The sequence below is a fragment of the Sphingobacterium daejeonense genome, from assembly GCF_901472535.1.
GTDB lineage: Bacteria > Bacteroidota > Bacteroidia > Sphingobacteriales > Sphingobacteriaceae > Sphingobacterium > Sphingobacterium daejeonense.
Genome location: NZ_LR590470.1, coordinates 1,266,831 through 1,382,173 on the forward strand (window position 1 = coordinate 1,266,831; position 115,343 = coordinate 1,382,173).

A 115,343-nucleotide genomic window follows, 5' to 3' on the forward strand; every position below is an offset into this window, starting at 1 on the left:
AGCTAAAATAGCAGCTTTAAATGCTCTTTCAGTACTTACCAAAGGTCAAAACGCAGATTTCTTAATCAAGCAAATCCCTACAGCTTCAGAAAAAGAACTAGCAGTTATAAAAACTCTTTTACTTTCATCAAAAGATACTGGTACTATTGATGCTGTGAATGCAGCATTGGCGAATGCAGACGTTAAAACGCAAGTAGCATTATTGGAGGTCTTGTCACAACGTACAAATGCGGCTTCTGCAGCTGCGGTTTTACCTTTGACAGCTTCTGCTGATGCAGCTGTGAGATTGGCAGCTTTTAAGGCTTTGCCGACAACAGTAAATCCTGACAATCTTGAAGCGATCATACAATTATTAGACAAAGCTACAGGTGAAGAGGCTGCTTATGCTCAACAAGCTGCAATTCTTGCTATCAATGCTAGCCCAGACAAAGATGCTAAAATCCAACGTTTGGCTGCGAATATCTCACGTTCGGCAGCTCCTTCGGCAGGGAAGTATTTCCCTATATTTGCCGGAGTGGGTGGATCAGACGCTCTAAAAGCCGTTGAAAACTATGTGGGAAGCGATGGCCCATTAAAGGCAGAAGCAATTCAAGCATTGGCAAATTGGTCAAATGCAGAATCTCTTCCAATCTTAATTAGACTTTCAAAAACTGAAAAAGACCCAGCTGTTTTTAATACAGTTTTCAATGGATTGATCAAACAATTGAACGCTAGTGATGTAAATCCTGAGCAAAAAAACCTTGTATCTAAAAGATGCTTTTGCTTTAGCTCAAGATGCTAAACAAAAAAAATCAGCACTTAATAATCTTCAATCCACAGGTACTTACCAAGCTTTGATGTTTGCTGCTAAATATATGAACGACCAAGAATTGGGCGGAACAGCAAGCAACGTAGCGATGAATATTGCTATGGACAACAAAGAATTCGTTGGTGAAGATGTTCGCAATATCTTAAATGCAGCTGCTGGTAAATTGTCAGGCAGTGAAAGTTCGTATTTGAAAGAAGCTATCGTACGCCATTTAGCAGAAATGCCGAATGAACAAGGTTTTGTTTCCATGTTCAATGGTAAAGATCTTTCAGGTTGGCAAGGTCTAGTTGAAAACCCAATCAAACGTGCTAAAATGTCTAAAGCTGAACTTGCTAAAAAACAAGTAGAAGCTGATAAGAAAATGCGTGAAAGTTGGTCTGCACAAGATGGAGATTTAGTATTCAGTGGACATGGTGATAACATCGCAACCATCAAGAAATATGGTGACTTTGAGATGTTAGTAGATTGGAAGTTAGACCCTAATGGTAAAGAACCTGATGCAGGTATTTATTTAAGAGGAACGCCTCAAGTTCAAATTTGGGATATCTCACGTGTTGATGTTGGTGCTCAAGTAGGTTCTGGTGGACTTTACAATAATGCTAAAAATCCGAAAGACCCGTCTAAAGTAGCTGATAATGCTCTTGGAGAATGGAACTCATTCAAAATAAAAATGATCGGTGAGAATGTATCCGTTTGGTTAAATGGCGAATTAGTGGTTGACAACATTCCTTTGGAAAACTATTGGGACCGCAATCAATCTATTTTCCCAACGGAACAAATCGAACTTCAAGCTCATGGATCAAGAGTATGGTACCGTGATTTGTATATCAAAGAAATCCCTCGTAAGGAAGTCTTCCAATTGAGCAATCAAGAGAAACAAGAAGGTTTCGAAGTGTTGTTTGATGGTACAAACCTAGATAAGTGGACTAATACTCCGGCATATGAAATCACCCAAGAAGGTTATATCCGTTCTAATCCAGATGCTAAATTTGGTAAGAACCTTTATACAAAAGAAGAATATGGAGATTTTGTATACCGTTTTGATTTCAAACTAACTCCTGGCGCTAACAATGGCGTAGGAATCCGTACACCATTAGAAGGGGATGCTGCATATGCAGGTATGGAAATCCAAGTATTGGATGATGGTGCAGATGTGTACAAAGATTTGAAACCTTATCAGTACCATGGATCAGTTTATGGTATCATCGCTGCAAAGCGTGGTTCATTAAATCCTGTAGGAGAGTGGAATACCGAGGAAATCCGTGTTCAAGGTGATAAAATCAAGATCACTGTCAATGGAAAAGTTATTGTTGACGGCGATTTGAAACAAGCCACTAAAAATGGTGCTGCTGATGGCAAGAATCATCCTGGATTAGACAACAAATCAGGTCATATCGGTTTCTTAGGACATGGAACAGAAGTGTTCTTCAGAAATATCAGAGTGAAAAGATTGTAATTAATTCTATAAATAGTAGAAGCGCCGGTTTTACTGGCGCTTTTTTTATGCCTAAATCGTAAAAAATAACTGACATAAACCTTTATTCTTATGGATTCTCGTATACTTGCTGTTATAATCAAAAATCTATTTTCCATGCGTAAGATTAACCTTCTTATCTCTTTTTTATGTATTGCACCGATAGGTACTAGCTTTGCCCAATTGTCGCCTTTGACAGTTGAGAAAATCATGCGGGACCCAAAGTGGATGGGTACATCTCCTTCCAATTATAGGTGGTCTGCCGACAGTAAATCCTTGTTCTTTGATTGGACTCTGGATAGCAACGATAAACCATTGGTGTATCAACTGGACATCAATACCAAAAAATATAAGCTGAGTACAGATAGCATCGCGAAATTGGAAGAAACTCCAGATTATATCTTTAACAATGACAAGTCATTGACAGTATACGAAAGAGAAGGTGATCTTTATTTGAAAAACAAACAAAACAAAATCATTCGACTGACAGAAACTGTTGAAAGGGAAAATCCGCTTTCATTTTTGATCAACAATGAATTGGTTTTTCAAAGAAATGAAAATGTATATAGCCTGGATTTAAATAACAATTCATTACGTCAATTGACAAATTTCCAAAAAGGATCTGCTCCAAAGGATCCAGCTAAATTGAGTCAACAAGATGAATGGTTGAAAAAGGATCAAGAAGAACTCTTTGAGGTTTTCAAGGAAGAAGACCGTAAAAAAGAAAAACCCAAAAATGAAAAGAAGAATAAAGCGATTTATTTAGAAGATGCTTTTTTAGGAGGGGTATCGGTGAGTCCAGATGGAAAATATGTGAGCTACAGATTAATTTATCCTGCCAAAGGCAATAGAAACACCATAGTGCCAGATTTTATTACTCGTTCTGGATATGTTGAAGATCTAAATATGCGAACAAAAGTAGGAAATGCCCTGATGCAGTTCAAATCTTATATCTACCATGTTCAAGCGGATACGGCACTAGAGTTAAAAGCGGCTACTATACCTGGAATCAAAGATCTTCCAGCATATTTAAGTGATTATCCCGAAAGGTTGGAAGAAAAGAAAAAGGAAAATAAAGATAGGAATGTGAATTGGGGAATTGCGTCATGGTCTCCGGATGGTAAAACATCGGTAATCACTGCGAAATCTCAAGACAACAAGGATTTTTGGATTTTAAAAATAAATCCTGAAGATGCTAGTTTAGTTCAATTGGATAGGCAACATGATGATGCGTGGATATCTGGTCCAGGGATAGGTAGAGATGTGAAGTGGCTAGATGACCAAACATTCTATTTCCAAAGTGAAGCCAGTGGGTACTCTCATCTTTATACTTATAATATCAGGGAAAACAGTAAAAAACAGCTTACAGAAGGTAATTGGGAGGTTCAATCGGTTCAATTAGCCAAGGATGGGAAGAATTTCTATATTTCAGGGAATAAAGAACACCCTGGAATTACACATTTTTATTCACTACCTGTAAAAGGAGGTAGCCTTCAACAGATTACTTCTATGAAGGGGGGAAATGAAGTTACATTGTCCCCAGATGAACAATGGTTAGCCATCAATCATTCAACCATGAATACGCCTTGGGAGCTTTATCTACAGAACAATAAAGCTAATGCGAAGGCTAATCAAATTACAGAATCTGTAAGTGAAGAGTTTAAGAGCTACGATTGGCGCGAACCTGATATGATCAAATTCCAAAATAGACATGGAGATGATGTCTATGCTAGAGTTTATCCTGCAAAAAATCCTCACCCGAATAAACCAGCTGTAGTTTTTGTCCATGGTGCTGGATATCTTCAAAATGTACACTTTTGGTGGAGTCAATATTTCAGGGAGTACATGTTCAATAATATGTTGGCCGATAATGGTTATACGGTAATAGATATTGATTATACGGCAAGTTCTGGCTATGGAAGAAACCATAGAACTGGAATATATCGCCATATGGGTGGAAAGGATTTAACGGACCAAGTTGATGGTGTAAAATATTTAGTAGATCATTATGGAGTCAACCCTGCCAATGTGGGTATCTACGGTGGCTCATATGGAGGTTTTATTACCTTAATGGGATTGTTTACCGAACCAGATGTATTTAAATCAGGTGCTGCGTTACGTTCTGTGACAGATTGGGCACATTATAACCATGGTTATACTGCCAATATTCTAAATACACCAGTAGAAGATCCTATCGCATTCAAAAGAAGTTCACCAATTTATTTTGCTGATAAGCTCAAAGGGAATTTATTGATGTTGCATGGAATGGTAGATGTCAACGTTCAATTCCAGGATATCGTACGATTAAACCAACGTTTGATTGAGTTAGGAAAAGAAAATTGGGAACTTGCAGTCTACCCAGTGGAAGATCATGGTTTCGTACAGCCAAGCAGTTGGACAGATGAATATAAAAGGATATTTAAGCTTTTTGAAAATACACTAAAGAAATAAATTCATGAAAATTAATTCGTAACTTAATAAGGTTATTCACCAATTAACCAACTTGTTATGAATTATAATCGACTCCTGCTGTTGATTATATCAATCGCAGCATGCATCACCATGTTCTATTTCCTCTTTGGCCCAGACCAACAAAACAAAGCCATTGGTTATCTCGCCATGCTTATTTTAATAGGAACAAATGCTATCTATTTCCTGTATTCAAAAGATTGGATGAGGTAGGTATGAGATATGAGATTTGAGATGTGAGATTTGAGACAGCACCATACCACCCCAGTGTGGTGCAACTATTATAGCAAAATGTTATCCGGTTATTCAACCCCAGTGTGGTGCAACTATTATAGCAAAATGTTATCCGGTTATTCAACCCCAGAGGGGTGAAACTATTATAGCAAAATGTTTATACGGCGCCATGTAACCCTGTAGGGGTGTCACTATTATAGAAAAAAAATACGGCCATACACGCAAAAACCCCATCGGGGTAAAATGCCGTAGGCATGAAATATCTCTTAAATGCCATCGGCATGTAATATCTATAGAAATGTATATCGCCTCAAAAACCAACGCCGTAGGTGTGGCATGTTTGTTAACCCCAGAGGGGTGAAACTATTCTAGAAAGGGTTATTTGGCGTCATCCAACCCCAGAGGGGTGAAACTATTCTAGAAAAGGTTATACGACGCCATGCAACCCTGTAGGGGTGTCACTATAAATTACTATTAAATAATAATCACTATCCAAACCTCTTCACTAAACGAACGATTTTGTCATTCTCTCTCGTAAGAGAGGGAAACTATTTAGTGAACTAATCACGGCTTATTTGAATAAGCGAAGATTACTTGTCGCCATGGTTGGTGTCCTCACCAACCATCACTTAAGGTGGCTTGTTTTGGTTGCTTTGCATCCGCTTAACAAACATGCCACGCCGATGGCGTTGGTTTTTGTGATTATTTCAATATCTATAGATATGGCATGCCTACGGCATTTAAGAGATATTTCATGCCTACGGCATTTTACCCCGATGGGGCTTTTTGAGATTTCTGTTTTGAAATTTGATAGGCTCTCACATCTCACATCTCATATCTCATATCTCCCTACGCTACATCCCTCAAAATCCACTGCTACTACTCTAGAAACTCCTTGCTCAACCATCGTTACGCCATAGATAATATCTGTGCTGGCAATCGTACGTTTATTATGTGATACAACAATAAACTGCGATTGATTAGAGAACTCACGGATAATATTGTTGAATTTATCGATGTTGGTATCATCCAATGGAGCATCTACCTCATCGAAAATACAGAATGGTGCTGGCTTCAATAGGTATAATGAGAACAGTAGGGCAGTAGAAGTCAAAGTTTTCTCTCCACCTGATAGTTGATTGATGGATAATGGTCGTTTCCCTTTAGGACGTGCAATAATATCTATATCGGATTCCAATGGATTGTTTGGATCACTCAATACGATGTCACAAGAATCTTCTTCATTGAATAATGAACGGAATACCTTGATAAAGTTTTCACGAACAGTCGTGAAGGCATACATAAACTTATCATTGGCAGACTGATCGATTTCTTGAATAGTGCTTAGCAATGAAGCCTTGGCTTCCATCAAATCAGTTTTCTCTTTCTGAATAAATCCATGACGTTCATCCATTTCATCATAAGCTTCTTTTGCCATCGGGTTAATGCTGCCATAGTCATCCAATTGCTTTTTAAGTTTCCGGCAGGAAGTCTCCAGATCAGCCATAGCAGGACGTTCCTCCGGAATTTCAGACTCTAATAAATCTTGAAGTTCAATATTGAATTCTACAGAAAGACGCTCCTTGAGCGCATTTAAATCAATCTGCAAAGTCGTTTTCTTGTCCTTTAATTCTGAAATTAGGGAATCAGAAATATCTTTCGATTTTCTCAATTGATTGATTTCGTCTTCCAAGTCATTGATTACTTTCCTTGATTTAAAGAAATCTTCTTCAACTTCCTGTAAACCCTTCTCCAGCAGCTCCTTTTGTTCATACATGCCACTCAAGTCGGTGTCGTTATGGTCAACATAACTCAAAGCCTCTTTCAAGTCTTCCTTCACCTTTTCAAATTCAGCATTGAATTTCTCGATTCTTTCCTCGAAATTCTCACGTTGAGTCTCACGGAATTCTAAATCCCTTTGGATGGTATTAACCTTATTTTGTTGTTGGTGAAATTTAATGTTTTCTTGATTGTAGACATTTGATTTTTCACTCAAAATCTCGGTCAAATCGTGGTAAGCATCTTCCAGTTCGCTAAGAACAGTTTGATTTTCCTTAGCAGTTTCCTTAAAATTGATCAATTCTGGTTCTGATTTTTCCAATTGAATCAGAATATTTGATACCTTTTCGGCAATATCAAGCCTTCTAGTTTGACTGTTATTGATGAAAGTTTGGTATTGTTCCTGTTTAGTTTTTACAGAAATCAACTCATTGCTCAATCTATTGAGCTGCAGTCGCTGCTCATCAATGAATTCTTTTTGCGAGCTACCTTTCAACCCAATCAATTGACCATTTAGTTCTTCTTGGTTCTCTTGGATTAAGTCAATTTGTAGGTTTAGTTCTTTAATTTCTTTGGCTAAGATTTCCAGGTTTTTTGCACGACCAATTCTTTTTCCTTCAAATAACCCTACTGAACCTCCACTGATTCCCAATTTATTTTTGGCATATTTTCCTCCTTTTTGGAGTATAACCATATTTTCGGATGGCAGATCAGCATCTAAATCAACGTCAGATTCTGAATCCAATAGGTAAACATCTTTTAATAGGATTTGACAAAGAGTCTTGTATTTTTCATCAACGGTAATGATATCCATGGCAGGAATCAAACCGGATTGAACTTGATTGGATAATTCCGGTTGATTATCCTTAACAGCTTCAAGAACAAAGAAATTAGCCCTTCCTCGTGAAGAATCACTTAACAATTTTATCGCTTGAACGGCGTCCTCTTTTGACTCAACCACATAATGGTTCATGATAGGTTCCAAGAAATTTTCTACAGCTACTCGATAATCCTCTTTACAGAAAAGTATATCTGAGAATAGGGGTGGGTTCTTCTTCCAACCGGCATGCTTTCTTAAGAACTTGATAGATTCTGGAAATCCTTCAAGATTATCAACTAATGATTTCGTTAAGTTATATTCATTTTGTTTAGCATCAACAATACGAGCTTTCTTGCTCAGGTCTTCAGAGGCATCTCGCAATTTTTGCTCACATTGCTGTATCTGGCGCTGAATTTCCTCTTCAGTCCGTAATGCTTCATCAAATTGTTCTTGTTGGATATTAACCCGTTCCTCAAGCTCTGCAACAACTTGATTGAATTCCCCCAATTCTTGTTCCTTAGATGCAGTGTCATTACTAGTTCTTAAAGATTCCTGCTCTAATGCTTCTTTTTGAATTCCCAAGACGGCCAATTCCTTTTCCAAAGCATAGATTTGGCTTTGAAGTGCTTGACTGTTTTTAGAGAATTCATCTAGTTTTGCTTTCGCAGATAACTGCTGTGCTCTAAGTTCCTCAACCTCCGTCTTATTGCCATCCAAATCATGCTTTACAGCGTCAAGAGTATTTTGTTCTTCAAATAACTCCTCATTGAGCCTCTTTATTTGATATTCAACGTGGTTTAATTGCTGCTTATCATTTTGAAGATCATTGGTCAAACGAGTTTCCTTCTCTTGAAGATGAAGTAACTGAGCATTCTTAATCTTTTTCTCAGATTCATAAGACCTGATCTTGTTGATATATTCATTTGTCGCTTTCTGTTGTGCAGAAAGGTTTTGTTCCTTAGATAAAATCTCGGTTTTTGACTCCTGAAGAGTCTTTTCCTTTTGTTCCATCTTCGAAAGAACATCTCTCAATCGAGATTGTTGTTCCTCTTCTTGATCAGTGATTCGCTCTAAATCCGTTTGAAAACCCTCAAGTTTATAATAAGCTAGTCCAATACTTGCCTCTTTATATTCATCCTTAAGTTTAAAGTATTTATCAGCTTTCTTAGCTTGGTTTTCAAGAGATTTAAGGTTCTTGTTGATTTCAAATAGAAGGTCATCTACCCTTGAAAGGTCAGCCTCGGTATCTTTTAATTTAGACAGGGTTTGTTTCTTACGAACCTTATATTTGGAAATTCCAGATGCTTCTTCAAATAAGTTTCTTCTGGAGTTGTCTTTATTTGCAATGATCTCATCGATCATCTTTAATTCGATAATAGAGTAGGTGTCCGAACCGATTCCAGTGTCAAGGAAAAGATCTGTAATATCTTTTAGCCTACATTTTACATCATTTAAACGATATTCGCTTTCGCCAGTTCTGAAAAGTTTCCTGGTGATGGTAACGGTAGCAAATTCAGTCGGCAGGATATTTTTGGTATTGTCGAAAGTCAAAGATACCTCAGCTAGGTTCGCGGCTTTACGATTTTTAGTGCCATTGAAGATAATGTTCTCCATTTTGTCAGAACGTAGGTTCTTGGTGCTCTGTTCTCCCAATACCCAGCGCATGGCATCAACAACATTAGATTTTCCACAACCATTGGGACCCACAATTGCGGTGACTCCCTCATTAAAATTGATCGTTACTTTATCGCCAAAACTTTTAAATCCTTTGATCTCTAACTTTGTTAACTGCATTAGCTTGAATTCGTAAAAAATGTGTGCGAAATTAAGGATTTTCATCTATGAATGAAATACCTTAAAATGATGGTGCTCGTTTTGAGTAAGATAGCCTAAGTCAGTACTTCCTTAAAGTACACAAAATGTGCATTTGTATCTTGTTGGATCCTGAAAATACCCTTAGATATCCGTAGATATCCAGATATGGCAGTGAGTGCCCATGCTATTGGAGTGGTTACCTCAAGCGAAGGGATCGTCAGATAACTGAAATCATAAAAGTCACCATAGTTCTTAATAATCTCTAGTTCTTCACGTTCTTCAGCACTAATGGAAGGGTCATTCCATTTCCAAGACCATTTTGAGGTATCTGTTTCCAAAGTTCCTACTACTTGGAACGTCATTTTTAGACTCGAATTGTCTTCATTGTGAAAGGTAATCGAAGATTCATCCCAATCCACGCTGTAATTTGAAAATTGACCAAATCCAAAATCATCCTCCAATGTTTCCTGTTGGTCTGTAATATATTCATGCGCCTTTTCATGCAGAACACGAAAAGAATCATCTATCTTGGGTTTTTCAAGGCTCATAAGGTCATAAATATAGCAAAACCCTTAAAATAAGAAAAGCCCAAATAAATCGGGCCTTTCTGTTTTTATGGATGTATTGTAAAGCTGCCTATGTTGAAATATTAATCTGTAATGGTATAAATGCTGTACCTCAATTGCAAAGGATATTCTGAATCTCCTTTTGTTCCGATTAACATAAAATTATAATGTTCTGTATTTTTTAGTTCAACCTCATCAATCTTGCCCAAAACTGTACCTTTGTCATCAGTAACTGTAACAGAGGTTTTGCCACTATTTGCAGGTCTGAAAATCTGAGTTTGTGCCAATGTGGATGGATTCTCTTTCGAACGATTTGTCGATCCTGTGATTTCTTGATCGCCAATTTTAAAATTTACCTTTCCAACACCGTTCGCTAAGTGAAAAAATCTTACTCCAGTCTTTGTTCCTGCGTTTTCGATCTCAACATCAGGTACACGGATAAATTCCGGTTCAGTGGCAGTGCCATAAACCATACAACTGTAAACAACACTGTCAGCAAAGGTTAAGGTCGTGTCAATTATGGCATTATTGTTCGATCGGTCAATCACTTGCAGTTTCTTGTTCCCAGGAATAGCATAGAAGAAGGAAACCCCTCCATACGCAGGATTAATACGATTCAGGAGATTACCATTCACCGCATATAAAACCCCTGTATTTTTTGGATAAAAATTAAATAAGGATACTGCAGGGTAGTTTAAATCTGGATAATCATCATTATCCTTCAAACAACTACTTAAGGTAAATAAACTTAGTGCAATGACTAATAATAAGCTAAATTTTTTCATTTGTCCAGTAAATTCTATTGAATATCAAATTTTGAACGTTCAATACAAAAAACGGTGATGTTAACACTATCGCTACAGCTATATTGAAAAAATTTAAATTTTCTCCCTGAAAGGATTTAACTTATTGGGTTTTAAACGATTTATAAATTCCGCCAATCCTAACCTTTGGATGGTCAAAACTTCCTCCTCATAAATCGGAAGCAGTTCTACCAATTGGATTCCATTGGACTTCCGACCATCTTTTATGCGTTCCTGTAAAATGGTAGAATCTGGATTAATGACAACAAATGCATTTAAAGAAGATTCCGAACTGATCTTTTGTCCTATTCTAATGATTTCTCCCGTATTAAAAGGGCAATCCCCACGCAATTGATTAGATAAATATCCAACAATATGCGCCCATGCCATATCTTCAGAATTCATCTGGAGGAATAATTCAATTTTATTGTGTTGGTCTGGATGTGGAGCAAAGGATAAACCATAGGAAAAACTCAGTAATGGTCGTCCCTCAGTCTTAGGAAAAACTATAGTGTAGACAAATGGAAGCTTTTTCTTGACACTTTTCTCCCGGAAAACCGAGGATTTATCCTGAAATATCTCTTCCAAGTGAGACCTATAATGTTCCAAGGGTGACTTAAGAAAATCTGGTTTTTTTAAAATCATCTGAAGAATTATCCTGTTTTATAAGGCTAAAGTAGGTAATTATGTAAAATTTTCAGCGAAAGCTGTCAAATTGACTTAAATATAACATTGGAATATTAGTTGATAAACTGTTAACGTATAAAATCTTAAAAATTATAAATTCAAACATATGCAAGAAGAGAAAGGTACTATTTCAATCCACACCGAGAATATCTTCCCGGTGATTAAGAAGTTCTTATACTCAGACAACGAAATATTTTTACGCGAATTGGTATCCAATGCCGTTGATGCTTCACAAAAAATCAAAAGATTAGCATCTCTTGGCCAGTACAATGGCGAGGTTGGAGATCTGACCATTCAAGTAAAAGTCGATGAAGCTGTGAAGACAATTACCATTTCTGATAATGGTATTGGTATGACAGCTGAAGAGATCAAAAAATACATCAACCTGATCGCATTCTCAGGAGCTACCGAATTCATGGAAAAATTCAAGGAAGCAAATGATGCAAATGAAATTATCGGCCGCTTTGGATTAGGATTCTATTCTGCATTTATGGTAGCAGACCAGGTTGAGATCGATTCTTTATCATACCAAGAAGGTGCAGAACCTGCTCATTGGGTATGTGATGGATCTACTTCTTATGAAATCTCAGCAGGACAAAGAACAACTAGAGGAACTGATGTAATCCTTCATATCAATGAAGAATCATTGGAATTCCTTCAAAAACAAAGAATCCAACAAATCCTGAACAAATACTGTAAGTTCTTACCAATTCCAATTCAATTTGGAACGAAATCAGAATCTGAACCTGATGGGGAAGATGCAGACGGTAAACCGAAATATAAAACAATTGAAGTCCCTAATATTATCAACATCACGCATCCAGCTTGGACGAAATCTCCATCTGAATTAACTGATGAAGATTATATTAAATTCTACCATGAGCTATATCCACATACTATGGATGAGCCATTGTTCTGGATCCACTTAAATGTAGATTATCCATTTAATCTAACTGGTATTCTATACTTCCCGAAAGTGAAGAACGAGTTAGAAATCCAACGCAACAAAATCCAACTTTACTCACGTCAGGTATTTATTACGGATGAAGTAAAGGATATTGTTCCTGAATTCCTGATGTTGCTTCAAGGGGTTATTGATTCACCAGATATTCCATTGAACGTCTCAAGATCTTTCCTTCAAGCGGACAGCAACGTGAAGAAGATCAACAACTATATCACCAAAAAAGTGGCTGATAAGTTGAATGAAATCTTCAAGTCTGACCGTAAAGGATTTGAAGAAAAATGGCCAGACATCAGCTTATTCATTAAATATGGAATGCTGAGCGATGAGAAATTCGCAGAAAAAGCAAATGACTTCTGTTTATTACAGAATGTAAATAAAGAATACTATACATTCAAGGAGTACTACGAAAAGGTAAAAGACATCCAAGTAGACAAAGACGGAAATATTGTCTACCTATATACCCAAGACAAATCTTTACAAGACGGATATATTTCAGCTGCCTTGGCAAAAGGATATGATGTTTTAAACTTTGATGGACCTTTGGATACCCACTTCGCAGGCTATGTAGAACAACACGGCGGCGAGAAAATCCAAATGAAACGCGTAGACTCTGATGTTATCGATAAGTTGATCCCTAAAGACGAACAAATCGAGCAAACATTGTCAGAAGACGAAAGCAAAAAAGCCACAGAAGTATTCGAAAAAGCAATTTCACGTCCTGACATGAAGGTCGAAGTAGACGCATTGAACGCTTCAGACTTACCTGTATCCGTTACAATCGACGAATTTATGCGTCGCATGAAAGATATGGCCAAAACTGGCGGCGGCATGGGCTTCTATGGAACATTACCAGACAACTACAAAGTAACAGTCAACGGTAATCACCCATTAATCAAACGCATCGTAGAATCCCCAGAAGAAGACGGCGAAAAACTTGCAAAACAAGCATTCGACCTTGCACTACTTTCTAGAGGCCTTCTGACTGGCGCAGAACTAACTGCCTTCGTAAAAAGAAGCGTAGATTTGATCTAATAAATACATTATCAAATATCATATATCAAAAAAAGAGTTGCATTTTGCAACTCTTTTTTATTTTCAATATTCTTCAAAGCAATTTTTCAGCCTACCATCCAGTTTTATTTCTGCCTTCTATCCAATTTACCTTTCCATCATTAAAATCATAGTTCATCATGTAAATCAGATTAATCACAGTTTAAGACTGATAATCAGTTTAATCACAGTTATTAATTAAGGCCCAGTTGTTTATCATCCATATATTTCAACATCTTCTTCAATTCCGGGTCATTGAAATAAGCTAAGCTCTCGCTAGCAATTTTTCGAGCTGTCCTGAATTCTTTCTTTTCCAGTTGGTCTGCAGCTAAATTAACAGCCATAGAAATCAAGTCTTTGTTATCCTTTAACCCCAAACCCTCATTTTTCGAAAGCTCTTCGATAACCAGGTCATGGTATGCTAAAGACTTTTCGATATTCTTCTCTTGGAAACTTAAGAATGCCAATTGATTCGCATTGATCGTGTAAATTTTACGAACTTGCTTATCATCCTGTAAAAATGGAAATTTAGCAGTCCAAGAATCAATGGTATCTAATGAACCCTGAAGGTTATTCTTGTCCGATACTAATGAAATCAACGATGCAGAAATCATAGTTTGAACTTCCTTGTCATCCATGTTTTTAGCATAGCATGAAGTCAATAGGGGAAGGGCCTCGGTCACATTTTTATTAACAGCTAATTTAATAGCCTTTTCTTTTGTCTCTTTATATTCTACTGAATCAGATTCCTGTGCGAATGCTGTTGTTGTCAAGCTTAATCCTAATAATACGGCAGATAATTTTAAATACATATGTCTTTTTATCATGTTAATCATTGTAACAAAACTATAACATTAACAAACAAAAACCATACTCTTAACTTTTCTTAACATGTTCAACTGTGTTGAGAATCAATAAAAGTCGATTTCAACCAGATATTTGTAACAAACTCAATATAATTTATGATTTTAAAAATTCCTTAGATAAAAAACATGCCCTGGGATGCTTTTATATGATGTTTTTAAGCATTGGAAGGAATGCTGAGGCGATGAGGTTCTTGGCAATACTTTGATTGCTAGGAACATCAGGCTAAGATGAGGGTATTATATTACATTTTTCCTGATTTCAAATTCTTCTTTAATTTCATTCATAGTTTTGAAATTAAGGATGAGAATAGGAAAGGAGATGATTGTGAATAACCAGACGTACATATGGTCAACTACAATCCCCATTGCTATTGATGAAACCCAATAAAGACCTAGTGCAAAAACATGAATTACGGTTAAGGTCCTTAATCTGCTCAGCTTCTTTATCAATTCGGCCTCGCTTAATTCTTGAATCTTATTTGTCATGTGATGATCGTATCTATTTGATTACTAGTGTAAATTTATCAATAGATTGTCAACAATTTCTGCCGTATTCAAAACTTAATAGAACCTTAATGATTGGATAATATTAGCGGTCTGCTAATTTCCTTTCCACCTCTTCCAATCTTGTTTTTATCCCTTTTTGATTCTTGAAGTTCATGTATAAAGACCCTCCGATAATAGCGATCACCACCCAGTTATTGAAGCTGTACCAACCCATGGCTACATTCACAGCTACCACAATTATAAATGCTATCAATTGAACAATCCATAGCGCTCTTAAGGTTTTGTAACTTCTGTTTAACTTTTCTCGTTGTAGAATTTCGTATGCTTTTTCCATGGGTTGTCATTTTGTTCTTACAGCATTCAATTTAAAGTTTTTTATTGACACCGTCTGTATTTGAACATCAACAATAGGTAAACCATACATTTTTAGTATATTAATACATTCACATAAAATAACCTTGACATGAAAATTTTTATCAATAAATTGATTCCAAAAGCAGGGATGGAAATATTGGAACATCCAGACATTGATCTCTTAATGCCTGAAAATCCTGAAATTCCTTATGATGAATGGATCTCTTATTGTCAACAGTGTGACGCTATATTAAATATTGGTGCCTATAAAATAGATGCTAAATTTTTTGATTTGTGTCCTTCTGTAAAAGCGGTATGTCTGTTTTCAGTTGGATATGATCAGGTTGATCTGGAGGAAGCTACTAAAAGAGGAATCCCGGTCTCCAATACACCAGACGTACTCAGCAAGGCAACATCGGATATTTCATTTATGCTGATGCTAATGGTTTCTAGGTTAGCATCTTTCAATACAAATCAGATTCGATTAGGAGTGCGGTTTAAGTATTTCAATCCTGTTGCCAATCTCGGGCAGGAACTATATGGCAAAACCTTGGGCATATTTGGTTTGGGTAGGATAGGTTATGAAATGGCAATAAAATGTCAGGCAGCATATCAGATGCCGATAATTTATCATAATAGGAACCGAAATGAAGAAATGGAGGAAAAATTAAATGCTAAATATGTGAGCTTTGAGGAATTGCTTGCCCAATCGGATGTCCTATCTATCCATGCTAACTATTCCCCCGAATATTTAGGGCATTTTGATGCCAAGGCATTCAATCAGATGAAACCAAATTCTATCCTTATCAATACAGCAAGGGGAGGATTTATCGATGAAGATGATTTGAACCAAGCATTAAGTGATGGCATGGTTTGGGGCGCCGGATTAGATGTGACCAATCCAGAACCTATGCTGCCCGATAACCCATTATTGAAACATGAAAGGGTTTGTGTTTTGCCACATATCGGATCGGCAACCATTGAAGCTAGGTCTGGAATGGCAAGGATAGCTGCAGAAAATGTGGTAGCCTTTGTGGAAGGTAAACAATTAAAAACCTGTTTGAACCCTGAGGTTTATAAATAATGTTGAATATTCTCATCGCACCAAATAGCTTTAAGAATAGCTTGACTGCCGAAGAGGTTGCTGATGCAATAGCGCAGGGAATTCAAAATAGCGGCATCAAGGCGAAAGTCTTAATGCATCCCATAGCTGATGGAGGTGACCATACCTCTTTTTTGCTCACCAAATTACGGAATGGGGCTATGCATACCGCCAAGGTTAAAGGTGCTTATTTAAAACCTACCCAAGCCTCTTATGGATTGATCAACAATGGAAAAACTGCCATCATCGAAGTTGCAGAAACATCCGGCTTTAAATCCATAAAACAGAAATTGAAAAGTCCCCTCGAATCAAGTACCAAAGGGTTGGGGGAACTTATCAATACATGCATTATATCAGGAATCGCAGATTTTATCATCTGTCTAGGTGGATCCGTAACTGTAGACGGTGGAATTGGGATGCTCCAAGAATTAGGGTTAGAATTTTTTGATGGTAATAAAAAATTAGTCCGGCCATTGCCTAAAGATTTTGACAAGGTAGATGCTATGGACCTAGGTAAACTGAAAGAGCAAACATCAAAATGTAAGTTTACGGTTTTATGTGATGTTAATAATCCGTTGTTGGGAAAAGAAGGTGCTGCTCATGTTTTTGGTCCGCAAAAAGGAGCTTCTCCAGATGACATCAGAAACCTTGAGGAATTTTTGCAACATTTTGAATCATTGACCTTCAATTGTTCTAAAAAATCATTAAACAAGGTGCTGGGGGGCGGTGCAGCAGGAGGACTTGCAGCAGCTTTTTCTGTTTTTTTGAATGCGGATCTAAAGAAAGGCGCTGAATATTTCTGTGAAATTACTGATTTTGAAAAATCGCTTCAAAAGGCCGATATTTTGATTACGGGCGAAGGAAGCATGGATAGTCAATCGTTAGAAGGAAAGGCTCCAATCACAGTTGCAAAATTAGCTATACAGAAAAAGATCTCTTGCATAGGCATCGCTGGAAAAATACCTCTGGAAATACCGGATGAATTGCAACAATATTTTACGATGCTCATGCCTATTGGTAACCAACCTGAAGAAATAAAGGAAGCAATGGCTAATACCAAAAATAATATCGTTCGAACCATTGTACAAATCAGTAAACTAATTCATTCCTTTCATAACAAAGGTCAAAACAAAGACTAATTAGGAAAATAGTTTTTAATGTCCATGGTACAGATACAAAGCTCCATAAGTCCATTGTGGGCCTTGTATGCCAGGGTAATTGATTCTATCCATCATCAATGCAATATATTTGGCGGGGTACCCATCAGGTAACTCCACTACATTTGGCCATACCCTCGTATTTGCCTGTTTGTCCCATGGCGGTAAATCCATCTTCATGGTTCCCAATTCTTTCAAATCTGGGTAGGAATAGATATATATCTCCCGCTCAGAACTCCCCGAAAAGCAGTATAATTTACCGTCTATTCTTTGAATAGAAGTGCCTGTGGAATTCTGCTTCACCGGTCCTGCAATCTTTTTATAACCCTGGTCCCAATCTTCAGATTCCAAAATAATAGCTTTATATCCATCTGAATTTTCACAGGTTAAGATTCTGTATTTTCCATCTTTTTCATCAAAAATAATATGTGGATCTTCAATATCTCCAACTTGACCCATAGGTCTGGCTTTCATTATTGAAAATCCAAACCTTGGATCCTTTTTGCTCTCAACAGCTAAAAGTTGTTTCTTTTCGCCTTTTTTAGCGTAAGCACTGAAACCCGTCGTGATCCCTTTCCAAGTCGAATCCCTGCGATCGTAAAAAATATGGGAAGCGACTTCATTGTGCCAAAGTCCATCTTCACGGTCAAACACAATAATCCCTTCGAATTTTATATCAAATACCGAAGGATTCATACTGAATACTCCCTGTAATGGGTTTGGAAGTCCACGACCTCGAATACTCATCGTATACCATATTCGACCGCCATCCAGTATAGGCTCCCCATTTTCATAAGTCATCGCTCGAATATCTGCCAATCCCATCCCTGCATTGATATCAACGGAAATGTCCTTAATTTTTATGGTCCCAAGTTCTGCCTCCGTATACAATAAAGACTGAAACTTTTGAATCCTTTTGGTTTCTCTTAAATCAAGAAGTTCACTGAATTCAAATTGTCCTATAACCTTGGGATATTCTTTATCTTGCAAAAATAGATTCAATCCGCTCCCTAACATTTGAAAAATTAATTTGCCTTGAAGGAATGGTTTGCCAATTCCTTGAATCATCATAGACTGTTTGGAAACATTTTCCCCATCAATTATCAAATTGTATTCAGCATCTACCAATACTGCATTCTCGTAAGAAACTGTTACCAAAACTACTTCCTTTCTATTTGGATCAGAAAATTGAAACCCCAGTTTCCCTTTGCCACTGATTTCGCCCAGGTCAATGCTATAGGTTGCAAATGGATTAAATCCTGCAAGCCACATCAATGCTGCTGCATTATTTTTAGAGTCTATTTGCAATGTTCCTTCATGAATCTTAAAGTCAACTGAGTCCTTACCAAGTTGAGTAATAGGATTCATAATAGGCATTCCAATTGTTTGTGAAGGGGAAAAAGAAGCTAAAGGAATACTTTGATTGGAATCAAAAATAATACGCTTGGAGGCTTGACGCACGAATTGGATATCTGTTGGCAAAGTTTGGCCACAACATAAAGAGGAGCAAAGCACAATTACTAAGGTGATCAAGAAATTCTTTGTCATAGGTTAGGTTTACATTGAAACCCCAAAATACAAATAATTCCTAATTGATGTTAAATCTCTTTACTAACCAATGGTCAGCATGATTTTGAACAATATCTTCCTTTAAATTCTCATCTTTGGTCGACATATATTGATATACTTTTAAAGGTATGGCATCTGGGTATAGTTGCCTTGATTCTTCCAATACCAATGCTGCTTGATCAATTTGTTTTGATGCATTATAAGCTTCAATCAGATAGATGTATATTAAGACTGGAACACTATTGTATATTGCTTTGTATTCATTAGCCAAGGTTTCCATCAATTTCACCTGTAAATTTGGAATTGTTTTTCCAGTTTCAATAGATTCAGAAATATGTTTTTGATAGATCGCAAATAAACCTAATAAATGGTGATTTTTAGATTTCTCATTCATTAATAAACTCTGGAATTTTTTGATGGTATTTTCGCTTAAAGTGGGATTGTTGGTTTGTAAGTTTTCATTAAAAAAATCATCCATCAAAGAATAAATCTGTTTATCTGTACTATCTATAATACTTTCTGATTTAAGGGTTTTTGTCAGTTCGGCGATATAGTCAAGTTCTTGAGAAAAGCCAATGACAGGAATGATAAAAAACAATAGGATCGTGAGGAGTGATTTCATATTTGGATTAATTAATTGTCCTAAATATACTTTATTTTCTCTACTATTAAGCGCTGTATCAATAAATTACATTTGGCATTATAGTTTCTTTTTTTAAGACTGCTTTTTTGTGGTAAAATTGTATTACTTTCGTACACGTTAACAGTTTAAACATTTTATGAAAAAAATATTATTAATTCTTCTTGGCCTAGGCATATTCTCAGGTTGCACAAAACATGAGTTGACTTTAATAGATAGTAATGATTGTAAAGTTATTGAAAGAAGAGAAAATGAAACTTTAGACAATGGTAAAGAAGGAAAAATAGTAGAACATTTCAAATACGATAACTTAGAAAGAATTTCTAAAGTTGAAACGATAACTGAGGATAAAACTTTAGTGACCACTTATAGTTATTCTGAAAATCAAATCAATGTTGCTGCACCAGGATTAAAAATAGTATATAATCTTAACAAGGATAAATTGATCGAAAGTGCTGTAGTAAATGAAGTCAAAAAGCTTCAATTTGTTTATAATTCCAACAAGCAATTGGTTTCGGCTCACAATCTCACCAATAACCGTAAATTCAACCTTGAGTATATTGAAGGTAACCTTACAAAAGCATCCGTTAATGAAACGAGGTATTCCTTTAAATATGATGAGTATATCGATTTCCCATCTTTTGGAACAATTTCAATAGAGCCATTTAATGAAATGTTCAGTGAAAATGGTATTGAAACAGCTCATGTTTTGTATACCTCTGGCTTTTTAGGAGAGAAAATAAAATATGCCATTTCTACTGTCATACAAATGGGAACAGATACAAAACTTGCATATGTACATACGAATCGTAAAGCAACGAATTATATCATTGGTAACAATAAGTCTATTGAACTGCTATACAAATGTAAGTAGAAAATGAATGTCGATTTTGCAAACAATTAAATAATAATAGATTAGGTTTAACCTGGAGAGAGAATCGTGAGATTCTCTCTTTTTTTGTTTTTCTCTTTCACTTACCGAATACAGATACTTGTTTGTTTCAAAATAAAATGAATTATTAGTTAACTTTGACCACACAACAACTAACTAGTAATAAATTTTATTCCAAAAGGTATAAATAGGGATACTATTTCAAAAATTTTATCATGAATTCCACAGTGTTTATAAAAGCAGGTAATCATTCAAAATATATCGTTAGAACATCCGAATTTGGGCCATTTTTGGTTTCAGTAGTTGAGGATAGGATTTTGAGGATAAGTGGTGAGAATTTATTTCAAGCTATAATTGAATCCTTGATCAATTTAAGAGGAGTAGACCATAATTTAATAGTCTTGAAGGAATTTGAGGACTGGAAAGAGGGGATGAGCTGGTTGATGGAATAACAATCAACAGGAATTAGAAATGCTAACCGTAACCTTTCAATTATAAAAAATGCAGACTGCATTAAAAATATATGGACAATGTTATCTCGTCATTACGACAAAGACGAAACATTTGGTATATGTTTCAATATTTAAGACCGACCAAAATTTTGTTGGTACCAAGTTGCTCGAACGTGGAGTGGTATTTAAAAGTGAAGAGAAATTTCATTTAGGACTGCGAAGGAATGCCATCAAAAAGAATCACTTTATAAAGGAGAAATCTACAGAGATTTAGTTTATTTACAGTTACTTTAAAAGAGCCCTAAGCTTATTCTTTAAAAATAATGCTTAGGGCGAAAACCCCTGTGTCAGCAGAGTATAGTAGTGTGAATTGGGCAATGGGAAGTTTTCCAGAACTGTACATATTGATTTTGTCGCTTAATGGAGCTCAATTAGGGTGCTATTTATTAAATTATTTAAGAGCTGCATGGCATCTTGAATTGGAAGATTTTGTTTATTTCTAAATTTTAATTGTGTAAAATTTAGAGTTAAAGTAATTGGGGTCCATTAACAATAATCGGTTCTGAAAGGGACTTGACTTTTTGTACAGAAGGAAATGGTGGATCTTAAAAATATGGGGTATGGATCTTTAGTATCAATCTAATTTGATTATCCTTTGGATTTATACTTTTAGCTGAAATAATAGTTTCCAAAATCTTTCAATTAATGAGTTAATAAATGAAATCAAGGTCCTATAATTCTATTCAATTTCTTTGTTAACTTAATTGGATTGCCTGAAATAATAAATATTGCGCCTTACCTCAGATAATTAAATATATTTTAAATTAACATTTATTACACCAAGGTAAATATATTTAATTAAAATATAAAACAATTTGTAAAAAAATTTTAATAAAAATTTAATTGAAAATAGTGGACCTTAGTATGTCGAATGGTAGATGCATTCATGGGTTTCCAAAATTCTTCATATTCCTCCGCGGGGTAGATGCAGAGGAATTTGGTATCTAACTCAGTGTTGAAATTAGTACTCGTGCGTCACTTTTCAATAATTGATTTTAGGATCAGAATTTTCGATTTTAGTGCAAAAAAGTGCGTCAGTGCGTCAGCTAAAAATGCGTCAGTTTTGAGCCGTAAAAGCCGTTTCTAGGTTTGTTGCTTCTGTGGGCGTTTTAAAAGTGCGTCAGTTTTAGAGACAAATTTGGAAGGATTTGAAGGAGTGTTTCACAGGGGGGGTTATTACTCTGGTCAATAATCGCCCTCTAAGCCTTTTTCAGACCATTTTTTCGGCACAATAAAAGGAGGGTGTGGTGAAACTCAAGGTTAAACATGGTTCTACTACTTTGTTAATGGTGTTTTATCAGAATTAAACGAAGGACAGAGACGTAACGATATTATTATTAAATACAGATATTAACCTAAATATCTTTAATGATGTTAACATTTAAATATTTGACCTTATCAACATTATTTGGCATTTCACATTTAGGGAGTTCAGAAGCACATACTATTTTACCAGATAACCCAAAGAAATATTTGCTAAATGAAAGTAATTTATATTTAACTATCAGAGATGGAGTAATAATACTTTCGAACAGATATACTAAAACTAGGGTAATCAAGACAACCAAAAGGGAAAATACAGATTTGGAAGTAAAATATTATACTGAAAATGGTACGATATTCTCTTTATTGGCGACATCGGATGTAATTATGTTTTTCCTTGAATCGTATGCTTTAGGAGGTACATTTATAGGAAATAGAATAAAATAAGTTCTAGTTCTATTATTTCACGGCAATACGTTAAATAACAGATTGATTAGAATCTCAATCAATCTGTTATAGTTTATTTTTTAATTAAACTATCATTATGTATACTTAAGATTTTGATTACCATACATCTGGCTATGACTTAATAAGTAAGCCAGAAGATGAATTTTTATTCAATAGAAAATCATACGATTGTATAGCAGGTCTTCCTACAATAAAATTACCAAGGTATAAATTCGTAAAATTTAATGGATTATTTCTATTTTTGTTTACCATGCATCATACAAGTGAAATTGGCAAACTCTATTTAGCCACGCTTAGCAATGCAATTGTTTTTAAACAATTTTTTCATTTAACCATATTAAAATCCTAAGTAACATTGATTAAAAAATTAACTGAAAATTTAATAAAAATTCAATAATTTAAAATGGCTCACCACCTCCAACTGAAGAATTTGGTTTTCTCAACTGTTCTAGTAAATTTTCTAAAGTGTCTGTGATATTATAATAAGAATCTTTAGCAATATTATATAAGTTTTCAATCTCATAATACTCTTCAGTATCAGAGGATATTATTACTTCACCCCTTAGATTTAATATCTCTAAGCGATATAAGTCATCACCAAATGGATTTAAAATTTTTTTTACAATAACATAGTTTTGACCGAAGTCAATTCTAAAAGTTACATCATCTAGCTTATCCCATTCCGCCAACTTATCCTCACTTTTACTGACCAATAAGTCAATTATTTCAATTAATTTTTCGTTCATTTTTATGGTAACTCTTTCTGACCTAAAGATAACAATTTTTTAACCAACTCAAATACTGTGGTACATGGATTAATCTCTGAAAATGATTTCTTTTCTTCAAACTTAGAAAATAACCTCTCTGCCCTGTTTATCGCTAACTCTGTATTTGGCAAAATATTAAATCTAACAATATTGATAAACCTTACCTGCTTTTTAAAATATTCGTTATACCTAAAAGATTCTAAAGGGATTTCTTTATTTTCTCTATATTCAAAAAATATTTTTGATAATTCATCATAAATTTGATCTCTATGCATTAAATCAAGAACATTCTCCTCATCAAAAAAGTGCAATAATATCCATAATTCAAAGCAGTCATTACTCCAAGCAACATTAAATCCTGATTTTATTGCATAATCTATTGCTATATTATAGCTAATATCAGAGTCGCGATTTGGACTTTCTCTATACGAATCCTTATCAAATACACTCCAAATTTCAAAACCATCTTTAATTTTATAACTGCCATTACGACTAGACTTATAAATAATTTCCTCCTTTTCACAATGACTAATTATATTGATAATGTTTTTAATTCCTGATTTTTGGTTTGGAAAAACAGTAACTTTTAAATCATTGTTTTGAAACCATTCAAAATAATACTTTTCACTAACCTCATCTTCAGTGAAAATTAAAACATTTATTAAATTATTTAATGGTCTTGAATCAGTCTCTTTTATTTCCCACGGTTTAATTTTCATCTGAAGAATTTCTTAAAAATGGTAAGCCTCCAAATAACCCTAATAAATATTTTCTTGTAAAATCACCGTAATCCTTTATTCCCTTAAATGCGCCAAGGGAATAATATTTTGTGGAATATGTGTAATTATTTTTTTCAGTTAAATAGAATTGATATTTTGACATTTTTCCTTCAGTCATTATGTGAGTCTCATGACTGCTAAATAAAATTTGTGAATTAGTTTTATTAAGATGAGGTGAATTGAACATGTTGATGAATTTTAAAACTAAAAATGGATGAAAATCATTATCAATCTCATCCAAAATTAACAAGGAAGATTCTTCTTTATTATTGAAAATTTTATATAAAACACCAATAATGTCAAACAACCTGATTGTTCCAGAAGATTCATTGTTTTCAAGATTCATTTTAACAATTCGATTTGAAAGCTTTTGTATGGTTTCAATTTTACTTGCTGGATATATTTGATTATAAACTAATGGGGTATCTCTATCTAAATCAATATCATGAAAGTTTATTCCAAAGTCTTCTAACATATTTAAAACACCCAACTTTTCGCCTTTCTCAATTAACTGAAGCGTAAAAATTCTTAAATTTTCATTTGTAGTGGCATCATTATAATAAGTATTTGAATTAAAATATTTTAAAATTCGATAACAAATTGAACTTTTATCATATGCTGAAACATGGCTTAAATATAAGATATGTTCGTGCGCAATAGGGGGATAATTGTTAGAGTTAAGATTGTTGTATGTTTTAAGAATATTATTTTCCCGAAGAAAAATAGGATATGATTTATCATTGTCATAAAAAAACAACCATTCTTCTTGAATTTTCTGCATTTGTACAGAATCATTCATATAATTTTTTACAGTAAATCCATACCTATATTTTACCTTATCTATGATGAAAATTATTTGAAAAAACGAAGGTTCATTCCAACTATTTTCTGAAAAAGCGAATGGTTGATGTAATTCAAAAAGAGAGGGAAATGTTTTAGGCTCTTGTCTCATAGCTTGAAGAAATAAATTAAACGCCTTCATAATGTTAGTTTTTCCAGAGCCGTTGGGTCCAAAAATTCCTACAGAAGTAAAAATTGAATTTTTATTTCTGACTTTTAATTTATCACTAAAACTAATCGTTTGTATTTCATTTATGGACCTAAAATTTTGAACACTAAAGTCAATAACCATTTTTTGTTTTTTCTTGTAAATATAATGATTTATATCAATGATCCTTCATTTTTGGATAGTAAGGAAAATGTTAGTAAAGTGGAAATAAGGCATTCCACTCACCATTATAGGGGAATAAGATGCGCCAAACCAAGATATAAATAAATTGTGTACTTACACAATCTATTTATTTTGCTTCGCAGTTTGTCATACTTATTACTTCTATAATAATTCGTTTCATAAAAGTTTCTTTGTCATTTAACTAGGTTTTGCATACCTGGTAAAATCCAACAACTTTTCAAGTTTGGCTCGCCTGCGGATCATTCAGGCTTCATTATTGTCACTATTCTTGATATTTCAATCTCACAATCTTTTTCAAAAATACAGCCTACGGTCTTCGTCTATTTCATAGATATAATTGAATCATGCTTGCGCATTTCTCTTAAGCGAACTTCGTTCAACTCGCAGTTGGCGAACAAATAAATATACCTGGTATGAAATTCAATGCTATTGAATATTATGTTTTAAGAGAATTTTGAATTTGCCCAGTTGGATGATGGACGTGCCGTAAAGAATTAACCGCACAAAAAAAGGAGGTCAAAATGACCTCCTTTAACCGGGTAAGTAATGGGGCTCGAACCCACGACCCCTAGAACCACAATCTAGTGCTCTAACCAACTGAGCTATACCTACCGTGATTTTGTGATACAAAAGTATAACTATTCTAGTTATACTCCAAATATTTTTGATGTATTGGAGGTTTTAATTAGCGAAAAAGCTCATTTCTAACAAGATATTTTTATACGTTAACGGAAAAGCGTGGTTTCTGCCTGCAAATTACGTTCACCACAGGGTTATTCCTCTTGCTCTTTTACTCTTTTCAGGTCCAAATCATGGAAATCAAAAGAAAAATCCGTCAATGGGGATACTGCTTTCATTTTGATACTATTTGCTTTTCCTTGTTCATCCAAACTGAAGTTTACATAAGAGTCTGCATTCATGCTTCGGTCATTCCAGGCAGCGACAAATGTATTGCCCTCTAAATAATGCATCTTTCCCTGCAGCTGCGGTGATCTCGCAGATTTAAAATATAATTGCCCAGTTCTTTCCATTACCTCAATTTCGCCAAACCATGGGTCTTTATATTTTCCCAAGTATGGAGAGAAGTCAATTTTTTGCTTTTGATTTTTAATTTTTGCCCAAACCTTGTCAGTAACCTCATCACCTTCTCCTTGGTTGGATTTTTCCATCGCAGAATATTCTTTTAGCCTGTCAGTTCCCTTGATTCCAAAATAAGAATCCTTGAGCTGGTTGGTGATCGTTGTAAATGCATACCCGCTTTGTTGGTTTGTCAATACGATTATGCCAATTTTCATCTCTGGGATCATTGTTACCTGTGTTACCATTCCTCCCAAACCACCCGTGTGCTCGGCTACAAAATATCCTTTCTGATCGCTGAGAAAAAATCCTAGTCCATAACCAAAAAAATGTGTGTTATAGGGTGTTGAGCCTTTTATAACTGTTTGTAGAGTCATCAATTCTCTTAAGGTCTTCTTGGATATGAGTTGTTTCTCCAAATTGTCGACGTATTTTCCTTCGTTTAATATCATGGTTACCCATTTGCTCATATCTTCCACACTGCTGTTTATGCCTCCCGCTGCATTTGTTGTTTCGCTGAGGCTCCTGGCGATAGTCTGCAATTTTCCGTCTACAGGAACATGTGCGTCAATAATATTCTCCTTGGATTTCAATCTGCTCAATGATGCAGCAGAGTTGGTCATGCCCAAAACATTCATTATTTTTTGTTCGATAAATTCTTCCCAAGACATTCCTGAGGCTCTCTTCAAAACCTCGCCAGCAACAATGTATAGTAAGTTGTCATAGTCAAATTTTGTTCTGAAGCTGGAAACGGGCTTTAGATACCTAAGATTATGGATTACTTCCACTGTACTGAAATTGGCTGAATCCGGCCAAAACATCAGATCTCCAGCGCCCAATCCAAGTCCTGATCGGTGAGTCAACAAGTCGCGAACAGTAAATTCTGATGTGACATAAGGGTCATACATCCTGAACTCAGGTATGAAATCAACGACTTTGCTATCCCATGTTAACTTTCCTTCATCCACCAACATACCTAGCGCAAATGCAGTGAATGCTTTGCTATTAGAAGCAATGGCAAATGAAGTGTTTGAATCAACAGGTTTTTCTGTGTTGATTGATCTTATTCCATAACCTTTTGAATGGATTACTTTTCCATCTTTTATAATTCCAACTGCAATTCCAGGAACATTAAATGCTGTCATTGTTTTTTGAACCAAATCGTCAATTTCTTTTGTGGTAGGATCTTGAGCAAAGGTCGTAAGAGCAATTCCTATCGCTAAAAACAATGAAATTATTTCTTTATAGTGCTTATTCATAATGGATTAATATTGGGTAATTACAATATAAATGTAATGGAAAAAATTTATTTATGGAGAAGTCGATTTGTCTTCGTTCGTAATACTTTCTACTTGGGCAGGTAGGGGACTTGTTCCACTCTCCGTCCTCTTTCGTTCGGACCTCGTTCGGACCTTGTTCGGATGTTTTCCGAACAAGGTCCGAACGAGGTCCGAAGAAGGTGCGAAGAAAAGACGAATGAGAGTGGAACAAGAGTTGGATATGAGATATGAGATATGAGAAATGAGATGTGAGAAATGAATTCTCTTCAAAAAAAATAGGAAAAAAGTTAATGGGATTGATTTATTTTTAAATCTTAAAAGTTTCTTGATGGTTATTTAATTTAAAAAATATGTTTAAACTTTTAATGTTTGTTCTAATTCTTGGAAAAAGTTTGTTATGATATGTAATTTTGTTAATACAAAAACCAATTATTTTTAAAATTTAAATAAAGTTCGCACGATTTACTCTTCTATTTGTTATTTTAATAGTGAATCACGAAAAGCCGTTTTTTCACTTTATTGTTTAACCATTAATAGAAAGGAGAATCTGATGAATCAAGACTCATTAGTAAAGGCATGTATTGATGAAACCCAGAAATGTGCAGTTGCATGTTTGGAATGTGCACAGACATGTTTAAACGAAAAAGATTTAGAGATGCTACGCGAATGTATCAAGACCGATTTAGAATGCGCTGAAATTTGCGAGGCGACGTCTAAACTTTTAATTATGGATAGTAGCTCCAGTAAAGAACTTGTTAAAATATGCTTATCCATTTGTGAAGCATGTGCTGCTGAATGCGAAAAACATGCTGAACATGGAATGGAGCATTGTAGAAAATGTGCTGAAGCGTGTAGAAAATGTGCCGATGCTTGTAGGAAATTAGTCGCTTAAAACTGTTTTCAACATATTTTCAAGAGTTAGTATTATATTTAATAATTAATTAATATTGATGTTACTAACTCTTTTTAACCTAATTATTATATTAAGCCAATTATAAATAAATAATTATTCCTTAGTTTTGGTTAATTATTGATTAATATCGTGAATGTCGTAAATTGTGAAATTATGATTACTAAGAACATACTAGTTGATTCTGCCTTAATTGGAACTGTCCACTTTTATGCCTATGTATTCAATACTGATGATGGTGTTATAGGTTTTGGATTATTTCCCAATGATGGGGCACGTCCCATTTGTTATCTTTTGAATAGACAAGGAAATAAAGTTACGCTTCATTTTGATGAAGACATTATTTTATATATCTGTCAGCAAAGCCGGTTCTCCACTATGGAGAAAAGGACGCTCTTCAAAGAATTTCTTGATTATGCCACCAAAATGGAAAAGAAAGCTGCACGTTTGGTATTTAGGGATGTCAAGGTAAACTTTTTAGCTGATTCAAGAGAAATGGTCAAATATAAGAGATTGTATATTCACTATACTGACCAATTTTCTTCCTCTAAAAATAGTACATTATTTGCCGATTAAGCCTGTATTTGTTCTGCTGATAATTTAAGAATCTTTATTATTTTTTCTATCTCCATTAGATTTAGATTACCAAAGCCAATTCGCATGGCCTGAATGTTCTTGTGCTGGTAAAGTAAGGTTTTTGGTATAAAGAGGTTGTTTCTTGCAGCTTGTTGACTCAATCTGAAGAGGTTTATCTTATTGCGCCAGCGAATCCAAAATGCTAGACCTCCATTTGGTATTTGGAAATCGATCACGTTGCCCAATTCTTTGCTCAGCTGAACAGCCATAAAGTCTCTTCTTTCTTTGTATACCTTCAATGATTTTTTTAAATGCCTGTGAATTGCGCCTTCTTCGATCATTTCTCCTAATGCTTGCTCCATTAAAACATCTCCTTGTCGATCTATTATTCCCAATAATTTTCTCATTTCAATCATGAGGTTTTCAGGAGCGACTATAAAACCCGTCCGGAACCCTGGAGCTAAAGATTTGCCGAATGATCCTACATAAATTACCATTCCATTCCGGTCAGCAGTTGCCAATGGGAGCAAGGGTTGTTTGTCAAATTGAAAGTCATAATCATGGTCATCTTCTACGATAACAAATCCGTATCGCTGTGCTAATTGCAAAAGACGCATTCGTTTTTGTGCACTCAGGCTAACGGTAGTTGGATAATGTTGCTGGGCGGTGATGTAGACCATTCGGATGGGTCTTGATTTGCAGAGCATTTCCAAGGCATCAAGGTCAATGCCATCATCTTCAATAGGTACTGTGAGAATTTTACTTCCTGATTTTTGGAAAATCATATTTGCAGCGAAATAACTCAGGTCAGCCACAACAACATAGTCATTCTCAGAAAGCAAAATCTCCGAAATTATAAAGAGACTCATCTCAATGCTTCTACTGATGAGGAGATTGTTTTTGTTGATTTTGAGTGCTCTTGATCCATGTAGATAATCTACCATCTGCTCTTTGAAAAACTCCGATCCTTCTTGGTTGTAATACCCCATTTTTTCCCTATTGCTCTTTCTTCTCACATTGGTCCTATAGAATCTGGAATGGTCTTCAATTTGCGTCAGCCAAATATCAGGTGAGCCATCATTCAGGATATATTCGCAATCGGTATGTTCAAAAGGGCTGTCTAAAAGAATTGATTTCTTGAATTCATACCCGGTTTTAATAGGGTAGGACGAATTTGAAGCTTCCAAGTTTTTTAAGCTCGGTAATTCGGAAGTAACGTATGTTCCTTTATTGGGTTTTACTTCAACCCACCCTTGAGCAAATAGTTCCTCGTATGCTGCAGTAATAGTGTTTCTGTGTACTTGTAGCAATTCTCCTAAAGCTCTGCTTCCCAGTAGTTTTGTTCCAGGTGAAAGATTTCCCTTCGAAATGGCTTGAACAAATTGATTAACTATCTGAAGATAGATAGGCGATGTATTTTCCCTGTCTATTTCAATAAAACTTTTAAATGGTATTTCAACCGGACTATTCATATTCTTCAATCTGGCACCCTTGTACCTGCCGGCAAGGTAGTATTTTTGGGCGAAAGTAGAAAAGATGAAAACAATTCTAAATAAAATTGTAGCAGATCAAATTACACACTGCAAATGGCTAAACACTTTATCCTTTATGGAGAATGCTGGTGCAAGAAAGATTTCAGCATGCGAGGACAAGGTGAAAACAGGCATTATACAATTGAAGCATGCCGCAGAGGAACATCGTCATGCCTATTATCTGAAGAAACAAATTGCTAAACTGGACTGTTCTGGATTTGACTATTATGAACCTTCCAGTTTGATAGGAGGTCAATCCTCTCAACAATATTTACATCGACTAGATGTAAAAACATCCCGATATATAAAAGAACATTTCAATCTTTATGGACAGGAACTCAAGTATGCAGCGTATTTATTTGTTACCTACGCAATTGAAGTGAGAGCAGATGAATTGTATCCTATTTATCAAGATGTATTAACTGAGCATGCTTCAAAGGTAGTTGTAAAATCTATTATTCTGGAAGAAGAAGGTCATTTGGAGGAGATGATTAATCAATTGAATGATTTTGATCCATCATGGGAAAAGCATGCCAAAGAAATACTTTTAATAGAATCAGAATTATTTGATAATTGGCTGATTTCAATCGCCAAAGAACTTGGATTCAATGAATATTCTGCAATCCCGGCTTCGTGATAAATTAAATAAAAGGCAGGAGGAAGGAGGATTAAGACAGTTACAGAAAGAAAGGGATGGGATTGATATCTATTCAAATGATTATTTAGGATTTGCCACGAGCAAGGAGTTAAATTCTAGAATACTGAATTTGCTGAATGGCCATGCGGAGTCCATTCAAGGATCCACGGGCTCAAGATTGATTTCAGGCAACTCAGATTTTACGATGGAGGTTGAAGGCTTTATTGCTGCAAAACACCAGGTTGAATCATCGTTATTATTTCCTTCCGGATATCTTGCCAACCAAACTCTTTTTTCTATTCTTCCCGCCAAGAATGATACGATAATTCTGGATGAAAAGGTACATAGGTCTGTATATGACGGCTGTAGGTTGTCGCTTTCAAATCGGTGGAAATTCAGGCACAATGATTTGAACCATTTGGAAGATCTATTGAAAAAAAGCAACGGGCAGGTTTGGATTGGGGTTGAAAGTCTTTATTCGATGGATGGTGACTTTGCTCCACTTCCTGAAATCGCGGCACTCTGTGAAAAATTCGCGGCAGCATTGATTGTAGATGAGGCACATGCTATTGGAACCTTTGGGGTAGGATTTGTGAATATGTTTGGCTTACAAAACAGGTGTTTGCAACCCTAGTTACTTATGGAAAGGCTATGGGTCAGTCTGGAGCAGCTGTTTTAGGTTCAAAAGTCCTTATAGATTACTTGATCAATTATGCGCCAGGATTTATATACAGTACAGGAATGCCAGATTTTCAAGCCCTTTGTGTTCAAGAATCATATCATTTCCTTGATGAAAACGACCTGATAGTTAATAAATTACAAGGTAATATTAAGAGGTTTGGTCGTGCGATGGGTTTATCTATGGAATCCTTTCAAAGTCCGATATTTCCTATTCGATTTAAAGATGTTGGCATCATGGAAAAAGCATTAAGGGACTTAACAAATAATGGTTTTTTAAGTTATGGTATTAAAACACCTACCGTACCTAAGGGTGAAGAAATGATACGTGTATGTGTTCATTCTTTTAATTCGGAAAAGGAAATTGATTTATTGGCTGATATTTTAAAAAGATATATGGATGAGTAAGAGATATTTTGTGACAGGCATTGGCACGTCAGTAGGCAAGACCATTGCTTGTGCTGCCCTGGTCAAGCTATGGGATGCGGCATATTGGAAACCAATTCAATCTGGTGATTTGGAAAGCAGTGACAGCATGATGATGAGTTCTCTGCTAAATAATCAAGTATTGATATATCCTGAAAGATATAAATTAAATACTGCGGTATCTCCGCATTATTCTGCTGAAATAGATGAGGTGTCAATAGAGTTGAACGATTTTAAATTGCCTGATGATATCGGAAATCTAATTGTTGAGGGAGCTGGGGGAATGTTTGTTCCGATAAATGACAAAGAATTTATCATTGATTTAGCGGAGCATTTAGATCTCCCTATTATCCTCGTATGTTCTGATTACCTAGGTAGCATAAATCATAGTTTATTATCCTTTCATAGTTTAGAAGAACGAGGTGTTGCTGTTGAATACATTTTTTTGAACGGGAGTTTCAAAGAATCAACTAAACGAATTTTAATCAAAAATAAACCAAAGGGAAGTAAAGTCATTGAATTCCCGGAGTTAGAGGACATAAGTTCAAATGGCTTGGAGAAGGCCATGAAAAATTTGAAAATACATGATGGAAATTAAAGACAAGAAAGCATTAAGGCACGACTGGACTAAAGAAGAGCTATTGGAAATTTACAATAAGCCATTATTGGAATTGGTTTATATGGCGGCAAGTGTTCATCGTGAATGGCACAATCCGGAGGAGGTTCAAATTTCGACCTTATTGTCTGTCAAGACTGGTGGCTGTCCGGAAGATTGTTCTTATTGTGGGCAGGCTGCACGGTATCATACAGATATTAAAGTTCAGGCCTTATTACCTACCGAGACTGTTTTGGCACATGCTCAAAAAGCTAAAGACAGTGGTTCTTCAAGGTTCTGTATGGCGGCAGCTTGGCGTGAAGTTCGTGATAACCGAGATTTTGACCGTATTATAGAGATGGTGAAAGGTGTGAACGAGATGGGTTTGGAAGTTTGCTGTACTTTGGGGATGCTCACTGAAAGTCAAGCGCAGCGTCTGCAAGAAGCAGGATTATATGCCTATAACCATAATTTAGATACTTCGGAGGAATTTTATGATGAGATCATTTCAACACGCAGATTTGATAATAGGATAGAAACCATAAAAAATGTACGCAAGGCTGGGATAACGGTTTGTTCTGGGGGAATAATCGGGCTAGGAGAGAAGCCTGAGGACCGGATATCTATGTTGCGGACTTTGGCAAATATGGAGAAACACCCAGAATCTGTCCCTATTAATGCCTTGGCGCGAGTTGCGGGTACACCATTGGAGTTTTTGCCTAAGGTTGATGTTTGGGAGATGGTGAGGATGATTGCTACGGCAAGAATAGTTCTTCCGTCTTCAATGGTTCGGCTGAGTGCTGGAAGAATTGAAATGAGTGAGGTCGAACAGGCTTGGTGTTTTATGGCAGGTGCCAATTCAATTTTTACGGGTGAGCGGGAGACCTTGTTGGTTACTCCAAATCCAGGAGTGGATGAAGATATGTCGATGTTGAGTAATTTGGGTTTGAGGCCGATGGTTGTTAAGCGGGAGGCATTTTGCAACAGCAGCTTATAGATCGGGATTTAGCGGTCAATTGGCATCCTTATTCACAGATGAAAACAAGTAATCACCTCCCAATTGCTAGAGGAGAGGGTGCTAATCTGTATGATTATCAAGGAAATCGGTATCTAGATATGGTAAGTTCATGGTGGGTTACCATTCATGGGCATGCAAATTCGTATATTGCGTCTAAAGTTTATGAGCAGCTAAGCACTTTAGAGCAAGTTATTTTTGCTGGTTTCACACATCTACCTGCGATTACCTTGTCAGAGCGTTTACTTCAGCTTTTGCCATTGAATCAAAAGAAGGCATTTTTTACCGATAATGGATCCACCGCCGTAGAGGTTGCCCTGAAAATGTGTATTCAGTTTGCATATAACAATGGAGTTCAGAAGACTAAAATCATAGCTTTTAAGAATGGTTACCACGGGGATACTTTTGGGGCCATGTCGGTTAGTGAGCGTGGACAGTGGACAGCAGCATTTGCTGATTTGTTATTTGAGGTAATATTTATTGATGCTCCCACCGCAGAGAATCTTGAATCTATTAAAAAGATAGTTCAGGAACACGCCGAACAAACGGCTTGTTTTATCTATGAACCGTTGGTTCAAGGCGCTGGCGGAATGTTAATGCATCGTGCAGAGGATTTATCCGAACTCATGTCGTTCTGCAAATCAAAAGGGATTTTATTGATTCAAGATGAAATCTTTGTTGGTTTTGGAAGAACAGGGACCTTGTTTGCTGCCGATCAGCTGGAGGAAAAACCTGATGTTATGTGTTTTTCAAAAGGGTTGACGGGTGGTACGATGCCATTAGGGATAACGACCTGTACAGAGGAAATCTATCAGGCTTTTTATTCGGATGAAAAACGGAAGGCATTGTTTCATGGGCATTCATTTACAGCCAGTCCTATCGCCTGTGCAGCATCATTAGCAAGTTTGGATTTATTGCTGCAAGATGATTGCCGGTCAAATATCGAAAGAATTTGCAAGAGTCATGCAGCATTTGCGAAAAGATTGATGAAGTCAGAAAAGGTGAGAAATGTAAGGCAAACAGGGACTATTTTAGCTTTTGATTGGGTCACTGAAAATGAAACCTCATATTTTAATCAGATTCAGGAAAAGCTCTTTATTGTGTTTATAAAGAAGGGGATTATATTAAGGCCAATGGGGAATGTACTGTATTTGCTTCCACCGTATTGTATTCAACAAGAAGATTTGGACTATACCTACGAAACGATTTTGGAGGTATTGAACAACAACAATATTTAAGAAACTATTTTGATAATAGTAGTGTGACTAAAATGGCTTACCAGAGAAATTTGGTAAGCCTATTTTATTACATCTTGCAATCTTAATTTTCTAATTCCTTCACCATTGTTTTTGCATATTCTTTACCATCCCATTTGTAAGTTTCTTCCTTTTTTTTGACGGTATATTTCAGTTCAGCCTCTGGGTCTGTTTCTTCATATTCTTGGGCTTCGCCTTCTTCACAGATTTTTAGGATAATATCTTTGCCGAGTTTATGTTTATTAGGTAGCAGCAATTCTTCGGAATAATAGAATACTCCCGCATCAGAAACTGCTATAGTTTTAGGTAGGGTAGTGAAGGTCGAACCGTCCCATGATAAGGAGTTCTGCTCTGAAGAGATTCCACAAGCTTCTCCATGGAAATTCACAGAGAAAATGTTTTTTGAATTGGGAATACCGCTGTCTTTAGTTAAGGATGCAGTGGTATATGATTGTCCTCCAGGGTAATAGGGGAAACTTTTACTATTGATAAGATTGTTGTTTTTATCTAACATTTTAGCCTCTACCCAATAATATTCATTTTCCAGTTCATTAGATTTCCAAGAGAAACCATAACAGAATGTATTTCCAGATTTTTGGTCAATTATTTTATCTAATGTTAGCAGACCTAACCAGATGTAACCGGATTTTTTTTGGTTGTTGGAGCTGTATTCTATTTTATGCCATGGTAAATACATTCCTCGGAGGGATGTAGGATTTAGTCCTTGTTCTTCAATAAATTTGACCTTAGTCCCCAAAGGAATAGAATCAAGGAGATTGCTTTTGGATGTAGGTTCCTCCCGAACATACGCCATATTCACAAAAACAAGCGCAATACTATCTTTTGATGTATGGTATAAGTTATAATCATCATATACAACATAAGCTGCTGGTTCTTGTTCCTGAGCATTTATATCAATTGTTGTGAAGATAAATGCAAAAAATAACAACAGGTTTGGTACTATTCTCATCTTTAATATTATTTCTTAAAACAAATCTATTAAGAAAATCGTTGTAAAATATAGCTGAATTCAGGTATTATTTTAGATTTATATATTTTAAAAATTATTTTTTTGAAATTTAATTAATTTTTGTATATATTTAATAATCAATCAGATACTAACTATAACACACTTAAACCGAACAAAGTCTACTAAAAAAGTATAGATTTTTTCACAAATGTAGTCTACTAATTAGGTAGATTTTATATATTTGCACCAGATTTTCAAAAAAACATGAACGACAGAATAAAAAATCAAGCTATTCGAATGTGCATAGGAGATAGGTAAAAGGAAAACTATCTCCAATAATCCGCTTTTCCAAATTTATTAATCCATTTCAAATTACTTTCATGAACAGAACGATATACTTTTATCTCGTAGGGCTCTTCTTTGCTTTGAGCATTGGAAATGTACAGGCCCAAAACATATTAAGGGGAAAGGTTTTAGATGAGCTTAACCAAGGTGTATCTGGAGCCACAATACTAGAGAAATCCACTCAAAAACAGACTCTGACCAATCAAGACGGAGAGTTTAGTTTAGACTCCCCAAATCCGACAGCACAAATTACAGTAAGATTTTTAGGTTATCAAGACCAAACTGTAAGTGTGAATTCCACTGAATCCAAAACAATTATTTTAGTTCCGAGCAACGATGTTTTAGAAGAGGTTGTTGTAACAGCCTTAGGTATCTCGAGGGAGAAGAAAGCCCTAGGATATGCGGTACAGGAGGTTAAGTCGACAGAATTACAGACTCGTCCCACAAATGCGCTGGCAGCACTGTCAGGTAAAGTTGCAGGTTTGCAAGTTATTTCATCTGGTGGTAACATGGGGGGATCTACACGTACTTTATTACGTGGTATCAATTCGATTGCTGGTAGTAACCAACCATTATACGTTGTGGATGGTACACCGATCGACAACTCCGATTTAAATTCTGCCGGTACGATCAACGGATCTGCAGGAAAAGACGTGGGTAACATGATTCAGGATTTAAATCCTGATGATATTGAAAATATTTCAGTATTGAAAGGTCCATCCGCTGCAGCACTTTATGGTTCGAGAGCGGCCAATGGGGTAATTCTTATTACGACTAAGCGCGCTGGCAAGGGGGAGAACGTGAGCATTGATGTAAATACAGGCTTAGAGTTTGAAAATATTGTACGATTGCCAAAACGCCAACACCTGTATGGTCAGGGATATTCGCAGACCTTTCAGACAGTTAATATCGACGGTAAGGATTATAAAATCGTAGACTATGCATCTGATGAAAGTTGGGGCCCAAAATTGGATGGAACTCCGGTATTGCAATGGTATAATTTAAACCCTGAAGATGCCGCAGATTATTTGAATCCATCTCCTTGGCTATACCCAGAACACGATGTAACTTATTTCTTTAACACTGGTTTGGCAAATACCAACAATGTCGCTATTTCAGGCAATTCAGGACAGACCAATTATAGATTTTCTTATACAAACAAAAACGTAAGAGGTACAGTTCCAAATGCATCTCTAGGCAGAAATACATTGAATTTCTCTGGCGGTACGAAATTGGGAAAATTGAGTGTTAATACCAATATCAATTATATCCATAACAATTCTATTGGTAAACCATGGACAGGGGCTTCAAACCGTAATATCATTTTGGAAGCTTACCAATGGGGAGCTGTTCAGGTTGATTACAAGCGTTTAGAAAACTATAAAAGAGCAGATGGTACGCCATTGGCTTGGAACAGAACGGGTTGGCAAAATACACCAGCTGCTGAGGCAACAAGATTTATTGACAATCCATTTTGGTCGGCTTACGAAAGTTACTTGGAAGAAAAAAGAGATCGTTTTTACGGAAATGTAGGTGTTCAATATGAAGTTGCTGATTGGTTGAATGTAGGTGCAAAGGTACATGGTGATATCTACCAATTCAGTACGGAAGACCGTATTGCTGTTTATTCTAGAAGTGCATCTCAATATGAAGAAACTAGCAATAGATTGAACGAATATAACTATGAATTCTTAGCTACTGCAAAGAAAAATTGGGATAAGGTGTCTTTGGTTGCAAACGTTGGTGCCAACCTAAGAAATCAAAGCAGAAAGGTAGATTACGGAATTACACAAGGTGGATTGATTATTCCGAATTACTATAACCTAAAGAATGCTTCCAATGTCAAGATTGAAAACTTCAAATACAATCGCAGGATAGCTTCTGTTTATGCGAGTGCATCTTTGGGATACCATGATTATTTGTTCTTGGATGCTACTGTTCGTAATGATTGGTCATCCACATTGCCAACCAATGCTAATTCATTTATTTATCCATCTTTCACCGGTAGTTTTGTATTCTCTCAGGTTCCGGGCTTCCAAGCAGATTGGTTATCGTTTGGTAAGGTTAGACTTGGTTGGGCACAAGTAGGTAATGATACAGATCCTTATCAACTGTATAAAGCCTATGATGTTGAGCAATCATTTAATGGATTGTCATCAAACAAATTGCCATCGACCTTGAATAATTCAGAGTTAAAGCCTGAGATTACAAGTTCTTGGGAAACAGGTATTAACTTACAGTTTTTCAGAAATAGATTGGGCTTGGATGTAACATATTATAACAATGTTTCAAGAAACCAAATTCTTCCAATCCCGGTTTCATCAGCATTCGGTTATGAGGCTAAGGTCTTGAATGCTGGTCGAGTAGAAAATAAAGGTTTGGAAATTATCTTGAATGGTACTCCGATTCAAAACGACAATTTCGAATGGAATGCCAGCTTGAATTATTCAAGAAACAAAAATAAGGTATTGAAATTGGATGAGCTTGTAAATACCTTGACATTGAGTTCATCATTGATCAATTTGGTGGCTCGTGAAGGTCAGCCTTATGGGCAGTTGTTGGGTTATGATTTTGTTTACGCTGATGGACAACGTGTTGTCAAAGAAGATGGGACTTACCTGAGGACTTCTCAATTGGTTCCTTTAGGTTCAGTATTGCCTGATTATCTTTTCGGATTCCAAAATAACTTCCGTTATAAGAACTTCAATTTTGGATTTTTGATCGATGGTCGAGTTGGAGGAAGTTTTTATTCCCAAACTTATAATGTAGGTATGTACTCAGGTATTTTGGATCGCACAGCTGAGAACAATGTTCGAGAAGATGGTTTGATCCTAGATGGCGTAAAAGCTGACGTAGTATTTAATCCAGACGGGACTTATACAACAAGCAATGTGCGTGAAAACGATACTCGCATTACAGCGCAGCAATGGGGAAGGAATGAATCGACAGGACCGACTACTTTCTCCATTTTCGACGGAACGTTTGTGAAACTTAGAGAGGTGACATTGGGGTATAATATTCCATTGAATGATCCTAAAGTTGTAAAAGGAGTTAGGATTTCAGCTTATGCTCGTAATGTTTGGAATATCTATACGAAGAGCAAATATATAGATCCAGAATTTGCAAACAGTAGTGGTAATGTTCAAGGTATTGAAGCAGGAAATATTCCTACTCCATTGACTTATGGATTTAATGTTAACCTTAAATTTTAAGCTAGTAACCATGAAATTAAAAATATAATATATACTTCTTTGTTGGCATTGACTGTTGTTTCATGTTCCAAAGATACTTTTAATGAAATCAATACGGACCCTAATAGACCGGCCACAGTGCCAACTCCAAGTTTGTTGTTGTCGGCAGAGCGTCAAGTGATGAATGCCTTGAGAAGTGAATCGATCAATTTCCGTGGGGCACAATTATTTGCTCAATATTTCAGCCAAAATATTTATACTGATCAATCAAGATATTTGATTTCAGCAGGATACTCTGATGAATATTGGACTAATACCTATAAAGCATTGAACAACCTGAATGAGATTATCATTTTGAATGAGGAAGAGAGCACTAAAATTCAGGCTCAAGCAAATGGCGCTGGCGCTAATAGCACCCAAATTGCAATTTCAAGGATTTTGAAATCATTTGCCTTTCATTCTTTAACGGATGTATTTGGTGATATTCCTTATGAGTCTTATGGCAATAAAGATGCAGACTTTGAAGCATTAAAAAGAAATCCAGATATTCTTACACCGAAGTATGCTTCGCAGGAGAAGATTTACAAAGATATCCTGAATGAGTTGAAAAGCGCTGCTGATACCTTGGCGAAATATAAGTCGGGCATTACCTTCGGTAATTCGGATATTATTTACCAAGGAAAGAATGAAAAGTGGTTTAAATTTGCGAATTCCTTGCGTCTTAGACTTGCGAACAGGATTTTGAGTAAAGACCGAGCATTGGCAACTCAACATATTCAAGATGCTATTGAAAAAGGTGTGTTTACCTCAAATGATGATAATGCAGGCTTTGTATATTCGACTGGTTCACCTTATGAAGCGCCTTTATTTAGAGCTACCGTTACAGCAAACAGAAAAGACTTTGCCGTTTCCAAAGTACTGGTTGATGTTTTAAAAGGTGAAAAGGGTCCATTCAAGTTTGCTGATCCTAGGTTAAGTAAATATGCAAAACCAAATAGCAAAAATGTCTATAAGGGACAACCATATGGTTTGCCTTTAGCAGCAGGTAATTTATTCCCTATAGATAGTGTTTCTTTGCCTGGAGAAGTGATCAATAAAGCGAATGCAAATGAGGTTCTGCAGGAATATGCTGAAGTTGAATTCTTGATTTCAGAATTTAAGGGTTGGGAGCAAAGTAGTTACGAAAAAGGTGTTAAGGCATCTTTGGAGCGTTGGGGTGCTTCAGCTGCTGAGGTTAGCACTTATTTGGGCAAATTGCCGGCTGCCAATAAAGAGAATGTGCTTTCGCAGAAATACCTGGCTCTTTATGGACAAGGAATTGAGTCATGGTCTGAAATAAGAAGGACAGGATATCCATTGTTCTTGGTGAAAAAAGGTGATGTGGTATGGAGTGGTACTATAGAAGGAAAGCCAGTTTCATATACTTTTGTTCCTGAGATAGGCAGTGAAATTCCAAGCAGATTAGTTTATCCTTTGAAAGAACAGAGCACAAATAAAGCAAACTATCAATCGGCTTTGGGAAATCAAGGAGATGATGTTCAGTTTACGAAATTGTGGTGGAATAGGTAGGGGGATTTGAGATGTGAGATGTGGGATTTGAGATAGTGGAAAGGAAATAGGTGTTAGACATTAGACATAAGACATAAGACAAAAGACAATGCCCTGGCTTGTGGAGATACCGACCACGGCTTAATGCCCTGGTTGGTATCTTTAGCAACCAGCTATTTCTTGCCCTGGTTGGTGGAGACACCAACCATCATTAGCAAGTTTTTTATTTCTTAACTGCTGTTATAGCATATAACCTTGGTATTATGCCTTAAAGTCCTTTTACTAAAGTGTGATGGGAAAGGTACTATAATATAGGATTTGTGATAGAAAATTAGATAGAGAGTGGAGGCTGAGGCCTCCATTTTTTTTGGCTGGTGGAGACACTGGTAATGGTGTTATGTGGTGGTCGGTGGGGACACCGACCACGGCGTTGATGGCTTTATGTGATGGTCGGTGGAGACACCGGTGATGGCGTTATGTGGTGGTCGGTGGAGACACCGACCACGGCGTTGTTGCCCTGGTGGTGTCATTCATGCCCTGGTTGGTGTCTCCACCAACCAGCATTAGTAAGTTTTTTATTTCTTAACTGCTGTTATAGCATACAACATCGGTATTATGCCTTGAAGTCCTTTGATCTGGAATTTGTTGGGTTCGATCTCAATTGTATTATTGAAGCAGTTATATGGTGAATAATCAAATTCTTCGAATGATTTTATTGACATATTGTTTTTGATCAAGCCTTGGAACACTTCGGATAAGGGATGATTCCAAGACACTTCTTTGGTTGAAATGTCTGCCTTTCGGTCGGCGTAAGTTCCTTCATTAGTTTCTATAATTGCACCATCATTGAAGTAGGAATAGTTGAATTTTGTGAAATCATAATCAAACATCCATACTACAGGATGAAACTCAACGAATACTAATTTTCCACCAGGTTTAAGGCATCTATTGATAACTGCTGCCCATTTGTCAATATCAGGCAACCATCCTATAGTTCCATAGCTCGTAAATACTATATCAAATTGTTCATTCAGAGAATCCGGGGCGTCATATACATCCGAACAGATGAATTCAGAATTGAGCCCCAATTGACTATTGAGATTTTTGGCAACATCAATAGCTTGGTCAGATAGATCCAATCCTGTTGTTTGAGCTCCCATTCGTGCCATGGAAAGCGTGTCTTGTCCAAAATGACATTGTAGATGGAGGATTTTCTTGCCTTTTATATCCCCTAATAGGTTTACTTCTACTGGGTTTAGGCTATTTTTTCCTGCTAGGAATCCTTTGTTGTCATAGAATTCTGTATCAACATGAGCTTTGGTCTTTTCGTTCCAAAGTTTTTTATTTATTTCCTTGTAATTATCCTGATCATTCATAATTAATCATTATCCGAGGTGTCGGCGTTTCTTTTTTCTGCAGCTACTTCTTTATCTTCTTGAGTTGCATCTAATTGGTTTTCTTCCTGCTGATCTTCAGCTCTTTCTTCGAACTGAATATGTGCAAATATAGGATAATGATCTGAATCGTAATTGTCCAATTTTCTCAGGTCTCTCAATTTAAAATCTGCTGAGATAAAAGCATGATCTAATGGGAATTGAAGTAGAGGTTGTTTGGCATGAAATGTATTAAAAAATCCTCTTCCGCGTCTTGGGTCTAACAGTTCACTCATCTTAAGGAAAAGTTCAGTGGTGTAGCTCCAAGCCACATCATTAAGGTCACCAATTACTATAACCGGCAATTTAGATTCTTTTGCTTTTTCAGCGACGATCAAAAGCTCTTTGTCTCTTTCCGTTGATCTTGGATTCTCATTCGGCACCGGAGGGGTTGGATGTACGGCATATACTTGGACCAGCTGCCCGCTAGGAAGTTCAACTTTACAGTCTATACTTGGGATTTGATCTTCCACGAGATATTTGACTTCTGGATCTATGATTGGGAATTTTGAATAAAACAACATTCCGTAAGTGTTGTCAATAGGAACTTTCACATGATGTTCATAGTCTTTTTCCAAGGATTCCGTTTCACGATCCCATTTGTGACTGGTTTCCAATAAGAGGATAAGATCTGGATTGTTCTCATGAATTACTTCTAAGCAACCTTTATAATTGATGTTATCTTCATATACATTTGAAATCATTACTTTTAAGCTGTTATCGTCATCAATTTTAGATGCTTTGTATACTTGCTTTTTTCCAATAGGAGTGAAGGGGTATATTTGATAAATGAGGTAGACAATATTACAGATAATTGCGCCTAAGAATATCAATAAGGTTATGTTTTGAAGGTCGTTGTGGATTGCCCAAAGCACCACCCATAATATGGATAGAATTAATTTTTGAATCCTTGGATATTCAAAAACGCGAAAAGTCCAATGATCCTGCCTGATAAAAGGCAATGCTGTAAAAATTAATAAAAAGCTTCCAAAAATAATTAGCGCTATTTCCATTTATTGATATTAATACTTTGTGTAATAAAATTGATTGTAACCCGAATAGAATATGTGTTATCATTAACTAGCAATTCGCTTGCCTAAAATTTTCAAGCCCCGTTCATCATTATCCAATTTGGCAATATTTGGAAGATTTGCCCATTCTTCGAATCCAAATTTTTGAAATAATTTTAGGCTGGGTTCATTGTGAGAAAATATAAATCCCAATAAGGTTTTAATTCCAAATTGTGGAGCATTTAGTATGGCGAATTCCAGGGCTTTTTTCCCGATTCCTTGTCCTCTTGTATTGGGGTCAAGGTAGATGCTGACTTCAACAGTTGCGTCGTATGCTGGTCGGCCATAAAAAGATTGGAAACTTACCCAACCGATAATTTCTTGATTTTTTTCAATTACCCATAATGGTCTTTTGTTAGGATTATGTTCATAAAACCAGTTTTCTCGGCTTTCTATTGACACAGGTTCAAGGTCTGCTGTAACCATTCTTGATGAAATAGTCGTGTTGTAAATTTCTACGATTCTATCTAAATCAGAACGGTTTGCGATGCGGTAATATAGTTGTGTCATTGGGAAAGTATATTTTACTTAAAGATGTTCAAAATTGTAGAATAAATTGCTAAATTTCAACTAATCTGAATAGGATTAAAATAATTTGGAAAATCTATTTATTATGGAAGCAAGAAGTAGAAAAAGTTACGACACATTGAGTGAAGCTGTCAACGATCTTCAAAAAATGGGATATAATGAAGATTTTTTAGTTCAGGAAGATGGAGAATGTTTGTTCTGTGTTGGTCAATCGTTAGAATTGTCGCCTGACGAATTTGTTATTGATGAAATATTTAGGTTTGAAGGAATGACAGATCCGGGAGATGAGAGCATTTTATTTGCTATTTCTTCGAAGGATAATTTAATTAAAGGATTAGTGATCAATAGTTTTGGTGCGGAATTTAGTTTTCGATCATCCAAATTAGTTGAGGAATTAAATAAGAGAAAAAGAGATATATAAATATTGAGCCCTTCAAATCAACTTGAAGGGTTTTCTATTTTATATACACAACGGTTTTCATCAGCCAAAATATGTTTTATTCGGTCTATTTTGAGTTCAGGCCCTAATAATGACCTGAAATTCTTTAGTTCAGCTTTGCAGAATTGTTGGCATTCAGTAGCTGCGGCACAAATAGGGCAGTGGTTTTCGATGAAATAATAAATATCATCTTCTTTTTTCCATTCTGCCATATAGCCTTCATCCGATCTTACTTTGCTCAATTTGTTGAGCTTATCTTCAAGGTTTTTGGAGCCTTTAAGTTTGGCTTCATATCGTGCATAAGTAGTTTTTTCTCTATCCGTAATAAGTAGGTCTAATGCATTCTCTCCTAACAATGTTTTTACAGATTTCAGCAATTGCACGGTTATATCGGCGTGGCTGTCGGGAAATTTAGCCATGCCGGCTTGGCTTAGCGAATAATAAGTGAATGGTCTTCCGACACCGCTGCTTTTGCATTCATAATTTACCAAGCCTTCTTCAGAAAGCTTAATAAGTTGTTGCCTAGCACCCTCCTTCGTAATGCCTAATTCTTCTGAAATAGTCGCAGCATCAATCTCACCTCTCATCTTGATCAACATCAATATTTTCTGCGAATTACTTTTTTTCATATTGCAAGATTTTTCTTGTTTTATTTTGCAAATATAAGCATTAAAAATCAATCAATATTTTCTAAGGGATATAGGAATTATCTATATTTTAATTAAAAACTCTGTTTATTGTGTTTTAGAGCTGTTTTTATTTCTAAAAACAATGAGAAATCCCATTTGTATAAAACAAGTAAAAACTTGTTTTATTACTCGACTTTGTTAACTTTGTTGTACACAATTAAACAAAATATCATGAAATATACATTAGCACCATTACCTTATAAATTTGACGCATTGGAACCACATATTGATGCAAAAACGATGGAAATCCATCATGACCGTCATCACCAAGCTTATGTAGATAATCTAAACAAAGCTTTGGAAAGTTCAGGCATTTCTCAGGAATTGGAACTGGAGGATATAATCAAAAATATTTCAAAATATAGTGCCGCTGTACGCAATAATGGCGGAGGTCATTATAATCATAGTTTGTTTTGGGAGATTCTTTCTGGTTCACCAAAAGTTGAGCCTGAAGGTAAATTAAAAGAAGAGATCATCAAATCTTTTGGTTCTATTGACCAACTAAAGGCAGATATCAAAAATTTGGCGTTGGGTCAATTTGGTTCTGGTTGGGCATGGCTTTTAGTAAAGCACAATGGAGCATTGGCAATCTCTTCGACTCCAAATCAAGATAACCCTTTAATGGATATTAATATTACCACGCAAGGATATCCAATTTTGGGAGTTGACGTTTGGGAGCACGCGTATTATTTAAATTATCAGAACAAGCGTGCTGATTATGTTGATGCATTCTGGAAGGTGTTAGATTGGGAAGCGGTTGAGAAGAATTATGAATCAGCATTGTCAAAAATTAAATAAAAGAATAAAATGACGGAAGACTTTGTAAATAAGGTAGAGGCGAGTGGAATTCTGACTATAGATTTGTTGGATTTTAAACCAAAAGAATCAAGTGTAGGATTGGACATAGCTGACTTTTTGCATTTGGGTTTGATGTTGAAAGAAAAAGAATTCAAGGAGAAAATAATTGCTTTTGACTGGAAAGCATTCAGCGGTAAATCTGTTGCTATTTTTTGTTCTTCCGATGCAATAGTTCCAAGTTGGGCATATATGCAGTTGGCAAATTCCCTGACAGGAATAGCAAGTCATTTGGATTACTGTGATGTTGAATGTTTGGATTTAAAGATATGGCAGGAGAACATTCAGAATGCTGATTTAAGCCAATATCAAGGTGAAAAAGTAGTTGTTCGTGCGCATCAATCTGTTCATCCTTCCTTATATGTTCTGATAACTCAAAGGCTAAAAGGTGTTGCTAAAACTATCATGTATGGTGAAGCCGGTCTTCCAAAAGTCATTACAAAGAATTAAAAAAAAATGAAAGCTTTAATATATAATGGTGCATTAGAGAGAAGGAGCACTTCAACAGCTTCTAAAATTTCAGAATTTTTGAAGCAAGATTTAGAGAATAAAGGGATTGAGGCACAAATTTTTAATGTTGCTGATTCGGGGATTCCATTGTTTGACTTCACTCTAAATAGTACTCCCAAATCTGTTGAGATCATGAATCATACATTTCGCAGTGTGGATATGCAAATTTGGTTGACTCCATTATACCATGGTAGTATGACAGGGGTAATGAAAAATTGCTTGGACTGGTTGGAATTCAGCGCCAAGATGCCACAACCTTATTTAAGTGGACAGCGCGTAGGCTTAGTTTGTTGGGCAGATGGTGTGCAAGCTATGCAAGGGATAAATGCGATGGATGCTGTTGCGAAATCATTGCGAGCATGGACATTGCCTTACGCTGTGCCCATTCAAAAGCTTGAGTTTTATAATGAAGAATTTGAAATCGCCCAAAAATATCAGGAACGATTCAGGATTTTAAACAATCTTTTGGTTGATGGGCCAGTAATTACTAAAAACTAACCACATGGAAAATTACATTTTATCATTTAGAGCACCATTGAAAGCTCTATTGCAAAGACAACAAATATTTGAAAAACTAGGGAAAGAATATCCTCAGTTGGGTTCCATATCAATTGATATGGATGATAAGCAGTATGTAATAAATGTACATTCACCAAGTCGACTGGAGAACGAAATTCAAAATACTTTATTGACATATGGATATAGAATAGCTTTTGTAAAAGCTGTTTCATATAGTACACTTGATCCTAAGGTCAAGACGGCTTAATATTTTTCATTTCTATTTGTCTAGCGAGTCATTCTGAAAGGAGCGGCTCGCTATTTTTATTAAATGTTATTTTTACAGGACAGCGCAGGATGGATGGGAAATACTTTCTTGTTAGATTTGGAATAGGGCATTGGTACTGCTTTAAAAATAAAACCTAAACTCAACCTTAGTGATGGGTTATAGTTAGACTGGAAATTGTCTAGTATAGTTATAACCCCTTACTTTTAAACATCAACTTAAAAACAACAAACAAGGAATAAATAATTCTATAACATAGATCATCATTAATTAAATTGGTTCATATGGGTTTTCAACACCCGTTTCTGTAAATTCCCCAAAGCCCTTTGGGGAATTTTTTTATACATTTGAGTATGTCATTAGAACAATTTTCAGGGTATACATTTAGAAAGGCTGAGCCACGTGAGGCGACAGCTATATGGTCTATTATTCAAGAGGCAATAGCTAAAAGAAAAGAGGAGGGTAGCAGTCAATGGCAGGATGGCTATCCGAATTTGGATGTTGTGAAGCTGGATATCGAAAAGGGCCAAGGCTATGTTAGTTTGAACGAAGCTGGAGAACTTACGGGATATCTTGCTTTAATTTACGATGGTGAGCCTGCGTATGAAGCGATTGCTGATCAATGGTTAACAAACCGCCCATTCTCCGTTGTTCATAGAATAGCGGTAAGTCAGGAAAAGTATGTCAAAGGGCAAGCTACCTGGATGCTTGAAGAAGCCGAGAAGGAAAGTTTGAAAAATGGATTTCTGAGCTTGAAGGTGGATACGAACTTTGATAATGTAGGAATGTTGAGGGTGTTGGAGAAATTGGGCTATGTGTATTGTGGGGAGGTTTATTTTAGGGGAAGTGCAAGAAAAGCTTTTGAGAAGAAATTAGATGAATAGCATTATAAAAGAAAGAGGTTCTGCTGAACCTCTTTTTTTGGAATTCGTTTTCCTGTTTGTCACCAAACCCAATTATAACAACAGAGCGTGTTATAAAATGTTTCATTGACATTTAACTTTCTTCTAGCTTGGTAATTTACCGACTCTCATAATAATTTTCCAAGTCACTTGTTTTGCTTCGGTTTCATCTTTCCAGAACGGTTCCAGTTCAGTTTTGAGTTTTGAGAGTGGATTCTTTTCTTCTTGTTGGATATATCTTTGTGTAGCAGACCAACTCAATAAGTGTCCTAAGAAATCTTGCAGGTTATATTTTTTTCGGATAAAAAACTCTGGTGGTTCAATTTCTCGAAAAGGGAAAGGGATAGTTGTATATCCCTGTTGGAGCAATTTGATTTCAGATGGCCAATAAGGTCCAACAATTTTATCATGGAAATGTTGGGTAATTGGATCAATATCTTTGTTGACAATGGGTACAGCGTATGCCCATACGGCGATTATTCCATCTTTTTTAAGGACTTTTTTTGCTGCTTCATAAAATTTGTCGATATCGAACCAATGGATTGCCTGTGCTACCGTAATAATATCTACAGAATTCTCATTTAGCTTAGGTTCTTCAGCTTTTTCTACATGATACACTACTTTATCATGGTCGAAAGCATTTTTTATTTGGGCCTCACTAGGGTCAGAGGCATAAACTGCTTCATAGAAGTCAGCTAAATGTATTGCGGATTGACCATTGCCAGTTCCGCAGTCCCAAGCTAAGTCGTGGGCAGGAGTTAAGCTACTAAGATAATCATACAACTCGTGAGGGTATGATGGTCTAAACTGAGCATAAATAGATGCTTGTTTAGAGAAATTGTCACTAAATGTTGCCATAGTACCTTTTTTTTACATCTATTTGTCAATTAAATTTACAAATAATTGATGAGCAAAAAGGCTATTCTCTCAGATAAATTTTATTGATTCTTGATGCTTAAAATTTTCAATTAAGTTTTTTGGAAATCCTCATCCTTAGGACATTCCATTCTTCTCCATTGAATATTGTTATTCTCTTTTTAAAAGGAATTACTTCAAATCCCACTTGCCTGTAGCAATGTATTGCTTGATGATTCCAATCGTATACATTTAAATCGAGTTGTTGAAGATTGAGTTCATCAAAACCTTTTTTGCAAACCGCTGATAACAATTCTTTGCCTAATCCTTTTCCTCTGTAATTTGGGTCTCCTATAATAACTCTACTGATCAAACCGATTCCAGGTTCGTCAACTTGAATTTCAGCATGTCCTATAACATTGTTCTCAGGAAATAATACGCCTTTGAATACATGCCTCTTGCTCTCATTCAAATGAGCCTCTAATTGGTCTGTCGATAGCGGATATTTAAATTTTGTTCCTGCAAATTGAACCAAAATTTTAGCGTCAGTAACCCATGAAATTAACCGTTGGAAATCTTCCGAACTGAAAGGTTCGAGTTTTATCATTTAAAAAGGTTCTTTATTTTGATTCAAGGTTCAATTCACACCAAATAGCAGGGGATCCATCATAATCAAATTGTTCACCAAAGTTAAACCCTAGTTTTTTTAATATATTCTTAGATCCGGTATTTTCAGGATGCACAGTTGCTATGAGAGAATTTAATTTTAAATTGTTTTTTGCATAATCAACTATTGCATTGCATGCTTCTGAAGCATAACCTTTGCCCCAATGGCGTTGCTTGAATCGATATCCGAGGTCATAGACATTAACTCGGCCGTTGACAGGCTCTGTAAGAAGTTTTAACCCGCACCAACCGATCATTTCATTAGTGTCTAGACTCACAACTGCCCATCTGCCAATTCCGTTTTCAACGTATTGATTTTGAATATACTTTATAGCATTGTCTATTTCTTCCATGGAATGAACCGGCTGGTTAAAAATAAATTTATGAACTTGTGGATCTGAATCCATTTCATATAAATCGTCTCGATCCGTCGCTAATATTTCTCGAAGGATAAGTCTTTCTGTGTTGAGTTTTGGAGTCATAAAAAACTTGATAATTGAAATTAAATATAATAATGATGTTTTGTAATTAAGTTGTTTGTCGATTTTATTCGACAATAATTATTATAAATCAGGGTTACTATGGAATTCATTCGGCTGTAATTGATTAATTTAGGGGTTTGAATTATTCAAAAAACGTTCGAATAAGAAGAATTTTACTACCTAAGAAAACCATAAATTAAAGCCATCGAATCCTGATGGCTTTTTTAAACGCCTCATCACTTAACATTAAATTAATATACTTATTTAAAAATTTAAATAAATCCAACTTAACTTTTCATAATTTTTAATTTATATTTTAAAATTAGTTTTTATGTGGTTTTCTATATTAAAATTTATAAATAATTGTGAGTTAGGAGTATAGGATTAAAGTTAAAATGTTTTATTTATTATAATTCGATAAATGTTTGATTTTTTCTTCATTAAAAATATTATAAAAATTTTGTTTTAATAATAAAGTAATTGAAATATAGTTACTTTTGTATCGGTAATTCCTTTGGGTAATAAATAAATTTTTATTGCAGATTAAAATTGATAATCGCGATAAGCAGGAGTGTTATGTTCAATAAGTAGCAACCTTCTGTTTATGTGCAATAAAGCTACAGCAACATGATTTTGGGGAGGTGTTCAGCTTTTAATTATCATAATTCAAAAAATATGGAAATACCAAACAACACCTTGGAAGGGCAAGACCTCAAGAATAGGCTACAGGAAGTGGCGACCAGTTGTTTTACATCAACTAACAATCTTGAGAATTTAAGTGAAGAGCAACAACTTCAAATTATTAATCTATTTGATCGTATCAAATACAAAGATATTATCGATCAGGGATTTTGGAGTTTGGGAGGTGGCCTAAATCACTACAAACTAAGTTTGAATGAGATAAAATTGACGGTTTTGGAGATTTTATCTTCTAGATCTGACGACAAAGAGAGATTGATTTTGAAAGAAATCTTCTTATTCCTTAACATTCTCGATGAGCCAAGTTTTTATCAACTTTTTGCGTTGAGACAATTGCTACATTGTCCAGAAGAAATCTTTAATGAGAAAGTTAAAGAGGTTCAAGGCAACTATTTTGCGTAAAATCTAGAATTAAGACATTAGACATAAGGCTTTAGAATATCCTTTCATAATAATTACATTTTTTTCATACAATCTGCAACACATAAGGCAATAAAAAATTTTAGAATAGTTCCTTTTTAGAGCTTTATGTGTTGTTTCAAATTTGATTTTCTTTAGCCTTATGTCTATTTAATAGTCTAGAACCAAGTTGCCTAATTGACCTAATTTTCCTACTTTTATTTCAGCTACTCTTTAATAATCTCGCTTATTAAAGATATGCTCGTTTGAACCAAATAAACTTTTATGCTAATAACACAATTAAACCCTGAACATCAAGTTTTCAGGGAAAGTCTTCGTTCATTTATTCAAAAAGAAATCCTTCCTAATGTTGATACTTGGGAGGAAAATGGTGAAATTGATAAGTCAATCTGGAAGAAAATGGGTGATATGGGCTATTTAGGTCTTATATTCCCTGAAGAATACGGAGGCTTAAATTTAGAATTTGATTATTCCAAAATATTCTGCGAAGAATTGTCGCAATGTTTTTCTGGCGGATTCACGATTTCTGCTTTGGTGATTGAATATATGTCGGCAACCTATCTATGGAAATATGGTTCAGAATTTTTAAAAGAAAAATATCTTACTCAAGTGATTGCTGGTGAAATGGTGAGTGCCGTAGCAATTACTGAGCCCGGTGCAGGCTCCGATGTTCAAAATATCAAAACTACCGCAGTAGATGAAGGAGATCATTTTGTAGTGAACGGTTCAAAAACCTTTATTACCAATGGTTATTATGGTGATTTTTTTTATCACTGCAGTAAAAACAGATCCCAAAGCTGGAAAAAAAGGTGTCAGTTTATTGCTAATTGACCGAAATGCTGCAGGTGTGACCGCCAATAAGATAAAAAAGATGGGTTGGTTAGCTTCAGATACTGCTGAATTGGGTTTTGATAACGTCATTGTTCCTAAAGAGAATTTAGTTGGTGAATTGGATGAAGGGTTTAAATATTTGATGGGTGGATTGCAGCTCGAAAGATTGACGGCAGCTATTCACAGCTTAGCTACTGCTGAATCAGCCGTTAATTATACCTTGGAATACATCAAGGAAAGATCAGCTTTTAACAAACAATTGAAGGATTTTCAAGTTATTCGTCATAGGGTGTCTCAGATGATGGCAGATATATTGGTGCAAAAAGCATTTGTGCAATATTGTTGTGATTTGCAGAATCAAGGTGTTTATGCAGTAAAAGAATGTTCTATTGCCAAATTGCAATGTAGTGAGCTCGCTGTCAAAGTAATCGGGAATGCTTGCAGCTGTTTGGTGGTTATGGTTTTACTGAGGATTATAAAATATCAAGGCTTTACAGAGATGCAAAAGTCGGAACAATTATAGGAGGAACTTCAGAAATAATGCTAGAGATTTTATCAAAAATATTCATTGATGAAATTGACTATGCATCACGATAGATAACAGTCTAAATTAATTGATAATGAGCAAAATTAAAGAAAGAATTAAAGAGCAAATCAGCGTGAGTAAGAATGCTGACGGAGTTTATCAATTAAGATGGATCAACGTGCGCACAAGTCCGCACGACCTTTCTATAGACGAATTTAAGTTTTGTACAGAGCTTTTATTGTCCGTTTTAAAGAAAGAAGATTGTACTAGTTTACAATTAATCTTAGAGGGTAAGTTCGAAAATGCAGATTATGCTGAATTGATTGACCAGTCCAAAAATGATAGTTTTATAAAGAAACTCGACATTATTGATGGTTTGATCTTAGAATTATCGGAAATAGAAAAGCCAACAGTCGTTCTGTTCGATAAAAGGTGTACAGGTCTTGCTGCTGCTTTTCTTCTCTTGTTTGATAGGAGAATTGCGATTGGACCAAAAGCAAAATTGGGATTCCCAGAAGGTTCCCTTGGCATGTTGACAGGGAATGGTAGTTTTACCAAACTTATCAGTATCCTCAAACCTGAATATTGTTATGATCTATTGACTTCGGGCAAATTGATAAAACCAGAGGAAGCCGAAAAGGTCGGTCTAATTAATGGACGGATTTCCTCGTGGGATCAGGTTCAAAATTGGTTGGCAGAAAATTCAGAGGTTAATCAACAAGACAAATTCAAGTGGAAAATAGACAATGCTGTATTGCAGGAAGGTACGGATATCTTAAATTCTAAGTCTTTAAAGCCTTCATTAATGACTGAAGTTCTACTTGGTTTATTAAACGCATCTGCTGGATTGAATTTCAAGGAATTGTTGGAGCGTGAGCATCTGGCATATTATGGCATATTAACGGCTAAAGAAACCACGGCTAGAGTACGAACATTTCATTATGCAATTCAAGAAGCTATTGATAGCACTGAGGATTTGGAAGAAGAAGATTCTATTTCAAAGGTTGGTGTTATTGGTGCTGGCATGATGGGCTCGGGCATCGCTTATGAAGTTGCCAAAGCTGGAATCGATGTCGTTTTGAAAGATGTAGATCTTCAAAGTGCTGAGAAAGGAAGAGCATATTCAGAGAAAGTTTGTAATAAACTGATCGAGCTTGCAAAAATGAAAGAGGAGGATAAGCCGAAAATCATGGAGCGCATTTTGGCCACCGAAGAACTTGAAGACCTGGATGGTTGTGAAATTATCGTTGAAGCAGTATTTGAAGATAAACGATTGAAAGCTGATGTGATAAAGGAAAGTAAAGGATATTTGCAGTTGAGTGGGATATATGCCTCTAACACAACATCTTTACCGATCGGGAAATTAGCAAAGAATTTCGATGATCCAAGTCGTTTTATAGGTTTGCATTTTTTCTCTCCTGTTGACCGTATGGCTCTTGTAGAAGTTATTTGTGGAAAAGAGACATCCGATATCACTTTGGAAAAGGCTTTACATTTTGTGGGCAAGTTGAATAAAATTCCTATTGTAGTCAATGATGGAAATGCATTTTTCACTTCTAGGATTTTCTTTTACTATTTGTTGGAAGGAATTACGATGTTGCTGGAAGGAATTCCGATGGAGCGAATTGAAGTCGGTGCTAAAAACGCTGGTTTTGCGGTTGGTCCCTTGGCTGTTTTGGATGAGATTTCATTGCCATTGATGGTACATGTGTATGAACAGTTGCCGGAAATGAGTTATAGCCAAAAAAGGGTTTATAATTATTTGCAAAGAATGATCAAGAAGGGTAGGACAGGAAGAAAATCGAGTCGTGGATTCTATGATTATCCAGATGATAAACCGAAGAAATATTATAAAGACCGCGAACTAACTAAACTCGATACTCAAATTTCTGATAAGGATATTCAGGATCGATTATTAGGTGTTTATGGCCCTTGATAGCTATCGATGTTTGGAAGAAGAGGTTTTAAATTATCCTGAAGATGGAGACGTTGGTTCTGTGTTGGGAATTGGATTTCCAGCTCAGACAGGAGGTGTTTTCAGTTATATCGATAATATAGGGTTGGATGAATTTATCAAGAACTGCGAAAGCTTTTCGCAATATGGAGATGAGTGGGAAATTCCTGAATCATTGAAGAAATTGCGTGATGAAGGTTTTACATTTTATGATGGATTTATTTCGCACTGGCCTTAAGAAAAAACAAAATGGGGAATCAAGCGATTCCCCATTTTTTTATACCATTAGATCAACCAGTTCATGAACTGGTATTTTTGTTATTTTATCGTATTCTAGCGTATTGTCAAGGATTGTTTTTTGTTGTTTTTCTGCAAAAACACGGGCTAAATTAATCTTGTATTTTTCTAACAATTTAGGGATTCCTTCATCTCTACGTCTTCTGTGACCGATCGGATATTCCACTACAACTTCATCGAAAAAAGTACCATCATTCAATTCTAATGTCAGAGCATTTGCGATTGAGCGTTTTTCTGGATCATGATAGTCTTTGGTAATTTGTGGGTCTTCAAAACATGTTATTTTTTCACGGAGCTCATCGATTCTTGGATCCGAGGCAACATTGTCTTCATAGTCAGCAGCTGTAAGTCTTCCGAAGATTAGAGGCACTGCTACCATATATTGAATGGCATGGTCGCGGTCAGCAGGATTGTGCAATGGTCCTTTTTTATCGATTATTCTGATAGCGGCTTCATGCGTTCGGATTTTGATCGATTTGATGTCATCTGAAGTTTTCCCAGCATCTTTAAGTTGTTGATGCAAAGTCATTGCTGCTTCCACAGCTGTTTGAGAATGGAATTCTGCAGGGAATGAGATTTTGAACAGTACATTTTCCATGACATACGTTCCGTAAGGTCTTTGGAATTTAAAAGGGTTTCCTTTGAAAGAAACATCATAAAATCCCCAAACAGGAGCAGTTAAAACTGAGGGATAGCCCATTTCACCTTTTTGAGCAATTAATGCCAATCGTACGGCTCTTGAGGTCGCATCACCAGCAGCCCATGATTTCCTGCTTCCGGTGTTTGGTGCATGTCGATATGTTCTTAACGATTGGCCATCTACGAATGCCAAGGATAGGGCATTGATTAGTTCATCTTTGCTTAGACCCAATAGTTTACTGACAACAGCGGTTGAAGCTACCTTTACCAAGATAACATGGTCAAGACCTACTTTATTGAATGAATTCTCTAGTGCTAGGACACCTTGGACCTCATGTGCCATAACCATGGCTTCCAAGACTTCAATCATTAACAAAGGTTCCTTTCCCTGAGCAATTCGATTTCTAGAGATCCAGTCTGCAACGGCAAGGATTCCACCTAGATTATCTGACGGGTGTCCCCATTCTGCAGCTAACCATGTATCGTTGAAATCTAACCAGCGCACCATTGCCCCGATATTGAAAGCCGCTTGGATAGGGTCTAATTGATAGGGTGTTCCAGGAACTTTAGCGCCATGAGGAACAATTGTCCCAGGTACAATAGGGCCTAGCATTTTTGTGCAGGCAGGATAAGTTAAGGCTTCAAAACCACAACCCAATGTGTCTAGAAAGCAATAATGTGCCGTTTTTAGAGCTAGATCACTATCTATTTTATACTGTAGGATATAATCAGCTATATCTACTAAAACTTGGTCTGGATTGGGTCTGTTGTTTGAAATATGTGAAGACATTATTTTATTTAAATGATTGTTGAATTATTATTTTCTTTCTGATATTGGAATAAATTCTCTGTTTTCTGGTCCAGTATAATTTGCACTAGGTCTGATTATTTTTCCATCCTCTCTTTGTTCAATTATATGTGCTCCCCATCCAGAAATTCTTGACATAACAAATAATGGAGTGAACATATCTGTAGGGATGCCCATTAAATGGTAAGCAACTGCGGAAAACCAATCTAAGTTGGGGAACATTCTTTTTTCATCCCACATAACTGTTTCTATCCGTTCGGCGATATCAAACAGGCGCATATCACCAGCTTCTTCAGAAAGCTGTTTAGCGATTTTTTTTATCACTTGATTTCTAGGATCGGCAATCGTATAGACTGGATGTCCAAAACCAATGATTACCTCTTTGTTAGCCAGCCTTTTCTTGATGTCAGCTTCAGCTTCATCAGCATTGGCATATCGCTCTTGAATTTCATAGGCAACCTCATTGGCACCGCCATGCTTAGGGCCCCTAAGTGCGCCGATTGCTCCTGAAATTGCCGAATAGACGTCAGAACCAGTTCCTGCTATTACTCGAGAAGTGAATGTCGAGGCATTGAATTCGTGTTCTGCATATAAATTTAGCGAAACTTGCATTGCATGAACCCAAGAAGACCTAGGTTCTTCACCATGTAAAAGATGAAGAAATTGGCCACCCAATGTTGCATCAGAGGTTTCGACATCTATTTCTTTCTGATTATGACTGAAATGGTACCAATATAATAGTGCGGATCCCATACTGGCCATTAAACGATCGATTATATTTCTAGTAGTGTCAACTTCGTGAATAAGTGGTTCTGGCTCCAGAGTGCCAAAAACCGAAACTGAAGTTCTTAAGACATCCATTGGATGCGCAAATTCTGGAATTAATTTCAAGACATCCTTTAATGGTTGAGGTAGTCCGCGATCAGCAATTAATTTTTGTTGATAATGTTGAAGTTCGGATTCAGTTGGAAGATGACCATGGATTAATAGGTAAGCTACTTCTTCAAAGGTTGCTTTTTCTGCAAGATCTAAGATGTCGTAGCCTCTATAATGAAGGTCATTTCCACTTTTTCCTACTGTACATAATGCTGTGTTTCCAGCAGGAACACCCGAAAGGGCAACGCTTTTTTTAGGCTTAAACCCAGTTTCATTGGCTTCTTTCATATCATTTGTTTTTAAATAATTGGTCTAATTCATTCTCATAACGATAGTAATCTATGCTTTTATATAGTTCTTCTCGAGTTTGCATAGTATCGATTACATTTGCCTGAGTTCCATCTTTACGAATATGTTCATATACATTTAAAGCTGCTTTATTGGCCGCCCTAAATGCGGATAGAGGATATAAAACAATGGAAACTCTGGCTTTTTTAAGTTCTTCAACGGTGTATAGATCCGTCTGGCCGAACTCTGTGATATTGGCAAGGACGGGTAATCCTGTAGCTTCGGCAAATCTGGTGTAATCTTCGATTTTTCGAACGGCCTCTGCAAATATAAAATCGGCACCTGCTATTTGATAGGCTACAGCACGATCCAGAGCTTTATCCAAGCCTTCAGACGCTATGGCATCAGTTCTTGCACCAATTAAAAAATCAGGGTCTTTTCTTGCATGTACTGCCGCTTTTATGCGGTCGACCATTTCTTCTGTTGATACTAATTCTTTACCTGGTCTGTGGCCACAACGTTTCGCCCCAACTTGATCTTCCATGTGGATACCGGCAGCACCTGCCTTCTCAAGTGATTGTATCGTTCGTGTAATATTGAATGCGGAAGGTCCAAAACCTGTGTCAATGTCTACCAATAAAGGCAGTGAACATACATTTGTAATTCTTTCTACATCGATAAGCACATCTTGAAGACCTGTAATACCTAAATCTGGAATACCTAAAGAGCCTGCAGCTACACCACCACCTGAAAGGTAAATAGCTTTGAATCCGGATTGTTCAGCCAACAAAGCATGGTTGGCATTGATAGCACCGACTATTTGGAGTGGAGTTTCGGATTGGATAGCATCCCTTAATTTTCTTCCTGCGGAATCCTTCATATATTGATGGAATTTTTAAAGTTTATAATAGATATTTTTGAAGACAAAATTGAACTTGGACTGCCAATTTGCCTCTCTTTTAAAGGTAGGAAAATTTATGGGTTAATAGAATTTTCTGACTGGAAAAGATGAATAAGAAATTGACTTAAAAGGATATAAGGATAGGAGGGAATGTTGCAAGTTTGCTTTACCGATAAAGTTTTCTTGTTTCAATAAAAAGATCGATTTGATTCAAGATAATTGGCAGTTTTTTAAGAATTTCATGCGACCAAAACCTAAAATACAGTGTATCCTAAATCTCTCAGAGCTTTATTACTTGCGAAGTCTTTTTGAATGTTTCTTTCAATTTTGGGAATCCAAAATTCTTGATTGGATTTGATATTTTCTCTTGCTTCTTTCCAATTGTATCCGTGCCAAAATTCCCCATCGACAAAGATGGCTAACTTATATTTTTTGATCACAATATCAGGAGTCCCCGGGAGTTCATTTTGATGTATTCGATAACGAATATTTTTTGACCAAAGAGCTTTCCGAAGTTTGATCTCAGGTTTTGGAGTTTTTACTTCTGATTTTAGACATGATTTTGCTACGCTTTTTACTGGTGTAAAAGCCTTGTGATTCCTCAAAGCGTGGCACTTTGATAGGTTTGTCATCCAAGAGGTAGTTAATCATAATTCAAAATTAAGAAGAAAATAGGTACATCAACAAAGAAAATAAAATAAGTTAAAATCATATGTTTTAACATATTTTTCCTACACTGTAACAAAAGAGTGTAATTATGTTCAAATTTGTTTACCAAATGATTTTTTAAGATTTTCGCCCGAAAATAAACCTTAATAATAACATAAACCTACTTAACTAATGAAAAAACAAACTGGTTATTTCAGGACGCTGACCAAAATTCTACTGTTCAGCGGTTCACTTAGCATGGTTCCAATTTCTCCGTTATTTGCAGACTCAGCCATTTACTCTGTTATTCAGCAAAGTATCACTGGGTCTGTCAAAGATTCTAATGGACAACCTCTAGCTGGCGCTACGGTTTCTGTAAAAGGAACTCAAAACAAAACCCAATCCGATGTAAATGGAAATTTTGAATTGTCTAATGTTCCAAATGGTGCAGTCATAACTGTCACTATGATTGGTTATTTGAACAAAGAAGTTCCTTCAAATGGAAACGCAATTTCTATTGTATTAGAAGATGATCCTCAAGGATTAGATGAAGTTGTAGTAGTGGGTTACGGTTCTTTGGACAAAAAAGAATTAACAAGTGCGGTTACAACTATCAAACCTAAAGATTTTGTTCCAGGAACAGTATCTCCGTTGATGTCTATGCAAGGAAAAGTTGCTGGATTAAACGTATCATCGAATAATGGTTCTGATCCTAATTCGCAAGTTACACTACAATTAAGAGGTGTCAATTCTGTGAATGCTGCCCAAGGTCCATTGGTAGTAATTGATGGAGTTCCTGGTGGGGATGTAAATTCTGTAGCTAAGGAAGATATTGAATCCATTTCAGTTTTGCGTGATGCATCAGCAGCAGCTATTTATGGAACAAGGGCATCTGGAGGTGTAATCTTAATCACAACAAAACGTCCTCAAATTGGTAAGCCTAGTGTAAACTTTACTTCAGAATATTTTATGGAAAGTATCAGAAGAAGACCACAGGTTTTATCTCCTGAGAAATTTGTTGAAGTAGGATTAGGTGGAAGATTTAGGGTATAGGACAGATTGGTATAATGAGGTTACCAATAAGAACCCGTTCAGCCATCGCCAAGTTCTCAATGTAAGTGGTGGTTCTGAAGATGCTAACGTATATGCAACATTTACGAAAAGAGATGCAAAAGGTATAGCAATTGGTTCAAAACGTGGTGAAATCGGCGGTCGTATTAATACAAACTTTAGATTCTTTGATGGATTTGCAGAATTAATGTCCAATGTAAGTTATAATCAAGTTGATGCAGACTTCACAAATAATGACATCTTCAATATGGCAATGGTTTTAAACCCAACTGAAACTCCATATAATCCTGATGATGTAACTGGTTATCATGTGTTTAACGGTGGTTACGATTATTGGAATCCTGTAGCAGAGGTTATGCTACGTGATGACAGAAGGCAGTATCGATATTTATTGGCAAATTCAACTTTGAAGTTAAATCTTACTGACTTTTTAAGTACCAGTGCAACTGTTGGTATTAAGAGCAATTCAGAGCACGGGAGTTTCTTTCGTTCTGCTCAACATAGATTGTCAAGGTTAGATGGAATTGATGGATATGCAAGTCAAGATTTCAATCGACATTTGGATCGCGTATTTGAATGGACTGTTAATTTTAACAAGCGTTGGGAACAACACTCTGTGAATGCAGTAGGAGGTTACAGTTATCAAGACTTCAATGGTCGTGGTTTTAGTGGAAACAACTCTGATTTTCCAGTTGATGGAATCAAGGAAAATGATATGGGCACAGGAAGCTTTTTGCCGGATGGCCGCTCAGGTCTAGGGTCTTGGAGAAATCCTTGGGTTAAATTAGCTGCATTCTTCGGTCGTGTAAACTATTCATATTTGGATCGATATATTGTGACTGCAACTGCACGTTATGAGGGGTCTTCTAAATTTGCTCCTGAAAATCGTTGGGGATTTTTCCCGGGTGTTTCCGTTGGATGGAGAATGTCTCAAGAACCTTTTATGCAGGATATAACTTTTATAAACGACTTGAAATTTTAGAGCTGGATATGGTGAAACAGGAAATGAAGGTTTTGGTGCTGAAGTTTCTACTCGTATGTACTCTGCTGATACATGGTTTTTGCAAGATGGAAAATGGTTTAGAACTTTTGGGGTTAAACACAACCAAAATCCAGGGATTAAATGGGAAGTGAAAAAAGAATATAACCTTGGAATGGACTTTACTATACTAAATAATAAATTAGGTGGTCGATTTGATGTCTATAAACGTAAAATCGATGATTTGATTTATGATATCTCCGTTTCTCAACCTCCTGCAATCCACGATAAAACAACGATGAATGTGGGTAGTATGCAAAATACAGGTTTTGAATTTGAATTAAATTATAAAGCCGTTCAAAAAGAGAATTTCAGTTACACCACCTCAATCGTTGCCTCACACAATAAAAGTAAATTAAATTCCCTTTGGGGCAGTCAAACTTTTTCTGATAGAAAAGGATTCCCTGCTCCGGGTTCTCCAGGATCTGCAGTAAGATTATATCCAAATGAAGCTATTGGTAGATTCTTTTTGTGGAGGTTCGCTGGTTTTACAGATGATGGATATTGGAAGCTTTATGATAAGGAAGGAAATGCTTTTGATGTACGTGAGCAAAGTAAAACTCCGGGAGACAAGGTGTTCGTTGGTAATGCAATCCCAACTATGCAATTATCATGGAACAACGAATTTACCTACAAAAATTGGGATGCAAACATCTATATGAGAAGCTGGATTGGTCATGATGTTTTTAACATGATCAATATGTATTACAGTTTGCCAAATGTTCAAGGACAAAACGTCTTGGATGAAGCCTATGAAGATCATAAAAATGTTAGGGGTGAAAAAGAGCTTTCAGATTATTGGTTGGAAAAGGGTACATTCTTAAAAGTAGATGCTATTAATATTGGTTATACTTTCAATAGGGAAATGATTAAACCATTTAAAAGTTTGAGAGTGTATGCTACAGGAAGGGACTTATTTGTATTTACTAATTATACTGGTTTGGATCCTGAAGTAAATATCAATGGATTAGAGCCAGGTTTTGAAGAGCGTAATGTATATCCAAAAACTAGAACATTTATGTTTGGTTTACAACTTAATTTTTAATCATACCATGAAAAAATATATTATATTCATATGTGCTGGTTTTGGTTTATTGACCATGAACAGCTGTACAAAATTAGATCAAGAATTTTATAGTTCTGTAACTCCAGAAACTTTCTTTAAAAGTGAAAAAGATATTAAGGCAGCATTATTCAGACCATTTACTCATGCAAAATGGTATCTGGGAGAAGATAGATGGAGATTACAAGAATATACAGCAGATAATTTTGCAATTACAACAAAAGGAAGACATTGGTATAATGGTGGTGAAAACGAAAGATTTCATTACCATCGTTGGACTGCAGATGATGGTTGGATCTGGGGTAGCTGGAGAGGTACACTAATGGGAGTAGCTTTAGCACTGGACACTAAAAGTGATTTAGAAAAACTAGATTATACCCAATTTGCTTTAACTGATGAACTTAAAGCTTCACATTTGGCTCAGCTTGATGCTTTAATAGGATTCTTTTATTTAAGAGGTTTAGATTATTTCGGTGGAATGCCTGTTTTTGAATCTCTAGATCAAGAGTCATTACCTAGAAATACAGATGTTGAGTTATTCAATCATATTGAAAAATTATTGAAAGCAGCTCTTGAAAATATACCAGCTAAAGCTGCCGGCGATCCTGAGGAAGGAGCAATTACCAAAGGGGCTGTTGCCGCAATGTTGGCCCAATTATATTTTAATGCTGAATCCTATATTAATAAACCAATGTACAATGAAGCTAAAGTTCTAGCTCAGGATATCATTAATAATAAATATGGAACTTATTCACTTGATTCTAAATGGAATGGACCACATTCATTTACAAATAATAAATCGCCAGAGATTATTTGGTCTATGCCATCTGAGTTCAAAAAATTAGAATATAACTGGTTTTATGCTGATTTTTATCATTATAATACGCGGCAGTATTTTGATCAAGATATGGGAGCGAACAATGGAGCGCACTTAACACCTTCTCGTAAACCAGATGGTACTAAATACGATTCGGATTTTAAATTAGGTTCTCCATATGAAAAATTCTCTGCCGGAGACTTTAGAAAAAAACCTTACAAATATCTAGGTAGCGGAAATTATGAAGGTATGTTTATTATTGGTCCACATTTGACGCCTGATGGTAAACCAATTGTTGGTGGTGAAGAATATAAAGATAAACCTTTGGATTTTGTTGATCAGGTAGGAAGATTCTCAGAAGTTGGTGCTGGGAAAAAATATGCTAACGTAAGTCAATTACCTTCAAAAATGTCCGAAGGTGAAGAAAATACTGGGGTTAGATTAGTAAAATCTCCTATTCCAAATTTAAATGACAATAGTATGCGTTGGGGAGGGGATCTACCAATAATTCGGTTGGCAGAAGTTTATTATATACTCGCTGAAAGTAATTTCAGAACTGGAAATTTAAGCGAAGCTGCAAACCTGATTAATCAGGTTAGAAAACGCAATTTTGCTGATGAAAAAGATCCAAACCCTGTAACAACTGCTAATCTAAATAAGTATAGGTTATTAGATGAATGGAGCATAGAATTTTTAGGTGAAGGACGTAGAAGAACAGATTTAGTTCGTTGGAAAGCATTTACATCTGAAAGATGGTGGGATCATAATCCTAGCAATGCGGCACATTTGAATAGGTTTCCGGTTCCTAATGAAGCAATCGCAGGAAATAATAATTTAAAACAAAATCCAGGATATGAATAAATCCAAATTAAGGATTAAAAAGGAAGAGGGATCATTGAATCCCTCTTTTTTATGTACCCGAATTTAGGTAGTTAAAACCCTTTTTAACAGGTAATAATTCCAATCATAATAGTTGATAATTTCGAATAGATAAAATCAAACGATGATGAAGAATAAATTAAGACTATTAATTGGCTGTTTTGTATTGCTGGGATTTTTTGCTGCTTGTGATAAAGATGGCAATGAGATTGAGGATGAAAAGATTTTAACGGAGAGAATTGAAGATATTATCCCAAAACAATACTTGGATACCTTGAATAAGTTGAATTTTAAAGTAAATCAAGGAGTGAATCCACCAACCGTTAAGGGAACATTCTCTGTTAAGCCACATGTTTTGGATACAAGTAATATTTCAACCGACCCTCCGGCCTACAGATTTTCTGATGCTGTTTTAACTTTATATGGTCAGAATAATAATGACTTTAGTATTAAAATGTTGGGGGAGCATTTCCTGAATGATCGAGATACAAGTATTGCGACTGCTATTTCGGGCTCAGGGAATAATTTTACGATCTATGGCAAAGCAAAATCCAATATTGGAACAGCTTATGCTATTTCGGCAATTCTTATTTCCGGAACATTGGATGGCGAAAATATTAAGAATCTACAGACTGGAATTATCATGATTGATGATTCACATGCTACAGGCTTGGTAATCAAAAATGGTCAGGCTAGGATTGCTTTTGATTCTGATTTCATTACCGAGAAAATTGCTGATGTAGATGATAATAAAGCTAGTGCAAAAAGAGCTTCGACATATAAGAGTAAATCAACAGTTTCTTTAAACCAGATTATTGATTAGTGTTAATTTTTCATAGATGGATTAAATTAATATTTAGGTTAAAGTGTTGGTAATGTAAGCGGGATTTTTTCCCGCTTTATTTTTTATAATGGTCATAAATGTATTTCTGAAGATCCAAAAGCTTTTTCTTTTGAATGAAATAAGAACGCGACAATAGGTTTTGATACTGTTGCATCGCCGTAAACAAATATCCTAAATTACTGTCATCATAACTAGAACCATAAAAATATAAAAGCTCATTTTCTGCAAAATGGGTCAAGTATTTAAGGATTTCTGGGCTTAGTTCGGCTTTGATTTCATCACTTTTCAGGAATTCCGTAATCTCCTCCTTCAATTTTTTTTCTAATGGCTTGTTGTTAGACAATTGAGTCACAATACTTGACATTTCTTGTTGTTGGTAGATGAAAGCATATTTATTGCTTATCTCAAAATAGAATTGGTATTTTTCATCAAAAACATCATCCAATTCTTTAAATTTATGATAGACATTTCGAAGATCATACTCTTTATTTGAAACCATTGCCATCTGATAAAAAGATTCAAAAACCCTTTTATTAATTGCGTTCAATTCCGATAATTTCTCATTGTAAATGGCTTCAACTTGGTTCAAAATATTTCCTGCTTCTTTAGCCTTGTATTTTATTCCATCGTAATCAAAAGTTTTGAGCTTATAGGTCTTATTGGAAATATTTTCTAAAGTGAGTTTGTCATTTAATAAAGAATTAACTTCAAAGCTCAATTCAACATTTTTATCAGAAAATAACTCATGGATTGGTGTGATTTCTGAGTCGTAATTTACCTCAGAAAAATCATGAACAAGAGGATTATTATAAGTATAAAATTCATTGAAAATTTCATCAAATTCATTTTTGTAATAATCTAGTTCATACTGAGATTGGAATTCGGAATTATTTAAATGATTAATCAATCCTTCGTGTTTCAATTCCGAAAACAATAATTTCTGCACTTTTTCGAGCAATACTTCTCTATTCCTGAGAATTTCAATTGCAGGTCCGTCATTTTCATGATCTACCAGTACATTTAGTTTGTTGATTGCATTCACACGATCTTCTGTTGATGGGTGGGATGCCCATTGATCTTCAATATTTAATTTTGATTTATTGTATTTTGCACCTGCGTCAATCGTTATTTGTGGAAATCCATTAACTATCTCATATTTGTTTTTCTTTGCCAGGAATAGACTAACAGATTTTTGATCTTGATAAATATCTTGTGGCAAAAAGTTTTCACTCATTTTTCTTTCATAGAAATATGTCGCTGTATCAAAAGAGTAGTTTACAAAACTAATTCTTAACAACCCATCAGCTAGTGCTTTTGATCCAGAAACATTCACAGATACTGCATCAGCATGAAATTCCATTTCTCTAGAAAGTGCCATGTAATTGATGTTGATATAGTCATAGAGTTTTTGAAGAATAGTCTGAATCCCTCGGATTGAAAATGTTGAGATATAAAGTGTTAAAGCTATATAACCGCTAAGATTTGCCATTTTATTCTGTATGCTATTGATAGATTCGTTGTTGTATAGCATGTTGTAAATAATGTTATTAACGTTATAAACATAGCTTCCAACCTTCATGCTGCGCTGAGAAAAATGTCCAAATTCATGTGCTAATATTGCTTTGAGTTCTTGTTTTGTCAATGAGTTTATTAGACCTATACCGATTTGCAGATTTTTACGGACTGGTAAAAACATACTCCAAAAACTGGAATTATAGAAAACTGATGCATTGACATTATGAGAAAGAAATACCTTTTGTGGAAAATCAGTTTTTATTTCCGACACGAGTTCATCGATCATGGCGAAAAGTTCTGGTTGTTCTGCTTCCGTTATTTCAATCAGATCACTTGTATCTGTCTTATTTGAACCGAAAATAAATTTTATCAGAAAAAACAAAGTTGTCAACCCGGCAGCAATCAGCCCTAAGCCCAGCCCTATAGTAAGGATATTAGGATAATTGATTATGGACCAAATTCCGATGTATCCAAAAAAGATATTGATTCCTATTGTAATGGCTAACAAAAACAGATAGACGACAATAAAAATGAATATCGATATTAAGGTTTTTTTGACCTGTTTTTGAAATCCTTCTGATTCTTGAATTTTCATGCCTTAGTTAATAATTTGAATCTAATATAAAAATTCCCACCTATGATTTTGCATTGATTTATTTTTTTTAACAGGCTTAAAATGAATCAAATTGTATCAATTTCTTCCAATTAATTCCATGATTCGAATTTCATAACGTCACCTTTTAGTTTAGCTCTCGATATCAAAAAAACAGTATTGCATGCAATCGAATGGTTAAATTTTAAAATGTAAAAAAAAATGGCAATTATCTCAAAAGGAATTTTAGGTGCTTACTACGGAAAAGTAGGCGAAGTAGTAGGAAGTAGCTGGAGGGGAATCAATTATGTAAAATCTCTTCCAAGAAAAATCAAAAGAACAGCTTCAGAAAAGGCATTAAATCAAAGGGCAAAGTTTGCTATGGTTGCTGGATTTCTCAAACCGCTAAGGGAATTCTTAAAGAAAAGTTTCAATGACAAAGGTCTAGAATTTATGACTTCAAGTAACTATGTGACCAGTCAACTCCTCAGGAAAGCAATTGTTGGAAAACTTCCATCCTTAACTTTTGACTACTCTAAAGTTGAATTAAGTAAAGGAATGATCTCTAAATTGATGGATTTGACACATAAAAATGATGATGGCAAAATATTAGTCAATTGGGTTGATTCTGAATTTTCTCTATTACCTGAGCCAGATGTAAATGTACATATGATAGTTTATTTAGAAGAAAAAAATCAGTTTCTTCTAGTTCCCAATGTTAAACGATCTGCAAAGGGAATAATGATTACCGAAGATAAATTAGGAAATGGTAGGATAGCTATTTGGGTTTTTTGTAGCAATGCAGAAATGACAAAATTTTCTGATAGTCAGTTTATTCTCGAAAAAGTTATCTCTTAAAACCTTTGTTCGAGTCAATATCCAAATTTATGAATGTTTAAAAAGAATCAAAAAATGAAAAATTTAATTGAATTATTATCGGAGATTATAAAATTAATAAGATCATCACCTACAAAGATACCAGGGAAAATCCTGTTGGTTATTAGGTATTTAAGTTTCTTACTTGATATCTTGAAGCAATGGTTCGACAAGGACAATAAAAATGGATCCCAGAGGAGGAGACTTAAATTTAGTTAATTAAAAAAGGGGCTTTCTGCAAGGAAGCCCCTTATTATATTGTGTTAGTTTTAAATGATAGCTTTGATTTTGAAACTCCATAGATGCGTAATAATTGTATTTTTCTTTGTTCAAAGGGTAGTCCCAACATCCCATTCTATGATAAACCTGGCCCCCGAATCCTGATTTGAATCTATATAGTCCATACATCGGATGAGATTCATCTGCTTGTGGGGATATTCCAAAAAAGTCATATTCTGTACAGCCTTTTTCTTTCGCTAATTGCATTGCTTTCCATTGCAGGGCATATGTAGCCATAAAATTTCTGTTTTCGGTAGCAGAAGCTCCATATAAGTAAGTTCCTCTATTTGCAGCTATTACCAAGAACATAGCAGCCAATGGCTGTCCATCAACCTCAGCTACCAAAAGATAAACCTCTGCAGGAGACAAAGTATCATTGGCTCTGGCACTTAGAACAACTCTAAAATAATTAATATCGTGAAGGAAAAAGTTATTCCGTTGAGCTGTTTGTCGATATAATTCATACCAAACATCTAACTTATCAATGCCTAATGATTTAATCTCCACGCCCTTTCTTTTGGAAAGATTGATATTATATCTTGTTTTAGATTTCATGTTTCCCAAAAGTTGATCTTCATTTTGGTTAAGGTCCATGAAAATGGTATTAGAAGGAAGAATATCCGTATTAGCTTTTCTTAAGTTCCAATTTTCGGTATTAAAGTTTAATCTTAGTTCTTGGATTCTTTTTTCAGGCACACCGATCCAGTTGCCGTGGATGTCATAGCAATCTTCTTCTTTTGCCCATAAGGATTCCCAGGAAAGGTCAAAACGGATCATTATGCAAGAAGGGGGGAGGAAACCACGTAAACTTTCCGAAAGTTGCTCTAGAAAATAGCCTTGGTTTTCTGGGTCAGGTTCAATTTCTGGACCATAAGGAACATAGGCGATACAATGGTCAGCATCCAGATATTGGATGATAATCAATAAATCACCAACGATATAAGTTTCATCAGAAGGATGGTTAAAAAGATCTGAAGACTTTACCTTAAAGTTGTAGGCTACACTTTGAACGCCTTGCATTTTCTTCCACCTCAGACCAATAGGCAGTCTGTTGAATAATGGAAGTCTTAAATATTTCCGTTATCTTTTTGTCTTCTAAATTCGCAATCATGTTTGTTCTCCATTTTTAGAACCAATCGATTTTTGAAAATCGCTTTGATTTGTGCCAAAAAAATGGCAAACATAGCCAATATAAAATGGGTAAACGAATTTAAATGTCACGTTGTTTGTTAGAATCCTGTTAGTCTTCTTCTAGGATTTCTGCTACTCGTCCAATCTGTCCATCTGTAAGCCTCACTTTAATACCTCTACTATGGTAAGGCGCCGAAGTTAAAATATCCTTGACGATTCCTTCAGTTAAGTTCCCAGATCGCTGGTCCTTCTTTAGAATGATATTTACGACAATACCAGGTTTTATATTTGCTCTTGAATTTGGATCGCTCATGATGTTTATTTTGTTGAATAGCGAATTTAAGGCATTCCAATAAGAAATCTTGAATTTTATTCCACCTTTACAATTCCTGCATCAGATTGAGTTGACCTGGTATAAGCATATTTCCCGGTCCTATCTTGAAGTATTATTGGCTGTTTGATCAGGTTATAATGTTCTACCTCAAATGTTTCTGGATCAAGTCCTATTTCAAAATCATAATGAAAGATTCTATGATAATCTTTTATAAATCCCCAGGTATCTAAAGAATAATTATGAACATCAATAGGAATAATTTCATTTTCATAATAAATATGATTTTTATCCTTCCCATAGAGGAAGCCGATATATTCAAAGCTATCTAAATCCGCATGCTCTAATTTCTTAAGGGTTCCATCTTTTTTGACATAGATGCCATTTTTGTCCTTCCAATAAACAGTGTCGTATTTTTCTTTGATATACTTGAAAGTGTTGGGGTCAATTCCTTCTATTATACTTATTTCCCATTTTGCTTCAGGATTATTAATGGAATTTCCGTATTTATTTTTGATGGTTGGCGCAGGGGAGTCCTTCGTTAAATTCTCACGGTAAACATGATTTTTATCCATAAAAAATCCTGATACTTTTTTAAAAGTACCAGGATCTCCATCAGGGACTTCGATTATCTGATTATTGTAATTTCTAACTTGAATTACTTTTCCTTCGTATTGATAGAAGTTGTCGAATAACTTTTCAAGTTTATCTTTATTATAATCTTTTAGGAATTCCATAAGCTTGTAATGTTCGCATATTAGATATCCTAAATATACCTAATTATTGTAAGCTATTTTCTTTTTGGAAAACATTGCCAAAGTTATAGAAAGTTTGATTTGCTAATTCTATAGCTCTGTCATGTTGATTGCTGTCATCCCCAAATCTGTTTAATACTTCAGTGAATCCAGTCCACATAGCTTCACTTTGGTCTCCATAGCCCTCAAAGAATGAAAAACCACGTGCAATACCAATTTTCCTTAACATCTGAACGATATATGGACCACCCATAATAGAACCTTCTAAAACATATAAAGAACTTAAAGCTTCAAGTTCTGAATGTACAGTAGGAGCTATGGCTTGCGGAAGATTGGAAAGTTCATGTCCTAAAGATTTTATATCTCTTTCGATATAGCTCGAATTTCTGCGATTATCTTTGTCCGGTAAAACTTCAGTAGTGATAAATTTTCCGGTTTCATCTTCTACAGCCTTGAAATAAGCATAAAAACCTTTTAATAATTCAGCATAATCTGCTTCATTCTCGATTTTTTTAATGTGCCTTACAATATTTGATTCAACCTGTTGATGGGCCGATTTTGTCTGTTCTTTTATTAGTGTACTTAACATATTCTTTTTGTTAAATCGTTTATTATTAAAACTGAATTCTTAGGAATTAATTGCCCCAAATTTTAAATTTGGTTTTATTCCCTAAGATTGCTAAAAACATTTACCTACATCCTGTATTAAATGATTTGTGATATTCGAATTACAATTGATTACTTTATAATTTGAATCGGATGTTTTAACATGGGATTTGACCCTTCTCCATTTGAGGTTATCAATCTTATAGTTTGGTCAAGTGTGGATGTAAGTTCACTGTTATAACTTTTTGGAATTCCTAGCTTTAATTTAGCCCCATCATAATCAACTCCTAATATTTGTAACATAATATACGAACGGTTACCCTCATTATTAACGTAAGTTAGTAGAGCACCGCTAATCCTAACATCCTTATTAGCATATTTTAAGGGAACTGTGAATTCATCACCTGATTTTAACTTTAATGGTTCTGATAATTCTAAATTAGGGTAAGGTGTAGCAGTTAATTCAGTAATATTAACCACGGGTTTGGGACTATGTATTTCTTGGTTAAATTTGTTCGTAATTTTTGCTGTGTACTCTCCTGGAGGAATTACCTGACCGTTAGGTTGGTCTACAATAAACATAAAACCCGAGAGTGGATTCTTTAAAGAGGGGATAGGGTAAAAACTCTTTTTTTGCTTCATTTAATAAAGTAAGTTTATCACTTCCATCTGAAGCCAAATTTAATACAGCAATAAAAGCAGTTTGTCCTCTTCGATATTTTCTGATTTCTCCTTCAGGGAAAAAAGGTAATTTAGCAGTATTATTTAATTTAATCTCGAAACTTTTGGTTGTTCCGTCCTCCGCTTTTACTTCGTATTTTAATCCTGTTTTCAATTCTATTTCCTGTTCAGAAGCTGGTGAGATTTTAGCATTCTTTGATACAACAATCTTTGGTTTTAATTTTTGCGGTATTGGCCATTCACTCATTCCCGGCCAATTAATAATGATATTATTATTTTCAATTATAGCATTTATACTGTCTTTACCGTTATCATAAGGAATTTTATAAGAGATTATATCAGCGTAAGGTGCTGGCGCAATTATAGTTTCCGTTTTGCATGAAAACAAAAGTAGACATACAAGGAATAATGATGTTTTGGATATCATGTTCATCTTCAATTTTATTAATAGGTTATTTTAATTGGATTTTTTAATTTTCTTCTCTATCGTAGTATCGAATTTTAACCCAATAAAGACCTGCAGAAGGTATTTGGTGGTAACCTTTGTCATCAAATCTACCTTCAATTTGATTTAAGTTTAGGGATGATTTGAGAGGGTGTTATAATAGTTGAGATGCTAGACATTGCTACAGTAAACTTATATTCTTTCCCTTTATCATCAACTAAACTCGCTTTAGCTAATGTTTTGATCTAAATCATAGTTAGTTGAATAAGGATAATTTCCAGATGAATTCTTACATAAAGCATTTTAGTGATATGTGATTTTGATTGGTCAAAAACTATCGGAGAATTAGGATCTAAGCTTACTTCTCTAAAATTCAAAGGAGGTTGATGAGTTTTAATCTCAAGTAGGTAAGTTTTTTTCTCACCATTTTTATGTGTTATGGGATATTCTATTTTTCTACCATTAATAAAATAATCTTGAAGATTTGTAATTAAAGTGTCGCTACCTGATTTTAATTCATTTCCATCCTCTAATTCAATTTTTGGTTCGATCGCTGTCAAATATATTCCCGGTGGAACAGTTGCTGTTATTATCCCGTTTTGATGATTTATAGAAACTGGAATTTGATCCGCGGAATTAGTTACTTGGAAGGATTTGATCTTTGCTTTAGATTCTTCCTCATAAGGAAGGGTGTTAGTCTTTGTTACAAGAGGAAAAGACTAAAAGACTCATAATAAATAAATTGATTCTCATTTTTAAATGGTTAAAAAAATAGAAATTGTGTTGCTGTCATTAATTTTAATTAACAAGCCAGTGTAATGACATTACACTGGAAAATAGCGGGCTTTTCAAAAATTAGAATGAGATTTTAGAATTTCTTATAATCGAAACTCATAAAAGGGAAGTTATTAGCAGCACGATCTGCATTTGGAGTTTCTCCCTTGTATACTGAACGCAATTTTATCTTATAACTATCTCCAGTTGATTTGTTTACAAGAATATATGTTCTAGAATTAAATGAACTCATAATATGGGTTCTGATGTTATAGATATACCAACCCGGATTTGTTCTATTTCCACTTCCGGATAAACTATTATATCCTGCTGTTCCGTTTGGAATGTGTACTCTATCAAATTGATCTGGAAATATAACATCATTTATTTCCTGATTTACATAATACAAATCATATTTAGCAGTATTCACGGTGAAATTCGCATTAGCTGTACCACTGAATTTGAAGTCATAATCATTCTCTGTTCCACCGTCATTCGATGAAAGCTTGAAATAATAAGTATCGGCAGGGTTTTTCCATTGGCTTTCATCAACTTCATCAGGTACTGATCCCTGGCTGAAATCTCTGGCACCATAGCTTCCATCCGAATTAATGGTTAAATAGCCTTTGGTATTTGGGGCAGTGAAATTAGTAGTGGCATTAGTGGACTCACCACTTAGGACTTCCATTTTTAAGTTAGAATTTTCAAAATCAAAGTCACTATCTTTTTGGCATGATGAATTAATTACCATTATCAACGCAGACAATAGCAATGGTAAGGATCTGAATGTATATTTCATGGTTTTTAGTTTTTGCCTTTAGGCATTAATTAATTTGGGTTATTCTATTCCAATTATTTAGAGCATTCATTTTTGAAAAGAAGCTCGCTATGTTATTTTTTAATCTCAAATTTTTTGCTGTTTTTCGGGACCAATACATAATCAAATGTGATATATACTTTTGGGGCATCCCTTCTCCATCCGGTCGAGTCCAGCCTGTCCTTGTAGAGTGATAAGATTCTCAATTTTGCATAATTACCTTTTGCCGTACGGATAACAGCCGTTCTCGGTGGTGAAGTTCTCCCATTATTTAGCTTCCAAGGCTGATTCATTGGATAAACAACATGCTGAAATTGATGCGACCCATCTCTTAATAGGTCTCCATTAAAATCGTATAAATACCAACCAATACCTTCTCCAAACATTCCATAATTGTCCGTCCCATAACGGTCCTTTCTAGTTTGAAATTCCTTATCATCCGGAATATCAACTACTTGATCGAATTCCTTTTCGACTAGCAAAATTCCGCCTTCGGCAGTATTGCCATAACCGTGGTTCTGGGGATCTTTGCCATTGTTTCCAGAGATAAATGAGTTTACTAAACCTCCAAATGCGATATCCCAATTTCTAGTTTGCAAATGCTCTTGCCCCAATGCTTTATTGGATTCTAAACTATAATAGATATTGGGTGCTGCAGTTTGAAAATTATTAGCCTGTGATCCGGGGAGGTTATTTACTCTGGTCAGTTTATAAAAAAGATCACTTTCTTCTTTTATCTCTTCCGGTGGTTTTTTATCATCAATTATATCGTCACTTTTTCCACAGGAGTATAATCCCAAAACAAAGGAAACAATAATAAATGCTTTAAATCCACGGAAAATCTTAAACCTATACACTCTTAAATTCATAATGTTTTATTTGTAATGATTCTAAATAATAGTAAAATTACTAAGCTCTCTTTCTATCGTATCTATGAAATCCGGCAATTCATTTATGATATCTGATAAAATTTATCGCACATGGTTACCGACGGCCGCTCGTATTCAAATTTCTACTTCCATCTTCTTGAACGTAGTAACGAAAAGTGTAATAAGGAGCAGGCCATTTCATATTGGTTACTGCTTGTGGGTTTCCCTTGTAAGAATTTACAATCTGCAGCTTTGCAAATTTCCCGTCCTGAAGTTTGATTACATAGGTTCTATTGGGTAGTGGTATAGCTAAATGTGTTTTGAGGCTATATAGAAACCATCCATCTGAATATTCATTGGAAGCCCATCCTATTTTTGAAACAGTGCTTTTTTCAAATTCCTCATCTGAGGGGGCTTCATTTACAAGATGGTAAGCTTGGCGGACTAATACTACTCCTGTATTTGTAGCTGGCCCTTCATATCCTGGATTGAATTTATCTTTGGCATTATTAACGAACAACTCAGAATTGTACGGTCCTGTAAATGCGATATCCCAAGCCAATGTCTTTAGCCATCTGAGAGAATCTGCTTTATTCTTTATCCAGATCTGTCTTTTATCTTTAAAATTGAACAAAAAAGTATGAAATGGTCTTTTGACTTTCCCTTCAACTCCTTCAGCCATCGATGCCTCAGTATCTCCTGGCAAATCTCTGATTACCACACTGACACCATCATCCAAACTCGGAAGCGGATCGTCTTTTTCTTTTCCACAGGAATATATGATCATGAGAAATCCGACGAGTGCAGAATATAGGAGGTATCTTCGGACATTTGATTGGTTATCTTTTGTTATGGTTTTTTGATTCTTCATCATATTGCTCATGTTTATTATTGAATTCTATTTTTCTTTCTTTATCCATCTATAACTTAATCCTGCCAAATACATTCTGCCCGGTTGCCCAAGCATATATCGGTGAGTAAAACCCATAGCATTATCAACCATAAATCTGAAGGTCAATTGCTTGTTGAAGAATGGCTTTTCCACTGCAAAATTGAGTAGGGTATGAGCAGGAACAAAAGCATCATATTGATCGATAAATTGATTACCATTAATTTCTTGGAAGGGATATTTACCACGTATACTGGCTCTGACATTCAAATTCAATTGCCAAGGCTCATATTCATAGCTTCCTTTGATATTGAACATGTGCCTGGATCTGTCCTCAATTCCCCAATAATCTGACTTCCTAGATTGCCGAAATTCTGAAGTATAGGGATTGTTGATTTGGTTATAAGGAAACTTTCCAGCAGCTATACTATCTAAAACACTTAAATCCTTAGCTTCCAAAAATTGATATCCTAGAGATACATGGAGGTTCCTTTTAATGCTATAACTAAAAGAGGTTTCAAAACCTCGGTTCATGGCTTTTGGCAAATTTCTATAACTGTATATCTGCGATATTTCCGTCCCATTGGCTACACTGATGGTGTTGATTTGATTATTGATTCTATGGTAAAAAGCAGTAAGTTCAACGTGTATATTTGGATTGGGATCCCAATGAAGACCAGCATTACTCGAAATACTAGTCTCAGCTTTCAAATTATCAGCCACGAGATTGATCATATATAGATTTCGGGAACTGATTTCTCTGTTTTCTTCCATCTGATCCAATATTTCATGCACCCGATTTGCCCGATAATTAAATAGTCGGCTGCAGGATTGTAGAATACTTGATAAAGCATTTTATAGTCTGGAGCTTTAAAGCCGGCACCAACACCGGCTTTGGCAATCAAGCCAGGAGCTAGATTATATTCCATCCCGAAACTTGGACTCAGTTGGCCTTGATATAAGTTGCTATTGTCATATCTTAAACCCAGTGTAGTTTTTAATGGTTCTATAGGTTTCCATTGACCTTGCAAGTATCCGAAAATGGAGTTCAAAGACCTCGATGCATCCAAGTCCTGATTATCCATAATTTCAAAACTGGCACCTAATCCTCCTATAAAGTCTAAACCTTGATTGACTCGGTAAGACATTTGTTCTTCAATGCGGTGCACACGTTGGCCAAATTCCTCTTGCCCTGCCATAACACCTTGACTCATCCATTCGACCTTCATCTGATTGTGGAATCTTGAAAAATAATATCGAGTCATGCTCCGAAGTTTAGCATTGATTTGATGGTCATAATTGGCTGAAAGATTTAAATCATAGTCCTCCTGTTTGTCCTTCAATGTATTTTCTTCAGCCCATGAAGTTTGCATGGTCGAAGTCCGATAAGCTAATCTACCAGTAGCACCAAAGGTACCTTTGCTATTAATTTTATACCGTGTCCGGCCTTGGAAACTATAATTATCATATGGTGGAAAGGTGGTACTTTTACTCGATAGAAATTCCTTGTCGGTATTGAATCCATCAGTTCGATAATAGTTTCCAGAAAGTACAATTGAGCCTCTTTTATTATGATAGGGACTTTCGACCTCCAACGTTGCATCCACTGTATTTAGGGTCCCATATAATAAACTAGCTTGTAATTGAGGGGTGGAAGACCTTTGTCGTGTAATAATATTTATAGCACCACCCAAAGCATCTGAACCATATAAACTGGAAGATGCTCCTTTGATGATTTCAATTCTTTCTATATTGGTAACCGATATTCTCGAAAGATCAAAGTTTCCACTATTTCTCCCTAACATAGGTTGACCATCTACCAATACGATGACATAGTTGCTGTTAAACCCTTGTATTTGCACACCCACAGCTCTTGATCCACTAGCCATATCATTTATGATGGCAACTCCTGTTTGTTCTTTCAGCACCTCATCCAAACGCCTGCTGCCCATCAATTCGATTTCCCGCTTACTGACCATTTTTACTGGCATGGCAGCCCGACTCACATCTATTAAATTGTCTACTGAGGGTATCTTTCCTTCAACCTTTACTTCATCAATCGCTGATAGACTAGGTGTGAGAATATAAGTTTTCTTGAGGTTGTTACGTTTGATTTCAACGCTGTCCGTCAGTCTCTCAAATCCTTGAAGTGATACAGCAATTTTATATTCGCCAGATTTAAGATTCTCAAAAACAAAGTAACCTTTGTTATCAGTAGATACCGACCTTGAATTTGGAGAAATATGTAGATTAACATTTGCAACAGGTCTTTGGTTACTGTCAACAACTAAACCGTCTATTTTCCAACCTTTTTGAGCACTCGATGATGTACTTAATGTCAATAAAATAAATACTATATATATTCTGTAAAAATTTATCACAATTCCGCTTCCTTATTTTTAATCATTCTAAATAACGTTACAAATGAAGGAATTAAGGCTCATTTTTATTCTATGAAATTCGGTAATTACTATATGAATATTGATATGAAATAATTGATAATGATAAACTTATAATAGGAAAGGAATATTTAACTAATTCATTCTATAAATAAATGAAATATCTTTTTGGTTAATTATTTAGAATAATTATAAATAAATATATATTTGAACGATGATTTAATTGTTCTTTTAATATTCCATACCAAATTATTAGCTGAAATGTTAGTTAAATGCAAATTAGTAGAATTTGATAAGTGGTTATTTCTTGAGGAAGTTCAGGACCAATTTCTTCCTTACAAATCTTATCAAAGAAACCAAACGAAATTATCGACAGGTCCATTGAAAAGTCAACAAACATGGGTCAATGGACATGGTCTTTTTATATGGTCTTCGAGGATATCCGTAGACAAGGCTGTTCATTTTCATACTGAAATAATCGGTCAAGCCATCAGTATCTTAATTTTTCAACCCCTCAATGAATCCATGGCTTTTGCTTATGAATCTTGCCTCGATGGCCAGGCAAATAATCGAAAATTCTCATCCCTTCATTATTTAAACAGGAATAAAGAGTGCGATTTCCTCTTTATATCTTTGTCCAAGAGCTTTTTCAAAAATTTAATTGAACGAGATGAAAAACTAAGATTAGATTTTCTAAAAAGACAATCTTTAGAAAACAGTAAATCCACATCTCAATATTTTGCTGACTCAGCCTTTCAAAATATATCCAGAGAGTTATCCAATATGATTTCTTCGGATACCATTGATCGAAATCATCTGGACGAACTTTTGATCAATATCTTTCATGAGAATTATCAAAATATAGAAGTTGCAAATTCTTATGGCCTAGAAGTAGCATCACAAATTGATATCAATAAATTGGAAAAGGCAAAAAGGGTCCTTGAAGGTAATATCATGCATCCACCAACCCAGAAAGAATTAGCTGAAGAAGTCCTTATGAGTGAAAGTAAATTAAGAAAGGATTTTAAAAAGTATTACGGCATCACCATTCATGATTTTTTAACACAAATCCGAATGCAGAAAGCTAGAATTTATCTCTTGGTAGACCAATTGACAGTCTATGAGGTGGCGAGTCTTACGGGTTATGGACATCAAAATAACTTCAGTTATGCCTTCAGGAAATTCTTTGGATACCCTCCAAGGGACTTAAAAGTGTAATACTTTCAACTGATCATTGTTTTCTGAATTTGAATCATCATTTCACAGTATTTTTTCTTATCTTGGATTAGCTTAAACGTTTAAAACGTCTAAAACACTGAATATAAATCTAAAGCCTCGAGTATGAACAAATCAATATTCAAGCCTTTTTTGGCCATTTTATTTATTACCTTGTTTTCAAATATTGTCAATGCTCAAAAAAGTGTTTATAGTTTTTCCGAAGAACTCGATAACTTAACCAGAGCGGACCTTTTGCCTGTATATCGTACTGGTGAATATATTGAACAGGTATCTAGCTATGACCGCACAGGCAAAAATGATGACGGTTTTGGAGGTACATATTCCTTTATCAGAAAAGAAGGAGATAACCTGGTGATTGCTGATTTTAAAGGACCAGGTGTTGTGAATAGAATTTGGACCCCAACTCCAACCGATGATACCGTAGCATTCTATTTTGATGGAGAGAAAAATGCTAGGTTGAGGATTCGTTTTTCAGATCTGTTCTCCGGGAAAGTATTTCCTTTTGTGAAAGGAATATCAGGCAATGAAATTGGCGGTTATTATACTTATCTGCCTATTCCATACAAAAAGTCTCTAAAAATTGTATTTGAAGGAGAAAAAGTGCTGTTCCTACAAATTCAGAATAGGGAATTGCCAAAGCAAAATGTAACTTCATTCACAGGGAATTTCTCAGCCGAAGAAAAGCAAAGATTGAAGAAGTTGCTAAGATATATACTGAAGTATCACCCGATTTGAAGCTTTTTGAAAAAGGAAAATCTGGTTCCACCCAAATGGAAGAGAAGAATTTTGTGATCAACCCTGGAGAGGAAGTTGATTTATTCAGTTCCGATAAAGCTGGTAGAATTGTAGGGATAGAATTGGATGGAGGTTCATCATTTGAAGGCCTTCAAAAAGATGTCCTCATCTCAGGGAAATGGGATCAAGAAAAAACGAATCCATCTATGCTCCAGTTGCTGATTTTTTTGGGTATGCTTTTGGACAAAAGGCTATGCGAAGCCTGCTGATGGGGAGCAAAGGGAACCTTAATTATAGCTATTTACCTCTGCCATATGATCAATCTGCAGAATTGAAACTCATCTATAAAAAGAGAAACAATGCGTTGCAATCCCCAATTTCAGTTAAAGCAAAAGTATATTATAATGACCAGCCTAGAGATAAAAAGAATGAAGGAAAATTCTATGCGGTATGGCGTAGAGAAAAGCCTGAAACAGGTAAATACTATGAATTCTTAAAGACTAATGGTAAGGGGCATTATGTAGGTACAATCCATTTGGCTCAAGCACTTCGCCCTGGGATGACTTTATTTTTTGAAGGTGATGATGTGACGAATATCGACGGAAAACAAAGGTTGCATGGCACGGGTTCTGAAGATTATTATAACGGCGGGTGGTATGCCTTATTAGACCGATGGGATAGGGGAATTAGCCTTCCTATTCATGGATCGCTGGATTATAGCCTGCCCATGGGTAGAACTGGGGGATATAGATTTTTTATGACGGATAAAATGCCGTTTGAGAAGGAAATTGATCATGTAATAGAACATGGTCCTGAAGGGAATGAGTTTCCTGTAGATTATACTTCTATTGCCATGTATTATGCAGATCAACCTCTTGATAATAGATTAGATCCTACGGATGAGCTACGGGAAGTTTACCTGCCTACTGTTCATGAGTATTTCCCTCAATTGATGGAGATAACATTGGGAGGAGGAGCAGAAGTAAAACATGATAGGGGGCTCAGGATGCGGTCAGATGGCCAAAATTCTGTTCGTGTTATGCTTACTGATGTACCCGAAGGAGAATATAAACTGTCAATATCATATTTTGAAAAAGAAAATGGGGCGGATTTTGCAATATGGCAAAGACAAAAAATGATCATAGACTGGAAATCTACGCAAGCCGCTCAAGAAAAACTGAACGAGAAAGTATTAATGGGCAACATTAAGATTTCAAAACAAACAAACTCAATTTCATTCCATATCCGAAAGAATGGAGATAAAGGAAATGAATTTGAACTAGATAGGATATTCTTAGAAAAAATAGGGGATTTATAACAAAATAGGGGCGTTAATTCGCCCCTTTTTATTGATATTATCTCCTGACACATCGTACATTTGCATATCTACTTGCAGAAAATCTTCGTGTAGAGATTTCTACCCTTGAAAAAAGGACTGAATTGTCAAACAAAGCAAATAATCTTGTTTCTGCTGTCCTCCAATAACCTTTGGTCATTCTAAAAAATAATATATTCCCTGGATGAAAATCCATAATAGCTGAATTCTCCCTAGTTTTATACCCATTTGGTACAAATACTAGGTTTCCATGTGGATATCCAGGATCACCTGCCGCCATATAATTTGGAATAATAATAGCATGCCATTTCCTGTTCTCCATATTCAATTGCTTGTTGTTATGTCTCGCTAATTCCTGAAAATCATTTCGCATAGGTAAATCCCAAACTCCTTCAGGATAAACCCTTTGGCATACATTCCTGCCGTTGATATCATAGATGTCATTAGTGAAGAAATCGGTGTAATGCGGGACAGCTGCAGCATGATTGAAGACTGGATTATCGTACCTGAACCTATATTCCCACTGATTGTCGGGAGTCAGATTCCCGCCTAAATTCCGATATACATTACCTCGTGCCCATCTAGTATTACCGATTTGAATGGCTGACTCCACAAGCTTAATGGATATAAAATAACTTTTGCCAGCTTCAGCCTTAAAATTTGCGAATGAAAAAGTCCTGTCTGAGAACAGCCGGTTTATATCGGCAGTTCCTCCATCTTCCTGTAGTCTATTGCTTTTTATCCAAAGACGGTCTATACTTGCGTGTAATGGTTTTGGTTCGCCAATAGCAGGAGTGTAAAAAGTATATCTTCTTTTCCAATCTACCTCCGTTACCGAATCCACGCCAACAGGCACAGAATACCCCATTTCGTGAGGATTGGAAACGTTATATTGCCCAATATCTGGAGAAAACGAATGTAAGTTGCCCTCAATCAGATTAAATTGCGCCTTGAATAATCCAGAATTGCTTTTAAAACTGGGACTTGCATGGCTTACAGCCCCAAACATTCCCCGAGAGTTTATTTCCAATACTATGCGAGAAGAAACTCGCTGTAGGATAATATTATTTATACTACTGCTCCCGTCAATTTGATTCCCTGTGGTAATGATGCCCGTGGCGTAAGCAAAATCTTGTCGGGTAGTTGGATGGTCCCCAGAAGGAAGAATTTGAAGATTGGGTTTTGAAGGTGAGAACGCTGATAGCCGACTTGTATTATTATAGGTGTATGCAAACCACCTATATTTTGTATTGCGATAAGCCGGGATGGAAACACCTGTTGATCCAATTATTCCGTCAGCTTGATTGACATATTCAGTAGCTTCATCCTTGTGATTGGCTTTGTAAATAACAATTTTATAATTTACCCCTTTAGATAAGTTATTTCCAGTACTTGCCATGGTACTTCTGTTCTTATTGGTCGCCTTATTTTTTACAATATCATCTTGGCTATCCTTCGTTTGAATATTTGGGTTTAATTCGGATATAGATAACATTGCATCAATTCCACCCAACTCTATAATCTCACCCTGCGATTCCTTTACAGATGTAACTGATTTTTTGTGATTAGAATTTGTTGAAGATTTTAAAGCTGTTGGGTTTATCTCTTGTACACCAATAATTTGAAAATGCAGTTGCTTGTCTCCTAAAGTTCCAATTCCTGTATTATTTAAATTCGATTTGTTGCAGGAAAAAATTAGTAAGGTAATCAATAATTTGGTTGTCAATAAACTTTGCTTTTCTTTATTTAGCATTGTTTAAATCTGTGATTGAGGCATGGAATTAGAGATCAAATTTTTATTTACCATCTGGATCTTCATCATAGTCCTCAATTTTTTGGTTCATTATTTTTGCCGCCTCCTTGGATTACATGGGAATTTAGTGAACTGGATTCCTCCATATTAATTTCTTTAACTTTAATTTCGGGAGGTACATAGGGCTTTTTCTTTTTCTTGTTTTTGTCCATCTGGCATTGGCTCATAAATATGTTAGAAGGTATAATATTATCCGTTGTTATAAATAATATCAATAAAATTAATAAAAATATCGTATTTATAGAATAATTTAATTTTATTGTTGAGCTAGATTTTTCAACAAAATTTAACTTTATTGTGTTTTTGAGGATGGTAACCGCTTTTTTTTATTGTTGATATCGGATAAAAAAAATAGACCAAAACATTATTTGTAACAATAAGAAACTTTCAAAACCATTCAAATGAATTTATATCATAAATTCATTTGAATGATATGGATTACTTACATTCCTAACTTTTCTTACGTACACATCTTATACAGGCATTTCTCGTAGAAGTATAATTTCCTATAGCCATAATCGATGATTGAAAAGTTGAATAATTAATCTGTAAAAAATAGGAAGGCTCTTTAGTTCGCCAGTAACCTTTTGTAAGCCTATAAAGGATATTATTGGGAAAATATTCCGAAAATGCCGATTGGGCTGAATGTTTATATCCTACTGGTACAAATATAAGATTGCCATTAGGATAACTTGGACTTCCAAAGCAGGTATTGGGAGGACTAATTAAGAGATACCAACCATTATTTTCTGTTATAATTCGTTTTCCGGAATATGCATCAAGGCTTTCGAAATCCGCCCTTGTTGGCAAATCCCAAACTCCCTCCGGATATATTCGCTCACAAATATTCTTACCGCCAATATTATAAATATCATTGGTAAACATATCAGTTAAATGTGGTACGGCATTGGTACTTTCATATAAAGGGTTGTCGTACCGAAATCGATACTCCCAAAAACCTTCATTATCGACTCCAGAGTTAGCATTTCTATAAATGTTTCCTCTTGCCCAACTTGTAGAACCAATGGTGATGGCAGATTCTACTAATTTGATGGAAATAAAATAACTCTTACCTGGCATTGGTTTGAATTTAGGAAAGGTAAACGTTCTGTTCAAGAAAGTCCCTGTTTCTGAAGTCTTTTGGACCTCCGGTTTCCTGCAGTCGTTCACTCATGATCCAAAGAGTATCCAAGCTTACCTGCAATATAGTTTCTGCCCCGGTGGCCGAAGTATAGAATGTATGCCGGCGTTTCCAATCTTTTTCAGGTACACTATCGGTTGCCGACCGGAACTGAAAACCCTGAATTATGGTGAGAGTAAAACATTATAGGGATTTATTATGTTCACCGGGTTTATAAAACTGCTATCACGCAATCTAAAATCAGCTTTGACCAAACCAGAGTTATCTTGAAACCTTGGACTAGCATAGTTTATCGATCCAAACATTCCCCTAGAATTAATTTCCAAGATGATCCTTGAAGATTTTCTTGTTAAAACAATATTGTTGATATTGCTACTGCCCCCAATTTCATTACCCGTGGTTATTAATCCTGTTGCGTACCCAAAATCCTGTCTTTTATATGGGTCGTCAGCAGAAGGAGCAACTGAAAGTGTTGTTTGGGAACTATTAAATGGTTCCATTTGACTTTTATTGTTGTACGAATAGGCATACCATCTATATTTTGTATTTCGATAAACAGGTATTGACACCGCTGCTGAACCAACAATTCCTTCTACTTGCTGCACAAACTCTGTCGGATTGTTTTTAGCATCTACCTTGAATAAAACGATCTTATAATGAGTTCCATTAGTCAAAGAACTTATCACTCTGGCCATTTTTTTTGACCCAGACATTAATTTATGGTCATTGTTGACAATAGATCTTTTGTCTTGGGAGGTTGAAGCTTGGGAAGGAGGTAATTCGGTTATAGTCCATTATGGCATCTAGATCTTCACCTAAACTAACGATTTCGCTTTCTGCGATCACCTTAGTTTGCCTTACCGAACTATTCCTTGAAGAAGATTTGTATTCAACATTCTCCATTTCTTGGATCCCTGATATTTTAAAATGTAGGTGATTATCAGCTGCTGTATTAGGCTCTTCGTCAGATTTCGGCTTCTGGCAAGAAATAGAAATTAAAATAAATAATATGAAATATAAGACGGGAGGAGTTTTACCGAATAACATGGTTAATTGAATTTTGGTATGTGATAATAGTGGATTTGTAATTGATTTGTGTTAGAAATCTAATCTTAGAGATCGAAATTTTTGAATTATTATCTGTTTTTGTATCCCATTCTTCTATTCTAGGTTCATTACCTGGTCCCCCAGACCTCACGGTATATGAACTTATTGAAATCATATTTTCTAATTCAACGGTAAAAATTTTTAAGGTCGGAGCAACATAAGTTTTTTTAATTTTTTTCTTTTTATTCATATTAAATTGTTTTTAAAGAAAATAGATTTGTGTTTGCTTAAATAAATAGCTGATTTTTACAAAAATAAAAACAATTTTCCCCAAAACATTGTAAATGTTGTTTTAACATATATTAATTAGAAAAAATATTAATTTAAAAATTTTGTGAAGTATGTGGAGAATTAACCAAATAAATGAGATTTTGATTGAAAATGGTTAATTGAAAAAAAATTTTTAAGACTTTAAATTTTGTAACAGGGTGGTAATTATGAAACAAAAAAGGCGGGTTAAACCGCCTATTAAGATATGTTTTAAAATAATTTTTGCTTACATACTGAAGAATCTAATCTTCAGTAACCAAATATTTGCTTTTCCCATCCAGAGCTTCATATGGCCTTGAGTTTCCATTTAATAAATCGGTTTCATGTCCTTCCAAATGCCAGTTTAAGTCTTCTTCATTTACTTTTTTCATCTGAAATATCGCATCCGGATCTTTGAAACTGATGTCACTCTTCAATAAATTGATTTTTTGATCAGCGAAAAGTTGTTCTGCTTCATCTTTGGTCACTTGAATTAATCTATTTGCTTTTGCATCAAAATCTGCCATCTCCTTTTCTAATTGTCGAGGATAATTATCTGCTAAATAAGAAGCATATAAATCTCTGTTTTTGGTTCTCAATGCTTCATTCTTATAGGCAATTCTTTCAGGATTCAATTCAAAATTAAAATCCTCAGGATTTTCTCTGAAACCAAACTGCCTGTTCAACTCTTCTATTCTTTGTTCTAATGTTGGCATAATCGATGTTTATTGTTTTCTAATAAACGATTCAACAAGATTTTTGTTGTTATTTTTTTTGAGAGGATTATTGTTATTTACAAAATACCAATAATATTCTTTCCTCTTCCAAGTCTATTTGATAGATTTGATGACGGATTAATTCTTCATCAAATTCGGCTTCCTTGTTGAGGGCTGTCAGGTAAACACGCTGAACTGCAAATATTTCCAAAAGCATTTGTTTACTTACGCCATTCATCCAGTTGTTGTCTTGAATTTTTGATTGATCTTCCCAATATTTTAATATTCGTTCCATAGAAGCATCTCCCTGATACTCATTGTCATACTTTTCTTTGACGTAATTATAAACATGGGATTTCAAGCCCAACTTCATCTTTAATTTCGTATTGTGATGTATTTCTTCATCATCATCAAAACCTTGGAACAATTTTGTCCTTGCTATTAAGGTTGGTAAAGTAAGACCCTGTACGACCAAGGTCAGTAGAATAGCGATAAATGTGATAAAAAGGATTAAGTTTCGATGAGGGAAAGCTTCTCCGTTGGGTAAGGTTAATGGAATAGCTAATGCAGCGGCCAAGGATACCACTCCTCGCATTCCGGTCCAGCCCATTAAAAGAGGCGTATACCACCTTCTAGTACGGAACTGATGTTGATGCGCAACCTTTGGCCTGAATATAATGGTTGCCAACATCGCTGCATAGGCTGAAATCATCCTCGCTGCAATAAGAACTATGGTAACTACAACACCATAACCAATGGCCGTAGATAATGGAGTGCCATGTGCTCGAATACCAGCAACAATTTCTTGGAGGTCAAGCCCTATCAGGAGGAAGACCATTCCATTCAATAGAAAGACAAAACTCTCCCAGACTGATGCACCTTTGATTCTGCTGCTTGCTGCCAGGAAACTCAAGCGGTTGTTGGAAAGATATAAGCCACCTGCCACTACAGCGAGAACACCCGAGCAGTGGAACCTGTTCTGCTACCCAATACATAAAATAAGGAGTAATAAGGGTCAATGCGATATCCGATGCAGCATCTGTAGGTAAATGCTTATGGATCCAAATAAATATTTGCCCAATCAATAATCCTAATCCTACACCACCAAATAACATCCATAGGAAGTCCATCCCAGCTTCTTGCCAGATAAATTGACCTGTGCCAACAGCAACCAAGGCAAACCTGAAAATTATCAATGATGATGCATCATTCAACAGACTTTCTCCTTCCAAGATCGAGGAGGTAGCTTTCGGGATTTTTACGAATTTAGTGATGGCACCTGTACTCACAGCATCAGGGCGGCGAAACAATGCCTCCCAAAACAAAGCCTAGGGCAATACTAAATCCTGGAATCATCTGATTGGAAACTATGGCTACCAAAAAGGCTGTGAAAAATACGACCAAGAAGGCAAAGCTGAATATGATGCGCCACCATTTCTTCATTTCCTTAAATGAAACGGACCATGATGCCTCATAAAGCAAGGGTGGCAAGAAAATGAAAAATATAAGGTCTGGGTCAATCTTCAGAATGGGTAGCCCAGGAACGAAGCTGATTGCCAATCCCGCCAAAACCAATAAAATAGGGTAGGCGATCTTCAGTTGATTTGCCCAAATAGTAAGGAATACAATCAACAATATCAGCACCAAAATAAATGGCAGTAAGGTATGCATGATAAAAACGTTTAGTCTAAGATGTAAGTTTGAATGTGTGATTTTTGCAGAAACAAACCTGAAGGCTTTTTGTGTTCAGCCTCTAAAATTTTAATTTATTTCCGGATGTAATTATACTGAAAAATCTTGACTATTTTTTGCCTTGCCTTGGTACCTTAAAGCGGCATGGTCGGTGTCTCTAAATCGAAAAAAATCAAATCAGCATTTCCTATCAAAAAGGCCAGGAAAAATTCCCGGCCTTTCAAATATCTCATATCCCACATCTCATATCTCACATCTATTCTTTGACAGCCACATAGATCGTTGAAGCACCAAAAAACTGAGGTAATATTTTTACGTCTTTAAATCCTGCCATTTCAAATCTTTTTTTGAGTGCTTCGCCATAAGGGAAGTTTAGTGCTGATTCTGACAGGTATTTATATGCGGTTTTGTCTTTGCTGAACATACGGCTCAGGGATGGCATAATCCATTTTGTGTAAAACAAATGTCCGGTCTTAAGAACAAAACTCTCCGGAACAGAAGTTTCCAATACAATAAACTGTCCGCCCGGCGCTGTTACTCTATAGATTTCTTTCAGGCATTTATCCAAGTTTTCGAAATTTCGAATTCCGTAGGTAATACTGATAGCGTCAAAATGATTGTCAGGAAGCTGCAGGTTTTCTGCATCTTGCTGATCCAGCTTAATGCGATCTTGAAGACCTAATTCTTTTACTTTTTCTTCAGCGATTGCGAGCATTCCTTCAGATATATCAGTACCTAATATTTCTGATGCTTTTGTGTTTGCAAATAATAGCAACATATCTCCAGTACCAGTGGCAATATCCAATATCTTATCGGGGTTCTTAGAAGCGACAAGATTATATACATTTTTCTTCCATCCCTTTTCCATCCCAAAAGTGATCACCTTGTTGAGTTTGTCATAATTCCCTGAGATGGAATTAAACATTTTCCTTACTTGTACATGCTTTTGTTCTTGTGATGCCTGATCCGGTAGAATAATCTTGTTCTCGCTCATCCTTGCTGTTTTAAAATATCAGCCAAAGGTACGTTAAATCAAGGATAATATAAAAAATGCGATAACCTAAACATCTACCTGCAATTTCAACTTTAACATTTTTTATCTTTCCTCAGAGTTAAGTGCTTTCAATAAAGCGTTACCTTTATTTAACGTAAAACCATCGGATTATGAAAGCACCAATATCACTAATTTTTATCCTATTTCTTTTTAGTTCCTGCCAGCCAATAATGATGAAAATGGCAGGCATGAATAATATCAAATCATTTGATTCCTTAAAATATGAAGAGATGGCAGCAGAGTTATCCTCTGATTATCCAGGACCTAAGAATTCCTATGCAATAAGTGATACGGCTATGTTAAATTACTCAGCATTATTTGATACTACTTTTCAGAAAAATACCTTTCAACCCATACAGTTATTGTATTTCAAGGATAAAGATTTGACGTCTTACCACGCGAATTGTTTTGCTCCAGGGATTAATTTAAAGCACTTAGATTGGAATACCGAAGGTCGTTTTGATCAGTATATTCCCAAGAGTGCTGTTGATTTAGAAAAATACAGCATCGGTTTAGATCAGTTAATCAATGCCATTCAAATCCCTGTAGATCAAAATAAGATATTGAATAAAGATGTAGTTGTATTTTTCTGGACCAGAATGGTTCCGATCTCTGCCAAAGATCTCAATGAAATTATGGTAAAAAACGCTACTGCTTTTACCAAAGACAATCTGCCCTATGTGATCTATTTAAATACCGACAAATTTATGAGCAAAGCCGACTACTAAATTCTTAAATACAATATTATTTCATACAAATGCCCGGTAGGGCATTTTTCTTTTTATGTCCATGGCTAATTGGGGTTTGGTTTGACTCTCGGTATTCTTTCGTTCGCACCTCAGCCGGACTTTGTTCGGACCTTGTTCGGATCACACCCGAACGAGGTCCGAACAAGGTCCGAATTAGCTCCGTTTGAGAGAGGACGGAGAGTCGAACACAAGTCGGAGACTTGCGCTAGCCAAAACAATTCCGAAATCCTTATGTTGAAATAAATGATAAGTGTTGCAAACTTTCAAAAACATAGTAATGAATATTGATCAACTTGTTGAACTATTAGGAGGTGATGACCTGCTGCATTACCAAAGCCAATCCGTTTCAAAGGACCTTTTACATCTGCCTTCTCCATCGTTTATAGATGATGTGTATGGTATTTCTGACCGTAACCCTCAGGTCTTGCGCAGCTTAGGGAATCTATTTGGTCATGGAAGGCTAGGAGGAACTGGTTATCTTTCCATTTTGCCTGTAGACCAGGGGATTGAGCATAGTGCTGGTGCATCTTTTGCTGCAATCCATTGTATTTTGATCCTGAGAATATTGTGAAATTAGCTATTGAAGGCGGCTGTAATGCTGTTGCTTCTACGTTTGGGGTGCTTGGGGCGGTCTCAAGGAAGTATGCCCATAAGATTCCCTTTGTGGTCAAGGTGAACCATAATGAGCTGTTAACATATCCTAATAAAGCAGATCAGATTTTATATGGTAAAGTTCGGGAAGCATGGAATATGGGAGCTGCAGCCATTGGTGCTACGATCTATTTTGGGTCACCTGAGTCTGGAAGGCAAATCGTAGAAATCAGCAGAGCGTTCGAAGAAGCACATTCATTGGGGATGGCTACAATTCTATGGTGCTATCTTAGAAATGATGCTTTTAAGGTTGAGAAAACAGACTACCATTTGTCAGCAGATTTAACAGGGCAGGCAAACCACTTGGGAGTTACTATTGAAGCTGATATTATCAAACAGAAACTTCCAGAATTAAATGGTGGTTATAAGGCATTGAATTTAGGGAATAGCAGTTATGGTAAGTTAGATGATAGAATGTACAGTGAATTGAGTTCTGACCATCCGATTGATCTTTGTCGCTATCAGGTGTTGAACTGTTATTCCGGCAGGGCAGGATTAATTAATTCTGGCGGAGCCTCAGGATTTAACGATATGGAAGATGCTGTGCGTACTGCAGTCATAAATAAAAGGGCAGGAGGTACGGGATTGATCAGTGGAAGAAAAGCATTTCAGAAATCAATGCATGATGGAGTAGAATTATTGCAAGCAATTCAAGATGTCTACTTAATGCCAGAAGTGACTATAAGCTAAAGTTTTGGATATTTAATTTTATTTTGATTATTTCTTTTAAATTATTATTATTGAATATATAATTTAAATTTTATTTCTAAACAATGTTTTATGTTTTGTTTAGAAACAATAAATTGCACTTCGATAATAAATAGTATTAAAAAATAACATCATATTAATCAAAAATCACTTCATAAATGTTGTATAATTATTTTGTAAAAAAGCTAAACAAATTTAGTTATAACTAAACTAATGAAGAGATATTCTGTATATTTGTCTCAATTTGTTAAACCAGACACAAAGATCAAGGTTTATGATTTGTACGTAAATGGAAAATGCCTCTTTGAAGAATTTTTTGAGGAAATAAATGAAGAAGGTAATCTTACTAAAGATTTATTCGGAGCTATTAACATCTTGGAAAAAGCTGCTGATTTATTAATGTTACCTCAAACTAAATTCAAAGTTTTAAAACAATCTGAAGTTTCATGTAAAGTATATGAAGCTAAAAAAAATAAGGTCCGGATTTATTGTTTTGAAGATGAAGTTGGCCGAATTATAGTAACTGGTGGAAAGAAAAATTCTCAAAAACATGATATCAAATCTGTTTTAAACCTAATCAAAGAATACAATGGTAGAAAAAAAAATATATTAAAATCATCGAAGATCCTTCCTATTGGGTTGAAGAAATTAATAACCAAATGTATGATGCAATGGTTAGATATATGGAAGCAAACAACTTAAATAAAACAGAATTCTCTAAATATTTAGGCATTTCAAAAGGAAGACTATCTCAAATTTTAAATGATGGCGAGATAAATTTCAGTATTGAAAAACTTTGTTCAATCTCTTTAAAAATTGGAAAGATTCCGTCTTTCACATTTGAAGAAAAACAAAGTTATATCGAAAATATTAAAGGCAAATATCCAACTGAAACAGAGCCATTATACTCTAAAAAACTAATTGATCCTAAAATATTATTAAGTAAACCTGTAAAAAGTGAAAATGACCATTAAAAAATTATAAAAGTCCCAAACTATTCAGTTTAGGTATAATCATCCAATTCTATGAATTATGAAAACATTAATCTTATTATTACTTGGAGTTGTAATTCTTACTTCTTGTAAAAGACCAGAACCTTTAAGTTCAAAAGTTAACGTATTGTCTGAGGACATTTATCAGTACGCTAATAATGCAGAAAAGCAACAGTTAATTCAAGATTTAACTTTCCAATTTGTTGAAAAACATCGAACGGATAAAAATTTTAATCCAAATTTTCAAATGGCAGCGGCGACCATTGATATTAATTCTGAAAACAAAACCATAAAATTCAAATCTCAAAAAATGAATTTAGGCAATGTTTCGGATGATGAACTAATTTATGCCATAATTGGAATGCATGGATTTGATGATCAAACTAATCCTATTCGAAACGAAAATCAAAGTAAAATTAAATTACGTTGGAATAATGAGAATTCATTGACCATGAACTTGTCTGGGGAAAGTGATCAAGATATTAAAAATAAGATTGATCTCTTAACAGAAGAAGGAATGATCGAAGAAAGTCCAGCAAACTCTTCATTAAAGCTAATTATAGAACCTGCTCTTACTTTATCAGCAAATAACTTTGATAAAGAAGAACTGCAGGAATTTGATGTATTGAAAGATAAGACTGAAAAAATGCTTTTTGCATCATTGGATAAGAAATAATTGCAAAAGCCCAGACTATTCTGGGCTTTTGTTTTCAGTTTCTTCTTCTTGAATAACTCCCATCGCATACTTCTCAATGATATACTTGGTTGCCAATTTAAGCCCCCTTTCATAATGTTCAGGGTGTAATCCAGGACCAGTAAAAAATTCTACTTCATTATTTACTTTAGAATACCATATTTTATTGACATCATCTAAGTCCAAGGTGTCCAATCTTTGGATTTTTCTGAAGTTTTCCAGTTTTTCTTGATCTAAAGGAATGATTTGTTTATTTCTTAACGAATTGTCCATGCAATTCACTACAATATATCTATCCTTGAACCATACCATACATTCTTTTTTTTCCTTTAGATTGAAAAATCCGAGTGCGGCAACCAAGATAGCGCCGGATCCTAATGTTAGCGCTGCACTTTTATTGAACTTGATTTTCTTTGATACAGGGGTTTTTGGATCAATAACCGGGGTACTGTCTTCCAGAGTTTGAACAGATTGTTTTTGGGGTTGTAACTTGAGAATCGTTATTGTTTTCGGACCAATCTGACAGTCTAAATGGCCTTGGTTGAAAGTCAATAAATACTGCAAGTAACTTGACAATTGATTCGTCGGGTTGACTCGTCTTTTTATTAATAAAATATTGGACAGGTTTAAGCTTGTCTATATCAAATCCTGAGATTGCTCTTTCAAGGTCAGAGAAATCCTCCTTTGATCCAAAAAAATCTCGCAAACTTTTCTTGTCCTCAGCATCCATGTCATCATTGATCAGATAAAGTGCATAGTCTCTCAGATTAGCAGGTGTAGGGTTTGCCAATTTGCCGTGCAATTTATTTTCTTGATGTTTTCCCCAATAGGTAGCTAGAACCTCTTCTTTAAATTTATTAAATGCAGACATTCCTGTAAAATTAACTTCCTCCATATATGGAATTTACGGAAACCCGTAATTCCGATAATCTTTCATGTTCTTCTTAAAATCGGCGTTGCGCGTCATATTTCCGGAATTTCCGGAATTCGATTGGAATTAACGGAAATAGCGGAAATGGTTGATTTTAAGGTTGTTTTGTTGCTTTTCTTTGTGTTGAAATCAGCGGTTATTACTGATTGTGCTTTCAAGGAAAGATACAAAAGAGATTTCAAATATTGAGGAATTCATGCCCCTCAATTCCAAAAAATTCAGAAGGCCTTCTGGAAAACAAATTACTAGCAATCCCACACATGGTGTGTGCGGACCTAGCAGTCTTTTACATTCTAATTTTTTGAGAAATGTGGTACTTAATTTTATCATTATTGACAAACCCTAATGAACCAACATTACCGGTAAACCCAATTAATCCAATTACTGTTCAGACGCAATCTTCTGATGATGGTGATGGTTCGAATATCGGTGACCGCGGAAATGTTAGACCGCCAAAACCTTAGTAAATATTGCAAAATAAATATTCTAAATTTAACCCGTCAACTGACATTGGCGGGTTTTATTTTATATTAGGGTTAAGCTCTAAATATTAAAGATTTTTTAATGTAGCATATTCCAAAATGGTTTCGTTCAATTTTAAAATGTTTAACCAGCAATTATTTAACATATGAATTTAAACTTCAAATTTTCTGCTTCTTTGTTGTTCAGTGCACTATTTATTTGGACCTTGAATGGTAATGCCCAAGAGCGTAATTTTAATAAAATTAGGGTAGGGCTTTCTATCAGTCCATTTGCCGAAAATAATATTGGTCCTTTTGAAGAGTTGGTAGGTTCGGGAAGTTTTGAGAGTGACAAATTCTTTGGAGCAGATCTTTCCGTCAATGTTCCGATTAAGGGAATTTTCTCTATAGAGTCAGGTTTGGGTTATTCAACACAATCAGTTACTTTTAAAGGTGCATTTAACCCAGAGCACGAAACCTTTACTGAAACAAAAAACTTATCCATTCTTGAAATTCCAATCTTAGGTTCGGTTCATTTTGGAAATTATTTTTATGTGAATTTAGGTCCAACACTTCATTTTGATCTATCGAAGAAAGTTGATTATAGAGATAAGCAAAATGGCATCGGTGCTAACTTAGGAATTGGAGCCAATTATAATATCTCACCAATCTTCTCGGTACATTTAGAACCCTATTTAAAATCATATTCTTTGATTCCCTTTGAATCTGGAAAATACTATGATCGGATTACTCAATTAGGGTTCAAGATTGGCGGTAGAATAACTTTGGATTAGTTTAAATCAAGTTGCTGATTGTAATTTTGTTATGGTAATTGGATCTTATAATGGAAATAAGATTCAAAAATATTATTTTCCTACATAAATCAACCTTAACAAACAGTTATGATCATCCAAAACTATTTTAAACCACTAGCAATTGCTGGGGCTATATGTTTTGCAACTTTTAGCGACTCTCTAATAAATCAACTAGCTGCTGATCCTTTTATAAGTATTTCAACAGCTACAACTCAATCAAATTTTAAGGAGGAGAATTTAATTCGTTCCATGGCTTTAATCGATAAGACCATTGCGGCTTATTTCGACCCCGTAACTTTTGAAATGAAGAGGTTCTATAATCCCTTTACAAAGGTTAAATCTGATGAGAGAGCCAGCGTATGGATGTATTCTGCGGGAATTGAAGCAATAAATGCGGTTTTGGCAAGTTTAAAGGCTGCAAAAGATCAGGGTGATTCCAAATTATATGATGCCAACTTTGATAAATATAATAAGCTTCTAGCCAAAATGTACGACAATGCAGATTACTATTTGGGTACTTTTGAGTTGACTTCTTTTACACAGACCAAAGAATGGTCAGTATATGCTGTAGATCGTGTCAATGAAAAAGGTAAGGCCAATGTTACGGGCATTTTGAATGTATATGATGATCAGATGTGGCTATTGCGTGAGTTGTTGGATTCGTATAAAATTACGGGAAATAAAGCGTATTTGGAGAAGGCAGAATATTTAACTGCTTATGTTCTGGATGGATGGGATGTTACGATTGATGAAAATGGTGCAGAAAATGGTGGAATTCCATGGGGGCCGGGATATACCACAAAACATGCTTGTAGTAATTCTCCTCTGATTAGCTCACTGGTTTGGTTGCATAAAATTTATAAAGACAAAAATGACAAAATAGAACGTCGTTATATAGATTCAAAAGACAAAAAAACAAGGCTTACAGAGCATCAAAAAAAGGAAACTTACTACCTTGATTTTGCAAAAGCAATTTTTGCTTGGCAAAAACAAAATCTTCTCAACAATCAAGGTGTGTATACGGATATGATGGGTGGCTGTGTACCAGACTGCGGAATAGTCTACGAGGTAGTGGATGGTAAAAAATATCGTGCTAATACAAAATTGACAGATGCTGTTGGGGAAGCATTCACTTATAATAGTGGAACAATGATATCCGGTGCGGTAGATCTTTATGAGGCTACCAAAGATGCAAAATATCTAAGAGAAGCAACTGATTTAGGTGAAGCGAGTTTTAAGCAGTTTGCATTTTTGGGAAAAGATGTTGCTCAATATTACAGTTTTGGGACTGATGGATTTAAGAATTGGTTTAATGGCATCTTGATGCGAGGTTACCGTGATCTTGCTTTGGTAAATGAAGATTCAGAGAAATACCTGTCCGCTTTTCAAAAAAACCTGGATTATGGCTATGAAAAGTTTAATCATGAAGGTTTTTTGCCGACCGACCTATTAAAAGGGTGGAGTAAGGAAAAAGATGGTCAAGGAGTTGAGGGCATGTTTATGTTTACCTATGCGGCTCAATATGCGGTCTTGGCGGAACACTATATTGTAGAAGGCACTCACAAAGGGAATTGATGTCAATGATATCTCATTTCTGACTTCATATATTCTACATATTTCTACTATTGCTTACCTTTGTTTTAATATATTCAATCGAACATGAGAAATTTAGCGATTATAGGAAGTATATTCATGATCGTTGTTATAATAATGACGATGGGATTTTCCTATCAGGATAAACAAGAATTAAAACAAACAGAAAATCAAAAGACCATGAGTTTAACAGGAAACGAAAAGGAGATATATTTTGCGGGCGGTTGTTTTTGGGGTACGGAGCATTTTTTTAAACTTGTCCGTGGTGTGGTTGGCACCGAGGTCGGTTATGCCAACGCTACAAAAGCAAACCCTACGTATGAGGAGGTTTGTACAGGTCAAACAGGTGCTACAGAAACCGTAAAAGTAATCTATGATCCCGAAGTTATTGATTTAGGCCTATTAATAGACCTTTATTTTGAAACAATTGACCCAACCTTATTGAATCAGCAAGGGAACGATAGAGGAACGCAATACCGCACAGGGATTTATTATACCGACAATAGTGTTGCTGAATTGGTTAAAGATAAATTGCATGAGCTTTCATTAAGAGTTCAAGCGCCAGTTGTTGTAGAAAATGAACCATTGAAAAACTTCTATGACGCTGAGACTTACCATCAAGACTACTTAGATAAGAATCCAGGTGGATATTGCCATATTGGTGCTCATGAATTTGAATTAGCTAAAAAAGCTAATCCAGAGAAATAAAAAACACTAAAAAACAGGAAAAGGGATGCTTAGGCTTCCCTTTTTTTATTGCTTTTGTTTTCTGATTTAATATCAATTATTATTTATTGATAAAACCTTTCTTCAAAATTTTAATCTTTCCTTATAAATAGTATTTTTATACTAAACCATCATCCATTAAATTTATAAAATTGGACTGATTGTAAATCTAAAAAATAGACTAATATTAATGGGCGATTTGCTGGAAACTACATTCAATTTTGTCCTTTCGGAATGGTACTATACTAGTGCTTTCTTCTTTATTTTTTTCAGCTTTTTATATTTTGTTGGCACTTACATTACTGAGTTGATTATTCGTGTGAAGTCTAAAGATGCAAGTATACGTCAGATTGTATTTGCTAAAAAGCCTCATCAAACTAGTAAGGAAATCCAGAATTCATTAGTTTCGATATTAGTATTTTCTCTTCAAGCGATTTTGTTCCAGTACTTATTTTCTATAGAGGTATTTAAGATCCGATTTGACCAACCTTTGCATTGTCTATGGGAAATACCATTGTTGTTTGTTTGGAATGAATTTCACTTTTACTGCATGCATTGGCTTCTACACCGGAGATTTCTTTTCAAGCATGTTCATAAAGTTCATCATTGGTCCAAAGAACCAACATCATATTCAATTTTTAGTTTTCATTGGTTTGAAGCATTCTTATTGGGTACAGTTATATTTTTTCCTTTATTCTTTCATGAGTTCCAGGTCTATTCTTTATTGAGTTTGCCTGTCATGAGTTTGATCATTAATCTATTAGGACATTGTAATCATGAAGTTCCGAGAGACTTACCGAGTAGCAATTTCCGAAAATATACGTTTAGACATAGTATGCACCACAAATGGAGTTCAGGAAATTTTGGGTTCATGCTGACCATTTTTGACAAATTATTTAAAACCGAAGTTTCAGAAAACAAGAAATAAATGAAAAAGGAATATCATAAAGTTTATATAAATTCTATCGGGAAGCATTTGCCTAATTCTCCAGTTCATAACGATGAGATGGAGGAATATCTGGGTTTGATTGGAGGGAAACCATCACGAACTAGGGAGCGGATGTTGAAGCAGAATGGTATTATTACTAGGTATTATGCCTTGGATAAGGATCAGCAATCGACCGATTCAGTTTCTGGGATGGCTAACAAGGCCATCCAAGACTGTCTTACAAAAGGGAAGGTGAACGTGTCTGAGATTGAATTGCTTACAGCAGGAACTACGCAAGGCGATCTGCCAGTTCCAGGATTTGCGAGTATGGTACATGCGGAGTCAAAATTGCCTGTCTGCAATATTGTTTCTCACCAGAGTGTATGTGCTTCAGGAATTATGGCATTAAAAAGTGCATATTTACATGTCCTAACCGGCGAAAATGAAAAGGCTATTTCTTGTGCATCTGATATGCCAAGCAGAATGTTTAAGTCGTCAAGGTTTGATAAACAGGATAAAATCCAAGAGAAAGGACTTCCATTGGATACTGACTTTCTGCGATGGATGCTTTCCGATGGTGCTGGAGCGATGTACCTGTCCAATAAACCTAATTCTTCTGGATTGAGTTTGGAAATTGAATGGATCGATGTGAAATCTTATGCCAATAGTTTTGGAGTTTGTATGTATGCCGGTGCAAATAAAAAGAGAGATGGTACAATCGATAAATATTGGTTGGATTATGCAAACTTTTCAGATGCTGATGCGGAATCTGCAATTAATTTGAAACAAGATATTAAGTTAGTTAATAATACGATAAACCTTGGGGTTCAACATCTTTTTGAACTTATAGATAAAGGAGAGATTGATCCCAAAAAAATGGATTGGCTTGTTTGCCATTATTCATCAGAATATTTTAAGCAGCCAATCGTTGAGCTTTTGAAAAAAAGGAGGGTTGGAGATAGCAGAAGAGAAGTGGTTTACAAACCTTCATGAGAAGGGTAATACAGGTTCTGCATCCATCTATATTATGTTGGAGGAACTATTATATAGTGGTCGACTGAAGCCAAATCAAGAAATTATCTGTATGGTTCCAGAGAGTGGCAGGTTTATAACCACCTTTATGAAATTGAAGATAGTAGGAGATGCGAAAGAAGAAAAACAACCATTGATTTCTAAAGATGATGAAATCTTAGCTCCAGAAATCCATATTGACAATAAACCTATTCAGGAGAAATTAGTTTAGGGATCTAACACAGATATGGGTTGATTTTGAGCTGTCTCTGCGAAATACGCCGATCATTGATCGGATTTATAATGGTACGATAAGCTTAGAGGACTATAAATTGCTTTTACTAAATTTAAGGCAACAAGTAATTGATGGTTCCCAGTGGATTGCCAGGGCAGCATCAAATGTGAGTATGGATTATTTTGATATTCGCTCGTCTTTTATTTCGCATTCCAGGGATGAGCATAAAGACTATCAGATCCTCGAAAAGAACTACATTAATTGTGGTGGGAAAAAGGAAGATCTTTATTCAGGAGAGAAGAATATTGGTTCAGAAGCATTGAGTGCTTATATGTTCCATAAGGCAAGTCAACCGAATCCATTTGATTTATTGGGTGGTATGTTTATTATAGAGGGATTGGGCAATCGTTTGGCTGGCAAATGGGGTAGAGCAATCCAACATGAGCTGGATTTAAAGGATGACCAGGTTTCCTTTTTCATCTACCATGAAACTTCAGATTCCAATGATAATCACTTTGAGAGGTTTGAGAAAGCATTAAACTCTGAACTCTTAACTGAGGAAATGGCAAAGCGAGTTTCAAAAACTGCAAAAGTCGTTGCGAAATTGTATCAAATGCAATTGGCTGAAATCGGTAACTATTAAGATTTGAATTATGCTACATACAAGTGAGTATTTTGAGAACAAAAAGAATAATCCTAGAGATCCGAGCCATTGGCATGCCTTGTTTCTAGATAATAGTGTTCCCTTTAATAAAGATGCAAAAGCAGCATTTTTATTTGACTCCAATCGGAAAAGTAAGCAATTTTTATTGCCATTTTTACGAGTTTTTGGGAGGTTGACCATTATTTTGCTTCAGATTTTTAAGGCTATAGCTCCGAATTTGATCAATGCCCCAAAAACCTTACATCGATTTTTATATTGGGGAATGAAATATTGGGTATCCCCAGAAGCTAATTTCTTGATTTTAAGACATTTTTATTTGGGTTCTGAAGTATTAAGATTTATAAAGGATAATGTCAAAGGAGCAGAAGATATTCCGATGAATCCATTAAAACCTTTGAGTCTGGAAGCTGTAAAGGATAATTTGTTTTTGGAGCATGATTTGAATCTCTATAACTTTATTATCAATTTGAATACAGCAATTCAGGATAAAGGATTAATAATAGAACCAGTTTCTGACCCTAATTTCTCGGCTGTTTCAGCTGCTCCAATTCCATTTGAAGAATTTCCCAACAGGTGGTCCAATGTTATGGATCTTTCTTCTGCAATAGAGGTTTTTACACCGGTTTATCAATTTTTTCTTACTGACAATGACTTTTGGCGTGCTTCCAATTCCTTGCAGCTAGATGAGGTCATCGGTGTCTATGCAGCAACGATTATGAAATGTCCGGAGAAATTGATTGCCTTAAATAATAAGCATCCCATGATTCCATTACCTACTTATGGTGCTGGATTTCGATTGACCTTGCATGGTTTGTCCACGGAAGTATTGCATCATTTGATTGCACAACAAAAACTTCATGGACAGAATGAATTGGTATCTGAAAATATTTAATCAAAAAAGCACTGTGCAAACAGTGCTTTTTTAATTTTCAGCTATTTACTTAACGCTTCTTTCAGAGCAAATGCTGCATGTTTTACAGATTCTTTTACTGCAGGAATATGATCTAAGGGATTCAATAGTCCAAAGTCGTGTATAAATCCATTATATGTTTGGATGGTTGTAGGAACTCCGGCTTCATCCAATTTCCTTGCATAGGCTAGGCCTTCGTCAAAAAGAATGTCATTTTCTGCCAATTGGACTAGGGCAGGAGGTAAACCTTTCAACTCATCAATGGAAGCTTGAAAAGGTGATGCATATTTTTCTTTGCGTTTAGCTTTGTCAGGCAGATAAAGATCCCACATCCATTTCATCATTCCTGTTGTCAAGAATCTTCCTTCTGCATATTTTTGGAATGATTCACGTGTGAAGTCAGCGTCTGTTACTGGCCACATCAACAATTGGAATTTTATTTCGGGTCCTTTTTTATCTTTTGCCATCAGGCAGGTTACTGCGGTCATATTACCGCCAACAGAATTTCCTGCAACTGCTAAGTTTTTACCATCCACGGCAATTTGGTCTCCATTTTCTGAAACCCATTTTGTTGCAGCATAGATTTGATTAATTGCTGTCGGATACTGAGCTTCAGGAGAACGCGTATAATCTACATAGATAGCCGCAGCTCCGCTATGGACTACTAAATCACGAATCAGTCTTTTATGAGTTGGATAATCTCCCAATACCCATCCACCACCATGAATAAAAATAAAAGCAGGAATTACCTTATCGATGGATACTGAATCAGGTCTGACGATTATTATTTTGACCGTTTCACCGTCTTGAGTGATTTCTTTTTCTGTTTCTACAATATCTGAGGTGTCTACGTCAACCGACTTTTGAGCATCTTCAAGGACTATTCTGGCATCCTTTGGCTCCATAGTTTCCATAGGTTCGCCACCACTGTTATTTAATCCATCTAAAAACTCTCTGATTTCAACTAAGATATTTGGGTCTTTTTCACCCTTAACTTGATTTGCCATAAATTATGTGTTTGATTGAATTAATTGTATTTGTATAACAAGTTTAGGAGGGAAACGTTTTAAGGAATTGTTTTGAAAATGTCATGGTTGGTGTAGACGGAAAGGCATGATTGGTGTCTCCAGCTCGCCATGGTTGGTGTCTCCAGCATGCCATGGTTGGTGTCCTCACCAACCATCATAGGCTATTGTTTCTAAATCATAAAAATAGTTTCCTAATCTTGCGATTAGGAATGCACGCATATCGAGGGAAAGGGGGCGATTTTTAAAAAAAAGAAAGTGTCATTCCAGAGCTTTAGCTCTGGAAACTATTTTGTGGTCATAATAACACAATCCCATCGCGATGACACTTTTATAGTAGGAATTTAACAAACATGCCACACCTACGGCGTTGGTGTTTGAGGCGATTTTCATCTCTATAGATATTACATGCCTACGGCATTTAAGAGATATTTCATGCCTACGGCATTTTACCCCGATGGGGCTTTTGGGGGTGTATGGCCTTATTTTTCTTAACTTAATGACATTGCACTTTGGGGTTGAATGGAGCCGCTTAACCATTTTGCTATAATAGTTGCACCCCTCTGGGCAATGTCATTAAGTTAAGGATTTTATCATGCCGGTTTGTAGTTTGTGTAGGTCCTGTGCTTGCACTTTTTATTCGAGGTCTTAAGCTGCCTTGGGAACGATCTTCCCTTTCGGATGGGCAATGTGTCCTTGAGGAAGTAGGCCGTGAGCTCCCTGAGGATTTCCCTTTCCCTGTTTTTGAAAAAGATGGCTATCAGGTTTTCCTTTAATTTTCCGAAGGATTTGTTCCCGTTGACCTTTTGTGGGTACTTTTTCGTGGATGTATCGCGGTCGAGCCGGACCTGGGCATCCCTGATCAGTATCGAATGCAGGTTTGACATCATCACCGTTGCATAGAAATCCTGCTCGACGGATTCCACCGTCAGCCCGCTGAAGGATTCCATCTGCATGGTATTCTTCAGTTTGGAGATGTTCGTCTCCACTCCCCAGCGCCTGAAGTACAGGTCCCCGAACATATCGTTTTCAAACCCCTCTTCCTGCCATAGGTTGGTCGCGATCACCTCCGTGGTCGACTGCAGTTCTACCCTGACCAAGCGTATGCGAATCCTTGTTGAGCTGTCCGTGGCGAACCCGCTCTGGCGCAGGCCACTGATGGAGGCCTGGGTTGGGGCAAGCTCGATGACCTGGGAAACCTTTCCCGTCTTCAGGAACTTCTTGACGAACTTCAGCGAATCCTTCGCCCTGATCACGAACTTGCGCTCGCTCTCCTGCCAGCTATGGAGCGCGAACATCTTGAACGTTGAATAGTACCTGTCATAGATGGCAATGGAGTCCACGGGCAGTTCCTCGATCCAATGGGAGGCCAGGGTCAGCTCGCTGGTCCGGTATGGGGCTATGCAGGAATGGGTCACCAGGTCGTTCAGCACATCGTAGTGATAGAAGGTCTTTGCCTGCACGAAGCTCGAGTTCTGGTTGCTCTGGCCGCCAAAGTGGGCCTGCAGGGAAGGTGTGTTCACCAGGGCAAGGTTGGAGCCGTCAACTGCGATCAGGCGGTAGCCCATCCATCTCCTGGTATCCCCCGGTGCATGGCGCAGGAAGCTCTCGCAGAGCACCCGGTTCCAGACCAGGAAGAAAAGGGGGCTCAGCTTGCTCCTCTGCTGGGAAAAGGCACTCACCGAGCAACTGATCTTCTTGCCCAGCTCACCAAAGAAACCTTCCAGTTCGACAGAGAGGGTCCGCTTGCACATCTTGGCGATCAGCAGGACCAATCTCTCGAAATTGAGCTTCCGGTCCCGGGTGAAATGGGTTTTGGAATTCCTGAAAAGATTGAGCAGCAGAGGATCTGTTAAACAGATAGAAATAAAATTTTTTAGGTCTGAAACGATTTTAAGTGCTATTTTTACATCGGCCATAAACGCGGTTGTTTAGATTTGTTTAGTAGTGAATTCAAAATTAAACATTTACGTGATTTATGGCCTTCTTTTTTTCTTAACTTAATGACATTGCCCATCGGGGTGTCACTATTATAGCAGGAATTTAACAAACATGCCACACCTACGGTGCTGGTGTTTGGGGTGATTTTCATTTCTATAGATATTTCATGCTTACGGCATTTAAGAAACATTTCATGCCTACGGCATTTAACCCCGATGGGGTTTTTTGTGTTCATTGCCAATTTTTCTATAATAGTTACACCCCTACAGGGTTGTGTGGCGTCGCATGATCATTTCTATAATAGTTACACCCCTAGCGGGGTTGTTTGGGTTATAAGGACATTTTTCTAGAATAGTTACACCCCTAGCGGGGTTGTGTTGCATCGTATATTCATTTCTATATTAGTTACACCTCTAGCGGAGTTAGTTCCCTATGGCTGTCTATTGTCTTATGTCTTATGTCTATTGTCTATTGTCTATTGTCTTATGTCTATTGTCTATCGATATCCCCTCAACTACAAAATACTTTTTTTATCTTTGCATCTACAATGGGTACACAATTAGATAATGGAATTAAGCCTTATAACCACTATGGGGCTTATTTGAAGGAAAAATACAACGGACAGAAGGTTTTTAAAGTTATCGTTGATGGTAATTTTACTTGCCCTAACCGTGATGGTAGCAAGGGATATGGTGGATGTACTTACTGTAATGTAGATTCTTTTACGCCTGATACCGCACGCAAGATCCCATCGATTCGCGAACAGGTAGAAAATGGTATCGAACGTGCCAGAAACAGTTATGGTGCTGAGAAATTTATTATTTATTTCCAACCCAATACCAATACATATGCGCCTACCCATTTATTGAAAATGATGTACGATGAGGCTTTGAGCATCTGTCCTGAACATACATTGGGTTTGTCAGTTGGTACACGTCCTGATTGTCTTGATTTTGAAAAAATCGCACTACTGGAGAGTTATACAGATCGATATGATGTTGACTTGGAGATGGGTATGGAATCCATTTACAACGAAACATTGGAAAGAATAAATAGAGGCTGTTCACATGATGAGTTTATCTCTATTATGAAGATGTTGGAGAATACCTCTTTGGATCTTTGCGTTCATACTATTTTTGGGTTTCCATGGGAAACTGAGGAAATGATGTTGAAATATGCAGAGGAAATCAATAAGCATCCAAAGATTAAGTTTGTGAAACTCCACCATTTACATATTGTCGAGGGATCGATCATGGGTGTAAAATATAAGCGTGAGCCTTTTCATTTATTTTCCTTGGAAGAGTATACCGAGTTTCTTTCAAAGTTTATTCCCTTGTTGAGACCGGATATCATTATTCAGCGTGTATTTGGGATAGCTGACAAAGAACTCCTGATAGCTCCAAATTGGAATTTGCCCAAATCAGGTATCCAAACAAAAATTGACAAAGGACTGGAAGAGAGGGGCGTGAAGCAAGGATCAGCTTATCAAATAGAAGATATAACAATATAAAAAAGGATGGTTTAGAGCCATCCTTTTTGTTTGAGTAATATTTTATCTATTTTTCTACAATAGATTTTAAATCTGCAGGAGAATAATAGATTGATTTTAAAGTTTTATCGTCACCTTTTCTGAACACTAAAAATTTCCCATCAATTTCCTTGTAGTAAGATTCTACACCTTTTTCTAGGTAATGTTTTTGCGTTTCTATGGCTTCTTGTTCGTTATTGCAAGCTTTGCTCATATTTGATCGTTGTACTTCATTGAAGAGGTCGTTGAATTTATCCGCCAATCCAAATTCCAGGATTGCCCCAGAAAGAACATACTGGATATCACAAAGAGCGTCAGCGATTTCTACTAGGTCTTTATCTTCAATTGCTTCCTGTAATTCTTTAAGTTCTTCAGCAATCAAAGAAACTCTCAGTTTACAACGAGCATCTGATGGAATAGTAGGTTGATCTAAAATCGGGTGCTGAAATGTTTTATGAAAATCTGCAACCGACGTTAAACATTTTGGGTCTGTCATATCAAAAGTAATTTTGTTAAAAATACGAAAGTAGGAGGATATAAAAAAGGCGCATTTTATTGCGCCTTGTATACTATTTCATTAAATGTTTTAATTGAATGATTTCTTTTTCTTCAAGATATCTCCAACGTCCTCGAGGTAAGTCTTTTTTTGTTAGATTGGCATAGACAACACGGTCCAATTTCTCAACCTCATACCCAAGGGATTCAAAAATACGTCTTACGACCCTATTTTTTCCGCTGTGGATCTGAATACCGATTTCTTTTTTTGAAGCGCCTACAACAAAGCTTAGGTCATCTGGTTTGATGAATCCATCTTCAAGTTCAACACCAAATTGGATTTTGTTGAAATCGCCTTGCGTTAAGTTTCTGTTCAATTCTACTTGGTAGATTTTGCTGATATTGTTTTCTCGGGTGAGATAATTTTTCAGCCAAATTTCCATCATTGGTAAGTAAAAGGAGACCAGTTGTATTTCTATCTAAGCGACCAACAGGATAAATCCTTTCTTTGGTTGCTTTAGATACTAGTTGCATTACTGTTTTGCGTTCTTGAGGATCGTCTGTCGTTGTGATATAATCCTTAGGTTTGTTCAAAAGAACATAGACCATTTTCTCACGTTTCAGACGTTCATCGTTGTATCTGATTTCATCCTTTGCAGGATCAACTTTAGTACCTAATTCTGTAACGACCACACCATTCACAGAAATTACACCTGCTTCGATCAATTCATCAGCTTTTCTGCGTGAACAGATTCCTGAGTTTGAAATATAACGGTTCAAACGGATCAAACCATCATCTTCAGGTTCAAAACTTCTTTCTTGTTTAGGTTTTCTATTGTTGTCCTTGCGGAAGTCACGGTCAGATTTGCCATCATAGCTACGGTCGGAACGTTTGTTTCCAAAGTCCTTGCCTTTACCATCAAATTTTTTGTACGGACGATCTGAGTTATATGATTTCTCAAATTTTCCGTCTTTTTTTGAATTTAGAATCTCTGTCCGGTCTTGAGTCTCTACCGAATTTAGAATCTCTGTCCGGTCTTGAGTCTCTTCCGAATTTAGAATCTCTGTCCGGTCTTGAGTCTCTTCCGAATTTGGAATCTCTGTCCGGTCTTGAATCTCTACCGAATTTAGAATCTCTGTCCGGTCTTGAATCTCTTCCGAATTTGGAATCTCTGTCCGGTCTTGAGTCTCTTCCGAATTTAGAATCTCTATCAGGTCTTGAGTCTCTTCCGAATTTAGAATCTCTGGCAAATTTAGAGTCCTTATTGAACTTTGCATCTCTACCGAATTTGGAGTCTTTGTCAAAACTACGTTTGTCGGAATTAGAGTCACGATTAAATTTGTCTGATTTATTAGTTCTCGAAGAGTCGAAGGATGAGAACTTGTCATCCTTTTTGTTGTTTTTGAAGCCGTCTGAGTTGCTTCGTGGTTTTCTGGAGTTGTCGTCTCGACTGTTCCTTTTGCTATTGAATGGCATAATTCGAAAAAATGAGCCACAAAGATAGTCAAAATAATCAGTCAATTGTAATTATATATTTATTGTTTGATAAATATTATAATTCAAAGACAAAGGATAAATGCAAATTGGATGTAAAGCAATAAAATAGGTAAAAATCTAATTTTTAAATAGTTAATTGATTTGGTTGTTTGAGATTAAATTTTGACAGTATGAAGAACTTACTATAGCGATGGATTTGGTTTAGCGGTGATTTCAATTTTAAAGCATGATCATTTTAAAAGTTTCTCTAACCTTGCCTCAAGATTCTGGTAATATTTACAGAATTGTCAATAATTAAAATATAAAACCTATAATTAGGATAATTTATGTTAATCATGAATCACAAACCAGCTGATTGTCTAGGTTTTTGTTACAATTTATCCAGTTTTTTATAAATCTTAGTTTAAAGTATCATTAACGCTGAAAACGTTGGGTTTTAACTTTAATTAACTTTCTTGATTAATACTATTATTTGTCTCTTATTATAATATACTGTACTTTTGGAGCTTGATTTTTCACCAAGCTACTTTTTGATCGGTTTTCACAAGTTCCGTGGATAGGGTAGCAGTAAGGGAATGAATGGTTAAAAAAAGAGTATTATGTAGCAGTGCACTTTTGATGATGATGTTCATGTCAAACTTGTACTCGAATCCCCAACCAGAGTCGGCTGATCCTTTTAGAAAGGCGTTGGACCACTCGATGAAGGCTAACGTAGCAGAAGTTATGGCAGCCAAGAAAGAGGCTGATCCCTATGGTCACATCTCTTTTGCAGAAACTGAGATTCCATTGGAAAAAGTTACTGTACAGAAAAAACTAGACAAGTACCTGAGTAGGTTTGCTTATCTAAAAAAGCCCTCACATCAGATTCACAGAAAGGCGGATAAATTACTTCCCCGCATTGCAAAAATCCTTAAAAGTTATGGGGTTCCAGAAGATTTCAAATACATTGCTGTAGTTGAAAGCAGTTTGAATCCAAAAACAACTTCCCATAGGGGAGCTGGAGGTTATTGGCAATTTATGCCAGCAACTGCACGCTTGTATGGATTGAAAGTGAACGGTAGTGTGGATGAGCGTTTGGACCTTGTAAAATCGACCCATGCCGCAGCAAAGTATCTAAAATCATTACATGATGAATTCGGAGACTGGACACTTGCAGCAGCAGCTTACAACGTAGGCGGGGGAAGTTTGAGAGGGTCGCTGAAAAGACAGAAGAAAGATAGTTATTACGACTTAAAACTCAATTCTGAAACTGCAGCATATGTTTACAAAATAATTTCAATGAAAACTGTTTTGGAAACCATATAAAATCAAAAACGCAATAATAAGAACAATACCAAATCAGGAAACCAAACGGTTTCCTTTTTTATTTAATAAAGATTTCACACTTTATTAAAAAATCAAATCAATTTTCATATTTTGTTGTTAATCTAAATTAACCGTTATGTTGGAGATGGGAGAAGGTGGCTATTTGCCGTAACTATTTTTTCCAAAATATATAGGATTTAAATCCTAGAAATACATCAAAAATGAAGAGCCTAAATTTCATTGCACTAACCTTCTAAGTAGTTATACGTTTTAGCGGAATTAATATAAAGTGAAAAATGTGATTTATATCACCTTTTCTTGCTTCCCATTATCATTAGAATGTCATGGGTAGACTGGTAATTTTGAATCGTTAACTTAATATATAAGAATAATGCAGGTAGAGCAATTTAATTATGACAACAAGATTGTCAGAGATTTTGGAATCGCAACTGTAATTTGGGGGATCATCGGAATGACTGTCGGGCTAATTGCAGCCTTACAGTTGGTTTGGCCAGAGATGAACTTTGGACTTCAATACTCAACATTCGGACGTATTCGACCATTACACACCAATGCAGTAATCTTTGCCTTCGTAGGAAACGCCATTTTTATGGGAGCGTATTATTCCATGCAGCGTGTCCTAAAGGCCAGGATGTTTAGCGATTTACTTAGTAAGATCCATTTTTGGGGATGGCAATTAATTATTGTCGCCTCCGCAATTACCCTTCCATTAGGTCTAACCACTTCACATGAATATGCGGAAATGGAATGGCCAATCGACTTAGCCATAACTATCATCTGGGTAGTTTTTGGAATTAACATGTTCGGTACAATCATCAAACGTAGAGAAAGACACATGTATGTTGCCGTATGGTTTTACATTGCAACTTTCGTTACTGTTGCTGTATTGCACATTGTTAACTCCATCCAAATGCCAGTTGGATTATGGAAGAGTTATTACGTTTATTCAGGAGTACAAGATGCTCTAGTACAATGGTGGTATGGACACAATGCAGTTGCATTCTTCTTAACCACACCATTCTTGGGAATGATGTACTACTTCTTGCCAAAGATGGCTAACAGACCTGTTTATTCCTATAAATTAAGTATCCTACACTTTTGGTCCCTTATCTTTATCTATATCTGGGCAGGACCACACCACTTATTATATACATCCCTACCTAGTTGGGTACAGTCCTTAGGAGTTGTGTTTTCAATTATGTTGATTGCTCCAAGCTGGGGAGGTATGATCAATGGTCTATTGACCTTGCGCGGTGCTTGGGATAAAGTTAGGACTGAACCTGTTCTTAAGTTTATGGTAGTTGCCTTGACTTGTTATGGTATGGCTACGTTTGAAGGTCCAATGTTATCGTTAAAACAAGTTAACGCGATTGCACACTTTACAGACTGGATCGTAGCTCACGTACACGTAGGAGCATTGGGCTGGAACGGATTCATGACTTTTGCCATTCTATATTGGTTAATCCCTAGAATCTATAAAACTCAATTATACTCAAAAACATTAGCAAATACCCACTTTTGGATTGGTACTCTAGGTATCTTATTCTATGCTATTCCAATGTATTGGGCAGCAGTGGTACAAGGACTGATGTGGAAAGAGTTTACTCCAGAAGGTGTCTTAAAATATCCTAACTTCCTAGCTACAACTTTGGAAATCTTACCTATGCACATGATGCGTGCTGTGGGAGGGGTATTATACCTTTCAGGTGTAATTTTGATGACTTATAACTTGATCAAAACAGTTAAAACTGGAAAATTGGTTGCCAATGAACCAGCGGAAGCACCTGCATTGAAACCTGTTGAGCATTCAGAACCATCAGCACACCGTCGTCTTGAGCGTAAGCCTATCCTTTTCATGGTTTTATCACTGATCGCTATTTTAATCGGGGGTATCGTGGAAATGATTCCAACATTTACAGTGGCCAACAATGTACCTAAAATTGCATCTGTTAAACCGTACACTGCATTAGAACTAACAGGCCGTGATTTATATATCCGGGAGGGCTGTGTAAACTGTCACTCTCAAACTATCCGTCCTTTCCGTTCTGAGACTGCGCGCTATGGAGAATATAGTAAAGCTGGAGAGTTCGTTTATGACCATCCATTCCTATGGGGATCGAAACGTACAGGTCCTGATTTACATCGAATAGGTGGAAAGTATCCTCATAAATGGCACTTTGACCATATGTTGGACCCAACGATTACGTCGCCAGGAAGTATTATGCCACCATATCCTTGGTTGATCGAACAGGATATCAGCTACAAATATCTGACAGGAAAAATGAAGGTGATGAAGAATTTGGGAGTTCCTTATTCAGATGCAGAAGTCAACAATGCTTTAGAGGATGCACAAGCACAAGCTGAAGAGATTGTTAAGGACCTTGCCGCAAATGATGTTCAGGTAGAACCTAACAAAGAAATCGTAGCCATGATTGCATATCTACAACGTTTGGGTACAGATATCAAAGCTGAGCCGGCGAAAACAGCAGATGCCAATCAAGTGGCTGAAAACAATTAATGTAACACAAAAAATAAAGAGCTATGTGGAAGCAAATCACAAACTTACATGGAGATGAGATCTATTTGATCATCTCAATGCTAATCTTCTTAACCTTCTTTATTATGGTAGGGATCATGATCTTTACTATGAAAAAAAGCTTTGTGGATTACATGAAAGATTTACCTTTTGAGGAATCTGAAAAACAGAATGATAATTTACCTGAATCTGAACGTATATGAATTTAGTATTAATAATGAGCAATGTTGTACCAGGGACGCTATTAGCTATTGGTACAGGCAACTTATATAATGATATCTTCTATCTGGCGGTATTCTTTGTCCTATTGGGGGTTTTAGTTGCAGCAATCACTATTAACAAGGCCTTGAGGTCAATGTTAAAAGTGACCATGCCTGAAGTTGTAAAGGAAGAAGAACGATTAGCAGCCGAGAAGAAGGTAGCAAGGAAGAACTATTGGAAGAAATCATGGAATTATTTCATGGGCTTGAAGCCAATAGAACAAGAAAAGGACTTGATTATCGATGAGCATGAATATGATGGAATTTCGGAGTTGAACAACCCGATTCCAGTTTGGTTCAACGCTTTATTCTATTCCACTGTCGTGTTTTCAGTTGTTTATTTATTGATCTATCAGGTTACCGGTTGGGGCCTTAATCAAGATCAAGAATATGAACGTGAGATGGCAAAGGCTGAAATCGAAAAACAAGAGTTTTTAGCTCAGTCAGCAAACTTATTCGATGAAAATTCGATTGAAGTCGATGAGACTGGTACTTTGGCAGCAAACGGTAAAGCATTATTTGCTACGAACTGTGCAGCATGTCACGGTGCCAATGGTGAAGGAACTATTGGTCCAAACTTGACTGACCGTTTTTGGTTGCATGGAGGTGAGATCAAAGATATCTTCAAAACTGTGAAATATGGTGTTCCTGAAAAGGGGATGGTTCCATGGGAACAAACCCTGACACCGGCGCAAATTGCTGAGGTAAGTAATTTTATCTTAACAATGAGGGATACCAAACCGGCAAATCCAAAAGGAGCAGAGGGAGTAGAAATAGTGGCATATGAAAGTGAAGGTGGTGCTGGCGAAGCTGTAGTAGAAGAAGCTGCAGCAGATAGTACCGCAAATCAATAATTAATTAATCATGGGAATAGTAGTAAATGAATCCGTACAACCAAATCAACCTGATAAATCGAAAAGAAAATGGATCTACGCCAAGAAACCAAGTGGCAAGCTCTATAACTATCGACAGGTGGTCGGGTATGGTTTACTACTATTCTTCTTTTTAGGTCCTATCCTAAAAATCAATGGAAATCCTTTCTTGATGTTCAATGTCATTGAAAGGAAGTTTTCCATCTTTGGAAATATCTTTTATCCTCAAGATTTCCATATTTTTCTATTCGGAATGCTGATCGTCATGGTCTGCATCGTGTTATTCACCGCAGTCTATGGTCGTGTTTGGTGTGGCTGGACTTGCCCGCAGACTATTTTTATGGAACTCATATTCCGAAGGATAGAATATTTGATTGAAGGGGATTGGATGCAACAGAAAAAATTAAATGAAGGTCCTGATACGGATGCTAAAGCCTGGAAAAAAGTTTTAAAGCATACCATATTTTTACTCATCTCATTTATTATTTCAAATCTCTTTCTGGCCTACATCATAGGAGCTGATGCGCTTTATAAAATTGCAACAGATCCGATTGACCAACATATTGTAGGTTTTATTTCAATCTTGGTTTTTACTTTAGTTTTTTATTTTGTTTTTGCCTATGTGCGTGATATCGTATGCACCAAAATCTGTCCTTATGGACGCCTACAGGGAGTTTTATTGGATGAGAATTCGGTTACAGTGGCTTATAATGTTGCAAGGGGCGAACCTAGAGGAAAACAAAAAAGAGGAGTGCAAGATGATAAAAAAGGAGACTGTATAGATTGTCACCTCTGTGTTCATGTTTGTCCCACTGGTATTGATATCCGTGACGGTATACAATTGGAATGTGTTTCTTGTACCGCTTGTATTGATGCATGTGATGCTGTTATGGAGAAAATAAACAAACCAAAACGATTGATTGGATTTTATTCTCCAGCTGAGGCAGAAGGGAAAGAAACAGAAAAACTTGGTAAAAAAAGAAATACACGTGCTATTATTTATTCCGGAATATTGGTTGTATTGATGGCAATATTTGGTTTTATGATCTTTAGTCGTTCAGATGTAGATGGAAGGTTATTACGTGCCAAAGGTAGTACTTACCAAATGCGGGATGATGGTACTGTTTCTAACTTATATAGTTTAGAACTTATCAATAAAACCAGTAAGGACATTGATTTCGACTTGGTCAGTGAAACTGAGGGAATCAAAATCCAAGTGGTTAACCCAATTTCTCACTTGATTAGGGAAGGGAATGCGAAATTAAGTATATTTTTGATTGCTGATAAAAAATCAATCAAGCAGTATAAAACTGATGTTAAGATTGATATTAAAGCAGGTGATAAGGTAATTGAAACTATGGAGACGACTTTTATAGCGCCTCCAGCAAAATAAAAGTATGAATTGGGGTTATAAAATAGTTTTTGGTTTAGGAGCGTTTATGCTTTTCATTATTGGAGCGGGCATTTATATGGTCACACATGATTCGGATACCTTGGTGGAATCTGATTATTACGAGAAAGGTTTGAATTATGATGAAACTTTCCATAAAAAAGAGAATCTATTGAACGATCATGCAAAACCACGGATTCAGGTGTTAAAGGATACTTTGTTAATTCAGTTTTCTTCATCAGTGAACAAGGGTAATTTGAATTTCAAACGTTTGGACGATAAAAATCAAGATCAACAATTACCATTTTATACGAATAGCAATCAATTTAAATTACCAATAAGCAGCTTTAAGAAAGGTAACTGGAATTTGGAGATTGACTGGGTGAATTCGAGCAAATCATATATTTCGGATCACGCCGTATTTATTCAATAACATGACATATCATTATTTGGCGTTTTTTATGGGGCTTTTAGGCAGTATTCACTGCGCAGTTATGTGCGGACCGCTATTGCTTGCCGTCCAAGCTGGACAACAAATAACCTGGAAAACGACTTTTAATAAAATACTTTACCAATTTGGTAGAATCCTTACCTACGGGCTTTTGGGTCTCCTCCTCGGACTGATTGGAAATGTCGCTTCCATCCAAGGCTGGCAACAAGGATTTAGTTTAGTTACTGGAATTATCTTGTTTGGAATAGGTCTTTTTTATATGTTCGGCAAAAGTTCATCGAAATTAGCAAGTATCCAAACAAAAGCAATTCAACCTTTTGCCCGTTTTATGAGCAAATGGCTTTACCGACCAGGTGGAAGTTTTGTTGCAGGAATATTGAATGGCATATTACCTTGTGGTATGGTATATATGGCATTAGCATCTGCAGTAAATGCAGACTCCCTTTCGAACAGTTTCGTATTTATGCTGCTTTTTGGTTTGGGAACCTTACCCTTATTACTTCTCTTCTCCTTTGCTGGAAATTTT

Annotated in this window: 116 protein-coding genes, 1 tRNA gene and 3 pseudogenes (2 of these 120 cut by a window edge); 64 read left to right on the forward strand and 56 right to left on the reverse strand. The window is 35.9% G+C overall.

The genetic code is table 11. From position 1 onward, the window contains the following. From FGL31_RS24675 to FGL31_RS06090, 3 genes are all read left to right on the forward strand, one after another. Window positions 1–781, forward strand: partial view of a HEAT repeat domain-containing protein gene (locus FGL31_RS24675; RefSeq protein ID WP_138090059.1) — the 3' portion only. 449 nt of this gene lie to the left of the window's left edge; only the last 781 of its 1,230 coding nucleotides appear in the window; its start codon lies beyond the left edge, outside the window; it ends in the stop codon at window positions 779–781. Then, the gene (locus FGL31_RS24680; protein WP_232046311.1) at window positions 741–2,264 is read left to right on the forward strand and encodes a 3-keto-disaccharide hydrolase; all 1,524 of its coding nucleotides are present in this window, start codon (window positions 741–743) and stop codon (window positions 2,262–2,264) included. The genes FGL31_RS24675 and FGL31_RS24680 overlap by 41 nt, the downstream gene beginning before the upstream one ends. A gap of 135 nt (window positions 2,265–2,399) precedes the next feature. Beyond that, the gene (locus FGL31_RS06090; protein WP_138094686.1) at window positions 2,400–4,733 is read left to right on the forward strand and encodes a S9 family peptidase; all 2,334 of its coding nucleotides are present in this window, start codon (window positions 2,400–2,402) and stop codon (window positions 4,731–4,733) included. A 1,084-nt stretch (window positions 4,734–5,817) separates the two neighbouring features. Here FGL31_RS06090 and smc read toward each other — a convergent pair. From smc to FGL31_RS06110, 4 genes are all read right to left on the reverse strand, one after another. Continuing rightward, window positions 5,818–9,378, reverse strand: coding sequence for a chromosome segregation protein SMC (gene smc / locus FGL31_RS06095; protein ID WP_138090061.1), 3,561 nt, complete (start codon window positions 9,376–9,378; stop codon window positions 5,818–5,820). 95 nt (window positions 9,379–9,473) lie between these two features. Continuing rightward, window positions 9,474–9,947: a DUF6882 domain-containing protein gene (locus FGL31_RS06100; RefSeq protein ID WP_138090062.1), complete on the reverse strand. Its 474-nt coding sequence runs from the start codon at window positions 9,945–9,947 to the stop codon at window positions 9,474–9,476. 101 nt (window positions 9,948–10,048) lie between these two features. After that, the gene (locus FGL31_RS06105; protein WP_138090063.1) at window positions 10,049–10,750 is read right to left on the reverse strand and encodes a DUF4397 domain-containing protein; all 702 of its coding nucleotides are present in this window, start codon (window positions 10,748–10,750) and stop codon (window positions 10,049–10,051) included. Window positions 10,751–10,843: 93 nt separating this feature from the next. Continuing rightward, a complete protein-coding gene (locus FGL31_RS06110; protein WP_138090064.1) occupies window positions 10,844–11,413 on the reverse strand; it encodes a suppressor of fused domain protein in 570 nt (189 codons plus the stop codon). Between the two features lie 148 nt (window positions 11,414–11,561). Between FGL31_RS06110 and htpG the strand changes: the two genes are divergently transcribed. Next, the gene (gene htpG, locus FGL31_RS06115) at window positions 11,562–13,451 is read left to right on the forward strand and encodes a molecular chaperone HtpG (protein ID WP_138090065.1); all 1,890 of its coding nucleotides are present in this window, start codon (window positions 11,562–11,564) and stop codon (window positions 13,449–13,451) included. A 212-nt stretch (window positions 13,452–13,663) separates the two neighbouring features. Here the strand turns inward: htpG and FGL31_RS06120 are convergent, their stop codons facing one another. The 3 genes from FGL31_RS06120 to FGL31_RS06130 all read right to left on the reverse strand — a co-directional run bounded on the left by FGL31_RS06120 (window position 13,664) and on the right by FGL31_RS06130 (window position 15,176). After that, entirely contained in the window at window positions 13,664–14,281 is a 618-nt protein-coding gene (locus FGL31_RS06120) for a hypothetical protein (protein ID WP_138090066.1), read from the reverse strand. Between the two features lie 291 nt (window positions 14,282–14,572). Then, window positions 14,573–14,821: a hypothetical protein gene (locus FGL31_RS06125; RefSeq protein WP_138090067.1), complete on the reverse strand. Its 249-nt coding sequence runs from the start codon at window positions 14,819–14,821 to the stop codon at window positions 14,573–14,575. 103 nt (window positions 14,822–14,924) lie between these two features. Further along, complete coding sequence (locus tag FGL31_RS06130; RefSeq protein WP_138090068.1) at window positions 14,925–15,176, reverse strand: hypothetical protein; 252 nt, start codon at window positions 15,174–15,176, stop codon at window positions 14,925–14,927. 129 nt (window positions 15,177–15,305) lie between these two features. On the opposite strand from FGL31_RS06130, the gene FGL31_RS06135 reads away from it, so the two are divergent. Together FGL31_RS06135 and FGL31_RS06140 are read left to right on the forward strand one after the other, a co-directional pair. After that, the gene (locus FGL31_RS06135) at window positions 15,306–16,280 is read left to right on the forward strand and encodes a 2-hydroxyacid dehydrogenase (protein ID WP_138090069.1); all 975 of its coding nucleotides are present in this window, start codon (window positions 15,306–15,308) and stop codon (window positions 16,278–16,280) included. After that, window positions 16,280–17,437, forward strand: coding sequence for a glycerate kinase family protein (locus FGL31_RS06140; RefSeq protein ID WP_138090070.1), 1,158 nt, complete (start codon window positions 16,280–16,282; stop codon window positions 17,435–17,437). The genes FGL31_RS06135 and FGL31_RS06140 overlap by 1 nt, the downstream gene beginning before the upstream one ends. A 15-nt stretch (window positions 17,438–17,452) precedes the next feature. Here FGL31_RS06140 and FGL31_RS06145 read toward each other — a convergent pair whose 3' ends face one another. Together FGL31_RS06145 and FGL31_RS06150 are read right to left on the reverse strand one after the other, a co-directional pair. Beyond that, window positions 17,453–19,003 (reverse strand): hypothetical protein, encoded by a 1,551-nt coding sequence (locus FGL31_RS06145; RefSeq protein WP_138090071.1) that lies wholly within the window; start codon window positions 19,001–19,003, stop codon window positions 17,453–17,455. A 40-nt stretch (window positions 19,004–19,043) separates the two neighbouring features. Then, complete coding sequence (locus tag FGL31_RS06150; RefSeq protein WP_138090072.1) at window positions 19,044–19,646, reverse strand: hypothetical protein; 603 nt, start codon at window positions 19,644–19,646, stop codon at window positions 19,044–19,046. Between the two features lie 157 nt (window positions 19,647–19,803). On the opposite strand from FGL31_RS06150, the gene FGL31_RS06155 reads away from it, so the two are divergent. The 4 genes from FGL31_RS06155 to FGL31_RS06170 all read left to right on the forward strand — a co-directional run bounded on the left by FGL31_RS06155 (window position 19,804) and on the right by FGL31_RS06170 (window position 22,778). After that, on the forward strand, window positions 19,804–20,538 hold the full coding sequence (locus tag FGL31_RS06155; RefSeq protein ID WP_138090073.1) for a DUF4595 domain-containing protein: 735 nt from the start codon (window positions 19,804–19,806) through the stop codon (window positions 20,536–20,538). Between the two features lie 233 nt (window positions 20,539–20,771). Further along, on the forward strand, window positions 20,772–21,008 hold the full coding sequence (locus tag FGL31_RS06160) for a hypothetical protein (RefSeq protein ID WP_138090074.1): 237 nt from the start codon (window positions 20,772–20,774) through the stop codon (window positions 21,006–21,008). Between the two features lie 49 nt (window positions 21,009–21,057). Beyond that, window positions 21,058–21,282 carry a hypothetical protein gene (locus tag FGL31_RS06165; RefSeq protein ID WP_138090075.1) on the forward strand — a complete coding sequence of 75 codons (225 nt, stop codon included), beginning with the start codon at window positions 21,058–21,060 and terminating at the stop codon, window positions 21,280–21,282. Between the two features lie 1,154 nt (window positions 21,283–22,436). Continuing rightward, a complete protein-coding gene (locus FGL31_RS06170; protein ID WP_138090076.1) occupies window positions 22,437–22,778 on the forward strand; it encodes a hypothetical protein in 342 nt (113 codons plus the stop codon). A 419-nt stretch (window positions 22,779–23,197) separates the two neighbouring features. Here the strand turns inward: FGL31_RS06170 and FGL31_RS06175 are convergent, their stop codons facing one another. The 5 genes from FGL31_RS06175 to FGL31_RS06195 form a co-directional block, all read right to left on the reverse strand. Beyond that, complete coding sequence (locus FGL31_RS06175; RefSeq protein ID WP_138090077.1) at window positions 23,198–23,545, reverse strand: hypothetical protein; 348 nt, start codon at window positions 23,543–23,545, stop codon at window positions 23,198–23,200. Window positions 23,546–23,547: 2 nt separating this feature from the next. Continuing rightward, window positions 23,548–24,285, reverse strand: coding sequence for an RloB family protein (locus FGL31_RS06180; protein WP_138090078.1), 738 nt, complete (start codon window positions 24,283–24,285; stop codon window positions 23,548–23,550). Then, window positions 24,275–25,477 carry an AAA family ATPase gene (locus tag FGL31_RS06185; protein ID WP_138090079.1) on the reverse strand — a complete coding sequence of 401 codons (1,203 nt, stop codon included), beginning with the start codon at window positions 25,475–25,477 and terminating at the stop codon, window positions 24,275–24,277. Before FGL31_RS06185 ends, FGL31_RS06180 begins: the two co-directional genes overlap by 11 nt. 598 nt (window positions 25,478–26,075) lie before the next feature. Continuing rightward, window positions 26,076–26,149 (reverse strand) — tRNA-His (locus FGL31_RS06190). 161 nt (window positions 26,150–26,310) lie between these two features. Next, window positions 26,311–27,873 (reverse strand): serine hydrolase, encoded by a 1,563-nt coding sequence (locus tag FGL31_RS06195; RefSeq protein ID WP_138090080.1) that lies wholly within the window; start codon window positions 27,871–27,873, stop codon window positions 26,311–26,313. 571 nt (window positions 27,874–28,444) lie between these two features. Here FGL31_RS06195 and FGL31_RS06200 point away from each other — a divergent pair. After that, entirely contained in the window at window positions 28,445–28,786 is a 342-nt protein-coding gene (locus FGL31_RS06200) for a four-helix bundle copper-binding protein (RefSeq protein ID WP_138090081.1), read from the forward strand. 174 nt (window positions 28,787–28,960) lie between these two features. Next, a complete protein-coding gene (locus FGL31_RS06205) occupies window positions 28,961–29,380 on the forward strand; it encodes a hypothetical protein (protein ID WP_138090082.1) in 420 nt (139 codons plus the stop codon). On the opposite strand, the gene FGL31_RS06210 is transcribed toward FGL31_RS06205, so the two are convergent. Further along, window positions 29,377–30,852: an aminotransferase-like domain-containing protein gene (locus tag FGL31_RS06210; protein ID WP_138090083.1), complete on the reverse strand. Its 1,476-nt coding sequence runs from the start codon at window positions 30,850–30,852 to the stop codon at window positions 29,377–29,379. The two genes, FGL31_RS06205 and FGL31_RS06210, sit on opposite strands and share 4 nt — an antisense overlap. Window positions 30,853–30,916: 64 nt before the next feature. On the opposite strand from FGL31_RS06210, the gene FGL31_RS06215 reads away from it, so the two are divergent. Genes FGL31_RS06215 through bioA form a run of 6 tightly spaced genes read left to right on the forward strand, consistent with a single transcriptional unit; the run spans window position 30,917 to window position 35,501 of the window. Beyond that, window positions 30,917–31,549 (forward strand): hypothetical protein, encoded by a 633-nt coding sequence (locus FGL31_RS06215; RefSeq protein WP_138090084.1) that lies wholly within the window; start codon window positions 30,917–30,919, stop codon window positions 31,547–31,549. Further along, a complete protein-coding gene (locus FGL31_RS27570; RefSeq protein ID WP_138090085.1) occupies window positions 31,521–32,183 on the forward strand; it encodes an aminotransferase class I/II-fold pyridoxal phosphate-dependent enzyme in 663 nt (220 codons plus the stop codon). The genes FGL31_RS06215 and FGL31_RS27570 overlap by 29 nt, the downstream gene beginning before the upstream one ends. After that, window positions 32,168–32,635: an aminotransferase class I/II-fold pyridoxal phosphate-dependent enzyme gene (locus FGL31_RS27575; protein ID WP_138090086.1), complete on the forward strand. Its 468-nt coding sequence runs from the start codon at window positions 32,168–32,170 to the stop codon at window positions 32,633–32,635. Before FGL31_RS27570 ends, FGL31_RS27575 begins: the two co-directional genes overlap by 16 nt. Next, complete coding sequence (bioD, locus tag FGL31_RS06230) at window positions 32,628–33,251, forward strand: dethiobiotin synthase (protein WP_138090087.1); 624 nt, start codon at window positions 32,628–32,630, stop codon at window positions 33,249–33,251. The genes FGL31_RS27575 and bioD overlap by 8 nt, the downstream gene beginning before the upstream one ends. Further along, a complete protein-coding gene (bioB, locus tag FGL31_RS06235) occupies window positions 33,238–34,245 on the forward strand; it encodes a biotin synthase BioB (RefSeq protein WP_197734108.1) in 1,008 nt (335 codons plus the stop codon). The genes bioD and bioB overlap by 14 nt, the downstream gene beginning before the upstream one ends. Beyond that, a complete protein-coding gene (gene bioA, locus FGL31_RS06240) occupies window positions 34,227–35,501 on the forward strand; it encodes an adenosylmethionine--8-amino-7-oxononanoate transaminase (protein WP_138090088.1) in 1,275 nt (424 codons plus the stop codon). The genes bioB and bioA overlap by 19 nt, the downstream gene beginning before the upstream one ends. Before the next feature lie 82 nt (window positions 35,502–35,583). On the opposite strand, the gene FGL31_RS06245 is transcribed toward bioA, so the two are convergent. Then, entirely contained in the window at window positions 35,584–36,489 is a 906-nt protein-coding gene (locus FGL31_RS06245; protein WP_138090089.1) for an SH3 domain-containing protein, read from the reverse strand. Window positions 36,490–36,869: 380 nt separating this feature from the next. On the opposite strand from FGL31_RS06245, the gene FGL31_RS06250 reads away from it, so the two are divergent. Together FGL31_RS06250 and FGL31_RS06255 are read left to right on the forward strand one after the other, a co-directional pair. Then, window positions 36,870–40,046, forward strand: coding sequence for a SusC/RagA family TonB-linked outer membrane protein (locus FGL31_RS06250; protein ID WP_138090090.1), 3,177 nt, complete (start codon window positions 36,870–36,872; stop codon window positions 40,044–40,046). Window positions 40,047–40,085: 39 nt separating this feature from the next. After that, window positions 40,086–41,594 (forward strand): SusD/RagB family nutrient-binding outer membrane lipoprotein, encoded by a 1,509-nt coding sequence (locus FGL31_RS06255; protein WP_232046312.1) that lies wholly within the window; start codon window positions 40,086–40,088, stop codon window positions 41,592–41,594. 554 nt (window positions 41,595–42,148) lie between these two features. Here the strand turns inward: FGL31_RS06255 and FGL31_RS06260 are convergent. From FGL31_RS06260 to FGL31_RS06270, 3 genes are all read right to left on the reverse strand, one after another. Beyond that, complete coding sequence (locus FGL31_RS06260) at window positions 42,149–42,949, reverse strand: class I SAM-dependent methyltransferase (RefSeq protein ID WP_138090092.1); 801 nt, start codon at window positions 42,947–42,949, stop codon at window positions 42,149–42,151. Between the two features lie 2 nt (window positions 42,950–42,951). Further along, a complete protein-coding gene (locus FGL31_RS06265) occupies window positions 42,952–44,019 on the reverse strand; it encodes an endonuclease/exonuclease/phosphatase family protein (RefSeq protein ID WP_138090093.1) in 1,068 nt (355 codons plus the stop codon). Window positions 44,020–44,082: 63 nt separating this feature from the next. Beyond that, window positions 44,083–44,586 carry a GNAT family N-acetyltransferase gene (locus tag FGL31_RS06270; RefSeq protein WP_138090094.1) on the reverse strand — a complete coding sequence of 168 codons (504 nt, stop codon included), beginning with the start codon at window positions 44,584–44,586 and terminating at the stop codon, window positions 44,083–44,085. Window positions 44,587–44,689: 103 nt separating this feature from the next. Here FGL31_RS06270 and FGL31_RS06275 point away from each other — a divergent pair, with 103 nt between their 5' ends. Next, entirely contained in the window at window positions 44,690–45,025 is a 336-nt protein-coding gene (locus FGL31_RS06275) for a phosphoribosylpyrophosphate synthetase (protein WP_099370451.1), read from the forward strand. A 17-nt stretch (window positions 45,026–45,042) separates the two neighbouring features. On the opposite strand, the gene FGL31_RS06280 is transcribed toward FGL31_RS06275, so the two are convergent. After that, complete coding sequence (locus tag FGL31_RS06280; protein ID WP_099370450.1) at window positions 45,043–45,672, reverse strand: helix-turn-helix transcriptional regulator; 630 nt, start codon at window positions 45,670–45,672, stop codon at window positions 45,043–45,045. Between the two features lie 231 nt (window positions 45,673–45,903). On the opposite strand from FGL31_RS06280, the gene FGL31_RS06285 reads away from it, so the two are divergent. From FGL31_RS06285 to FGL31_RS06305, 5 genes are all read left to right on the forward strand, one after another. Further along, window positions 45,904–46,530: a superoxide dismutase gene (locus FGL31_RS06285; protein ID WP_138090095.1), complete on the forward strand. Its 627-nt coding sequence runs from the start codon at window positions 45,904–45,906 to the stop codon at window positions 46,528–46,530. Between the two features lie 9 nt (window positions 46,531–46,539). After that, on the forward strand, window positions 46,540–47,037 hold the full coding sequence (locus FGL31_RS06290) for a DUF2480 family protein (RefSeq protein ID WP_138090096.1): 498 nt from the start codon (window positions 46,540–46,542) through the stop codon (window positions 47,035–47,037). A gap of 6 nt (window positions 47,038–47,043) precedes the next feature. Beyond that, a complete protein-coding gene (locus tag FGL31_RS06295; protein WP_138090097.1) occupies window positions 47,044–47,595 on the forward strand; it encodes an NADPH-dependent FMN reductase in 552 nt (183 codons plus the stop codon). Window positions 47,596–47,599: 4 nt separating this feature from the next. After that, a complete protein-coding gene (locus FGL31_RS06300; RefSeq protein ID WP_138090098.1) occupies window positions 47,600–47,863 on the forward strand; it encodes a hypothetical protein in 264 nt (87 codons plus the stop codon). Between the two features lie 371 nt (window positions 47,864–48,234). Then, entirely contained in the window at window positions 48,235–48,765 is a 531-nt protein-coding gene (locus FGL31_RS06305) for a GNAT family N-acetyltransferase (RefSeq protein ID WP_138090099.1), read from the forward strand. A gap of 123 nt (window positions 48,766–48,888) precedes the next feature. Here the strand turns inward: FGL31_RS06305 and FGL31_RS06310 are convergent, their stop codons facing one another. The 3 genes from FGL31_RS06310 to FGL31_RS06320 all read right to left on the reverse strand — a co-directional run bounded on the left by FGL31_RS06310 (window position 48,889) and on the right by FGL31_RS06320 (window position 50,786). After that, window positions 48,889–49,641, reverse strand: coding sequence for a class I SAM-dependent methyltransferase (locus FGL31_RS06310; protein WP_138090100.1), 753 nt, complete (start codon window positions 49,639–49,641; stop codon window positions 48,889–48,891). A gap of 106 nt (window positions 49,642–49,747) precedes the next feature. After that, on the reverse strand, window positions 49,748–50,245 hold the full coding sequence (locus FGL31_RS06315) for a GNAT family N-acetyltransferase (protein ID WP_138090101.1): 498 nt from the start codon (window positions 50,243–50,245) through the stop codon (window positions 49,748–49,750). A gap of 13 nt (window positions 50,246–50,258) precedes the next feature. Beyond that, on the reverse strand, window positions 50,259–50,786 hold the full coding sequence (locus FGL31_RS06320; RefSeq protein ID WP_138090102.1) for a GNAT family N-acetyltransferase: 528 nt from the start codon (window positions 50,784–50,786) through the stop codon (window positions 50,259–50,261). A 675-nt stretch (window positions 50,787–51,461) separates the two neighbouring features. Between FGL31_RS06320 and FGL31_RS06325 the strand changes: the two genes are divergently transcribed. The 5 genes and pseudogenes from FGL31_RS06325 (at window position 51,462) to FGL31_RS06340 (ending at window position 55,454) form a co-directional block, all read left to right on the forward strand. After that, window positions 51,462–51,887, forward strand: coding sequence for a hypothetical protein (locus tag FGL31_RS06325; RefSeq protein ID WP_138090103.1), 426 nt, complete (start codon window positions 51,462–51,464; stop codon window positions 51,885–51,887). A 282-nt stretch (window positions 51,888–52,169) separates the two neighbouring features. Then, window positions 52,170–52,736, forward strand: coding sequence for an acyl-CoA dehydrogenase family protein (locus FGL31_RS23160; RefSeq protein WP_197734109.1), 567 nt, complete (start codon window positions 52,170–52,172; stop codon window positions 52,734–52,736). Between the two features lie 142 nt (window positions 52,737–52,878). After that, window positions 52,879–53,333 (forward strand): annotated as a pseudogene (locus tag FGL31_RS24690) (acyl-CoA dehydrogenase family protein). A 23-nt stretch (window positions 53,334–53,356) separates the two neighbouring features. Further along, window positions 53,357–55,198 (forward strand): 3-hydroxyacyl-CoA dehydrogenase NAD-binding domain-containing protein, encoded by a 1,842-nt coding sequence (locus FGL31_RS06335; RefSeq protein ID WP_138090104.1) that lies wholly within the window; start codon window positions 53,357–53,359, stop codon window positions 55,196–55,198. Next, the gene (locus FGL31_RS06340; RefSeq protein ID WP_171017564.1) at window positions 55,188–55,454 is read left to right on the forward strand and encodes a hypothetical protein; all 267 of its coding nucleotides are present in this window, start codon (window positions 55,188–55,190) and stop codon (window positions 55,452–55,454) included. Before FGL31_RS06335 ends, FGL31_RS06340 begins: the two co-directional genes overlap by 11 nt. A gap of 39 nt (window positions 55,455–55,493) precedes the next feature. Here FGL31_RS06340 and FGL31_RS06345 read toward each other — a convergent pair whose 3' ends face one another. The 4 genes from FGL31_RS06345 to FGL31_RS06360 all read right to left on the reverse strand — a co-directional run bounded on the left by FGL31_RS06345 (window position 55,494) and on the right by FGL31_RS06360 (window position 59,657). Beyond that, window positions 55,494–56,942: a bifunctional 2-methylcitrate dehydratase/aconitate hydratase gene (locus tag FGL31_RS06345; RefSeq protein WP_138090106.1), complete on the reverse strand. Its 1,449-nt coding sequence runs from the start codon at window positions 56,940–56,942 to the stop codon at window positions 55,494–55,496. A 27-nt stretch (window positions 56,943–56,969) separates the two neighbouring features. Further along, window positions 56,970–58,124 carry a bifunctional 2-methylcitrate synthase/citrate synthase gene (gene prpC / locus FGL31_RS06350; protein ID WP_138090107.1) on the reverse strand — a complete coding sequence of 385 codons (1,155 nt, stop codon included), beginning with the start codon at window positions 58,122–58,124 and terminating at the stop codon, window positions 56,970–56,972. 1 nt (window position 58,125) lies between these two features. Continuing rightward, on the reverse strand, window positions 58,126–59,004 hold the full coding sequence (prpB, locus tag FGL31_RS06355) for a methylisocitrate lyase (protein ID WP_099370436.1): 879 nt from the start codon (window positions 59,002–59,004) through the stop codon (window positions 58,126–58,128). A gap of 275 nt (window positions 59,005–59,279) precedes the next feature. Then, entirely contained in the window at window positions 59,280–59,657 is a 378-nt protein-coding gene (locus FGL31_RS06360) for a very short patch repair endonuclease (RefSeq protein WP_232046313.1), read from the reverse strand. 208 nt (window positions 59,658–59,865) lie between these two features. On the opposite strand from FGL31_RS06360, the gene FGL31_RS06365 reads away from it, so the two are divergent. The 5 genes from FGL31_RS06365 (at window position 59,866) to FGL31_RS06385 (ending at window position 65,365) form a co-directional block, all read left to right on the forward strand. Continuing rightward, window positions 59,866–60,726: a carboxypeptidase-like regulatory domain-containing protein gene (locus tag FGL31_RS06365; protein WP_138090108.1), complete on the forward strand. Its 861-nt coding sequence runs from the start codon at window positions 59,866–59,868 to the stop codon at window positions 60,724–60,726. Next, window positions 60,707–61,726: a SusC/RagA family TonB-linked outer membrane protein gene (locus FGL31_RS27580; protein ID WP_138090109.1), complete on the forward strand. Its 1,020-nt coding sequence runs from the start codon at window positions 60,707–60,709 to the stop codon at window positions 61,724–61,726. Before FGL31_RS06365 ends, FGL31_RS27580 begins: the two co-directional genes overlap by 20 nt. Before the next feature lie 55 nt (window positions 61,727–61,781). After that, window positions 61,782–62,828, forward strand: a complete 1,047-nt coding sequence (locus FGL31_RS27585) for a TonB-dependent receptor domain-containing protein (protein WP_138090110.1) — start codon at window positions 61,782–61,784, stop codon at window positions 62,826–62,828. Window positions 62,829–62,835: 7 nt separating this feature from the next. Continuing rightward, window positions 62,836–64,524, forward strand: a complete 1,689-nt coding sequence (locus FGL31_RS06380; RefSeq protein WP_138090111.1) for a RagB/SusD family nutrient uptake outer membrane protein — start codon at window positions 62,836–62,838, stop codon at window positions 64,522–64,524. 142 nt (window positions 64,525–64,666) lie between these two features. Beyond that, window positions 64,667–65,365: a hypothetical protein gene (locus FGL31_RS06385; RefSeq protein ID WP_138090112.1), complete on the forward strand. Its 699-nt coding sequence runs from the start codon at window positions 64,667–64,669 to the stop codon at window positions 65,363–65,365. Window positions 65,366–65,441: 76 nt separating this feature from the next. Here FGL31_RS06385 and FGL31_RS06390 read toward each other — a convergent pair whose 3' ends face one another. Beyond that, entirely contained in the window at window positions 65,442–67,496 is a 2,055-nt protein-coding gene (locus FGL31_RS06390) for a M48 family metalloprotease (protein WP_138090113.1), read from the reverse strand. 219 nt (window positions 67,497–67,715) lie between these two features. Between FGL31_RS06390 and FGL31_RS06395 the strand changes: the two genes are divergently transcribed. Continuing rightward, window positions 67,716–68,351 carry a DUF6266 family protein gene (locus FGL31_RS06395; protein WP_138090114.1) on the forward strand — a complete coding sequence of 212 codons (636 nt, stop codon included), beginning with the start codon at window positions 67,716–67,718 and terminating at the stop codon, window positions 68,349–68,351. A gap of 237 nt (window positions 68,352–68,588) precedes the next feature. Here the strand turns inward: FGL31_RS06395 and FGL31_RS06400 are convergent, their stop codons facing one another. The 12 genes from FGL31_RS06400 to FGL31_RS06450 all read right to left on the reverse strand — a co-directional run bounded on the left by FGL31_RS06400 (window position 68,589) and on the right by FGL31_RS06450 (window position 78,288). Further along, the gene (locus FGL31_RS06400) at window positions 68,589–69,668 is read right to left on the reverse strand and encodes a lipid II:glycine glycyltransferase FemX (RefSeq protein ID WP_232046314.1); all 1,080 of its coding nucleotides are present in this window, start codon (window positions 69,666–69,668) and stop codon (window positions 68,589–68,591) included. Between the two features lie 220 nt (window positions 69,669–69,888). Then, window positions 69,889–70,092, reverse strand: coding sequence for a YwbE family protein (locus tag FGL31_RS06405; protein WP_099370429.1), 204 nt, complete (start codon window positions 70,090–70,092; stop codon window positions 69,889–69,891). Between the two features lie 56 nt (window positions 70,093–70,148). Then, window positions 70,149–70,847, reverse strand: a complete 699-nt coding sequence (locus FGL31_RS06410; RefSeq protein ID WP_138090115.1) for a DKNYY domain-containing protein — start codon at window positions 70,845–70,847, stop codon at window positions 70,149–70,151. Between the two features lie 43 nt (window positions 70,848–70,890). Continuing rightward, window positions 70,891–71,454, reverse strand: coding sequence for a biliverdin-producing heme oxygenase (locus FGL31_RS06415; protein ID WP_138090116.1), 564 nt, complete (start codon window positions 71,452–71,454; stop codon window positions 70,891–70,893). A gap of 149 nt (window positions 71,455–71,603) precedes the next feature. After that, window positions 71,604–72,053, reverse strand: coding sequence for a hypothetical protein (locus tag FGL31_RS06420; RefSeq protein WP_171017565.1), 450 nt, complete (start codon window positions 72,051–72,053; stop codon window positions 71,604–71,606). Beyond that, window positions 72,031–72,579 carry an SGBP N-terminal domain-containing protein gene (locus tag FGL31_RS06425; protein ID WP_138090118.1) on the reverse strand — a complete coding sequence of 183 codons (549 nt, stop codon included), beginning with the start codon at window positions 72,577–72,579 and terminating at the stop codon, window positions 72,031–72,033. The genes FGL31_RS06420 and FGL31_RS06425 overlap by 23 nt, the downstream gene beginning before the upstream one ends. Window positions 72,580–72,842: 263 nt before the next feature. After that, window positions 72,843–73,256, reverse strand: coding sequence for an SGBP N-terminal domain-containing protein (locus FGL31_RS06430; RefSeq protein ID WP_512745619.1), 414 nt, complete (start codon window positions 73,254–73,256; stop codon window positions 72,843–72,845). 209 nt (window positions 73,257–73,465) lie between these two features. After that, on the reverse strand, window positions 73,466–74,170 hold the full coding sequence (locus FGL31_RS06435) for a hypothetical protein (protein WP_138090120.1): 705 nt from the start codon (window positions 74,168–74,170) through the stop codon (window positions 73,466–73,468). 92 nt (window positions 74,171–74,262) lie between these two features. After that, a complete protein-coding gene (locus FGL31_RS06440; RefSeq protein WP_138090121.1) occupies window positions 74,263–75,057 on the reverse strand; it encodes an HmuY family protein in 795 nt (264 codons plus the stop codon). A 115-nt stretch (window positions 75,058–75,172) separates the two neighbouring features. Then, complete coding sequence (locus FGL31_RS06445; RefSeq protein WP_232046315.1) at window positions 75,173–75,931, reverse strand: HmuY family protein; 759 nt, start codon at window positions 75,929–75,931, stop codon at window positions 75,173–75,175. Window positions 75,932–75,955: 24 nt separating this feature from the next. Further along, window positions 75,956–76,720 carry a TonB-dependent receptor domain-containing protein gene (locus FGL31_RS24700; protein ID WP_232046316.1) on the reverse strand — a complete coding sequence of 255 codons (765 nt, stop codon included), beginning with the start codon at window positions 76,718–76,720 and terminating at the stop codon, window positions 75,956–75,958. Continuing rightward, the gene (locus tag FGL31_RS06450) at window positions 76,678–78,288 is read right to left on the reverse strand and encodes a TonB-dependent receptor (RefSeq protein WP_232046317.1); all 1,611 of its coding nucleotides are present in this window, start codon (window positions 78,286–78,288) and stop codon (window positions 76,678–76,680) included. The genes FGL31_RS24700 and FGL31_RS06450 overlap by 43 nt, the downstream gene beginning before the upstream one ends. A 318-nt stretch (window positions 78,289–78,606) precedes the next feature. On the opposite strand from FGL31_RS06450, the gene FGL31_RS06455 reads away from it, so the two are divergent. The 4 genes and pseudogenes from FGL31_RS06455 to FGL31_RS30495 all read left to right on the forward strand — a co-directional run bounded on the left by FGL31_RS06455 (window position 78,607) and on the right by FGL31_RS30495 (window position 81,637). Next, window positions 78,607–79,563, forward strand: a complete 957-nt coding sequence (locus FGL31_RS06455; RefSeq protein WP_138090123.1) for an AraC family transcriptional regulator — start codon at window positions 78,607–78,609, stop codon at window positions 79,561–79,563. Window positions 79,564–79,686: 123 nt separating this feature from the next. Beyond that, window positions 79,687–80,319 (forward strand): hypothetical protein, encoded by a 633-nt coding sequence (locus FGL31_RS23170; RefSeq protein WP_197734111.1) that lies wholly within the window; start codon window positions 79,687–79,689, stop codon window positions 80,317–80,319. Between the two features lie 35 nt (window positions 80,320–80,354). Then, window positions 80,355–81,169, forward strand: a pseudogene (locus FGL31_RS30490) (glycoside hydrolase family 172 protein); the annotation flags it as partial. A gap of 3 nt (window positions 81,170–81,172) precedes the next feature. Further along, window positions 81,173–81,637: a hypothetical protein gene (locus tag FGL31_RS30495; RefSeq protein ID WP_512745620.1), complete on the forward strand. Its 465-nt coding sequence runs from the start codon at window positions 81,173–81,175 to the stop codon at window positions 81,635–81,637. Between the two features lie 37 nt (window positions 81,638–81,674). On the opposite strand, the gene FGL31_RS06465 is transcribed toward FGL31_RS30495, so the two are convergent. The 10 genes from FGL31_RS06465 to ubiE all read right to left on the reverse strand — a co-directional run bounded on the left by FGL31_RS06465 (window position 81,675) and on the right by ubiE (window position 89,367). After that, a complete protein-coding gene (locus FGL31_RS06465; protein WP_138090125.1) occupies window positions 81,675–83,408 on the reverse strand; it encodes a hypothetical protein in 1,734 nt (577 codons plus the stop codon). A 510-nt stretch (window positions 83,409–83,918) separates the two neighbouring features. Beyond that, entirely contained in the window at window positions 83,919–84,584 is a 666-nt protein-coding gene (locus FGL31_RS06470; protein ID WP_138090127.1) for a hypothetical protein, read from the reverse strand. A 189-nt stretch (window positions 84,585–84,773) separates the two neighbouring features. Next, window positions 84,774–85,304 (reverse strand): hypothetical protein, encoded by a 531-nt coding sequence (locus FGL31_RS06475; RefSeq protein WP_138090129.1) that lies wholly within the window; start codon window positions 85,302–85,304, stop codon window positions 84,774–84,776. Between the two features lie 28 nt (window positions 85,305–85,332). Continuing rightward, window positions 85,333–85,656 carry a hypothetical protein gene (locus FGL31_RS06480; RefSeq protein ID WP_138090131.1) on the reverse strand — a complete coding sequence of 108 codons (324 nt, stop codon included), beginning with the start codon at window positions 85,654–85,656 and terminating at the stop codon, window positions 85,333–85,335. Then, window positions 85,643–85,906, reverse strand: a complete 264-nt coding sequence (locus FGL31_RS06485) for a hypothetical protein (RefSeq protein WP_138090133.1) — start codon at window positions 85,904–85,906, stop codon at window positions 85,643–85,645. Before FGL31_RS06485 ends, FGL31_RS06480 begins: the two co-directional genes overlap by 14 nt. 322 nt (window positions 85,907–86,228) lie before the next feature. Continuing rightward, window positions 86,229–86,681 carry a hypothetical protein gene (locus FGL31_RS06490; RefSeq protein WP_138090135.1) on the reverse strand — a complete coding sequence of 151 codons (453 nt, stop codon included), beginning with the start codon at window positions 86,679–86,681 and terminating at the stop codon, window positions 86,229–86,231. A 73-nt stretch (window positions 86,682–86,754) separates the two neighbouring features. Further along, window positions 86,755–87,519 carry a cation:proton antiporter domain-containing protein gene (locus tag FGL31_RS24705; RefSeq protein ID WP_232046319.1) on the reverse strand — a complete coding sequence of 255 codons (765 nt, stop codon included), beginning with the start codon at window positions 87,517–87,519 and terminating at the stop codon, window positions 86,755–86,757. Beyond that, window positions 87,494–88,006: a cation:proton antiporter domain-containing protein gene (locus FGL31_RS24710; RefSeq protein WP_232046320.1), complete on the reverse strand. Its 513-nt coding sequence runs from the start codon at window positions 88,004–88,006 to the stop codon at window positions 87,494–87,496. The genes FGL31_RS24705 and FGL31_RS24710 overlap by 26 nt, the downstream gene beginning before the upstream one ends. Beyond that, the gene (locus FGL31_RS24715) at window positions 87,975–88,352 is read right to left on the reverse strand and encodes a cation:proton antiporter domain-containing protein (RefSeq protein ID WP_232046321.1); all 378 of its coding nucleotides are present in this window, start codon (window positions 88,350–88,352) and stop codon (window positions 87,975–87,977) included. The genes FGL31_RS24710 and FGL31_RS24715 overlap by 32 nt, the downstream gene beginning before the upstream one ends. A gap of 277 nt (window positions 88,353–88,629) precedes the next feature. Next, complete coding sequence (gene ubiE, locus FGL31_RS06500; protein WP_138090137.1) at window positions 88,630–89,367, reverse strand: bifunctional demethylmenaquinone methyltransferase/2-methoxy-6-polyprenyl-1,4-benzoquinol methylase UbiE; 738 nt, start codon at window positions 89,365–89,367, stop codon at window positions 88,630–88,632. Window positions 89,368–89,615: 248 nt separating this feature from the next. Here ubiE and FGL31_RS06505 point away from each other — a divergent pair, with 248 nt between their 5' ends. The 6 genes from FGL31_RS06505 to FGL31_RS06525 all read left to right on the forward strand — a co-directional run bounded on the left by FGL31_RS06505 (window position 89,616) and on the right by FGL31_RS06525 (window position 93,203). Then, on the forward strand, window positions 89,616–90,155 hold the full coding sequence (locus FGL31_RS06505) for a hypothetical protein (RefSeq protein ID WP_138090139.1): 540 nt from the start codon (window positions 89,616–89,618) through the stop codon (window positions 90,153–90,155). Window positions 90,156–90,453: 298 nt separating this feature from the next. Further along, the gene (locus tag FGL31_RS24720) at window positions 90,454–90,747 is read left to right on the forward strand and encodes a beta/alpha barrel domain-containing protein (RefSeq protein WP_232046322.1); all 294 of its coding nucleotides are present in this window, start codon (window positions 90,454–90,456) and stop codon (window positions 90,745–90,747) included. After that, the gene (locus FGL31_RS06510) at window positions 90,744–91,517 is read left to right on the forward strand and encodes a class I fructose-bisphosphate aldolase (protein WP_232046323.1); all 774 of its coding nucleotides are present in this window, start codon (window positions 90,744–90,746) and stop codon (window positions 91,515–91,517) included. Before FGL31_RS24720 ends, FGL31_RS06510 begins: the two co-directional genes overlap by 4 nt. A gap of 231 nt (window positions 91,518–91,748) precedes the next feature. Continuing rightward, window positions 91,749–92,237 (forward strand): hypothetical protein, encoded by a 489-nt coding sequence (locus tag FGL31_RS06515; protein WP_138090141.1) that lies wholly within the window; start codon window positions 91,749–91,751, stop codon window positions 92,235–92,237. Beyond that, entirely contained in the window at window positions 92,219–92,509 is a 291-nt protein-coding gene (locus tag FGL31_RS06520) for a helix-turn-helix domain-containing protein (protein ID WP_197734114.1), read from the forward strand. The genes FGL31_RS06515 and FGL31_RS06520 overlap by 19 nt, the downstream gene beginning before the upstream one ends. Window positions 92,510–92,567: 58 nt before the next feature. Next, the gene (locus FGL31_RS06525) at window positions 92,568–93,203 is read left to right on the forward strand and encodes a hypothetical protein (protein ID WP_138090145.1); all 636 of its coding nucleotides are present in this window, start codon (window positions 92,568–92,570) and stop codon (window positions 93,201–93,203) included. A gap of 15 nt (window positions 93,204–93,218) precedes the next feature. Here FGL31_RS06525 and FGL31_RS06530 read toward each other — a convergent pair whose 3' ends face one another. Beyond that, complete coding sequence (locus FGL31_RS06530) at window positions 93,219–93,533, reverse strand: hypothetical protein (RefSeq protein ID WP_138090147.1); 315 nt, start codon at window positions 93,531–93,533, stop codon at window positions 93,219–93,221. Between the two features lie 121 nt (window positions 93,534–93,654). Beyond that, window positions 93,655–94,116, reverse strand: coding sequence for a hypothetical protein (locus FGL31_RS06535; protein ID WP_138090149.1), 462 nt, complete (start codon window positions 94,114–94,116; stop codon window positions 93,655–93,657). Between the two features lie 344 nt (window positions 94,117–94,460). Between FGL31_RS06535 and FGL31_RS22540 the strand changes: the two genes are divergently transcribed. The 9 genes from FGL31_RS22540 (at window position 94,461) to FGL31_RS06565 (ending at window position 101,477) form a co-directional block, all read left to right on the forward strand. Then, on the forward strand, window positions 94,461–94,616 hold the full coding sequence (locus FGL31_RS22540; protein ID WP_171017566.1) for a hypothetical protein: 156 nt from the start codon (window positions 94,461–94,463) through the stop codon (window positions 94,614–94,616). A 164-nt stretch (window positions 94,617–94,780) separates the two neighbouring features. Next, entirely contained in the window at window positions 94,781–95,407 is a 627-nt protein-coding gene (locus FGL31_RS06540; RefSeq protein WP_138090151.1) for an outer membrane beta-barrel protein, read from the forward strand. Window positions 95,408–95,515: 108 nt separating this feature from the next. Next, window positions 95,516–97,003 (forward strand): glycoside hydrolase family 76 protein, encoded by a 1,488-nt coding sequence (locus tag FGL31_RS06545; protein WP_138090153.1) that lies wholly within the window; start codon window positions 95,516–95,518, stop codon window positions 97,001–97,003. Window positions 97,004–97,087: 84 nt separating this feature from the next. Next, window positions 97,088–97,729: a peptide-methionine (S)-S-oxide reductase MsrA gene (msrA, locus tag FGL31_RS06550; RefSeq protein WP_099370405.1), complete on the forward strand. Its 642-nt coding sequence runs from the start codon at window positions 97,088–97,090 to the stop codon at window positions 97,727–97,729. Between the two features lie 208 nt (window positions 97,730–97,937). After that, window positions 97,938–98,675 carry a sterol desaturase family protein gene (locus FGL31_RS06555; RefSeq protein WP_138090157.1) on the forward strand — a complete coding sequence of 246 codons (738 nt, stop codon included), beginning with the start codon at window positions 97,938–97,940 and terminating at the stop codon, window positions 98,673–98,675. Then, the gene (locus FGL31_RS23185; protein WP_197734115.1) at window positions 98,676–99,668 is read left to right on the forward strand and encodes a hypothetical protein; all 993 of its coding nucleotides are present in this window, start codon (window positions 98,676–98,678) and stop codon (window positions 99,666–99,668) included. Beyond that, complete coding sequence (locus tag FGL31_RS23190) at window positions 99,628–99,918, forward strand: 3-oxoacyl-[acyl-carrier-protein] synthase III C-terminal domain-containing protein (protein ID WP_197734116.1); 291 nt, start codon at window positions 99,628–99,630, stop codon at window positions 99,916–99,918. Before FGL31_RS23185 ends, FGL31_RS23190 begins: the two co-directional genes overlap by 41 nt. A gap of 100 nt (window positions 99,919–100,018) precedes the next feature. Continuing rightward, window positions 100,019–100,564 (forward strand): iron-containing redox enzyme family protein, encoded by a 546-nt coding sequence (locus tag FGL31_RS23195; protein WP_197734117.1) that lies wholly within the window; start codon window positions 100,019–100,021, stop codon window positions 100,562–100,564. Between the two features lie 10 nt (window positions 100,565–100,574). Continuing rightward, complete coding sequence (locus tag FGL31_RS06565; protein ID WP_138090160.1) at window positions 100,575–101,477, forward strand: DUF6999 family protein; 903 nt, start codon at window positions 100,575–100,577, stop codon at window positions 101,475–101,477. 41 nt (window positions 101,478–101,518) lie between these two features. On the opposite strand, the gene FGL31_RS06570 is transcribed toward FGL31_RS06565, so the two are convergent. Both FGL31_RS06570 and FGL31_RS06575 read right to left on the reverse strand, forming a co-directional pair. Further along, window positions 101,519–102,502: an alpha/beta hydrolase gene (locus tag FGL31_RS06570; protein WP_138090163.1), complete on the reverse strand. Its 984-nt coding sequence runs from the start codon at window positions 102,500–102,502 to the stop codon at window positions 101,519–101,521. Between the two features lie 611 nt (window positions 102,503–103,113). Next, the gene (locus tag FGL31_RS06575) at window positions 103,114–104,439 is read right to left on the reverse strand and encodes an IS4 family transposase (protein WP_138090166.1); all 1,326 of its coding nucleotides are present in this window, start codon (window positions 104,437–104,439) and stop codon (window positions 103,114–103,116) included. A gap of 569 nt (window positions 104,440–105,008) precedes the next feature. Between FGL31_RS06575 and mnmL the strand changes: the two genes are divergently transcribed. Then, complete coding sequence (mnmL, locus tag FGL31_RS06580) at window positions 105,009–105,971, forward strand: tRNA modification radical SAM protein MnmL/YtqA (RefSeq protein WP_138090168.1); 963 nt, start codon at window positions 105,009–105,011, stop codon at window positions 105,969–105,971. A 46-nt stretch (window positions 105,972–106,017) separates the two neighbouring features. Here mnmL and FGL31_RS06585 read toward each other — a convergent pair whose 3' ends face one another. Next, on the reverse strand, window positions 106,018–106,485 hold the full coding sequence (locus FGL31_RS06585) for a pyrophosphohydrolase domain-containing protein (RefSeq protein WP_099372485.1): 468 nt from the start codon (window positions 106,483–106,485) through the stop codon (window positions 106,018–106,020). A gap of 73 nt (window positions 106,486–106,558) precedes the next feature. Beyond that, window positions 106,559–107,282: pseudogene (locus FGL31_RS30255) on the reverse strand (pseudouridine synthase); the annotation flags it as partial. A 1,279-nt stretch (window positions 107,283–108,561) separates the two neighbouring features. On the opposite strand from FGL31_RS30255, the gene FGL31_RS06595 reads away from it, so the two are divergent. The 7 genes from FGL31_RS06595 to FGL31_RS06625 all read left to right on the forward strand — a co-directional run. Then, entirely contained in the window at window positions 108,562–109,287 is a 726-nt protein-coding gene (locus FGL31_RS06595; RefSeq protein ID WP_099372487.1) for a lytic transglycosylase domain-containing protein, read from the forward strand. Window positions 109,288–109,678: 391 nt separating this feature from the next. Then, window positions 109,679–111,826 (forward strand): cytochrome-c oxidase, cbb3-type subunit I, encoded by a 2,148-nt coding sequence (gene ccoN / locus FGL31_RS06600; protein WP_099372488.1) that lies wholly within the window; start codon window positions 109,679–109,681, stop codon window positions 111,824–111,826. Between the two features lie 23 nt (window positions 111,827–111,849). Then, the gene (locus FGL31_RS06605) at window positions 111,850–112,047 is read left to right on the forward strand and encodes a hypothetical protein (RefSeq protein WP_099372489.1); all 198 of its coding nucleotides are present in this window, start codon (window positions 111,850–111,852) and stop codon (window positions 112,045–112,047) included. Beyond that, the gene (locus FGL31_RS06610; RefSeq protein WP_138090170.1) at window positions 112,044–112,958 is read left to right on the forward strand and encodes a cbb3-type cytochrome c oxidase N-terminal domain-containing protein; all 915 of its coding nucleotides are present in this window, start codon (window positions 112,044–112,046) and stop codon (window positions 112,956–112,958) included. The genes FGL31_RS06605 and FGL31_RS06610 overlap by 4 nt, the downstream gene beginning before the upstream one ends. Window positions 112,959–112,968: 10 nt before the next feature. Continuing rightward, window positions 112,969–114,369, forward strand: coding sequence for a cytochrome c oxidase accessory protein CcoG (gene ccoG, locus FGL31_RS06615; RefSeq protein ID WP_232046324.1), 1,401 nt, complete (start codon window positions 112,969–112,971; stop codon window positions 114,367–114,369). Window positions 114,370–114,373: 4 nt separating this feature from the next. Next, window positions 114,374–114,799, forward strand: a complete 426-nt coding sequence (locus tag FGL31_RS06620; protein WP_099372491.1) for a FixH family protein — start codon at window positions 114,374–114,376, stop codon at window positions 114,797–114,799. A gap of 1 nt (window position 114,800) precedes the next feature. After that, window positions 114,801–115,343, forward strand: the 5' portion of a protein-coding gene (locus tag FGL31_RS06625) for a sulfite exporter TauE/SafE family protein (protein WP_138090172.1). The gene runs 150 nt beyond the window's last position; 543 of the gene's 693 nt are visible here — the first part of the coding sequence; the start codon lies at window positions 114,801–114,803; the stop codon falls past the right edge of the window.

Excerpts from the sequence above, each read along its gene's own strand:
- FGL31_RS06090 (WP_138094686.1), top strand. The coding sequence starts at position 2,400 with ATGCGTAAGATTAACCTTCTTATCTCTTTTTTATGTATTGCACCGATA.
- smc (WP_138090061.1), bottom strand. The coding sequence starts at position 9,378 with ATGCAGTTAACAAAGTTAGAGATCAAAGGATTTAAAAGTTTTGGCGAT.
- FGL31_RS06100 (WP_138090062.1), bottom strand. The coding sequence starts at position 9,947 with ATGAGCCTTGAAAAACCCAAGATAGATGATTCTTTTCGTGTTCTGCAT.
- FGL31_RS06105 (WP_138090063.1), bottom strand. The coding sequence starts at position 10,750 with ATGAAAAAATTTAGCTTATTATTAGTCATTGCACTAAGTTTATTTACC.
- FGL31_RS06110 (WP_138090064.1), bottom strand. The coding sequence starts at position 11,413 with ATGATTTTAAAAAAACCAGATTTTCTTAAGTCACCCTTGGAACATTAT.
- htpG (WP_138090065.1), top strand. The coding sequence starts at position 11,562 with ATGCAAGAAGAGAAAGGTACTATTTCAATCCACACCGAGAATATCTTC.
- FGL31_RS06120 (WP_138090066.1), bottom strand. The coding sequence starts at position 14,281 with ATGTATTTAAAATTATCTGCCGTATTATTAGGATTAAGCTTGACAACA.
- FGL31_RS06125 (WP_138090067.1), bottom strand. The coding sequence starts at position 14,821 with ATGACAAATAAGATTCAAGAATTAAGCGAGGCCGAATTGATAAAGAAG.
- FGL31_RS06130 (WP_138090068.1), bottom strand. The coding sequence starts at position 15,176 with ATGGAAAAAGCATACGAAATTCTACAACGAGAAAAGTTAAACAGAAGT.
- FGL31_RS06135 (WP_138090069.1), top strand. The coding sequence starts at position 15,306 with ATGAAAATTTTTATCAATAAATTGATTCCAAAAGCAGGGATGGAAATA.
- FGL31_RS06140 (WP_138090070.1), top strand. The coding sequence starts at position 16,280 with ATGTTGAATATTCTCATCGCACCAAATAGCTTTAAGAATAGCTTGACT.
- FGL31_RS06145 (WP_138090071.1), bottom strand. The coding sequence starts at position 19,003 with ATGACAAAGAATTTCTTGATCACCTTAGTAATTGTGCTTTGCTCCTCT.
- FGL31_RS06150 (WP_138090072.1), bottom strand. The coding sequence starts at position 19,646 with ATGAAATCACTCCTCACGATCCTATTGTTTTTTATCATTCCTGTCATT.
- FGL31_RS06155 (WP_138090073.1), top strand. The coding sequence starts at position 19,804 with ATGAAAAAAATATTATTAATTCTTCTTGGCCTAGGCATATTCTCAGGT.
- FGL31_RS06160 (WP_138090074.1), top strand. The coding sequence starts at position 20,772 with ATGAATTCCACAGTGTTTATAAAAGCAGGTAATCATTCAAAATATATC.
- FGL31_RS06165 (WP_138090075.1), top strand. The coding sequence starts at position 21,058 with ATGCAGACTGCATTAAAAATATATGGACAATGTTATCTCGTCATTACG.
- FGL31_RS06170 (WP_138090076.1), top strand. The coding sequence starts at position 22,437 with ATGATGTTAACATTTAAATATTTGACCTTATCAACATTATTTGGCATT.
- FGL31_RS06175 (WP_138090077.1), bottom strand. The coding sequence starts at position 23,545 with ATGAACGAAAAATTAATTGAAATAATTGACTTATTGGTCAGTAAAAGT.
- FGL31_RS06180 (WP_138090078.1), bottom strand. The coding sequence starts at position 24,285 with ATGAAAATTAAACCGTGGGAAATAAAAGAGACTGATTCAAGACCATTA.
- FGL31_RS06185 (WP_138090079.1), bottom strand. The coding sequence starts at position 25,477 with ATGGTTATTGACTTTAGTGTTCAAAATTTTAGGTCCATAAATGAAATA.
- FGL31_RS06195 (WP_138090080.1), bottom strand. The coding sequence starts at position 27,873 with ATGAATAAGCACTATAAAGAAATAATTTCATTGTTTTTAGCGATAGGA.
- FGL31_RS06200 (WP_138090081.1), top strand. The coding sequence starts at position 28,445 with ATGAATCAAGACTCATTAGTAAAGGCATGTATTGATGAAACCCAGAAA.
- FGL31_RS06205 (WP_138090082.1), top strand. The coding sequence starts at position 28,961 with ATGATTACTAAGAACATACTAGTTGATTCTGCCTTAATTGGAACTGTC.
- FGL31_RS06210 (WP_138090083.1), bottom strand. The coding sequence starts at position 30,852 with ATGAATAGTCCGGTTGAAATACCATTTAAAAGTTTTATTGAAATAGAC.
- FGL31_RS06215 (WP_138090084.1), top strand. The coding sequence starts at position 30,917 with ATGAAAACAATTCTAAATAAAATTGTAGCAGATCAAATTACACACTGC.
- FGL31_RS27570 (WP_138090085.1), top strand. The coding sequence starts at position 31,521 with ATGAATATTCTGCAATCCCGGCTTCGTGATAAATTAAATAAAAGGCAG.
- bioD (WP_138090087.1), top strand. The coding sequence starts at position 32,628 with ATGAGTAAGAGATATTTTGTGACAGGCATTGGCACGTCAGTAGGCAAG.
- bioB (WP_197734108.1), top strand. The coding sequence starts at position 33,238 with ATGATGGAAATTAAAGACAAGAAAGCATTAAGGCACGACTGGACTAAA.
- FGL31_RS06245 (WP_138090089.1), bottom strand. The coding sequence starts at position 36,489 with ATGAGAATAGTACCAAACCTGTTGTTATTTTTTGCATTTATCTTCACA.
- FGL31_RS06250 (WP_138090090.1), top strand. The coding sequence starts at position 36,870 with ATGAACAGAACGATATACTTTTATCTCGTAGGGCTCTTCTTTGCTTTG.
- FGL31_RS06260 (WP_138090092.1), bottom strand. The coding sequence starts at position 42,949 with ATGAATGATCAGGATAATTACAAGGAAATAAATAAAAAACTTTGGAAC.
- FGL31_RS06265 (WP_138090093.1), bottom strand. The coding sequence starts at position 44,019 with ATGGAAATAGCGCTAATTATTTTTGGAAGCTTTTTATTAATTTTTACA.
- FGL31_RS06270 (WP_138090094.1), bottom strand. The coding sequence starts at position 44,586 with ATGACACAACTATATTACCGCATCGCAAACCGTTCTGATTTAGATAGA.
- FGL31_RS06275 (WP_099370451.1), top strand. The coding sequence starts at position 44,690 with ATGGAAGCAAGAAGTAGAAAAAGTTACGACACATTGAGTGAAGCTGTC.
- FGL31_RS06280 (WP_099370450.1), bottom strand. The coding sequence starts at position 45,672 with ATGAAAAAAAGTAATTCGCAGAAAATATTGATGTTGATCAAGATGAGA.
- FGL31_RS06285 (WP_138090095.1), top strand. The coding sequence starts at position 45,904 with ATGAAATATACATTAGCACCATTACCTTATAAATTTGACGCATTGGAA.
- FGL31_RS06290 (WP_138090096.1), top strand. The coding sequence starts at position 46,540 with ATGACGGAAGACTTTGTAAATAAGGTAGAGGCGAGTGGAATTCTGACT.
- FGL31_RS06295 (WP_138090097.1), top strand. The coding sequence starts at position 47,044 with ATGAAAGCTTTAATATATAATGGTGCATTAGAGAGAAGGAGCACTTCA.
- FGL31_RS06300 (WP_138090098.1), top strand. The coding sequence starts at position 47,600 with ATGGAAAATTACATTTTATCATTTAGAGCACCATTGAAAGCTCTATTG.
- FGL31_RS06305 (WP_138090099.1), top strand. The coding sequence starts at position 48,235 with ATGTCATTAGAACAATTTTCAGGGTATACATTTAGAAAGGCTGAGCCA.
- FGL31_RS06310 (WP_138090100.1), bottom strand. The coding sequence starts at position 49,641 with ATGGCAACATTTAGTGACAATTTCTCTAAACAAGCATCTATTTATGCT.
- FGL31_RS06315 (WP_138090101.1), bottom strand. The coding sequence starts at position 50,245 with ATGATAAAACTCGAACCTTTCAGTTCGGAAGATTTCCAACGGTTAATT.
- FGL31_RS06320 (WP_138090102.1), bottom strand. The coding sequence starts at position 50,786 with ATGACTCCAAAACTCAACACAGAAAGACTTATCCTTCGAGAAATATTA.
- FGL31_RS06325 (WP_138090103.1), top strand. The coding sequence starts at position 51,462 with ATGGAAATACCAAACAACACCTTGGAAGGGCAAGACCTCAAGAATAGG.
- FGL31_RS23160 (WP_197734109.1), top strand. The coding sequence starts at position 52,170 with ATGCTAATAACACAATTAAACCCTGAACATCAAGTTTTCAGGGAAAGT.
- FGL31_RS06335 (WP_138090104.1), top strand. The coding sequence starts at position 53,357 with ATGAGCAAAATTAAAGAAAGAATTAAAGAGCAAATCAGCGTGAGTAAG.
- FGL31_RS06340 (WP_171017564.1), top strand. The coding sequence starts at position 55,188 with ATGGCCCTTGATAGCTATCGATGTTTGGAAGAAGAGGTTTTAAATTAT.
- FGL31_RS06345 (WP_138090106.1), bottom strand. The coding sequence starts at position 56,942 with ATGTCTTCACATATTTCAAACAACAGACCCAATCCAGACCAAGTTTTA.
- prpC (WP_138090107.1), bottom strand. The coding sequence starts at position 58,124 with ATGAAAGAAGCCAATGAAACTGGGTTTAAGCCTAAAAAAAGCGTTGCC.
- prpB (WP_099370436.1), bottom strand. The coding sequence starts at position 59,004 with ATGAAGGATTCCGCAGGAAGAAAATTAAGGGATGCTATCCAATCCGAA.
- FGL31_RS06360 (WP_232046313.1), bottom strand. The coding sequence starts at position 59,657 with ATGACAAACCTATCAAAGTGCCACGCTTTGAGGAATCACAAGGCTTTT.
- FGL31_RS06365 (WP_138090108.1), top strand. The coding sequence starts at position 59,866 with ATGAAAAAACAAACTGGTTATTTCAGGACGCTGACCAAAATTCTACTG.
- FGL31_RS27585 (WP_138090110.1), top strand. The coding sequence starts at position 61,782 with ATGTACTCTGCTGATACATGGTTTTTGCAAGATGGAAAATGGTTTAGA.
- FGL31_RS06380 (WP_138090111.1), top strand. The coding sequence starts at position 62,836 with ATGAAAAAATATATTATATTCATATGTGCTGGTTTTGGTTTATTGACC.
- FGL31_RS06385 (WP_138090112.1), top strand. The coding sequence starts at position 64,667 with ATGATGAAGAATAAATTAAGACTATTAATTGGCTGTTTTGTATTGCTG.
- FGL31_RS06390 (WP_138090113.1), bottom strand. The coding sequence starts at position 67,496 with ATGAAAATTCAAGAATCAGAAGGATTTCAAAAACAGGTCAAAAAAACC.
- FGL31_RS06395 (WP_138090114.1), top strand. The coding sequence starts at position 67,716 with ATGGCAATTATCTCAAAAGGAATTTTAGGTGCTTACTACGGAAAAGTA.
- FGL31_RS06400 (WP_232046314.1), bottom strand. The coding sequence starts at position 69,668 with ATGCAAGGCGTTCAAAGTGTAGCCTACAACTTTAAGGTAAAGTCTTCA.
- FGL31_RS06405 (WP_099370429.1), bottom strand. The coding sequence starts at position 70,092 with ATGAGCGATCCAAATTCAAGAGCAAATATAAAACCTGGTATTGTCGTA.
- FGL31_RS06410 (WP_138090115.1), bottom strand. The coding sequence starts at position 70,847 with ATGGAATTCCTAAAAGATTATAATAAAGATAAACTTGAAAAGTTATTC.
- FGL31_RS06415 (WP_138090116.1), bottom strand. The coding sequence starts at position 71,454 with ATGTTAAGTACACTAATAAAAGAACAGACAAAATCGGCCCATCAACAG.
- FGL31_RS06420 (WP_171017565.1), bottom strand. The coding sequence starts at position 72,053 with ATGTTTATTGTAGACCAACCTAACGGTCAGGTAATTCCTCCAGGAGAG.
- FGL31_RS06425 (WP_138090118.1), bottom strand. The coding sequence starts at position 72,579 with ATGATATCCAAAACATCATTATTCCTTGTATGTCTACTTTTGTTTTCA.
- FGL31_RS06435 (WP_138090120.1), bottom strand. The coding sequence starts at position 74,170 with ATGAAATATACATTCAGATCCTTACCATTGCTATTGTCTGCGTTGATA.
- FGL31_RS06440 (WP_138090121.1), bottom strand. The coding sequence starts at position 75,057 with ATGAATTTAAGAGTGTATAGGTTTAAGATTTTCCGTGGATTTAAAGCA.
- FGL31_RS06445 (WP_232046315.1), bottom strand. The coding sequence starts at position 75,931 with ATGATGAAGAATCAAAAAACCATAACAAAAGATAACCAATCAAATGTC.
- FGL31_RS24700 (WP_232046316.1), bottom strand. The coding sequence starts at position 76,720 with ATGGAAGAAAACAGAGAAATCAGTTCCCGAAATCTATATATGATCAAT.
- FGL31_RS06455 (WP_138090123.1), top strand. The coding sequence starts at position 78,607 with ATGTTAGTTAAATGCAAATTAGTAGAATTTGATAAGTGGTTATTTCTT.
- FGL31_RS23170 (WP_197734111.1), top strand. The coding sequence starts at position 79,687 with ATGAACAAATCAATATTCAAGCCTTTTTTGGCCATTTTATTTATTACC.
- FGL31_RS30495 (WP_512745620.1), top strand. The coding sequence starts at position 81,173 with ATGTATTATGCAGATCAACCTCTTGATAATAGATTAGATCCTACGGAT.
- FGL31_RS06465 (WP_138090125.1), bottom strand. The coding sequence starts at position 83,408 with ATGCTAAATAAAGAAAAGCAAAGTTTATTGACAACCAAATTATTGATT.
- FGL31_RS06475 (WP_138090129.1), bottom strand. The coding sequence starts at position 85,304 with ATGGCCAGAGTGATAAGTTCTTTGACTAATGGAACTCATTATAAGATC.
- FGL31_RS06480 (WP_138090131.1), bottom strand. The coding sequence starts at position 85,656 with ATGTTATTCGGTAAAACTCCTCCCGTCTTATATTTCATATTATTTATT.
- FGL31_RS06485 (WP_138090133.1), bottom strand. The coding sequence starts at position 85,906 with ATGAATAAAAAGAAAAAAATTAAAAAAACTTATGTTGCTCCGACCTTA.
- FGL31_RS06490 (WP_138090135.1), bottom strand. The coding sequence starts at position 86,681 with ATGCCAACATTAGAACAAAGAATAGAAGAGTTGAACAGGCAGTTTGGT.
- FGL31_RS24705 (WP_232046319.1), bottom strand. The coding sequence starts at position 87,519 with ATGGTCTTCCTCCTGATAGGGCTTGACCTCCAAGAAATTGTTGCTGGT.
- FGL31_RS24715 (WP_232046321.1), bottom strand. The coding sequence starts at position 88,352 with ATGCATACCTTACTGCCATTTATTTTGGTGCTGATATTGTTGATTGTA.
- ubiE (WP_138090137.1), bottom strand. The coding sequence starts at position 89,367 with ATGAGCGAGAACAAGATTATTCTACCGGATCAGGCATCACAAGAACAA.
- FGL31_RS06505 (WP_138090139.1), top strand. The coding sequence starts at position 89,616 with ATGAATAATATCAAATCATTTGATTCCTTAAAATATGAAGAGATGGCA.
- FGL31_RS24720 (WP_232046322.1), top strand. The coding sequence starts at position 90,454 with ATGAATATTGATCAACTTGTTGAACTATTAGGAGGTGATGACCTGCTG.
- FGL31_RS06515 (WP_138090141.1), top strand. The coding sequence starts at position 91,749 with ATGAAGAGATATTCTGTATATTTGTCTCAATTTGTTAAACCAGACACA.
- FGL31_RS06520 (WP_197734114.1), top strand. The coding sequence starts at position 92,219 with ATGGAAGCAAACAACTTAAATAAAACAGAATTCTCTAAATATTTAGGC.
- FGL31_RS06525 (WP_138090145.1), top strand. The coding sequence starts at position 92,568 with ATGAAAACATTAATCTTATTATTACTTGGAGTTGTAATTCTTACTTCT.
- FGL31_RS06530 (WP_138090147.1), bottom strand. The coding sequence starts at position 93,533 with ATGGTATGGTTCAAGGATAGATATATTGTAGTGAATTGCATGGACAAT.
- FGL31_RS06535 (WP_138090149.1), bottom strand. The coding sequence starts at position 94,116 with ATGGAGGAAGTTAATTTTACAGGAATGTCTGCATTTAATAAATTTAAA.
- FGL31_RS22540 (WP_171017566.1), top strand. The coding sequence starts at position 94,461 with ATGTGGTACTTAATTTTATCATTATTGACAAACCCTAATGAACCAACA.
- FGL31_RS06540 (WP_138090151.1), top strand. The coding sequence starts at position 94,781 with ATGAATTTAAACTTCAAATTTTCTGCTTCTTTGTTGTTCAGTGCACTA.
- FGL31_RS06545 (WP_138090153.1), top strand. The coding sequence starts at position 95,516 with ATGATCATCCAAAACTATTTTAAACCACTAGCAATTGCTGGGGCTATA.
- msrA (WP_099370405.1), top strand. The coding sequence starts at position 97,088 with ATGAGAAATTTAGCGATTATAGGAAGTATATTCATGATCGTTGTTATA.
- FGL31_RS06555 (WP_138090157.1), top strand. The coding sequence starts at position 97,938 with ATGGGCGATTTGCTGGAAACTACATTCAATTTTGTCCTTTCGGAATGG.
- FGL31_RS23185 (WP_197734115.1), top strand. The coding sequence starts at position 98,676 with ATGAAAAAGGAATATCATAAAGTTTATATAAATTCTATCGGGAAGCAT.
- FGL31_RS06565 (WP_138090160.1), top strand. The coding sequence starts at position 100,575 with ATGCTACATACAAGTGAGTATTTTGAGAACAAAAAGAATAATCCTAGA.
- FGL31_RS06570 (WP_138090163.1), bottom strand. The coding sequence starts at position 102,502 with ATGGCAAATCAAGTTAAGGGTGAAAAAGACCCAAATATCTTAGTTGAA.
- FGL31_RS06575 (WP_138090166.1), bottom strand. The coding sequence starts at position 104,439 with ATGGCCGATGTAAAAATAGCACTTAAAATCGTTTCAGACCTAAAAAAT.
- mnmL (WP_138090168.1), top strand. The coding sequence starts at position 105,009 with ATGGGTACACAATTAGATAATGGAATTAAGCCTTATAACCACTATGGG.
- FGL31_RS06585 (WP_099372485.1), bottom strand. The coding sequence starts at position 106,485 with ATGACAGACCCAAAATGTTTAACGTCGGTTGCAGATTTTCATAAAACA.
- FGL31_RS06595 (WP_099372487.1), top strand. The coding sequence starts at position 108,562 with ATGGTTAAAAAAAGAGTATTATGTAGCAGTGCACTTTTGATGATGATG.
- ccoN (WP_099372488.1), top strand. The coding sequence starts at position 109,679 with ATGCAGGTAGAGCAATTTAATTATGACAACAAGATTGTCAGAGATTTT.
- FGL31_RS06605 (WP_099372489.1), top strand. The coding sequence starts at position 111,850 with ATGTGGAAGCAAATCACAAACTTACATGGAGATGAGATCTATTTGATC.
- FGL31_RS06610 (WP_138090170.1), top strand. The coding sequence starts at position 112,044 with ATGAATTTAGTATTAATAATGAGCAATGTTGTACCAGGGACGCTATTA.
- ccoG (WP_232046324.1), top strand. The coding sequence starts at position 112,969 with ATGGGAATAGTAGTAAATGAATCCGTACAACCAAATCAACCTGATAAA.
- FGL31_RS06620 (WP_099372491.1), top strand. The coding sequence starts at position 114,374 with ATGAATTGGGGTTATAAAATAGTTTTTGGTTTAGGAGCGTTTATGCTT.